The organism is Planotetraspora mira, from assembly GCF_016863275.1.
In the GTDB taxonomy this organism is placed as follows: domain Bacteria; phylum Actinomycetota; class Actinomycetes; order Streptosporangiales; family Streptosporangiaceae; genus Planotetraspora; species Planotetraspora mira.
Genome location: NZ_BOOO01000041.1, coordinates 57,672 through 169,897, shown reverse-complemented (window position 1 = coordinate 169,897; position 112,226 = coordinate 57,672). Strand labels below are relative to the sequence as shown.

107 protein-coding genes, 3 tRNA genes and 1 riboswitch (2 of these 111 cut by a window edge) are annotated in these 112,226 nt (G+C 68.9%); of the genes, 54 read left to right on the top strand and 56 right to left on the bottom strand.

Going from position 1 to position 112,226, the window contains the following annotated elements:
- The 4 genes from Pmi06nite_RS35265 to Pmi06nite_RS35250 form a co-directional block, all read right to left on the bottom strand.
- Positions 1 to 129 carry the 5' end (the start) of an ATP-dependent Clp protease proteolytic subunit gene (locus tag Pmi06nite_RS35265; RefSeq protein ID WP_203957526.1) on the bottom strand. 534 nt of this gene lie to the left of the window's left edge, so the window shows 129 of its 663 coding nt (coding positions 1-129); it begins with the start codon at positions 127 to 129; the stop codon falls past the left edge of the window.
- Complete coding sequence (locus Pmi06nite_RS35260; protein WP_275409636.1) at positions 126 to 770, bottom strand: ClpP family protease; 645 nt, start codon at positions 768 to 770, stop codon at positions 126 to 128. The genes Pmi06nite_RS35265 and Pmi06nite_RS35260 overlap by 4 nt, the downstream gene beginning before the upstream one ends.
- A gap of 338 nt (positions 771 to 1,108) precedes the next feature.
- On the bottom strand, positions 1,109 to 2,473 hold the full coding sequence (gene tig, locus Pmi06nite_RS35255) for a trigger factor (protein ID WP_203957525.1): 1,365 nt from the start codon (positions 2,471 to 2,473) through the stop codon (positions 1,109 to 1,111).
- Positions 2,474 to 2,671: 198 nt separating this feature from the next.
- Entirely contained in the window at positions 2,672 to 3,538 is an 867-nt protein-coding gene (locus tag Pmi06nite_RS35250; protein ID WP_203957524.1) for a Sco1979 family transcriptional regulator, read from the bottom strand.
- A gap of 272 nt (positions 3,539 to 3,810) precedes the next feature.
- Between Pmi06nite_RS35250 and Pmi06nite_RS35245 the strand changes: the two genes are divergently transcribed.
- Positions 3,811 to 4,290: an ATP-binding protein gene (locus Pmi06nite_RS35245; RefSeq protein ID WP_203957523.1), complete on the top strand. Its 480-nt coding sequence runs from the start codon at positions 3,811 to 3,813 to the stop codon at positions 4,288 to 4,290.
- A 194-nt stretch (positions 4,291 to 4,484) separates the two neighbouring features.
- Positions 4,485 to 5,702 (top strand): threonine synthase, encoded by a 1,218-nt coding sequence (locus tag Pmi06nite_RS35240; RefSeq protein ID WP_203957522.1) that lies wholly within the window; start codon positions 4,485 to 4,487, stop codon positions 5,700 to 5,702.
- Between the two features lie 147 nt (positions 5,703 to 5,849).
- Here the strand turns inward: Pmi06nite_RS35240 and Pmi06nite_RS35235 are convergent, their stop codons facing one another.
- Entirely contained in the window at positions 5,850 to 6,251 is a 402-nt protein-coding gene (locus Pmi06nite_RS35235; RefSeq protein ID WP_203957521.1) for a DUF6924 domain-containing protein, read from the bottom strand.
- 131 nt (positions 6,252 to 6,382) lie between these two features.
- A complete protein-coding gene (locus tag Pmi06nite_RS35230) occupies positions 6,383 to 6,817 on the bottom strand; it encodes a hypothetical protein (RefSeq protein WP_203957520.1) in 435 nt (144 codons plus the stop codon).
- 84 nt (positions 6,818 to 6,901) lie between these two features.
- Between Pmi06nite_RS35230 and Pmi06nite_RS35225 the strand changes: the two genes are divergently transcribed.
- The 4 genes from Pmi06nite_RS35225 (at position 6,902) to infA (ending at position 9,551) form a co-directional block, all read left to right on the top strand.
- Positions 6,902 to 7,822 carry a DUF6891 domain-containing protein gene (locus tag Pmi06nite_RS35225; RefSeq protein WP_203957519.1) on the top strand — a complete coding sequence of 307 codons (921 nt, stop codon included), beginning with the start codon at positions 6,902 to 6,904 and terminating at the stop codon, positions 7,820 to 7,822.
- A 118-nt stretch (positions 7,823 to 7,940) separates the two neighbouring features.
- Complete coding sequence (locus tag Pmi06nite_RS35220) at positions 7,941 to 8,099, top strand: hypothetical protein (RefSeq protein WP_203957518.1); 159 nt, start codon at positions 7,941 to 7,943, stop codon at positions 8,097 to 8,099.
- A gap of 243 nt (positions 8,100 to 8,342) precedes the next feature.
- Positions 8,343 to 9,113, top strand: coding sequence for a GNAT family N-acetyltransferase (locus tag Pmi06nite_RS35215; RefSeq protein ID WP_239114418.1), 771 nt, complete (start codon positions 8,343 to 8,345; stop codon positions 9,111 to 9,113).
- A gap of 213 nt (positions 9,114 to 9,326) precedes the next feature.
- Positions 9,327 to 9,551 carry a translation initiation factor IF-1 gene (infA, locus tag Pmi06nite_RS35210; RefSeq protein WP_203957516.1) on the top strand — a complete coding sequence of 75 codons (225 nt, stop codon included), beginning with the start codon at positions 9,327 to 9,329 and terminating at the stop codon, positions 9,549 to 9,551.
- A 283-nt stretch (positions 9,552 to 9,834) separates the two neighbouring features.
- Here the strand turns inward: infA and Pmi06nite_RS35205 are convergent, their stop codons facing one another.
- Positions 9,835 to 10,299 carry a VOC family protein gene (locus Pmi06nite_RS35205; protein ID WP_203957515.1) on the bottom strand — a complete coding sequence of 155 codons (465 nt, stop codon included), beginning with the start codon at positions 10,297 to 10,299 and terminating at the stop codon, positions 9,835 to 9,837.
- 232 nt (positions 10,300 to 10,531) lie between these two features.
- On the opposite strand from Pmi06nite_RS35205, the gene Pmi06nite_RS35200 reads away from it, so the two are divergent.
- Positions 10,532 to 10,717, top strand: coding sequence for a hypothetical protein (locus tag Pmi06nite_RS35200; RefSeq protein WP_203957514.1), 186 nt, complete (start codon positions 10,532 to 10,534; stop codon positions 10,715 to 10,717).
- Between the two features lie 94 nt (positions 10,718 to 10,811).
- On the opposite strand, the gene Pmi06nite_RS35195 is transcribed toward Pmi06nite_RS35200, so the two are convergent.
- Positions 10,812 to 10,882: transfer RNA gene (locus Pmi06nite_RS35195), tRNA-Gly, on the bottom strand.
- 89 nt (positions 10,883 to 10,971) lie between these two features.
- Between Pmi06nite_RS35195 and Pmi06nite_RS35190 the strand changes: the two genes are divergently transcribed.
- Positions 10,972 to 11,045: transfer RNA gene (locus tag Pmi06nite_RS35190), tRNA-Pro, on the top strand.
- Between the two features lie 66 nt (positions 11,046 to 11,111).
- Here Pmi06nite_RS35190 and Pmi06nite_RS35185 read toward each other — a convergent pair.
- Both Pmi06nite_RS35185 and Pmi06nite_RS35180 read right to left on the bottom strand, forming a co-directional pair.
- Complete coding sequence (locus Pmi06nite_RS35185; RefSeq protein ID WP_373317353.1) at positions 11,112 to 11,693, bottom strand: tyrosine-type recombinase/integrase; 582 nt, start codon at positions 11,691 to 11,693, stop codon at positions 11,112 to 11,114.
- Positions 11,694 to 12,268: 575 nt separating this feature from the next.
- A complete protein-coding gene (locus tag Pmi06nite_RS35180) occupies positions 12,269 to 12,619 on the bottom strand; it encodes a hypothetical protein (RefSeq protein WP_203887839.1) in 351 nt (116 codons plus the stop codon).
- Between the two features lie 618 nt (positions 12,620 to 13,237).
- Between Pmi06nite_RS35180 and Pmi06nite_RS35175 the strand changes: the two genes are divergently transcribed.
- Positions 13,238 to 13,528, top strand: a complete 291-nt coding sequence (locus Pmi06nite_RS35175; protein WP_203957512.1) for a hypothetical protein — start codon at positions 13,238 to 13,240, stop codon at positions 13,526 to 13,528.
- Positions 13,529 to 13,721: 193 nt separating this feature from the next.
- Here the strand turns inward: Pmi06nite_RS35175 and Pmi06nite_RS35170 are convergent, their stop codons facing one another.
- The 3 genes from Pmi06nite_RS35170 to Pmi06nite_RS35160 form a co-directional block, all read right to left on the bottom strand.
- A complete protein-coding gene (locus tag Pmi06nite_RS35170) occupies positions 13,722 to 13,997 on the bottom strand; it encodes a hypothetical protein (protein ID WP_203957511.1) in 276 nt (91 codons plus the stop codon).
- A 430-nt stretch (positions 13,998 to 14,427) separates the two neighbouring features.
- Complete coding sequence (locus Pmi06nite_RS35165; protein ID WP_203957510.1) at positions 14,428 to 15,246, bottom strand: helix-turn-helix transcriptional regulator; 819 nt, start codon at positions 15,244 to 15,246, stop codon at positions 14,428 to 14,430.
- A gap of 287 nt (positions 15,247 to 15,533) precedes the next feature.
- Positions 15,534 to 15,926 (bottom strand): VOC family protein, encoded by a 393-nt coding sequence (locus Pmi06nite_RS35160; RefSeq protein WP_203957509.1) that lies wholly within the window; start codon positions 15,924 to 15,926, stop codon positions 15,534 to 15,536.
- Between the two features lie 101 nt (positions 15,927 to 16,027).
- On the opposite strand from Pmi06nite_RS35160, the gene Pmi06nite_RS35155 reads away from it, so the two are divergent.
- The 3 genes from Pmi06nite_RS35155 (at position 16,028) to Pmi06nite_RS35145 (ending at position 19,101) form a co-directional block, all read left to right on the top strand.
- Positions 16,028 to 16,525, top strand: coding sequence for a DUF2087 domain-containing protein (locus Pmi06nite_RS35155; protein WP_203957508.1), 498 nt, complete (start codon positions 16,028 to 16,030; stop codon positions 16,523 to 16,525).
- 184 nt (positions 16,526 to 16,709) lie between these two features.
- Positions 16,710 to 18,443: an ATP-binding SpoIIE family protein phosphatase gene (locus Pmi06nite_RS35150; RefSeq protein ID WP_239114417.1), complete on the top strand. Its 1,734-nt coding sequence runs from the start codon at positions 16,710 to 16,712 to the stop codon at positions 18,441 to 18,443.
- Positions 18,444 to 18,534: 91 nt separating this feature from the next.
- Entirely contained in the window at positions 18,535 to 19,101 is a 567-nt protein-coding gene (locus tag Pmi06nite_RS35145) for a TIGR03086 family metal-binding protein (protein WP_239114416.1), read from the top strand.
- A gap of 18 nt (positions 19,102 to 19,119) precedes the next feature.
- Here Pmi06nite_RS35145 and Pmi06nite_RS43090 read toward each other — a convergent pair whose 3' ends face one another.
- The gene (locus Pmi06nite_RS43090; RefSeq protein ID WP_373315687.1) at positions 19,120 to 19,197 is read right to left on the bottom strand and encodes a 50S ribosomal protein bL37; all 78 of its coding nucleotides are present in this window, start codon (positions 19,195 to 19,197) and stop codon (positions 19,120 to 19,122) included.
- A 156-nt stretch (positions 19,198 to 19,353) separates the two neighbouring features.
- On the opposite strand from Pmi06nite_RS43090, the gene Pmi06nite_RS35140 reads away from it, so the two are divergent.
- The 5 genes from Pmi06nite_RS35140 to Pmi06nite_RS35120 all read left to right on the top strand — a co-directional run bounded on the left by Pmi06nite_RS35140 (position 19,354) and on the right by Pmi06nite_RS35120 (position 24,103).
- Complete coding sequence (locus Pmi06nite_RS35140; RefSeq protein WP_203957507.1) at positions 19,354 to 20,157, top strand: DeoR/GlpR family DNA-binding transcription regulator; 804 nt, start codon at positions 19,354 to 19,356, stop codon at positions 20,155 to 20,157.
- Positions 20,154 to 21,215, top strand: a complete 1,062-nt coding sequence (galT, locus tag Pmi06nite_RS35135; RefSeq protein WP_203957506.1) for a galactose-1-phosphate uridylyltransferase — start codon at positions 20,154 to 20,156, stop codon at positions 21,213 to 21,215. Before Pmi06nite_RS35140 ends, galT begins: the two co-directional genes overlap by 4 nt.
- A 71-nt stretch (positions 21,216 to 21,286) precedes the next feature.
- A riboswitch (cyclic di-AMP (ydaO/yuaA leader) is annotated at positions 21,287 to 21,424 on the top strand.
- Between the two features lie 49 nt (positions 21,425 to 21,473).
- Positions 21,474 to 22,370, top strand: coding sequence for a coiled-coil domain-containing protein (locus Pmi06nite_RS35130; RefSeq protein WP_239114415.1), 897 nt, complete (start codon positions 21,474 to 21,476; stop codon positions 22,368 to 22,370).
- Positions 22,371 to 22,596: 226 nt separating this feature from the next.
- Entirely contained in the window at positions 22,597 to 23,535 is a 939-nt protein-coding gene (locus Pmi06nite_RS35125) for a rhomboid family intramembrane serine protease (RefSeq protein WP_203957505.1), read from the top strand.
- 58 nt (positions 23,536 to 23,593) lie between these two features.
- Positions 23,594 to 24,103: a DinB family protein gene (locus Pmi06nite_RS35120; protein ID WP_203957504.1), complete on the top strand. Its 510-nt coding sequence runs from the start codon at positions 23,594 to 23,596 to the stop codon at positions 24,101 to 24,103.
- A gap of 35 nt (positions 24,104 to 24,138) precedes the next feature.
- On the opposite strand, the gene Pmi06nite_RS35115 is transcribed toward Pmi06nite_RS35120, so the two are convergent.
- Positions 24,139 to 25,443, bottom strand: a complete 1,305-nt coding sequence (locus Pmi06nite_RS35115) for a M50 family metallopeptidase (protein ID WP_203957503.1) — start codon at positions 25,441 to 25,443, stop codon at positions 24,139 to 24,141.
- A 142-nt stretch (positions 25,444 to 25,585) separates the two neighbouring features.
- Here Pmi06nite_RS35115 and Pmi06nite_RS35110 point away from each other — a divergent pair, with 142 nt between their 5' ends.
- Positions 25,586 to 26,239, top strand: coding sequence for a response regulator transcription factor (locus Pmi06nite_RS35110; RefSeq protein WP_308442553.1), 654 nt, complete (start codon positions 25,586 to 25,588; stop codon positions 26,237 to 26,239).
- Between the two features lie 6 nt (positions 26,240 to 26,245).
- Here the strand turns inward: Pmi06nite_RS35110 and lanKC are convergent, their stop codons facing one another.
- Positions 26,246 to 28,732: a class III lanthionine synthetase LanKC gene (gene lanKC, locus Pmi06nite_RS35105; RefSeq protein WP_203957501.1), complete on the bottom strand. Its 2,487-nt coding sequence runs from the start codon at positions 28,730 to 28,732 to the stop codon at positions 26,246 to 26,248.
- Positions 28,733 to 28,878: 146 nt separating this feature from the next.
- Complete coding sequence (locus tag Pmi06nite_RS35100; protein ID WP_203957500.1) at positions 28,879 to 29,991, bottom strand: PP2C family protein-serine/threonine phosphatase; 1,113 nt, start codon at positions 29,989 to 29,991, stop codon at positions 28,879 to 28,881.
- Between the two features lie 117 nt (positions 29,992 to 30,108).
- Between Pmi06nite_RS35100 and Pmi06nite_RS35095 the strand changes: the two genes are divergently transcribed.
- Positions 30,109 to 31,335 (top strand): GNAT family N-acetyltransferase, encoded by a 1,227-nt coding sequence (locus tag Pmi06nite_RS35095; RefSeq protein ID WP_203957499.1) that lies wholly within the window; start codon positions 30,109 to 30,111, stop codon positions 31,333 to 31,335.
- Positions 31,336 to 31,344: 9 nt separating this feature from the next.
- Positions 31,345 to 31,551, top strand: coding sequence for a hypothetical protein (locus Pmi06nite_RS35090; protein WP_203957498.1), 207 nt, complete (start codon positions 31,345 to 31,347; stop codon positions 31,549 to 31,551).
- Here Pmi06nite_RS35090 and Pmi06nite_RS35085 read toward each other — a convergent pair.
- The gene (locus Pmi06nite_RS35085; protein WP_203957497.1) at positions 31,548 to 32,015 is read right to left on the bottom strand and encodes a ribose-5-phosphate isomerase; all 468 of its coding nucleotides are present in this window, start codon (positions 32,013 to 32,015) and stop codon (positions 31,548 to 31,550) included. The two genes, Pmi06nite_RS35090 and Pmi06nite_RS35085, sit on opposite strands and share 4 nt — an antisense overlap.
- Before the next feature lie 131 nt (positions 32,016 to 32,146).
- On the opposite strand from Pmi06nite_RS35085, the gene def reads away from it, so the two are divergent.
- Positions 32,147 to 32,635 (top strand): peptide deformylase, encoded by a 489-nt coding sequence (gene def, locus Pmi06nite_RS35080; protein WP_203957496.1) that lies wholly within the window; start codon positions 32,147 to 32,149, stop codon positions 32,633 to 32,635.
- A gap of 10 nt (positions 32,636 to 32,645) precedes the next feature.
- On the opposite strand, the gene Pmi06nite_RS35075 is transcribed toward def, so the two are convergent.
- Together Pmi06nite_RS35075 and Pmi06nite_RS35070 are read right to left on the bottom strand one after the other, a co-directional pair.
- The gene (locus Pmi06nite_RS35075) at positions 32,646 to 34,052 is read right to left on the bottom strand and encodes an aldehyde dehydrogenase family protein (RefSeq protein WP_203957495.1); all 1,407 of its coding nucleotides are present in this window, start codon (positions 34,050 to 34,052) and stop codon (positions 32,646 to 32,648) included.
- Positions 34,053 to 34,178: 126 nt separating this feature from the next.
- A complete protein-coding gene (locus Pmi06nite_RS35070; RefSeq protein ID WP_203957494.1) occupies positions 34,179 to 34,826 on the bottom strand; it encodes a DsbA family oxidoreductase in 648 nt (215 codons plus the stop codon).
- Positions 34,827 to 34,984: 158 nt separating this feature from the next.
- Here Pmi06nite_RS35070 and pepN point away from each other — a divergent pair, with 158 nt between their 5' ends.
- From pepN to Pmi06nite_RS35050, 4 genes are all read left to right on the top strand, one after another.
- A complete protein-coding gene (pepN, locus tag Pmi06nite_RS35065) occupies positions 34,985 to 37,552 on the top strand; it encodes an aminopeptidase N (protein ID WP_203957493.1) in 2,568 nt (855 codons plus the stop codon).
- Positions 37,553 to 37,716: 164 nt separating this feature from the next.
- Positions 37,717 to 38,268, top strand: a complete 552-nt coding sequence (locus Pmi06nite_RS35060; protein WP_203957492.1) for a LemA family protein — start codon at positions 37,717 to 37,719, stop codon at positions 38,266 to 38,268.
- 2 nt (positions 38,269 to 38,270) lie between these two features.
- Positions 38,271 to 40,127 (top strand): DUF2207 family protein, encoded by a 1,857-nt coding sequence (locus Pmi06nite_RS35055; RefSeq protein WP_203957491.1) that lies wholly within the window; start codon positions 38,271 to 38,273, stop codon positions 40,125 to 40,127.
- 11 nt (positions 40,128 to 40,138) lie between these two features.
- A complete protein-coding gene (locus Pmi06nite_RS35050; protein ID WP_203957490.1) occupies positions 40,139 to 41,107 on the top strand; it encodes a hypothetical protein in 969 nt (322 codons plus the stop codon).
- Between the two features lie 66 nt (positions 41,108 to 41,173).
- Here the strand turns inward: Pmi06nite_RS35050 and Pmi06nite_RS35045 are convergent, their stop codons facing one another.
- Positions 41,174 to 42,601, bottom strand: coding sequence for an amidase (locus tag Pmi06nite_RS35045; protein WP_203957489.1), 1,428 nt, complete (start codon positions 42,599 to 42,601; stop codon positions 41,174 to 41,176).
- Positions 42,602 to 42,924: 323 nt separating this feature from the next.
- Between Pmi06nite_RS35045 and Pmi06nite_RS35040 the strand changes: the two genes are divergently transcribed.
- The 3 genes from Pmi06nite_RS35040 (at position 42,925) to Pmi06nite_RS35030 (ending at position 46,014) form a co-directional block, all read left to right on the top strand.
- Complete coding sequence (locus tag Pmi06nite_RS35040; RefSeq protein ID WP_239114414.1) at positions 42,925 to 43,563, top strand: nuclease-related domain-containing protein; 639 nt, start codon at positions 42,925 to 42,927, stop codon at positions 43,561 to 43,563.
- A gap of 74 nt (positions 43,564 to 43,637) precedes the next feature.
- Positions 43,638 to 45,476 (top strand): dihydroxy-acid dehydratase, encoded by a 1,839-nt coding sequence (ilvD, locus tag Pmi06nite_RS35035; RefSeq protein WP_203957487.1) that lies wholly within the window; start codon positions 43,638 to 43,640, stop codon positions 45,474 to 45,476.
- A 55-nt stretch (positions 45,477 to 45,531) separates the two neighbouring features.
- A complete protein-coding gene (locus Pmi06nite_RS35030; protein ID WP_203957486.1) occupies positions 45,532 to 46,014 on the top strand; it encodes a helix-turn-helix transcriptional regulator in 483 nt (160 codons plus the stop codon).
- A 43-nt stretch (positions 46,015 to 46,057) separates the two neighbouring features.
- Here the strand turns inward: Pmi06nite_RS35030 and Pmi06nite_RS35025 are convergent, their stop codons facing one another.
- Genes Pmi06nite_RS35025 through Pmi06nite_RS35015 form a run of 3 tightly spaced genes read right to left on the bottom strand, consistent with a single transcriptional unit; the run spans position 46,058 to position 47,629 of the window.
- Entirely contained in the window at positions 46,058 to 46,267 is a 210-nt protein-coding gene (locus Pmi06nite_RS35025; RefSeq protein ID WP_203957485.1) for an FmdB family zinc ribbon protein, read from the bottom strand.
- Between the two features lie 26 nt (positions 46,268 to 46,293).
- Positions 46,294 to 47,109 carry a GNAT family N-acetyltransferase gene (locus Pmi06nite_RS35020; protein ID WP_203957484.1) on the bottom strand — a complete coding sequence of 272 codons (816 nt, stop codon included), beginning with the start codon at positions 47,107 to 47,109 and terminating at the stop codon, positions 46,294 to 46,296.
- Positions 47,110 to 47,119: 10 nt separating this feature from the next.
- The gene (locus Pmi06nite_RS35015) at positions 47,120 to 47,629 is read right to left on the bottom strand and encodes an HNH endonuclease (protein ID WP_203957483.1); all 510 of its coding nucleotides are present in this window, start codon (positions 47,627 to 47,629) and stop codon (positions 47,120 to 47,122) included.
- Positions 47,630 to 48,005: 376 nt separating this feature from the next.
- On the opposite strand from Pmi06nite_RS35015, the gene Pmi06nite_RS35010 reads away from it, so the two are divergent.
- Positions 48,006 to 50,078, top strand: coding sequence for a prolyl oligopeptidase family serine peptidase (locus Pmi06nite_RS35010; protein WP_203957482.1), 2,073 nt, complete (start codon positions 48,006 to 48,008; stop codon positions 50,076 to 50,078).
- Here Pmi06nite_RS35010 and purU read toward each other — a convergent pair.
- From purU to Pmi06nite_RS34990, 4 genes are all read right to left on the bottom strand, one after another.
- Positions 50,062 to 50,910, bottom strand: coding sequence for a formyltetrahydrofolate deformylase (purU, locus tag Pmi06nite_RS35005; RefSeq protein ID WP_203957481.1), 849 nt, complete (start codon positions 50,908 to 50,910; stop codon positions 50,062 to 50,064). The two genes, Pmi06nite_RS35010 and purU, sit on opposite strands and share 17 nt — an antisense overlap.
- A 92-nt stretch (positions 50,911 to 51,002) precedes the next feature.
- The gene (locus Pmi06nite_RS35000) at positions 51,003 to 53,009 is read right to left on the bottom strand and encodes a tetratricopeptide repeat protein (protein WP_239114413.1); all 2,007 of its coding nucleotides are present in this window, start codon (positions 53,007 to 53,009) and stop codon (positions 51,003 to 51,005) included.
- 151 nt (positions 53,010 to 53,160) lie between these two features.
- Positions 53,161 to 53,664, bottom strand: a complete 504-nt coding sequence (locus tag Pmi06nite_RS34995; RefSeq protein ID WP_203957480.1) for a GNAT family N-acetyltransferase — start codon at positions 53,662 to 53,664, stop codon at positions 53,161 to 53,163.
- Between the two features lie 22 nt (positions 53,665 to 53,686).
- Entirely contained in the window at positions 53,687 to 55,276 is a 1,590-nt protein-coding gene (locus tag Pmi06nite_RS34990; protein ID WP_203957479.1) for an NsdA family TPR-like regulatory protein, read from the bottom strand.
- A 339-nt stretch (positions 55,277 to 55,615) separates the two neighbouring features.
- On the opposite strand from Pmi06nite_RS34990, the gene Pmi06nite_RS34985 reads away from it, so the two are divergent.
- The 4 genes from Pmi06nite_RS34985 to Pmi06nite_RS34970 all read left to right on the top strand — a co-directional run bounded on the left by Pmi06nite_RS34985 (position 55,616) and on the right by Pmi06nite_RS34970 (position 59,388).
- Entirely contained in the window at positions 55,616 to 55,876 is a 261-nt protein-coding gene (locus Pmi06nite_RS34985) for a hypothetical protein (protein WP_203957478.1), read from the top strand.
- Between the two features lie 567 nt (positions 55,877 to 56,443).
- Positions 56,444 to 57,385 (top strand): mechanosensitive ion channel family protein, encoded by a 942-nt coding sequence (locus Pmi06nite_RS34980; RefSeq protein ID WP_239114412.1) that lies wholly within the window; start codon positions 56,444 to 56,446, stop codon positions 57,383 to 57,385.
- Positions 57,386 to 57,420: 35 nt separating this feature from the next.
- Positions 57,421 to 57,804, top strand: coding sequence for a globin (locus Pmi06nite_RS34975; protein WP_203957476.1), 384 nt, complete (start codon positions 57,421 to 57,423; stop codon positions 57,802 to 57,804).
- Positions 57,805 to 57,834: 30 nt separating this feature from the next.
- Positions 57,835 to 59,388 carry a glycoside hydrolase family 13 protein gene (locus Pmi06nite_RS34970; protein ID WP_203957475.1) on the top strand — a complete coding sequence of 518 codons (1,554 nt, stop codon included), beginning with the start codon at positions 57,835 to 57,837 and terminating at the stop codon, positions 59,386 to 59,388.
- A gap of 130 nt (positions 59,389 to 59,518) precedes the next feature.
- Here Pmi06nite_RS34970 and ettA read toward each other — a convergent pair whose 3' ends face one another.
- The 3 genes from ettA to Pmi06nite_RS42790 all read right to left on the bottom strand — a co-directional run bounded on the left by ettA (position 59,519) and on the right by Pmi06nite_RS42790 (position 63,455).
- Positions 59,519 to 61,183, bottom strand: coding sequence for an energy-dependent translational throttle protein EttA (gene ettA / locus Pmi06nite_RS34965; RefSeq protein WP_203957474.1), 1,665 nt, complete (start codon positions 61,181 to 61,183; stop codon positions 59,519 to 59,521).
- A gap of 10 nt (positions 61,184 to 61,193) precedes the next feature.
- Entirely contained in the window at positions 61,194 to 62,495 is a 1,302-nt protein-coding gene (locus Pmi06nite_RS34960) for a GGDEF domain-containing protein (RefSeq protein ID WP_203957473.1), read from the bottom strand.
- 348 nt (positions 62,496 to 62,843) lie between these two features.
- Complete coding sequence (locus tag Pmi06nite_RS42790) at positions 62,844 to 63,455, bottom strand: single-stranded DNA-binding protein (RefSeq protein ID WP_203957472.1); 612 nt, start codon at positions 63,453 to 63,455, stop codon at positions 62,844 to 62,846.
- Between the two features lie 201 nt (positions 63,456 to 63,656).
- Between Pmi06nite_RS42790 and Pmi06nite_RS34950 the strand changes: the two genes are divergently transcribed.
- Both Pmi06nite_RS34950 and Pmi06nite_RS34945 read left to right on the top strand, forming a co-directional pair.
- A complete protein-coding gene (locus Pmi06nite_RS34950) occupies positions 63,657 to 64,238 on the top strand; it encodes an RNA polymerase sigma factor (RefSeq protein WP_203957471.1) in 582 nt (193 codons plus the stop codon).
- A gap of 1 nt (position 64,239) precedes the next feature.
- Positions 64,240 to 65,292: an LCP family protein gene (locus tag Pmi06nite_RS34945; RefSeq protein ID WP_203957470.1), complete on the top strand. Its 1,053-nt coding sequence runs from the start codon at positions 64,240 to 64,242 to the stop codon at positions 65,290 to 65,292.
- A gap of 389 nt (positions 65,293 to 65,681) precedes the next feature.
- On the opposite strand, the gene Pmi06nite_RS34940 is transcribed toward Pmi06nite_RS34945, so the two are convergent.
- The 6 genes from Pmi06nite_RS34940 to Pmi06nite_RS34915 all read right to left on the bottom strand — a co-directional run bounded on the left by Pmi06nite_RS34940 (position 65,682) and on the right by Pmi06nite_RS34915 (position 74,245).
- Positions 65,682 to 67,313: a P-loop NTPase family protein gene (locus tag Pmi06nite_RS34940; RefSeq protein ID WP_203957469.1), complete on the bottom strand. Its 1,632-nt coding sequence runs from the start codon at positions 67,311 to 67,313 to the stop codon at positions 65,682 to 65,684.
- Positions 67,314 to 67,350: 37 nt separating this feature from the next.
- Entirely contained in the window at positions 67,351 to 69,576 is a 2,226-nt protein-coding gene (locus tag Pmi06nite_RS34935) for a dynamin family protein (protein ID WP_239114411.1), read from the bottom strand.
- Positions 69,573 to 70,805, bottom strand: a complete 1,233-nt coding sequence (gene cobA, locus Pmi06nite_RS34930) for a uroporphyrinogen-III C-methyltransferase (RefSeq protein WP_203957468.1) — start codon at positions 70,803 to 70,805, stop codon at positions 69,573 to 69,575. The genes Pmi06nite_RS34935 and cobA overlap by 4 nt, the downstream gene beginning before the upstream one ends.
- A 125-nt stretch (positions 70,806 to 70,930) precedes the next feature.
- Positions 70,931 to 72,016, bottom strand: coding sequence for a nicotinate-nucleotide--dimethylbenzimidazole phosphoribosyltransferase (gene cobT, locus Pmi06nite_RS34925; RefSeq protein WP_203957467.1), 1,086 nt, complete (start codon positions 72,014 to 72,016; stop codon positions 70,931 to 70,933).
- Between the two features lie 10 nt (positions 72,017 to 72,026).
- A complete protein-coding gene (locus tag Pmi06nite_RS34920; protein ID WP_203957466.1) occupies positions 72,027 to 73,043 on the bottom strand; it encodes a sirohydrochlorin chelatase in 1,017 nt (338 codons plus the stop codon).
- Positions 73,044 to 73,168: 125 nt separating this feature from the next.
- On the bottom strand, positions 73,169 to 74,245 hold the full coding sequence (locus Pmi06nite_RS34915; protein WP_203957465.1) for a GNAT family N-acetyltransferase: 1,077 nt from the start codon (positions 74,243 to 74,245) through the stop codon (positions 73,169 to 73,171).
- A gap of 144 nt (positions 74,246 to 74,389) precedes the next feature.
- Here Pmi06nite_RS34915 and Pmi06nite_RS34910 point away from each other — a divergent pair, with 144 nt between their 5' ends.
- Entirely contained in the window at positions 74,390 to 74,683 is a 294-nt protein-coding gene (locus Pmi06nite_RS34910; protein WP_203957464.1) for a DUF2795 domain-containing protein, read from the top strand.
- 87 nt (positions 74,684 to 74,770) lie between these two features.
- Here Pmi06nite_RS34910 and Pmi06nite_RS34905 read toward each other — a convergent pair whose 3' ends face one another.
- Genes Pmi06nite_RS34905 through Pmi06nite_RS34895 form a run of 3 tightly spaced genes read right to left on the bottom strand, consistent with a single transcriptional unit; the run spans position 74,771 to position 77,585 of the window.
- On the bottom strand, positions 74,771 to 75,397 hold the full coding sequence (locus Pmi06nite_RS34905) for a LutC/YkgG family protein (protein ID WP_203957463.1): 627 nt from the start codon (positions 75,395 to 75,397) through the stop codon (positions 74,771 to 74,773).
- A complete protein-coding gene (locus Pmi06nite_RS34900) occupies positions 75,394 to 76,836 on the bottom strand; it encodes a lactate utilization protein B (protein WP_373317352.1) in 1,443 nt (480 codons plus the stop codon). Before Pmi06nite_RS34900 ends, Pmi06nite_RS34905 begins: the two co-directional genes overlap by 4 nt.
- Positions 76,833 to 77,585 (bottom strand): (Fe-S)-binding protein, encoded by a 753-nt coding sequence (locus Pmi06nite_RS34895; RefSeq protein ID WP_203957462.1) that lies wholly within the window; start codon positions 77,583 to 77,585, stop codon positions 76,833 to 76,835. The genes Pmi06nite_RS34900 and Pmi06nite_RS34895 overlap by 4 nt, the downstream gene beginning before the upstream one ends.
- 87 nt (positions 77,586 to 77,672) lie before the next feature.
- Here Pmi06nite_RS34895 and Pmi06nite_RS34890 point away from each other — a divergent pair, with 87 nt between their 5' ends.
- The 3 genes from Pmi06nite_RS34890 to Pmi06nite_RS34880 are packed head-to-tail and all read left to right on the top strand — an operon-like array spanning position 77,673 to position 79,904.
- Positions 77,673 to 78,386 carry a FadR/GntR family transcriptional regulator gene (locus Pmi06nite_RS34890; protein WP_239114410.1) on the top strand — a complete coding sequence of 238 codons (714 nt, stop codon included), beginning with the start codon at positions 77,673 to 77,675 and terminating at the stop codon, positions 78,384 to 78,386.
- Positions 78,387 to 78,405: 19 nt separating this feature from the next.
- Entirely contained in the window at positions 78,406 to 79,419 is a 1,014-nt protein-coding gene (locus tag Pmi06nite_RS34885; RefSeq protein WP_203957460.1) for an LLM class F420-dependent oxidoreductase, read from the top strand.
- Positions 79,420 to 79,451: 32 nt separating this feature from the next.
- Positions 79,452 to 79,904: a DUF5990 family protein gene (locus tag Pmi06nite_RS34880; RefSeq protein ID WP_203957459.1), complete on the top strand. Its 453-nt coding sequence runs from the start codon at positions 79,452 to 79,454 to the stop codon at positions 79,902 to 79,904.
- A 10-nt stretch (positions 79,905 to 79,914) separates the two neighbouring features.
- On the opposite strand, the gene Pmi06nite_RS34875 is transcribed toward Pmi06nite_RS34880, so the two are convergent.
- The 4 genes from Pmi06nite_RS34875 to Pmi06nite_RS34860 all read right to left on the bottom strand — a co-directional run bounded on the left by Pmi06nite_RS34875 (position 79,915) and on the right by Pmi06nite_RS34860 (position 87,914).
- Positions 79,915 to 82,134: an acyltransferase family protein gene (locus Pmi06nite_RS34875; protein WP_203957458.1), complete on the bottom strand. Its 2,220-nt coding sequence runs from the start codon at positions 82,132 to 82,134 to the stop codon at positions 79,915 to 79,917.
- A gap of 1,084 nt (positions 82,135 to 83,218) precedes the next feature.
- Complete coding sequence (locus Pmi06nite_RS34870) at positions 83,219 to 86,716, bottom strand: DNA polymerase III subunit alpha (RefSeq protein ID WP_203957457.1); 3,498 nt, start codon at positions 86,714 to 86,716, stop codon at positions 83,219 to 83,221.
- Between the two features lie 37 nt (positions 86,717 to 86,753).
- A complete protein-coding gene (locus Pmi06nite_RS34865) occupies positions 86,754 to 87,020 on the bottom strand; it encodes a DUF6504 family protein (RefSeq protein WP_203885581.1) in 267 nt (88 codons plus the stop codon).
- 156 nt (positions 87,021 to 87,176) lie between these two features.
- A complete protein-coding gene (locus tag Pmi06nite_RS34860) occupies positions 87,177 to 87,914 on the bottom strand; it encodes a GntR family transcriptional regulator (RefSeq protein ID WP_203957456.1) in 738 nt (245 codons plus the stop codon).
- 161 nt (positions 87,915 to 88,075) lie between these two features.
- On the opposite strand from Pmi06nite_RS34860, the gene Pmi06nite_RS34855 reads away from it, so the two are divergent.
- The 6 genes from Pmi06nite_RS34855 to Pmi06nite_RS34830 all read left to right on the top strand — a co-directional run bounded on the left by Pmi06nite_RS34855 (position 88,076) and on the right by Pmi06nite_RS34830 (position 93,735).
- Entirely contained in the window at positions 88,076 to 89,182 is a 1,107-nt protein-coding gene (locus Pmi06nite_RS34855; protein WP_239114409.1) for an ABC transporter substrate-binding protein, read from the top strand.
- Positions 89,182 to 90,063 carry an ABC transporter permease gene (locus tag Pmi06nite_RS34850; RefSeq protein WP_203957454.1) on the top strand — a complete coding sequence of 294 codons (882 nt, stop codon included), beginning with the start codon at positions 89,182 to 89,184 and terminating at the stop codon, positions 90,061 to 90,063. The genes Pmi06nite_RS34855 and Pmi06nite_RS34850 overlap by 1 nt, the downstream gene beginning before the upstream one ends.
- A complete protein-coding gene (locus tag Pmi06nite_RS34845; RefSeq protein WP_239114408.1) occupies positions 90,051 to 90,941 on the top strand; it encodes an ABC transporter permease in 891 nt (296 codons plus the stop codon). Before Pmi06nite_RS34850 ends, Pmi06nite_RS34845 begins: the two co-directional genes overlap by 13 nt.
- Positions 90,938 to 92,017: an ABC transporter ATP-binding protein gene (locus Pmi06nite_RS34840; protein WP_203957453.1), complete on the top strand. Its 1,080-nt coding sequence runs from the start codon at positions 90,938 to 90,940 to the stop codon at positions 92,015 to 92,017. Before Pmi06nite_RS34845 ends, Pmi06nite_RS34840 begins: the two co-directional genes overlap by 4 nt.
- Before the next feature lie 16 nt (positions 92,018 to 92,033).
- Entirely contained in the window at positions 92,034 to 92,684 is a 651-nt protein-coding gene (locus tag Pmi06nite_RS34835; protein WP_203957452.1) for an HAD family hydrolase, read from the top strand.
- Between the two features lie 91 nt (positions 92,685 to 92,775).
- Positions 92,776 to 93,735: a quinone oxidoreductase family protein gene (locus tag Pmi06nite_RS34830; protein WP_203957451.1), complete on the top strand. Its 960-nt coding sequence runs from the start codon at positions 92,776 to 92,778 to the stop codon at positions 93,733 to 93,735.
- A 186-nt stretch (positions 93,736 to 93,921) separates the two neighbouring features.
- On the opposite strand, the gene Pmi06nite_RS34825 is transcribed toward Pmi06nite_RS34830, so the two are convergent.
- The 6 genes from Pmi06nite_RS34825 to Pmi06nite_RS34800 all read right to left on the bottom strand — a co-directional run bounded on the left by Pmi06nite_RS34825 (position 93,922) and on the right by Pmi06nite_RS34800 (position 99,794).
- A complete protein-coding gene (locus tag Pmi06nite_RS34825) occupies positions 93,922 to 94,650 on the bottom strand; it encodes an SHOCT domain-containing protein (protein ID WP_203957450.1) in 729 nt (242 codons plus the stop codon).
- A gap of 70 nt (positions 94,651 to 94,720) precedes the next feature.
- Positions 94,721 to 95,773 (bottom strand): PucR family transcriptional regulator, encoded by a 1,053-nt coding sequence (locus tag Pmi06nite_RS34820; protein WP_239114407.1) that lies wholly within the window; start codon positions 95,771 to 95,773, stop codon positions 94,721 to 94,723.
- Positions 95,773 to 96,573, bottom strand: coding sequence for an ABC transporter permease subunit (locus Pmi06nite_RS34815; protein ID WP_203957449.1), 801 nt, complete (start codon positions 96,571 to 96,573; stop codon positions 95,773 to 95,775). The genes Pmi06nite_RS34820 and Pmi06nite_RS34815 overlap by 1 nt, the downstream gene beginning before the upstream one ends.
- The gene (locus Pmi06nite_RS34810) at positions 96,554 to 97,459 is read right to left on the bottom strand and encodes an ABC transporter ATP-binding protein (protein ID WP_203957448.1); all 906 of its coding nucleotides are present in this window, start codon (positions 97,457 to 97,459) and stop codon (positions 96,554 to 96,556) included. The genes Pmi06nite_RS34815 and Pmi06nite_RS34810 overlap by 20 nt, the downstream gene beginning before the upstream one ends.
- 262 nt (positions 97,460 to 97,721) lie before the next feature.
- Positions 97,722 to 98,693, bottom strand: coding sequence for a cobalamin biosynthesis protein (locus Pmi06nite_RS34805; protein ID WP_203957447.1), 972 nt, complete (start codon positions 98,691 to 98,693; stop codon positions 97,722 to 97,724).
- A gap of 279 nt (positions 98,694 to 98,972) precedes the next feature.
- Complete coding sequence (locus Pmi06nite_RS34800; protein ID WP_203957446.1) at positions 98,973 to 99,794, bottom strand: phosphotransferase; 822 nt, start codon at positions 99,792 to 99,794, stop codon at positions 98,973 to 98,975.
- A 136-nt stretch (positions 99,795 to 99,930) separates the two neighbouring features.
- On the opposite strand from Pmi06nite_RS34800, the gene Pmi06nite_RS34795 reads away from it, so the two are divergent.
- From Pmi06nite_RS34795 to Pmi06nite_RS34780, 4 genes are all read left to right on the top strand, one after another.
- Positions 99,931 to 100,902, top strand: coding sequence for a Gfo/Idh/MocA family protein (locus tag Pmi06nite_RS34795; protein ID WP_203957445.1), 972 nt, complete (start codon positions 99,931 to 99,933; stop codon positions 100,900 to 100,902).
- Between the two features lie 59 nt (positions 100,903 to 100,961).
- Positions 100,962 to 101,035, top strand: a tRNA-Arg gene (locus Pmi06nite_RS34790).
- Positions 101,036 to 101,384: 349 nt separating this feature from the next.
- A complete protein-coding gene (locus tag Pmi06nite_RS34785) occupies positions 101,385 to 101,702 on the top strand; it encodes a hypothetical protein (RefSeq protein ID WP_203957444.1) in 318 nt (105 codons plus the stop codon).
- An 85-nt stretch (positions 101,703 to 101,787) separates the two neighbouring features.
- Complete coding sequence (locus Pmi06nite_RS34780; protein WP_203957443.1) at positions 101,788 to 102,510, top strand: hypothetical protein; 723 nt, start codon at positions 101,788 to 101,790, stop codon at positions 102,508 to 102,510.
- A gap of 170 nt (positions 102,511 to 102,680) precedes the next feature.
- Here the strand turns inward: Pmi06nite_RS34780 and Pmi06nite_RS34775 are convergent, their stop codons facing one another.
- Positions 102,681 to 103,394, bottom strand: a complete 714-nt coding sequence (locus tag Pmi06nite_RS34775; protein WP_203957442.1) for a DUF998 domain-containing protein — start codon at positions 103,392 to 103,394, stop codon at positions 102,681 to 102,683.
- Positions 103,395 to 103,560: 166 nt separating this feature from the next.
- Here Pmi06nite_RS34775 and Pmi06nite_RS34770 point away from each other — a divergent pair, with 166 nt between their 5' ends.
- On the top strand, positions 103,561 to 104,877 hold the full coding sequence (locus Pmi06nite_RS34770; RefSeq protein ID WP_203957441.1) for a sensor histidine kinase: 1,317 nt from the start codon (positions 103,561 to 103,563) through the stop codon (positions 104,875 to 104,877).
- Positions 104,871 to 105,629: a response regulator gene (locus tag Pmi06nite_RS34765; RefSeq protein ID WP_239114405.1), complete on the top strand. Its 759-nt coding sequence runs from the start codon at positions 104,871 to 104,873 to the stop codon at positions 105,627 to 105,629. The genes Pmi06nite_RS34770 and Pmi06nite_RS34765 overlap by 7 nt, the downstream gene beginning before the upstream one ends.
- A gap of 52 nt (positions 105,630 to 105,681) precedes the next feature.
- Here the strand turns inward: Pmi06nite_RS34765 and Pmi06nite_RS42785 are convergent, their stop codons facing one another.
- The 4 genes from Pmi06nite_RS42785 to Pmi06nite_RS34750 all read right to left on the bottom strand — a co-directional run bounded on the left by Pmi06nite_RS42785 (position 105,682) and on the right by Pmi06nite_RS34750 (position 108,970).
- Complete coding sequence (locus Pmi06nite_RS42785) at positions 105,682 to 105,810, bottom strand: hypothetical protein (protein WP_275409635.1); 129 nt, start codon at positions 105,808 to 105,810, stop codon at positions 105,682 to 105,684.
- A gap of 182 nt (positions 105,811 to 105,992) precedes the next feature.
- Positions 105,993 to 107,441 carry a hypothetical protein gene (locus Pmi06nite_RS34760; protein ID WP_203957439.1) on the bottom strand — a complete coding sequence of 483 codons (1,449 nt, stop codon included), beginning with the start codon at positions 107,439 to 107,441 and terminating at the stop codon, positions 105,993 to 105,995.
- Positions 107,428 to 107,931: a SigE family RNA polymerase sigma factor gene (locus Pmi06nite_RS34755; RefSeq protein ID WP_203957438.1), complete on the bottom strand. Its 504-nt coding sequence runs from the start codon at positions 107,929 to 107,931 to the stop codon at positions 107,428 to 107,430. The genes Pmi06nite_RS34760 and Pmi06nite_RS34755 overlap by 14 nt, the downstream gene beginning before the upstream one ends.
- A gap of 124 nt (positions 107,932 to 108,055) precedes the next feature.
- The gene (locus Pmi06nite_RS34750; protein WP_203957437.1) at positions 108,056 to 108,970 is read right to left on the bottom strand and encodes an NAD(P)-dependent alcohol dehydrogenase; all 915 of its coding nucleotides are present in this window, start codon (positions 108,968 to 108,970) and stop codon (positions 108,056 to 108,058) included.
- Positions 108,971 to 109,305: 335 nt separating this feature from the next.
- Here Pmi06nite_RS34750 and Pmi06nite_RS34745 point away from each other — a divergent pair, with 335 nt between their 5' ends.
- The 3 genes from Pmi06nite_RS34745 (at position 109,306) to Pmi06nite_RS34735 (ending at position 111,900) form a co-directional block, all read left to right on the top strand.
- The gene (locus Pmi06nite_RS34745; protein WP_203957436.1) at positions 109,306 to 110,106 is read left to right on the top strand and encodes a YoaK family protein; all 801 of its coding nucleotides are present in this window, start codon (positions 109,306 to 109,308) and stop codon (positions 110,104 to 110,106) included.
- A 407-nt stretch (positions 110,107 to 110,513) separates the two neighbouring features.
- Complete coding sequence (locus tag Pmi06nite_RS34740; RefSeq protein WP_239114404.1) at positions 110,514 to 110,984, top strand: SRPBCC family protein; 471 nt, start codon at positions 110,514 to 110,516, stop codon at positions 110,982 to 110,984.
- A 103-nt stretch (positions 110,985 to 111,087) separates the two neighbouring features.
- Positions 111,088 to 111,900 (top strand): SDR family NAD(P)-dependent oxidoreductase, encoded by an 813-nt coding sequence (locus Pmi06nite_RS34735; RefSeq protein WP_203957435.1) that lies wholly within the window; start codon positions 111,088 to 111,090, stop codon positions 111,898 to 111,900.
- Between the two features lie 115 nt (positions 111,901 to 112,015).
- On the opposite strand, the gene Pmi06nite_RS34730 is transcribed toward Pmi06nite_RS34735, so the two are convergent.
- On the bottom strand, positions 112,016 to 112,226 hold the 3' end of the coding sequence (locus Pmi06nite_RS34730; protein ID WP_203957434.1) for a family 20 glycosylhydrolase. Its footprint extends 3,122 nt past the window's final position; 211 of the gene's 3,333 nt are visible here — the last part of the coding sequence; the start codon falls outside the window, past its right edge — the gene reads right to left on this strand; its stop codon occupies positions 112,016 to 112,018.

Sequence of the window (112,226 nt, the reverse complement as noted above, 5' to 3'; positions counted from 1 at the left end):
GAACAGCTTGTTGTACGGATTCATCTCCTTCACGCCGTACGAGGTGCGCTCGACGAAGGAAGGGAGAACGTAGCGGCCGTTGATGTCTCCCGGCCGGATCAGCTCACTCACTTGGGAAGCTCCACTCATGAGACGGCGCCCTCAGAGGGCACCTGCCGGGCGCTGCGCACGACCTGATCGATGAAGCCGTAGTCCTTGGCCTCCTCGGCCGTGAACCAGCGGTCACGATCGGAGTCGCGCTCGATCTGGTCGAGCGGCTGGCCCGTGTGGAACGCGATGCGCTCCGCAAGGGTCTTCTTCACGTAAAGCATCTGCTCGGCCTGGATCGCGATGTCCGCCGCGGTACCACCGATACCGCCCGACGGCTGGTGCATCATGATCCGCGCGTTCGGCAGCGCGTAGCGCTTGCCCGGAGCGCCGGCGCAGAGCAGGAACTGCCCCATCGACGCGGCCAGGCCCATTGCGACCGTGCACACGTCGTTCGGTACGTACTCCATCATGTCGTAAATCGCCATGCCGGACGTCACGGAACCGCCCGGGGAGTTGATGTAGAGCCAGATGTCCCGGTTGGGGTCATCGGCGGCCAGAAGGAGCAACTCGGCACAGAGGCGGTTGGCCACCTCATCGGAGACCTGGGTACCGAGGACCACGATGCGCTCTCGCAGCAACCGCTGGTAGAGCTGGTCCTCAAGGCGGAACGAGCCGTCCTCACGGCCACGCGCCTCGAAGCCGGAGGTGGCGTGCGGGAAGAAGGTCGGCGGGCTGGTCACAGCGTCACCTTCCGATGCGTCGTAATCGATTGGCTTTGCTTGTGACCTTAACGCGCGCCGCAGACAGGTCATGCCTCCTCGCCCGACTGTTCGCTGACGGCGCATGCTCACGGGGCCGATCACCATGTCGCCGCTCCATTCGCGACGGCCCTGGGATCGGGCGGAACCGGGGCATCGGTGACGCCCGTCCCGTCGCTCGTACGGCGACGCCTGCGACGGCCTCGCCCCCGAGGAATTTGCGCGGATTTTCCCCCGGCAAGGGAAAAACCCCCGGCACACCGAAGTGCGCCGGGGGTTCGTGCCCGTTCTCGAACGGGACGCCGTGGAAGGCCTGACGATCAGGCTTCCGCCGGCTCCTCCTGCTCGGTGGCCTGCTCCGTGTCGAGCTCGGCGTAGACGGCCTTGAGGTCGACCGCGTTGCCCTCGCCGTCGGTCACCTTCGCGGCGTCCCCGACCACGGTCTTGGCCTTGTCCCTGACGATCTCCATCATGGCCAGCGTGAGCTGGTCGTTGTCGGCCAGGTGCTGGGCCAGCGTGTTCGGGGCGACGCCGAGCTGCATGGCACGGCGGACGACGAAGTCGGTGAGCTCCTGCTCGTTGACGTTGATGTCCTCGGCCTTGACGATCTTGTCGAGGACGAAGCCGGTCTTCAGCGCCTTCGCGGACGTCTCCTCGAACTCCGCGAACTGGTCGTCCTCGGTGGTCTGGTAGAGCCGGAAGTACGCCTCGCGGCTGAGGCCGCTGTCGGCGATCTGGTGCTCGAGGTTGTGCTTGCGAGCGTCGATCTCCGCCTTGAGCGCGCTGTCGGGCAGCGGAATGTCGATCTGGCCGAGCAGGGCCTCCAGGGCCTTGTCCCGGGTCTGCACGACCTGCTCGATGAGCTTGTTGCGACGGGCCTGCTCGCGGATGCTGTCCTTCAGCTCGTCCAGCGTGTCGAACTCGCTGGCCAGCTGGGCGAACTCATCGTCGAGCTCGGGCAGGACCTTCTCCTTGACCGACTTGACGTTGATGATCACGTCGGCCTCCTCGCCGGCGTTCTCACCGCCGACCAGGGTGGTGCGGAAGGTCTTCTCCTCGTCGGCGGACATGCCGTCGAGGGCGTCGTCGAGGCCCTGGAGCACAGAGCCGGCGCCGACCTCGTAGGAGACGTCAGCGGCCTGCTGCTCCTCGAGGTTGTTGCCGTCGATCTCGGCGCGCAGGTCCATCACGACGTAGTCGCCGCTGCTCGCCGCCCGCTCCACGCCGGTCAGCGTGGCGAAACGCTGGCGCAGCGCGTCGATCTGGGTGTCGATGTCCTCGTCGGTCACCTCGACGGCGTCGACCACGACCTCGAGGCCGTCGTAGTCGGGTACGTCGAAGGTCGGGCGGACGTCGACTTCGGCGGTGAATTCGACCTGCTCGCCGTCCTCGATCTTGGTGACCTCGATCTCGGGCTGGCTCACGGGGAAGACGTCGCTTTCATCGACGGCTTGGCCGTACAGCTTGGGCAGGGCGTCGTTCAGGGTCTCCTCGAGAACCACCGCGCGGCCGAAGCGCTGCTCGATGATCCGGGCCGGCACCTTGCCGGGGCGGAATCCGGGCACGCGGACCTGCTGCGCGACCTTCTTGTAGGCGGCCTGCAGGCTCGGCTCGAGCTCCTTGAACGGCACCTCGACGGTGAGCCTGACCCGGGTAGGGCTGAGCTCCTCGACAGCGGTCTTCACGGGGTGGTCTCCTTGATCCAGCATCTGGTGATCGCGGGCGCGTCGTGCACGGCAACCGCGGCACTTAACGCGCGCCGCGCCCACGTGAGCGGCACAGGAAGCACCGTCGCCATCGCGCACGCCTTGGGCATGCTGCAGTGTGGCGGCTGTCCAGCGCCAAGGGCAGTCTAGAACAGACAGGTGCCCGGCAGCGACTGATCAGAGATCCGTCATGATCTGCCGGAGCAGGTCCACCGTCTCCACGGGCGTCGTGCTGACCGCGCACAAGCGCTCCATGACCTCGCTGTAGCGGTCCACCTCATCGCGTTTGTCGAGATAGAGGGCGCTCGCGAGTTGCTCCACGTAGACGATGTCCGGGAGCTCCGGGTCGCCGAACCTCAAAATACTGAAGGCGCCGCCCTCGGCGGCGTGGCCTCCGTAGCTGAACGGCATGACCTGGATCGTGATGTTGGGCTGGTTCATCAGGTCGATGAGGTGCTGGATCTGGCCGCGCATGACCTCGACGCCACCGATCGGCCTGCGAAGCGCCGCCTCGTCGATCACCGCCCAGAACCGGGGGCTGCTGTCCCCGTCGAGGACGCGCTGACGCTCCAGCCGCAGGTCGACCCGCCGTGAGATCTCCTCCGGCGCCGCGCCCACGGCGCCCGCCGTGATGACCGCCCGTGCGTATTCCTTGGTCTGGAGCAGCCCGGGGACGAACTGGACTTCATAGGTGCGGATGCGCTGGGCCGCCTCCTCCAGGCCGACGTAGGCCTGGAACCAGGAGGGCAGCAGGTCGCTGAATCGGTGCCACCAGCCGGGTTCGTTGGCCTTCTCCACGAGGTCCATGACGACCGTCCGCGTCTCCTCGTCCTCCACTCCGTAGAGGCTGAGGAGGTCCGACACATCGCGACCCTTGAAACCGACCCGGCCGAGCTCCATCCGGCTGATCTTGGACTCGGAGCAGCGGATCGTCTGACCCGCCTCGTCACGCGTGATGCCCTTGTTCTCGCGCAGCCGGCGAAGTTGTGATCCCAAGAGGATGCGGAGCGCCGTCGGCCCTGATCCAGGCTGGATCTGTATCACGGCACCTCCCTCTCGACTCGGCCCTCTGCACCCAAAGGGAAGTCCCGCACGACACCCCCAGCCCACACAGTGTCACCACTTCTGGCCACGATGACAAGGTCTGATCTCCGTGTCCTATTTACTCGCCAGTACCCCCGCGTGCACTTGCACGCGCCAGCTGCACGTGCATTTGGGTCTTGCAGCGAGGCTCGTCGGTGATCCATGATGACTTGGTGCATATTGGGCCAAACATGCACCATCCTCGGAACTGACCAGCGGGAGGTACGGGCAGCATGCCGGAAACGCCCGAATCTGCCGGCCAGTTAACCCGCGAAGTGGGCTTCGGTCGGTTCGTACAGTCCGCAGAGGACTCCGAGACCACCACCTGTCTTCTCCGGCCCCAGGCCGACTCTGTGAAGACCGCTCGCGATGTCACACGGTCGACCCTCAGGCAATGGGGTTTCGCGGAACTGAGCGACGACGCCGCTCTGGTCGTCTCCGAGCTCGTGACCAACGCCGTCCGTTACTCTCTGTATCCGGCGGGCCGGGCGGGCGATCACCCGATAACCCTCATTTTGGTACGCATATCCCCGCACGTGCTGCTGGCCGTGTCGGACCCGAGCGACGAGGTTCCCTGCCCCAAGGAGCCCGACTACATCTCGGAGAACGGCCGGGGCCTCTACATCGTCGAGACCTACAGCCAGGCATGGGGCTGGGACGCTCTCGACCACGGCGGCAAGGCCGTCTGGGCGCTCTTCCGCGCCGCCGACTGAACCTGCCCCCTTCTGGCCACGCGGCGATCCGCTGGACGCGCTGCCGGCTCATTTCCGCGTGAGCAGCCGTGACGACGCATGGTCCGGCGGTCTCAAGATCGATGGTTATGTCACAGTATCGACGTATATGCAGTCGAACGTGCCAGCCAGTCGTGCGAACGGTCGGCACCCAGAAGTGCAGTGAGGGAGCGCCTGTGAGTTTCAGCCAGCTGTCCCATCTGGAGTGCGGCCGGTGCGGAGCCGATCACGACAGCGAGCGTCCGCAGAACCTGTGCACCGCATGCGGGTCGCCGTTGCTCGCCCGCTACGACCTGGCGGCGGTTCGTGCGTCGGTGGACCCCGGGGAGTTCGCGAGGCGTTCCCCCGACCTCTGGCGCTACCACGAACTGCTGCCGGTCAGGAACAGGCAGGCGGTGACCACCCTCGGCGAGGGGATGACGCCGTTGCTTCCGATGGCTCGGTACGGCGAGCGGATCGGCCTGCCGCGGCTGCTGATGAAGGACGAAGGACTGATCCCCACCGGGTCGTTCAAGGCACGCGGCGCGGCTGTCGGAGTGTCCCGCGCGGCCGAGCTGGGGATCGAGCGCCTGGCCATGCCGACCAACGGCAATGCGGGTGCCGCCTGGGCGCTCTACGGCGCCCGGGCCGGGCTGGCGACCACGATCGTCATGCCCGTGGACGCGCCGGAGATCACCCGGCGGGAGTGCACGGCCTCGCGGGCGGACCTGCACCTGGTCGACGGACTGATCAGCGATGCCGGGCGGATCGTCGGCGAGTTGGTCGCCGCCTCAGACGGCCGGGTCTTCGACTCCTCGACGCTCAAGGAGCCGTACCGCATCGAGGGCAAGAAGACCATGGGCATCGAGATCGTCGAGCAGCTCGGCTGGCGGATGCCCGACGTGATCCTCTACCCGACCGGCGGCGGCGTGGGTCTGATCGGCATCCACAAGGCCCTGAACGAGCTACGGGAGCTGGGCTGGATCTCGGGTCCGCCGCCACGGCTGGTCGCCGTCCAGGCTGAGGGATGCGCGCCGATCGTCCGCGCGTTCGAACGCGGGGAGCGGGAGAGCCGGTACTGGGATGGAGCCCACACCGTGGCGTTCGGCATCAACGTGCCCAAGCCCCTCGGCGACTTCCTCATTCTGGAAGCGCTCGAGGAGACGTCGGGGACCGCGGTGACGGTCACCGACGGCGAGTTGCTCGCCGAACTACGCGAGGTCGCGGCGCTGGAGGGGGCCTTCGTCTGTCCTGAGGGGGCGGCGGCATTCGCGGCGGCCCGCAAGTTGCGCGCGTCGGGCTGGATCGAAGCGGACGAGCAGGTCGTCGTGCTGAACACGGGCGCCGGCCTGAAGTATCCGGGGACGGTCCAGGTGGACGCGCCGGTCCTGCCGGTGGACGGCCACCTCGTCTGACGATCTCGATCATCTTCGCGGCCGGCAAACGAGTGTCCCCGGAAGATTTCAAAGGCCAGGATTCCCGTACGGGCTGACCTGGCCTTTTGCGATGAGAGCGGATGACGGGAATCGAGGTGTTGCCCGCGCGACCGACAAATTGACCAGTCAAAAGCCGCGGAAGACACCGTCATCGTCCACCGAGTCGGCGAACTCGAAGAAATCCATATTGCTGATGGAGAGGTTGTTCTCGATCCCCCAGAACTCGGTAGCGATCATCCGGAACCGGCGGCCGCGCTCCTTACGCAGGTCGACGACCAGGAGCGCCATCTCCGGCGAGATGATGCTGACCTGGTCGACCACGGCGAGGAGATCCCCCGGAGGGTCGAGCGTGAGCAGTTCGTCGGCTGTGGATCCCGCATAGGCCGGATCGTCGAGGAATTCCGCGTATGCCACGAAGCCTTCCTCGTTAGGGGTCTCGATCGTCACCCGGATCGCCTCCCAGGCCACCTGGTTGGAGAAGTCGGTGCGAACGACCAGCGGACCGGTTCCCTGAGGAAGCGGCTTCATCGGACCCTCCGGGAGTCGCGCGGCGCGGATGACTCATCGTAGGAATGCCGTACGACAGAAAGCCTTCTGGTCCAAAGAGTCCGCGTCGGCCATCTCATGGGATCAGGCGTGTTTCAGAGTCGGATCAAGCATCATTCCTGGGGCCGGGCCGGGTCGTCTCTTGGACGCGGGTCGGGGCCGACCAGCAGTGAGGATGCGATGGGGAAGTCGTCGCCGGGGGCTGAGGACGGACGAAGCGTCACGGTGAACCCGGCGGCCCAGAGGATCTCGGCCATCGCACGTTTCATGATCTCTTCGGTCCGGTCGGCCCAGGCGGAGGACGGGCGATCTTGCGGATCACGTTCTGCGACGGAGGCGGAGTAGATCGCGTCGAAAAGATCGCCGTGGTACTTCCAGGTCACGCGCACGGACGTATCACCCTCCGGGTGCACGCCGAATCCGCCGAGATCACGTGCGGGATCGCGGTCCTTCTGGTCACGGTCGGGGTGAGGGGCCAGGCCTGCCAGGACGAGCGCCTCACGGATGTTGATCATCAGGGCTTCCTGCCCCCGGGGAAGATCCGTCATGACTCGTACCGTAGAAGCCGGGGCCCCGAGGTGACCACCCGGCGAGGCCCTGCGTTGCTGGCCGCCCATGCCAGAGTGAGCAGCATGCTTGCGATCGCGGTAGAGACTGAGGACGGGCAGCGGCACATCCGGATAGCCACACAGGAGTTGGCCGGCCTCGTCCGTCGGATTGGGGGTGAGGACGACAAGTTCCTTGTCGTCCAGCGGATCCCCGATCTGCCCGATGTCTTCATCCAGGTGTGGCACCAGGCAGGGGGCGACTACACGCTGGAGTACCGCGACGGCTCGCCCGACCGGCAGTTCCAGGCGATGCTCGACGGACCAGAGCCGGTGATCGCGGCGATGACCGGCTGGGCTCGCGCGGACCGCGGCTGGAACTCTGGGTTGGACTGGGTGCCGATGGACTTGGGGCCGGCGCCGGATCCGGTGCCCCCGCTTGATCTCGACGAGGTCGAGCGCGAGCAGCTTGAAGGGCGCGTCCGTGAGGTGCTGGTTGGCGGCTATGCCACGCGAGCACAGCTGTCCGAGATCGCGCAGGACTATCTCGTCTCTGGGGACTACCGGCCGGTCTCGCCTGAGCAGGCGCGGCGATTGGCCGACCGGATGTGGCTGGAGCGCGTTGAGGAACAAGCCGCCTGGGAGGGCGAGACGGACCCGGAGCGGCTCACCCGGGCTTTCGCGGCATTGGAGACCGCCGGCATCACGGCACGGGAGGACTTCACCTGTTGCCGTTCGTGTGGTCAGGCGGAGATCGGTGGAGTGGGCTCTTCGGACGCCCGTGGCTTCGTCTTCTTCCACTCCCAGTGCACAGACGCCGCTGCGGGCGGCCAGGGGCTGACGCTCCTGTACGGCGGATTCGACGGTTCACCGGAGACGACGACAACTATCGGCCGGGAGGTCGTGGCGGCGCTTGAGGAGACCGGGCTGTCGGTGGAGTGGAACGGCGAACCCCGGCAGGCCATCACGATCACGCCGCTGGACTGGCGCAGAAGACTCGTCGGCTAGGGGTGCGTAGCCTCCGGGTCTCCTGGGACTGGTCCGTCTTGGGCCGGCCGCACGGCCCCACCCTGGCTTCGAGGACGTCCGGACCCTATTCGATGAGGAACTCCGCCTGCTCGATGACGTGGACAACCACGTCGAGGAATGGGAGGCCGCGTACGGGAAAGTCCGCGCAGCCGTGACCCTCAAGTACCCGGACGGCGGTGAGGTTCCCGAGTTCCTCCTGCACATCGACAAGGGTGAAGCGTGGTGGCGGTGGAGCGACGAAGCGTTCGACCACTGATCACAAGCCTGAGCCTGCCGAGTCGGTCGGCGGGAAAATGGTTGGACGAGACGACGTCGGGCCGATAGTTTGCCGCAGACCGTGACATCACACGAGGAGGTGAGACCCATGAACGCTGTATCGATGTGGGTGCTCCCACTCGTCGTCACGGTCGGGCGATTGCCGTAGGTGTCGCCGGGAGCGCCTCGACAAGGCAATCCCGAAAGGCGACAACTTATGAATTCTTCGCATTTCACTTCAGGCATGGACGAGCATGCCGTAGTGATCACACAGGTCGCGGAGAGGCAATGGCACGCTGTGGAGGACGACCGGACGGTCGGCCGCGGCGACGCTTCGCGCAGACCCGATGGACGGATGTTCCTCAGCATCGACTCCTGGCACGCCGCGGTCTTCGACCAACTCGCCGATGCCATGCTGGCGGACCTGCCGAAGCCTTTGTACACGGTGGTCGATGAGGCCGACCTCGACTTGACGTCCGATTGGGAGCGAGCCGGCTTCACGACCCGACGCCGCGAATGGGAGTACCTCGTGCCCACCGACCCGCGGGTCACGGGACTCGGCGCAGTGCTTCCGCCGTCGGGCGTGACGATAGTGGCCGTCGGCGAGGCGGAGGAAAGCCCTCTGCGCAAGCTGGACCGCGAGATTCGCGACGAAGTCGAGGCCAGCGTCGGATGGCAGGAGATGCCGGCTGAGGTGTTGCCCCGCCCGGACGGCGCTACTGTGCTGGACCCGTCGAAGTACGCGGTGGCAGCACAATCCGATGAATACGTGGGACTGGTCCGGGTGGCGCCGGTGACCCGGCAGCCACGGATCGGGCTGATCGCGGTCCGATCCGACCAGCACCGCCGCGGTATCGCTCGGGCGCTGCTCGCCCACGTGCTGGGCTCGCTGCACCGCTGCGGGATCGAAACGGCATCGGCCGAAGTGAACGAATCCAACGGGGCGGCCATGGCGCTGTTCGAGGGCGTCGGCGCCCGGCGTGCGAGCAGCAACCTGGAGTTGGTGCTCCGCTGACGCCCAACCGCATGACCGCGCGAGGGGAACCGGGCCCGAAGCACATCTGCACAGGCCTACCTGATGAGCGCGCAACGGTCCCGTAGCGCGCGGGACGGCCGGTCGCGGCCGACGTCCGCGACAACCGCGTCTGAGGCGCCTCGATCACGGTTGCGCCAATGAAATTCGTTTCCTCATCGACCTCACAGTCATCGAACGGAGAAATGCGAGAATATGCCAAGAACAACAGACGGCATCGAAGTCGAAGGCACGGTCGTCGAGTGCCTGCGCAATGCCACCTTCAAGGTAGAGCTCCAGAACGGGCACAAAGTGCTGGCGCACATCAGCGGGAAGATACGGAAGAATTACATCAAGATCTTGCCGTATGACCGGGTGCTCGTGGAGCTCAGCCCGTACGACCTCACCCGCGGCCGGATCCTCTACCGGTACAGGACGTAGTGGCGGGCGGGGCGTACCCGAATAGGAAAAGAAGTCTCCGATCCGGATCGGAAAATGCTCGATGCAGGAATCAGAATTGACGACTCGGCTCGGTTCTTCGTCCGGCATCTCGGCCAGGTAGGCACGTCGTCGACAGCGGTATCAAGCGTCCGGCTTCGAGCCGGTCGCCGATGCCGCTGTCGCATCGCGTCCTCCGTCGGAGCTGACCAGGGACATCTGAATCGATACGCCGAGAAGGGCGACGAGGAATGGGTGTTCCTCGGCCCGAAGGGCGAGCCGTACCTCAGTCCAAGCAGAACTCGTTGCCTTCTATGTCCTGCATCACGAGGGTCGACTCGTTTACTTCATCGGCAGGCAGGAGGTAAGCGCGTACCGCGCCGAGCGGGATCAGCCGTGCGCATTCGGCCTCAAGGGCCGCCAGGCGCTCCTCACCCTTCAGCCCGACGCCGACCCGCACGCAAAGGTGCAGCCGATTCTTGACGACCTTGCCTTCTGGAACGCGCTGGAAGTACAGTCGCGGACCCACCCCTGAGGGATCAACGCATGCGGACCATGAACCCTGATCCTCAGGCGGCAACGTGCGGTTGAAATCGTCCCACGTGGCAAATCCCTCAGGTACCGGCGGTGCGACATACCCCAACACTTCGCACCAGAAACGAGCGACGCGTTCAGGTTCTGCACAGTCGAAAGTGACTTGAAACTGCCTAACGGATGCCACGCGAGAAGCTTTCCATAGTGGGCGGTGCATGCTGTAACCGCCCGCAGGGCGGCCAACGGGGCAGGTGAAGCCGCGGGGAGATCCCCGGGCAGCCTACGCAGCCGACATCTGGGCTGATGGGGTGAGCCGGCGGGCCTTCGCCGTACTCACCTCGATTTGGAGGCCGGCGTGGTGCGGGTCGTGGTCCAGCTTCCGCCGGATCTGGAACAAGGCTCGTACGGCTGTGGACCTACCTGACGTTCACTTCCACGATCTACGCCACGTGGGGAACACCCTGGCGGCGGCCACCGGCGCGAGTCTCAAAGAGCTGATGGCGCGAATGGGTCACTCTTCCCCTCGGGCGGCGCTGATCCACCTACACGCCTCACAAGATCGCGACCAGGCCATCGCCAAGGCGCTCGGGCAGGCGTTCAAGGTCGCGAGCGAGCCCAGGATCGAGAAAACGTAGTGTGGCACGTGTGTGGCACGAAAGATCTTAAATTCCTGCGAAGATGACGAAGGCCAGGCGCCCTGTACGGGGTGACCTGGCCTTTTGCACTGAGAGCGGACGACGGGAATCGAACCCGCGTAGCCAGTTTGGAAGACTGGGGCTCTACCATTGAGCTACGTCCGCGCACGCCGGTCTTCATCTGGTTTAGACTTCATCCGGTCGTCAGGGCGTAAGCGTACCGGAGTATCCGAGCGCACGCGTAACCGACGAGACGGGGCGTGGCGCAGCTTGGTAGCGCGCTTGCTTTGGGAGCAAGAAGTCGCAGGTTCAAATCCTGTCGCCCCGACTCTCCAACCAGCAGGAAGGCCACCCCCAAGATCGGGAGTGGCCTTCTGCGTGACAAACTGAGTGACTACGGTTCCGGATCGTCCTTGAAGATCCGGTCGATGGCCACCGCTCCCCCCTGCAGCACTGGCCGGATCTGCTTCCGGTACACCGCTTCCGTGACGGCCGTGCTGCTGTGTCCAACGAGGCGGGAGATCTCCTTCAGGGGGATGCCGCTGTCGGAGAGCAGCGAGACGAAACTGTGCCGGAGTTCCCGGGGTGTCCACGCAGCGGTCCAATCCGTCAACGTTCTTGATGACGCTGCGGAAGGCCCGCCGTACGTTCGCGGCATACAGTGGGATGCCGGCCGACGACGCGAAGACGAGACCAGTCTCTGCCCAGTGCTCCCCCTGTTCACTCCTCTGTTTCTCCCGATGCTGCCGGAGCACATCAACTGTTTCTCCCGATGCTGCCGGAGCACATCAACGCAGCGCTTGGGCAGGGCGAGCGTTCGCCGCGACTGCCGGGTCTTGGTGTCCCCGTCCGTCCGCACCGAGCGCCATACGGCCACGTGCGGAGGTAGCGGCGGCAAGGCGTCCAGTTGGCCTATCAGGTCCACGTGATCCCATGTGAGCGCCCTGAGTTCCTCCGTGCGCGCCCGGGCTTGCACCTCTGTCGCCGGCCCGCTGCCGCTTCGCGGTGGGTCGATGGCAAACGGGATGGGGTAGAGGGGCCCGGTTTGTCATGTCCTTCAGGGTCGCAAAGCCCTCCGTTCAGCCTCCATAGCATCAAGCCTTGATTTAGGGCAGGCGGGAGCGCGTTCCTGCATTTCGTGGCGATCTGTTCAACAATAATTGCGGCCAATATCAATCGCTCAGTGTCAAATCCGTATGTCGTAGGATCACCTAGAACCGACAGCGCTGGTCCGAGGTTTTCTTGAATATCGTCGGGCATGGAGTCAAAAAGCTCCATGTCGTCCGTGAACACCAGGTCAACGACCGCCTGTGCTGCTTCACGGAATCTACGGTCGTCGCCCATTATCACCTTCCTGGCATAGTTAAGAGCGTGGCTCCCGAAGGAGTGACTTAAAGGGCCTGGTCGGTGTTCCAGGGGCGCCCTATCCAGGTGTTCTCCTCTAGGTATGCCGCGAGTCTCGGGAAGCGTCGCCTCACCTCGCCTGGCATCGCTCAAGTCTGTGGGCACACCAGCAGGCTCCGAACACACGTTGAGTGATCAGCGACACCATCAGCCTCTGACTACGAAAAAGAGAGGGTGATCAGCATCGCCATCGACCAACACGCCGTTGCCGGCATCCGACCTGACTGCATGAACAATCTGCGATACATAGATCAGAGCCGCCGGGGAGATGATCTCGTTCTTCTCGAAGCAATCCAACCGAATTGCTCCCTGGGCCGCCGAAACGACCAGAACAACCATCCCCCCTTCACTGTCTTGTAGTGGCTCCGGAATGGTACAGCCATCGAGGGAAAACCCAATCGGGACTGTCACCGTCCACGAATGCACCCACCATGCTCCGCGCCGAACCGGCACAGGAAAAGCGATCTTCCTGATTCGATCCATGGAGTACCCTGCCATATCACCATGTTATGTGGACGTCGTTCGACGCGGTGGGTCCCTGGACAGCTGAAGGGGCGCCCGAGAGTGACCCATCGTTCGGGGGCACACGGCCACGGAAAACGCTGACAAGCGATAACAACGAATGGAAGCGTTTTCACAGTTCGCCTGTAGTTCAGAGCGAATCCGTGCAGGTAGGAGGCGTGCGGAATCTGTACCCGGCCTACAGGCCGATTCGACCCAGGTTTCCCGGGTGCTAGGTGGCCCCGGTGATCGGCATCGACTTACCTGTCGACAGATCAAGCCGCGTGCGGCGAACCTTCCGGTAGATCTGCCCGTCGATGTGTTGGACCTGGGCGGCCGGCCGCCAGGCGTCGTGCTGTAGGAACGGGTCCTGGTGTTTGGACCAGCCACTTTTCGAGTTGTCCTCGATTCACCACAAGTGGGCCCACCAGCCGTCGTCGCAGCGCTGCCACTCGTCGATGTAGGAGTAATGGCCGTCGCGAGCCAGGTCGCGGACTTGTGGAGGGAGGTCGTGCGTCACGCCCCACAGCTACCTAATCGAACGATTGTTCTAACCCTGTATTGAAGACTTAGGGCCGTCTGTGGGGCACGTACAGGTGCCAATAGGCTCGACGGGTGATCAATATCCAGGTGCGTGATGAGAGCGGGAAGGTCGTGGCTCGGGCCGATGGTGGCGTGCAGTGGACCGCTGCCTTCGCGGATCTCGACCCAGGGGGATTCCCGATGCTCCAGGCCTTGGTCCCGTATGGCGACGCGGTCTTCAATCATCGGCAGGTGCCGCTACTGCTGGCGGAACTCGACCGGCTCCCGGCTGCTTGCGACGGTGACTGGGTCAGACAGGCCCGCGAGTTGTGCCGAGTCGTCGAGCAGGGGCCGCACCGGTATCTGTGGTTCGTCGGCGACTAAAGCCGTGTCCGTCCCGTGCCCGTCAGAGCGGTGACTCACGGCAAACCACGGAAGATCATGAGTGACACGATGGAGCGCCTGACCAGCGTCGCAGCAGCTTAGAGGATCTTGTACACAGATCTTCCAAACTGGGGCTGCGCCGCTTACAAAGGCAAGAGCCTGGCCCAGGTCAGGGACATGATCCCTCGGGTCCCTAGTCAACCGGCTGCTGGTGGCCGCACTCCAACGCGGTGCCGTTGTTGTCGATGATCGCATAGTCGACGATCACCTTCTCGGGGTCGCCGCTTTCGTAGATCCACACCACCATGTGGTCGGTGGCGGCAACTACCGTGAACTGAGGATCCGACGTGTCCTCAGCCGGTACAACGGTGAATTTGTCACCGGGCTTCAACCAGAAGTTCTCGCCGTACGGTTCGATGAAGAGGCAGACGAGATCCTCGCTGCCGCTCTGCACTGTAAGCCTGTTCACAAAGCCGTCCTGGTGATCGTTGCCACTCGGAGAGTACTCAGAGTAATAGCCGACCGCCGGGCCACCCAGGGTCGCTGGCAGGGTGCCAACAGCCGAGAAGCCGCCGACGGTGCGTGCCGCCGAGTGAGTGTCAAACTGAGTGACTTCCGGGGTGCCTGGCCTCGCCCTTCGATGCACGTCCGTGCACTGAACATGTGGCTTCACCAGGACAAACGCCAGGCCCCGGGATCATGACCAGTGCTTTGGGAGCAAGAAGTCGCAGGTTCAAATCCTGTCGCCCCGACTCTCAGATCAGCGAGAAGGCCATCCCCGAGATCGGGGGTGGCCTTCTGCGTGACCAGTGGGTCGCCACTGCCGTTCCACGTGTCGGTCTGGCCGATCTGGTTCGGGTCGCGGGGTTCCGGAGGGGGTGCGCCGGTCCCGTCTGCCGCTAGGAGTGGGTACGGCGCAGCTTGGCCAGCGCGTGCTCGGACGAGGTGCCGGGCTCGGCCTCGAATATGAGGATCTGCTGTGTGGGGGCGCTCTCGATGGTGAACATATGAGTATTCAAGGAGAGGTCACCGACATCGCGGTGGCGAAAGCGGACCGACGTGGCGGTCACGGCGCGTACGTCGTGACGAGCCCACATCCGGCGAAAATCGTCACTTGCGAGCGAGAGTTCCTCGATCAGCTCGACCATGGCCGGGTCCTGGAGGTCTGATCCCGCCGCGGCGCGCAGATGCGCCACCTTGACCCAGGACTGCTGTTCCCAATCCAGGTAGAACGCGCGTGCAGCAGGGTTGAGGAAGGCCAGGCGGACCAGATTGCCGGCGTGTTCCAACCCCTCGTAGATGGCGTTCGCCAGCGGATTCCTGACCAGCACGTCGAGCCGGCCATTCACCACGAGCGCCGAGACGTGGTCGCAGCCCTCCACGAACCGCAGCACGCTCGGGTTGACGGCGTCGACCCGGCCGGTGGGCCTCCGCTTGTGCGGTCGGCCACGCGCGAGCTCGTACAGATGCTCGGTGGCGTCGGCGTCGAGTCTGAGGGCCCGCGCCAGCGCTTGGAGTACTTGATCGGATGGCTTGTGTTCCCTGCCCTGTTCCAGTCGGGTGTAGTAGTCGACGCTGACTCCGGCCAGTACCGCCACCTCGTCGCGGCGTAACCCCGGAGTCCGGCGGCGACCGACTAGCGGCAGCCCGACCTGGTCAGGGGTCGTGACCGAACGCCGAGCCCGGAGGAACTCGCCGAGAAGATTCCCGTCGAACATATTGACAAGCTACAGAGAATCTTGTCAGGAGCCAGGGTGGGATACACCTACCAAATGATTGCGCTTTTCCAGCCGACCGCTTTCCAGCCCACCGCTTCCAGCCCACCGCTTCCAGCCCACCGCTTCCAGCCGACCGGCCCGGTCGGCGACCTCTGCTCGGCCACACCACCTCCATCCCCGTCCGCCAAAGCGGCACAAGCCCATCACCTCCTCGCCTCACCGGCCTGAAGCGGACGACGGGGACCAGGCGAAGCGACGAGGCATGCGCCTCCAACCCTGACGAGAGGTCAGCCGTCCAGGACGTGGGTGTGGGTGAGGAACTCGATGGCATGCCCGTCGGGATCGTCGACGTACACGCCTCTCCCCTGGTCTCGGTGGTTGATCTGGCCTGGGCCGTGGTGCGCGGGTTCGGCCCAGTGGGGCAGTCCCCGTTCGACGATCCGGCCGAAGATCTCGTCGAACTCGTCCTCCGAGACGAGAAGGGCGAGATGCTGCATGACGATCCGGTCTCCGGCGACGAGCGAGTCGGCGTAGTCCACCGTCACCCCGTTGGCGAGCGGGACGGCGGCGAACGGCCCGAACGCCCTGGGTTCCGTGGCGCCGATCAGTTCCGTCAGGAACCGCGCGGAGGCGAAACGGTCTGTGCTGTGGACGATCGTGTGGTCGAGTTGTGCTGGCACGGGGACCTCCAGTGGTCCGGACTGGCCTTTCATCCGACTGTACAAAGGGCCTCGCCGACTCCGGGCAGCGCGGTCGGGCGGAAGAAAGTACGGTGGACCCCGTGATCGAAAGAGACATCTCGCGCGTGCTCGGTCTCCTCGGGCAGGACGACACATTGCGGGTCTTCGCCGGTCTCGTGTTACGACCGGAGGATCCGCCCGGCAAGGTGACCGGGCTCGCTCCCGAGGTGGCCGAGCGGGCGCTGACACGGCTGGCCCGCGGCGGCCTCGCCGTACAGGATGAAGACGGCTGGCGAGCCGACCCGGAGGTTTTCAGGAACCTGCTCCGCGCGACGCCCAAGGAGCCGGCGAGCCTGCTCGACACGTTCCTCGTCGACGGACGCCTGACCTCGCTCCCGACGAAGCGCGCGAAGAGACTGATCGTGCTGGACTACGTCGCGCGCGTCTTCGAGCCGGGCATCCGCTACTCGGAGAAAGAGGTCAACGTCGCGCTCCGCGCGTTCCACGACGACTACGCCGCACTGCGGCGGTACCTCGTCGACGAGGCGTTCCTCAGCCGCGAGAACAACGTCTACTGGCGCAGCGGCGGGACCGTCTGAGGCCTCGGGCAGGCGTACGGCGGCGATCCCTCACCGCGATATCGGGCATATTGCCCATTAGCCGTGAATCTAGGAAATCGCCGCATATCTGAGGCAATCTCCTGCCGACTTCGGAGATTGCTGAAATGTGATGTATCACCTCCATACGATTTGGGACACCCACCGTTTCCCGCCGGAGTAGCGATTGAACCGGAACTGCGTCATCAAGGCCCCCGCCCAGGACACCCGGGGCGAGTGGCGCCGCAGCAGCGCCGCGTCCGCGCACGAACGGCTCGCATTCCTCAACGAGGCCAGCCGCCGGATCGGCAGCACGCTCGACCTCGCGGAGACGAGCCGCGAGCTCATGGACGTGGCCGTCCCGCGCTTCGCCGACACGGCGGCCATCATGGTGCAGGAACGGCTCATGATCGACGGCGAGCTGCCCTCCCGGCCGATCGACGGCACCACGCTCTTCCGCCGGGTCGCGCTCGGGGTGGCCAGCGACAACCCGGAGGCGTGGCTGCGCGCCTTCCCGATCGACGAGATCACGTCCTATCCCCCGGCGCTCCCCCACGCCCAGTGCATGGCGACCGGGCAGCCCCTGATGTATCCCGTCCTGGACAAGGACAGCGCCCGGCTGATCGGCTCCGGCATCGAACGTGAGGAGTCGGTCGCCGGCCTTCTCACCGAGTCCTCGTTCCTCGCGGTCCCGCTGAAGGCCCGGGGCAGGGTGCTCGGGTGCGTGGTGTTCAGCCGCAGGCCCGGGAGCCGTCCGTTCGAGGAGCAGGACGTCTCCGTGGCGGAGGAACTCGCCGCGCGGACGGCCGTGTGCGTCGACAACGCGCGGCTCTACACCCGCGAGCGGCGTACGGCACTGACCCTGCAGAGCAGTCTGCTGCCCGCCGACCTCCCCCAGCCGCTCGGCATGGAGATCGCCTCGCGCTACCTGCCGGCCAGCGACCTGATGGGAGTGGGCGGCGACTGGTACGACGTGATCCCGCTGCCGGGCTGCCGTTCCGCGCTGGTCGTGGGCGACGTCATGGGGCACGGCACCCGGGCGGCGGCCACCATGGGCCAGCTCCGCACGGCCGCCCGGACGCTGGCGAGCCTCGACCTTCCGCCTGACGAGGTGCTCTTCCGGCTCAACCTGATGAGCCAGGACCTCGACCCCACGCAGATCGCCACCTGCGTCTACGCCGTCTACGACCCGGTCACGCGGAGCTGCGCCTTCTCCAGGGCCGGCCACGTCCCGCCCGTGCTCATCCACCCCGACAGGTCGACCGAGATCATCGAGCTGCCCTCGGGGCTCCCCCTCGGCATCGGGAGCGATCCCCTGGAGATGCGCGAACTCGTCCTGCCCGCCGGCAGCGTCCTCGCCCTCTACACCGACGGCCTGGTGGAGAGCAGGGATCGCGACATCGACGCCGGGATCATGGCCCTGCGCCGCCTCCTGGCGGGACCGGTCGAGGATCTCGAGGACATGTGCGACCTGACGATCAGCAGCCAGCGTCCCGGGCACGAACGCGACGACATCGCCCTGCTGCTGGCCCGGGTGCGCGAGCTCGACCCCGACGAGGTGGCGACCTGCCCGCTGCCGGCCGACCCCCGGTTCGTGGCGCACGCCCGCCGTTTCGTCCGGGCCACGTTGGCGTCCTGGCGCCTGAACGGTCTGATCGACAGCAGCGAGCTCATCGTCAGCGAGCTGGTCACCAACGCGCTCAAACACGGCTGGCCGCCGATCGAGCTGCGTCTGCTGCGCGGCCGGACGCTGGTGTGCGAGGTCGCCGACGGCTCCCCGACGAGCCCCGCCCCTCGTGCGTCCACCCCCGATGACGACACCGGCCGGGGGCTTCAGCTCGTCAAGCGGTTCGCCTACCGCTGGGGCACGCGCCCCACGCAGTACGGAAAGATCGTCTGGGTTGAGCAGCGCATCCACTGATCTGATAGTTCGTCCATAGAAGACCGTGTACGACCTGATCGTCCAGAAGAGTTACGGTCGAAGGAGAGCTCCTGGGCGAGGAGGGGACATCATGATCGACATCCGGGACGCGTACCGCCGGGCGTTGGACGGCTTCGGGAACCGGCTCCAACTCGTCGAGGACGACCAGTGGGAGCTGTCGACCCCCTGCGTGGACTGGGATGTCCGGGCGCTGGTCAACCACATGGTGAACGAGAATCTCTGGGCGCCCGACCTCCTCGCCGGCCGCAGGATCCCCGAAGTGAGCGACACCTACGAACGTGACGTCCTCGGCGACGACGCGATCAAGGCGTTCGAGGTGTCGGCGCAGGGCGCCGTCCAGGCGGTGTACGTCGAGGGCGCCCTGACCGCGGTGACCCACCTGTCCTTCGGTGACGTGCCCGGTGAGGAGTACATCACCGAACTGTTCGCGGACGCGTTGATCCACACCTGGGATCTGTCCCGGGCCATCGGCGCCCAGGAGCGGCTCGATCCCGAGCTGGTCGCCACCTGCTCCGAATGGTTCGCCCAGGCGAAGGAGGGTTACCGACAGACGGGAGTCATCGGGGACCACCGGGACGTGCCGGAAGAAGCGGATCCGCAGACCAGACTGCTGGCAGCGTGGGGCAGAACAGGCTGAACCGGCACGACCAGGTGCTCAACGCCCCGTGGGGCGCTTACCGTGGTTGGCCTTCTTCTTCTTGCGTGCCTTGGACTTGCGCTGCCGCTTTCCCATGACGCGTCGCCTTCCTGTCGGGACGGCTTCCGCCCTCCACCATCCTCCGTGCACGCGCCCCGGACAAGCATGTGATTCTCCTCGTCTCCCCATGACTCAACATGTGTGCCGTGGATATATGGCACAATTTGTTGGAATCTGTTGATTGGAGAGGTGATGCTGGCCCAGCAGCGGCAACAGGCCATCCTGGAGAGGATCCGCAGGACGGGCGGCGTGCGCGTCGCGGAGCTGGTGCAGGATCTCGGCGTCTCCGACATGACGATCCGGCGCGACCTCGAGGTCCTCGCGGATCGCGGGCTCATCGAGAAGGTCCACGGCGGGGCCACGGCGACCGGCACGGGATCCACCGAGGAGCCCGGTTTCGCGGCCAAGTCCGTACGGCAGCGCTCCGAGAAGGAGGCCATCGCCCGGCGGGCGGCGCAGTTCGTCCGGCCCGGCAGCGCGGTGGCGCTCTCGGCCGGGACCACCACCTGGACCCTCGCCCACCACCTGGTCGACGTGCCCGATCTGACCGTCATCACCAATTCCGTCCAGATCGCCGACGTCTTCCACCGGGCGGCCCGAGGCGACCAGACCATAGTGCTGACCGGCGGCGTCCGCACTCCCTCCGACGCTCTGGTCGGCCCGGTGGCCGTCGCGGCCATCCGGTCCCTGAACGTCGACACACTCATGCTCGGCGTCCACGGGATGGGCGCCAGGGCGGGGTTCACCACCCCCAACCTGCTCGAAGCGGAGACCGACCGGGCGCTGGTCGACGCCGCGCATCAGCTCATCGTGCTGGCCGACCACACCAAGTGGGGCACCGTCGGCATCAGCACGATCGCCGAGCTCTCCCGCGCCCATGTGGTGATCAGCGATACCGGTCTGCCGGAGGACGCCATGGAGCAGCTGTCGGAACACGCCGGCGAGCTGGTCCTGGTGGACGCGGCGGCCCACGACGATTTGGGAGCAGTTCTGTGAAGCGCACCATCAGCCATCTCGCGGACGGCCGGGAGCTGATCTACTTCGATCGGCGGGACGACGCCGATCACAGCGCGATCGACCCGCGCGATCTTCCCCCTCGGCCCTTCGCGTCCGAGCTGCGCCACGACCCGCTGATGGACGAGTGGGTCGCGATCGCGCGGCACCGGCAGACCCGGACCCACCTGCCCTCCGCCGACGAGTGCCCGCTGTGCCCGGCCAAGCCGTGGTCGGAGATCCCCTCCCCCTACGACGTGGCGGTCTTCGAGAACCGCTTCCCCTCGTTCAGCTTCGACCTCGGCGAATACGAGCAGGTGGGCGGGCTCAGCCAGGTACGGCCGGGCGTCGGGCGCTGCGAGGTGGTCTGCTTCACCTCCGACCACAACGCGTCCTTCGGCTCGCTGAGCGACGAGCAGGTCGAGCTGGTCATGGAGGCGTGGGCGGACCGCACGGCCGAGCTGTCCTCGCTCCCGGGTGTCGAGCAGGTCTTCTGCTTCGAGAACCGGGGTCCCGAGATCGGCATCACGCTCCCGCATCCCCACGGTCAGATCTACGCCTACCCGTACGTGACGCCCCGGACGAAGCAGATGCTCGGCGCCGCCGCCCGGCACACGGGAGGGAACCTGTTCGCCGACGTGCTGAGCGCCGAGCGCACCGGTCCCCGGGTGGTCGCGGCCAACGAGCACTGGACGGCCTTCGTCCCCGCCGCCGCGCGGTACCCCTTCGAGGTCCACGTCTATCCGCACCGGCAGGTTCCGGACATCCCGGCGCTGACCTCCGAGGAGCGCTCGGCGTTCGCGCCGCTCTACACCAGCGTGCTGCGCCGGCTGGACGGCCTGTTCGGTGTGGCCATGCCGTACATCTCGGCCTGGCACCAGGCGCCGGTCTCCTTCGGGCGCGACCTGGCCTACCTGCATCTCCAGCTGTTCAGCATCCGGCGGGCCCCGAACAAGCTGAAGTACCTCGCGGGCTCGGAGTCGGCGATGGGCGGCTTCGTCAACGACATCCTCCCGGAGGAAGCGGCTCGGATGCTGCGCGATGTGCAGATAACAAGTTGATCTCTGATTTGTTCCAACTTTAGCTAGCAAAGACGCTTTCTTTACCACTACTATCCATCGCACCGGCTGAACCAGCCGGTGCGCCTAATCCCGGGCGCCTCGCCCGGGAACCGGGGACCCAACTCGCAACTGGGGTGAAGGCACTCACGTGCCCGGGCAGCTCCAGCCCGAACCCGTCAGCTAACCCGGTCGGCAGATGGAGAGGAGTGGGCGCTGCCCCGCTTATTTCCCCTGGTCACCGGGGTCCTCGTTTCCGGCGTGCTCGTTTTCGCCACGTCGACCGCAAGCCAGGCCGCACCCAAACCCAGTGAGGGCCAGCTCAAGAAGCAGCTGTCCACACTGGAGAAGCAGGTCAACGACCTGATCGCCGACTACAACGCCACCCGAGTCGAGCTCGCCAAGGCCAAGAAGGCCGAGAAGAGCGCACGTGACCGGCTCGCGGGCACTCAGGGCGACTTCGAGACCGCGCAGAGAGAGGTCGGGCAGCTCGCCGGGGTCCGCTACCAGACCAGCGGTGCGATCATGGTTCCCGACCCCTCAGGCTCCGCGGTACTGGCTCAGCTGCAGGCGGAGCAGGTCGCCGTGATCAACCAGTTCTCGCAGATCGAGGCGGACCGCCGGCAGGCCGCCGACTCCGCGAAGGCGCTCACGGCGCGACTCACGGCGCAGTCCGCCAAGGTGACCGAACAGCGCAAGGACGCCCAGAAGCTCATCGGCCAGATCAAGGACAAGCTCGACGAGCTGATCCCCCTCGCCCCCGGCAGGCTCGCCAACGGCTCCTGGGCCCCGGAACTGCCCAGCGGCGCCGACAACATCACTCCCCGGATGCGGTTGCTGAAGAGCGAGGTCGAAAAGAACTTCGACCTGCGCTACACCGTCGGCTGCTACCGCAACGAGAGCAGCGGCGAGCACCCGCTCGGCCGCGCCTGCGACTTCATGATGAGCTCGGGCGGCTCGATGCCGAGCGCCGGCATGAAGGCCCTCGGCGACAGCCTCGCCGCGTGGGCCATCAAGAACGGCCCCAAGCTGGGCGTCATGTACGTGATCTGGCAGCAGCGCATCTACAACCTCGGCAGCCCCGGCTGGCGGAGCATGGCCGACCGCGGCGGGATCACCGCCAACCACTACGACCACGTTCACATCTCGATGCACTGAGCTCGAGTGACTGAGCTCGATTCAGTGAGCTCGATGCGACCACAGACCATCTGTCCCACCCCCACGATCACGCGGGTGTGCGAGCCAAGCCCCCGCGGCCCGCACACCCGCGTGATCACCCTCTTGTTCACGTCTTGTGATCTTCCGTAGCCCTTTTCCCCGGCTCCGGCCCGATACCCTCGCTGCGCCCGCCACGCCCCCGGCCCCGCATGAGGTGAGAACGCACATGGAAGATCAGGTTTCGGCGCCCGCGCAGGCCGAGGCCCCCACCTGCTACCGGCATCCCAAGAAGGAGACCTACCTCCGGTGCACCAGGTGTGACCGCTACATCTGCCCCGACTGCATGCGGGACGCGGCGGTGGGCCACCAGTGCGTCGAGTGCGTCCGCGAGGGCAACAAGTCCGTACGGCAGGCACGCACGGTGTTCGGCGGCAAAGTGTCAGCCGTGCCCGCCGTGACCTACGTCCTGATCACGGTCAACGTGCTGGCCTACCTCGCGGAGCTGGCCTTCCCCTGGATCGTCGACCGGTTCGGCAACCTCGGCATCGGCCTTCTGGGCCCGGACGGCCGGCAATACCTCTACCAGCAGGAGTTCGCCCGCCTGTACGGGGACGGCTCCGGTCTCCAGCCCGTCGGCATCGCCTTCGGGGAGTGGTACCGCCTCATCACCTCGGCGTTCCTGCACCTGCCGCCGGACCAGGGCGGCTTCGGGATCCTGCACATCATCCTCAACATGTACTGGCTCTGGACGCTGGGCCGGGTGGTCGAAGAACTGCTCGGCAGACTGCGGTTCATCGCGCTCTACCTGCTGTCCGCGGTGGGCGGCTCGGCGCTCGCGTACCTGATCTCGCCGGACCAGGCCGCGATCGGCGCGTCCGGCGCGGTCTTCGGGCTCGCCGTCGCGTACTTCGTCTTCAGCAGGCGGCTCAACCACGACCCAGCCGGCGCGACCCGGCTCATCGTGACGTTCCTCATCTGGATGGTCGTCTCCGCGGGGTTCACCTCCTGGGAGGGGCACCTGGGCGGCCTGCTCGCGGGCGGCGCGGTGGCGCTCTGCCTGGCCAACCTGCCGCGCAACCGGCATCTGGTCGGCGTCGGCGCCGTGCTCGCTCTGTTGGCCGTCCTGGTGGTGCTGAAGACCTCGCAGCTCACCGGCGTCGTGTGACGGGCGCCGACGGGAAAACGAAATGACACCGATCGGACGGTACGGGCAGGATCCAGGCATGACTGACCAACGACTCAACCCTCCCCCGGTCGCGAACGAGCGGGAGATGCTGATCTCCTGGCTCGACTGGCACCGGGAGACCCTCGCGGTGAAGTGCGACGGCCTGACCGAGGAGCAGTTGCGCCTGCGCCCGGTGCCCCCGTCGACGTTGTCGCTGCTCGGCCTGGTCCGCCACATGGCCGACGTCGAGCGCACCTGGTTCCGCAGGAGGCTGAACGGCGAGGACGTCGAGCCCATCCACTTCAGCCTCGAGGACCCCGACGGGGAATTCGACAACGTCGACACCGCCTCCGCCGACGAGGCGTTCGCCACCTGGAGGGCCGAGGTGGACGCCGCGCGGGCGGTCACCGCCGCCCATCCCGACCTCGACACACTCGCCAAGCGCGAGGCGCGCGGTGTCACCGTCTCCCATCGCTGGATCCTCGTCCACATGATCGAGGAGTACGCACGGCACAACGGCCACGCGGACCTCATCCGTGAGCAGATCGACGGGGTCACCGGAGAGTGACCCCGTCCAACGGCGACGCGACGGGCTGACGCGGGTCAGCCCGAGATGCGAATCGGGTTGACCAGGTCGGCGTAGATGAGCAGGCCGCCCATGACGAGCAGCACCGCCGCCATCGCGTAGGTCAACGGCAGGGCCTTGGCCACGTCGACGTACCCCGGGCTGGGCCGCCGCCGTACCCGGGCGATGCCCCGCTTGAGGCCTTCCCAGAGCCCGCCGAGGATGTGCCCTCCGTCGAGCGGCAGCAACGGGATGAGGTTGAACATCCCGACGGCGAGGTTGAGGCCCGCGAGCAGGTTGACGAAGATAATGATCTTGTTTTCGGCGGACAGGTCCGACGTGGCGATCTCCCCGCCGATGCGGCCCGCGCCGACGATGCCGATGGGCCCGTTGGGGTCGCGCTTCTCACCCGAGAAGGCCGCCTGCCAGACTCCGACCATCTTCTTCGGGATGTTGACCATCGCCGCCGCGGTGGTCTCGGTGAAGTCCCACATCCGGCCGACCACGTAGCCGGGGCCCGGCCTCTCGAGAACGCTGACGGGCGCCACGCCGAGGAAGCCCACATTCTTCTGGATCTTGGTGGGGTCGTCCGGCACCGGCATGTCCTGCGCGATGAGGTTCACGTTGACCGCCAGCGTCTTGCCGGCCCGCTCGATGCCCAGCGTGGTCGCTCCGGCGCCGAGGTCGCGGATCCGCTGCGTGGTCTCGTCCCAGGACTTCACCGCGGCTCCGCCGACCGACACGATGCGGTCGCCGGGGCGCAGCCCCGCCTGGGCAGCGGGAGTGGCCGGGTCGCCCGGCCGGCAGTCCCGCTTGTCCACCTCCGTCGTCGGCATCACACATCTCGACACGGTCGCCACGACGGGCTGGGGCGTCTGCACGCCGAACCCGATGAAGACGACCGCGAACAGCAGGAACGCGAGGACGAAGTTCATCGCCGGGCCGCCGAACATGATGATCGTCTTCTGCCACCACGGCTTGCGGTAGAAGACCCGGTCCTCGTCACCGGGGCGGATCTCCTCCGACGCCACGGCCCGCGCGTTCTCGATGAGGCCCTGCCACGGACCGGTCGAGATGCTGCGCAGCTTGGTCGGATCGTCGTTCGGGCGCGGCGGCAACATGCCGACCATCCGGATGTAGCCCCCGATGGGAAGCCACTTCACGCCGTACTCGGTCTCTCCACGCTTACGGGACCACATCGTCGGACCGAAACCGACCATGTACTGGGTGACCCGCACCTTGAAGATCTTGGCGGGCACGAGATGACCGATCTCATGCAGCCCGATCGAGAGCAGCAACCCGACGAAGACGATCACGAACCCGGCCAACGAGAGCAGGATCATCAGCGCGTCCCCTCAAGTCGGAGATGGTGCCCTGCCAGACATCGCACCATTCGAGGGTAGCCCACGACATCGCCTCCCGAGCCGGGCCCGCGACGGTTCGGGTTGCGGGAGGCTGACCGGAACGGGACACTTCGTTGACAGTATGCATCCACTCGATCACCCTGTGAAAGACCGCGCAGAGGGGAGCGTCTTGATCCGGATCCTGGTTGCCGAACACCTTCCATTGGTACGGCGAGGCCTGGTGGCATCGCTCGACGGCGAAAGTGATCTCGAGGTGGTGGCGGACGTCGGCTCGGCCGAGGACATCGTCCCGGCGGCCCTCGACCTCCAGCCCGACGCCGCGGTCATCGACGTCGACCTGCCCGGGGTCGACGGGCTCAGCGCGGCCGCACGGCTGGGTGAGAAGGTGCCCCGCTGCCGGGTCATGATCCTCTCGGGCCAGCCCAATCCCGGACATGTGAAACGGGCCTTCGCGGCGGGCGTCCTCGGTTACATGAGCATCCAGGTGGCGCCGGAACAGCTCGCCCACGGGATCCGCCGGATCAGCTCGGGACACCGCGTGGTCGATCCCGACCTCGCGGTCGCCGCGATCGAGGCGGCGGACAATCCGCTGACCCCTCGCGAGCTCCACGTCCTGCGTCTGGCCGCGGGCGGGGCCCGGTCGAAGGAGATGGCCGACCAGCTCGGCCTGTCGGTCGGCACGGTCCGCAACCACCTGTCGCGGATCATCTGCAAGACCGGGGCCCGCAACCGCGTCGACGCCGTCCGGATCGCCGCCGACGCGGGCTGGTTGTAGCCCGGCTCACCCTCGATCGGCTCGCGACGTCTCCACTGCGGCGGCGTCCTGCCTGCTCGCCGGCATCGCGCCGCTCAGGAACGGCAGGCCGACGGGCTCACCGTGGAGCGCGCCGCCGACCGCGAGCAACACCCCCGCGGTTCCTGTGGCCAGATCCATGGACAGGCGCAGCAGCCGTTCACCGGGAAAGGCCAGATGCCCCTGGTACATCATGGAGTGCCATGACAGCGCGGCGAGCTGGCGGCCGGCCTCGGGGTCCTCGAGCCCCCAGCCGCCCGCGCGCTCCCTGCACAGGTAGGCGAGGGCTCCGGCCCGTCCGGTGAACAGCCCCGGCTGACGGTGGAAGAGCGACCGCGCCGCCCGGTCGAGCCGCTGCCGCGCCGCCGAGAGCCCGGGGTCGGCTCGGTAGCGCAGGAGCTCGCCCAGCACCCAGGAGATGCCCACGCTGCCCCGGTCGAGGCCGGCCAGGACCCGCCTGCCCTCGACCACCCGTAGCGACCCGTCGGCCTGGACGGCGCAGCGGCCCAGATCGAGCCGGAGCGCCGCCTCGGCCTGGTCGAGCCACTGCACGTCGCCCGTCTTCTCATACAGCCGGAGGAACAGCAACGCCGGCCCTGACGCCCCGTACATCAGCCCGGTGCCGCCGGGGCCCTGCCCGGGGAGACGCTCGGCCAGCGTGCTCGCCGTGCCGAGCGCCTTGTCCAGCTCGCCGAGGTAGATCTGGTTGAGGCCGATGCCGGCGAGCCCGCCGTACAGGTCGGTTCCCTGCACCGGTGGACGGTCGCGCCCGGCGGCCGCGATGACCTCCAGCGCGGCCTGGTGATGGCCGAGGTTCGCCAGGGTGTGCGCCACCCCGTGCACGCCGTCGTAGAAGCCGGGCCTGCCGCCGCGTGCGCCGTTCAGCGCCCTGCTCAGCAGCCACTCCTCGTGATCGGGATAGCGGCCGGCGCCCGTCACGTGCAGGGCGTACAGCACGCCCGCCGCGCCGTGGGCGAACCCGAGGCCGCCGGACTCGAACTGGGCGATGTCGCCGGGGAAGAGCCGATCGGTGCGCTCCGGCGTGGCGGACGCCAGGATCGCGCGCGCCATCGACGACCGCATCTGGCGCCAGCCGTCCAGCGAGGGAGAGAGCCTCGTCTCACCGCCGCTCACGATGCGGACCGCGGGCCGCAGGAAGCCCTCCTTGAGGGGGAAACTCCGGCGGATCGCCTCGGCCAGCTCGGCGGCCTTCCCCCTGTCGAGGAGGAACAGCTCGGTGAGCGGGAGGAAGAGGGCGAAGCGCAGACAGGCCAGGGCGAACCGGTCGACGTCGAAGCCGACGGTTCCCAGCGGAGCCCCGAAACCGGAGCCCGCGAAACCGGTTCCGGTCGCCTCGAGCACCGGCTGGGCCGCCTCGAGGCCCACCACCGTGACGCCGCCGTCCGGCCGGACGATGAACGACGCCATGTCGAGGTCGCGCAGGACGAGCCCGTTCATGTGGAGCTTCATGACGGCGTCCTCGACAGTGGCGCAGATCTCCGTGGCCCACTCCACGTAGCCCTCGAGGTCGGCCTCCCCCGCGCCGCCGAGCGGGTGACGGGAGGCGAACATCTCGCTCAGCGGCTCCCCTGCGACCCGGTCGGTCGCCAGGTAGTGGCGTTGCCCCTGCGTGAAGTACGCCCTGAGCTCGGGGGCCACGCCGAGGCCGGCGAGTCGTTCGAGCACCTGCCGCTCGTGGGACAGACGGGCGACGGCGTCGGCGCCGGCCTCGTCCAGACCCGCGTCGGGGTGCGCCTCCTTGAGCACCACGCGCTCGCCCGTGCGGGCGTCGCTCGCGAGGTAGACCGCGCCTCCGTTGGTCCGGCGCAGCACGCTTTCCAGGCGGTACGGCAGGTCGGCGGCCGGATCGTCATGACCGGCCATGAACGGAAGGAGGAACGCGGGCGGCGTCACGTGGGGCGGCAGGGTGAAGGCCGGCTCAGGCCGGTCCCCATCCTGCGGCGTGAGGCCCGTGCCACCGTCCTCGCCGTCGTATCGCACGTAGATGGGGCCCTTGCCGCACCTCAGCCCGCCGGGGACCGCGGGACCACGATGACCGCCCAGAAGGCCGTCGAGCTCGGCCAGCGCCGTCTCCAGCTCCGCCTCCCCGGCCGGATGGACGGTGATGAACGTCCCGCTCGATCCGCGGTCGGCGTGCTCGGCGTTGTTCAGGTGCAGGATCGGCCGTGTCCGGACGAAACCGAAGGCGAGCTCCCGTTCGAGGCAGTGCTCCCCCACCTTCGCCAGGACCTCGGGCGCCTCCTCGATGCGTGCCGAAATGTGGATCTTCCAGCCCTGGCCGGGCGGCGTCGCGGTCAAGGGCCGGTAGGCCACCGCACCGGGTTCGCGCGTCCGCGCCCATCCACCCGGCACCGTGCGATGGGCCAGCTCGAAGCCGGGGTCGTCGGGACCGGCGAGCGGCGAGTCGTAGAAGGTCGGATCGGCGAGACAGTAAAGCTCATAGCGCTTCTCCACGATCCGCCCCATTTCAGGCCGTTCGGCGCCGGCCGTACCGAGACTCGGGGCCGCGCGCGCGGCCGATGACCTGGCACACGATACGCGCATGGGAGATTACATGGAGTGATGATTGTCGCCTGTCGCGGCGCTCTCCGGACCGGCGCTCAGGGACGCCAGATGAGGACCAGCGCGCAGTCGTCGTTGTGCCCGGACGTCATCGACTGGACGAGTTGGCGGGCGCGGTCACGGAACCCCGAGGGCAGGAGCCGTTCGGCCTCCCCCAGCAGCCGGTCGAGCCCGGCGTCGATGTCGCGCCCCGGCTGCTCGATGAGCCCGTCGGTGAAGAGCATGAGCGCGTCGCCCTTGCGGAGCACCCCGCTGTCGGGCTCGCAGTGCAGATCGGGGACCACTCCGAGGACGACGCCCTTGGCCGTGGAGACCCGCCACGTGCCGGTGCCCGCGTCGAACTTCACCACGGGCGGATGACCGGCAGAGGTGATCTTGTACTCGCCGGTCGACAGGTCGAGGGTCAGGTGAACGGCGGTGACGAACCCCTCGTCACCGAGTTGCCGGTGGAGATAGGTGTTGCAGGCGGCCAGGAAGTCCTGGACCGACCCGAGCAGGCCGCCGAACGTCCCGGACAACATGAGCGCCCGCGTTCCCGCGTCCACGCCCTTGCCGGAGACGTCCACGACCGCGATCTCGACGTGGTCGCCCTCGCGCATGGACACCACGAAGTCGCCGCCGAAGGACGAGCCGCCCGCCTGCTTGAGCACCACCTTGCTGCCCCATTCCTTGGGGAGCGGCGGCAGCTCACTCTGCCGCTTCAGCCGGTCGCGCAACTCCAGGAGCATCGCGTCGCCGCGGAGACCCTGCACACCGAGCTTGCCGCGGGTGCGGGCCATCAGCCACGCGAGCACGGCGGTGAAGCCCATCGTTATCAGCAGGCCCGCCCCGACGCTCTCGATCCCTCGGATCGCACCCGTGTACGACAGGGAGAGCGCGACGGCGCACAACAGGATGGCCAGGCTGCGCAACCGCAGTTGGAGGCCGCCCATGAGGGTGACCAGGATGAGCAGCGAGGGCGAGAACCAGTAGGCGGAGACCTCCGCGTCGAGGATCCCGATGAGCAGGGTGACGACGACCAGCGCGATCAGCAGGCTGCGGTCGTTGGACGAGAGTTTCCGCACAAAACGGACAAGCGGCACCAGCAGCGGGACGCGTCCCAGGAACGCGCGCAGCCGGGGAGGAATCAGCGGCGCCGGACGGGAACTCATGATGAGCTCGACTGTATCCGCCCAACCCGCATGAAGGCACCCACTTGACCAAGACCTTGATCATCAAGCACGTATATTGGGTGGCTGTCGATCATCGGCCGCTTCTAGTGTGAACGGGTGACTGTCGAGGTTCGCCCCATCACCGAGTCCGAATGGCCGGCCTTCGCCGCCGTCGACTACGAAGCGTTCAACTCCTCCTATCCGCAGGCGGCGACCGATCGCTGGCGGGAACTGGCCGAGATCGACCGGTCGCTGGCCGCCTTCGACGGCGAGCTGATGGTCGGCTGCACCGCCGTGATCACCTTCACGATGACGGTCCCCGGAGGGCCGATCCCGGTGGCGGGCGTCACCGCCGTCGGCGTGCTGCCCTCCCATCGCCGCCGGGGCGTGCTCTCGGCCCTGATGACCCGTCAGCTCAACGACCTGCATGAGAACGGTGAGGCCGTCGCCGCGCTCTACGCGTCCGAGGCGGGGATCTACGGCAGGTTCGGGTACGGCAGGGCGGCCGACGCCCTCTTCTTCCGCATTCCGAAGCGCGGGTCGGAGTTCGTCAGGAACGCACCCGCCGACCCGGCGCTGCGCCTTCGCGTGGCCAAGCCGGCGGACGAGCTTCCCCGGCTCCGCAAGGTCTTCGATTCCGTGCGGACCGACCGTCCCGGCCTGTACGCGAGGTCGGACGCCCGGTGGCGCATCGAGGTCCTGTCCGACGAGGAGCACGACCGCGCCGGCACGGGCCCGCTCCGCTGCATGATCGCGGAGGACGACGAAGGCCCCCGCGGCTACGCCCTCTTCCGGGTGAAGACCGGCTACACCGACCACGACGTCGCGGACGGCGAACTCCGGCTCAAGGAGCTGTTCGCCTCGGACCCCGCGGCGTACGCCATGCTCTGGCGCAGCGTGCTGGACCGGGATCTGTGCTCCCGGGTCTTCGCCTGGAGCCGGCCCGTGGACGACCCGATCATCCATCTGCTCGCCGAGCCCCGCAATCTCAACGCGGGCTGGCTGGACGAGTTGTGGGTCCGCCTCGTGGACGTCGACCGGGCGCTGGCCTCGCGCTCCTACGCCGCGCCCGCCGACCTGGTCATCGAGGTCGAGGACGACGCCTGCCCCTGGAACGCCGGCCGATGGCGGCTCACCACGGCCAAAGGCTCCTGCGAGCGGACCGACGACCCCGCGGACCTCACCCTGCCCGTCACCGTGCTCGGCGCGGCCTACCTCGGCGGACGGCCGCTCACCGCCCTCGCAGGAGCGGGGATCGTCCGGGAACACCGCGAAGGCGCGCTGCGTGAACTGTCGACCGCGATGTCCTGGGACCCGAAGCCGTGGGCGGGTCTCGTCTTCTAGGCTCGGGGCATGGCACTGCAAAGCTTGCAGATCACGGCGATGACGGCGATGCGGGCACGCGACGTGTCACGCCCGACGGAGGAGCAGCAGGACGCGGCCGACCGGCAGCCCCTCCGCGACGAGACGCCCCGGCGGGAGACTCGCCGGGGCAGGGAGACGAACGGCGCGACCGGCTCCGGGCCGGGGAACGGCCCGAACCGGCGGGACACTCCCTAGGGGAGGGGCGGCAGCACGCCTGTCGCCTCGAACCGGGCGAGTTCCTCGATCCGGCGGGAGTGCCGCTCCTGCCCCGAGAACGGCGTCGCGAGGAACAGCTCCACGAACCGCACGGCGTCCTCGAGCGGGTGCATCCGCGCACCGACGCTGATCACGTTGGCGTCGTTGTGCTCCCGGCTGAGCCGCGCGGTGTCGTCGCTCCAGACGAGAGCCGACCGGATGCCAGGCACCTTGTTGGCGGCGATCTGCTCGCCGTTGCCCGAACCGCCGATCACGATGCCCAGACTGCCGGGCTCGTCCGCGACCCCGCGCGCGGTGCGCAGGATGAAGGGCGGGTAGTCGTCCTCCGCGTCGTAGACGGAGGGCCCGCAGTCCTCCACGTCGTGGCCGCGCTCCTTGAGCCAGGCGACCAGGTGGTTCTTGAGTTCGAAGCCGGCATGATCGGAGCCGATGTAGACACGCACAGGCCAAGTTTCGCAGGTTCGTCCGGGCGACACGACCGGGGGCTGCATTACAGTAAGAGACGTGACCCTATCCGGGTCCTTACATGTACCCGCGCGGACGAGGACGGGGCCGCGAAGCAGGCAGGAGCGTCATGCACGAGATCCGTTACGTCGGCGACCCGGTCCTGCGCACGCCCGCGGAACCGGTGACGGATTTCGACCGCGAACTGCGGCGCCTGATCGACGAGATGTTCTCGGTGATGTACGCGGCCGACGGCGTGGGCCTGGCCGGCCCCCAGGTCGGCGTCGCCAGGCGGTTGTTCGTCTACGACATCAGCAACCGCAAGGGCCACGTGATCAACCCGGAGCTGACCATCGACGACCCCGAAGAGGTCGTCGAGGAGGAGGGCTGCCTGTCGGTCCCCGGCAAGCAGACCGGTAAGCCGCTCTACGCGCCGACCGGCCGGGCCGCGGGGGCGACGATCCGCGGCCTCGACAGACTCGGACGCCCGGTCGAGGTCAAGGCCCGCGGGATGCTGGCGCGCTGTTTCCAGCACGAGTTCGACCACCTCGAGGGCACGCTCTACGTCGACAGGCTGGCCAAGGACGAGCGCAGGAAGATCCTCCTGCAGGCTCCCTAGGCCCCCGCGGTCACAGGTGGAGGGCCTTGACCTCGAGGTACTCCTCCAGGCCGAACTGCCCGAGTTCCCTGCCGACGCCTGACTGCTTGTAGCCGCCGAAGGGCGCCAGCGGGTTGAACCGGCCGCCGTTGACGTGCACCTGACCCGTCCGCAGCCGCCGCGCCACCGACATCGCCTTCTCCTCGGTGCCCGCCCACACCGCGCCCGCCAGGCCGTACGGCGTGCCGTTGGCGATCGAGACGGCCTCGTCCTCCGTGGCGAACGGCACCACGGTCAGGACCGGCCCGAAGATCTCCTCCTGCTCGATCGACATGCCGGGCGAGACGCCGGCGAAGATCGTCGGCTCGACGAAGTAGCCCCGGTCGAGGGGGTTGTCCGTGCCGCCGAGCACGAGACGGGCGCCCTCCTCCTGGCCCAGGTTGATGTAGCGGATCACCCGGTCGCGCTGGGCGGCGGACACGACCGGCCCGAGGCGCGTGCCCTCGGCCAGAGGATCACCCGTCGTGTACCCGCGGGCGATGTCCACGGCGAGCCGGACGGCGTCGTCGTACTGGTCCCAGTGGACGAGCATGCGGCTCCACGCGGAACACGTCTGCCCGGAGTTGATGAAGGCGTTGGCGACGCCCGCCTTGACGGCGGTCTCCATGTCGGCGTCGGGCAGGATCACGTTCGCCGACTTGCCGCCGAGTTCGAGGGCGACCCTCTTGACCGTCTGGGCCGCGAGCGCGGCGACGCGCCTGCCCGCGCGGGTCGAACCGGTGAACGAGACCATGTCGATGCCGGGATGGGAGGCGATCGCCTCGCCGACCACCGGCCCGTGACCGCTCACCATGTTGAAGACGCCCGGCGGCAGGCCGACCTCGTGGAAGATGTCGGCCAGCGCGTAGGCGGCGAGGGGGGCCACCTCACTCGGCTTGAGCACCACGGTGCAGCCGGCGGCGAGCGCCGGGGCGACCTTGCAGATCACCTGGTGGAGCGGGTAGTTCCACGGAGTGATCGCGCCGACCACGCCCACGGGCTCCCTGACGACCTGGGAGTTCCCCACCCTGCCTGCGTCGAAGTCGTAACTCTCGGCGAGGTCGCCGTAGGAGGCGAGCACTCCGGCGGGCATCAGCGTCTGCACCTTCAACGCGAAGCCGAGCGGCGAGCCCATGTCCGCGGCGATCGTCGCGGCGACGTCCTTGGCCCGTTCCTCGAGCAGGCCCGCGGCGGCGACCAGGAACTTGGCGCGCTCGGCGGGAGCCGTACCGGACCAGGAGGGGAAGGCCGCGCGGGCCGCGGTCACCGCTGTGTCGACGTCTCCCGGCCATCCGGCGGGGACCGTCTCGATGACCTCTTCCGTCGCCGGATTGACGACGTCGACGCCCTCGCCGGAGGCCGAAGGAACCCAGGCTCCATTCACGTAAAGGTGACGCATGAACCTCATCCTTGCGCGGCGGCTGTCATATCGCGACGGTTCGGGCCACGCATGCCGGAAAAGACGCTCACCGGAGGCGCGGACCCCTCGAGCCAAGTGTTACTCCACAAGGTCCACTTCCGCCAGTCAGGAGAAGACGGGCTTTCTTGTCCGGGAACGCTTCAGCTCGAAGAAGCCGTCGGTGCCGGAGACGAGCAGGACGCCGTCCCACAGCCGGCCGGCCGCCTCGCCGCGCGGGATGGGCGAGACCACGGGCCCGAAGAACGCGGCGCCCGCCACGGCGATCACCGGGGTGCCGACCTCCTGGCCGACCAGCCCGATGCCCTCCCCGTGGGAGGCGCGGATCGCCTCGTCGTACTCGTCGCTGTCGAGGGCGTCCGCGAGGTCGCGTTCGAGCCCGGCGGCGGCGAGCGCCTCCTCGATCGTCTCGCGGTCGCGTGTCCTGCCCTCGTCGTGGAAGCGGGTGCCGAGTTCGGTGTAGAGGTCGCCGAGGACCCGGTCACCGTGCTTCCGCGCGGCCGCCGCGATCACGCGGACCGGGCCGAGGGTCTTCTTGGAGCGCTCGCGGTACTCCGCGGAGACGCCCTTGTCCTCGTCCTCGTTGAGGACGGCCAGGCTCATGATGTGCCAGTGCACCTCGACGGGGCGGACCTTCTGCACCTCGAGGATCCACCGTGAGGTGATCCACGCCCAGGGGCACGAGGGGTCGAACCAGAAATCGGCGCGCGTTCGATCGGACACTGTGCCACCCTCTCCACCAGAATGTCGTTCCATTACTGTCAACCGTACTGTCAACCGGGCTTCGGCTTCCTGATATTCCAGGTAGGGGACATCTTGAATCCCGGGTTGTCAGCGCGGCATGGCAGGATTCAGGCAACCCTCTCGCGACGGGGCGTAGGGGATCGGGGCGATGTGGTTCACAAGGAGCAGGTGTGGCAGGCAATCTGACGCGTGAAGAGGCTCGGGAGCGAGCCCGGTTGCTGACGGTCCAGTCGTATGAGGTCGAGCTCGACCTCACCGAGGGGGAGGACCGGTTCGAGAGCATCACGACCGTCCACTTCACCTCCAGCCGGCCCGGGGCCGACACCTTCATCGACCTGCACGGAGCGCATGTCCGCAAGGTCGTGCTGAACGGCGCGGACCTCGACCCGGCGACCTACGACGCCGACAAGGGACGGATCCCGCTGCCCGGCCTCGCCGAGCACAACGAGCTGCGCATCGACGCCGACGCGTCCTACATGCGCACCGGTGAGGGCCTCCACCGTTTCGTCGACCCGGTCGACCAGCAGGTCTACCTGCACAGCCAGTTCGAGACGGCCGACGCCCACCGGATGTACGCCTGCTTCGACCAGCCGGATCTCAAGGCCACCTTCGAGCTGACCGTCCTCGCGCCGGCCGCCTGGGAGGTCGTCTCCAACGCCGCCCCCGACTCGGTGTCGGGGCTCGACGAGCACCACGGACGGCACGGCACCCTCCAGGCCGCGCGGCGGTGGCACTTCCCGCCCACGCCGGTGATGTCGACCTACATCACCGCCCTGATCGCGGGGCCGTACGCCGTGGAGCGCGACGAGCACGACGGCATCCCGCTCGGGGTCTACGTGCGGCGCTCCCTCGCCCAGCACCTCGACGCGGACAACATCTTCGAGATCACCAAGCAGGGTTTCGACTTCTTCCACCGGGTCTTCGGGCTGCGCTACCCGTTCGGGAAGTACGACCAGCTCTTCGTGCCGGAGTTCAACGCCGGCGCGATGGAGAACGCCGGCGCCGTGACGTTCCTCGAGGACTACGTCTTCCGCTCGCGCGTGACCGACGCCGTCGTGGAGCGCCGCGCGGAGACGATCCTGCACGAGATGGCGCACATGTGGTTCGGTGACCTGGTCACCATGCGCTGGTGGGACGACCTGTGGCTGAACGAGTCGTTCGCCACCTACATGTCGGTGCTCTGCCAGGCCGAGGCCACGCGCTGGGGCCAGGGCGCGTGGACCACGTTCGCCAACGTCGAGAAGTCGTGGGCGTACCGGCAGGACCAGCTGCCCTCCACCCACCCGATCGCGGCGGACATCCCCGACATGCAGGCCGTCGAGGTCAACTTCGACGGCATCACCTACGCCAAGGGCGCCTCCGTCCTCAAGCAGCTGGTCGCCTACGTGGGCCTGGAGAACTTCCTCGCCGGCGTCCGCGACTACTTCAACGAGCACGCCTGGGGCAACACCACCCTGCAGGACCTGCTCTCCGCTCTGGAGCGCACGTCGGGCCGCGACCTGTCGTCCTGGTCGAAGGAATGGCTGGAGACCTCCTGGGTCAACACGCTGCGCCCGTCGTTCACCACCGACGACGAGGGCCGCTTCCTGACCTTCGACGTGCTCCAGGAGGCGCCGCAGGAGCACCCGACGCTCCGCTCGCACCGGGTCGCGATCGGCCTCTACTCGCTGGACGGCGGCGTCCTGACCCGCACCCGCCGGGTCGAGCTCGACGTCGTCGGCGCCCGCACGGCCGTCACCGAGCTGGTCGGCGAGGCACAGCCCGACCTCGTGCTCGTCAACGACGACGACCTCACCTACGCCAAGGTCCGGCTCGACCCCCGGTCGCTGTCGACGCTGGTGAACGGCGGCATCGCCGCCTTCCAGGAGTCCCTGCCCCGCGCGCTGTGCTGGTCGGCGGCCTGGGACATGACCCGTGACGCCGAGATGGCCACCCGTGACTATGTCGCGCTCGTGGTCTCCGGCATCGACTCCGTGCGCGACATCACGGTCGTGCAGGCCGTGCTCCGGCAGGCGCGCCTCGCGATCCAGCAGTACGGCGACCCGGCGTGGCGGGCCACCGGCCTCGCCCAGCTGGCCACCGCGCTGCGCAACCTGATCGGCTCGGCGGAGCCGGGGTCGGACCACCAGCTCGCCTACGTCAACGCCTTCACCGCGGTCGCGACGTCGGCGGACGACCTGGCCTTCGTCCGCGGCATCCTCGACGGCACCGGCGTGCCCGAGGGGCTGGCCGTCGACACCGACCTGCGCTGGACGCTGACCCACGCGCTGGTCTCCGGCGGAGTGCTCGGCGCGGCCGACATCGACGCCGAGCTCTCCCGGGACGCCACGGCCACCGGCGAGCGCTCCGCCGCGCTCAGCCGGGCCGCGATCCCCACGCCCGAGGGCAAGGCCGAGACGTGGGCCGCCATCACCGGCGGCCGGTTGAGCGGCGCGCTGCTCCGGTCGACGGTCCTCGGCTTCATGGACCCCAACCACGTCGAGCTGCTCGAGCCGTACGGCGACAGGTTCCTGGACGAGGTCGAGCGCATCTGGGCGGAGTGGACCTTCGACTCGGCGCAGAACTTCGTCGTCGGCTGCTACCCGGCACTGCTGATCAGCGCGGACACGGTGGCCAAGACCCAGGACCACATCGCCGCCGCCCAGCCCCCCAACGCGTTGCGCCGGCTGCTGCTGGAGGGCGCGGACGGAGTCAGCAGGGCCCTGAAGGCCAGGGAGAGGGACGCGGCCGCCGAGTAGCGCACCCCCCGACTCACCCAGGAAGTCCCCGAAGGCCACGGTTTCGCACCGTGGCCTTCGGCGTGAAAGCCTCACGCAAGCCGGATGCAAGCTCCACACGATGACATAGCGATCGTTTACAGCACAGAACTTCCCGGTCTACCGTCCCTCCAGGAGGCCTCCCCATGATCCCCTTGATCGTCGTCGTCGCCATCGTGGCCGTGCTGGCCGTGGTGATCGTGTCCCATTACAACCGCCTCGTACGCACCCGTAACGCCGTGGACAACGCCTGGGCGCAGATCGATGTGCAGCTCAAGCGCCGCTACGACCTGATCCCCAACCTTGTCGAGACCGTGAAGGGCTACGCCGCCCATGAGCGGCAGACCATCGAGGCCGTGACCGCCGCCCGCTCGATGGCCATCAACGCGCAGGGCCCCGCCGATCGGGCCGTGGCCGAGAACGCGCTCTCCGGCGCCCTCAAGAGTCTTTTCGCGGTCGCGGAGGCCTACCCCGACCTCAAGGCCAGCCACAACTTCGCGGAGCTTCAGGAGGAGCTGGCGACCACGGAGAACCGGATCGCCTACTCGCGGCAGTACTACAACGACGCCGTCCTGACCTACAACAACGCGATCCAGACCGTTCCCGCCAACATCGTCGCGGGCATGACGGGCTTCTCCGAGAGGGTCTACTTCCAGGTCCCCGGCGAGGAGCTCGGCTCGGTCCAGGTGCGGTTCTAGCCATGATCATGTGGATCGCCGCAGCCCTGGCCGTCGGCCTGTGGCTGCTGGTTCTGCTCGTGCTCGCCGCGGCGACGCGGACACCGGAGGTCAAGGCCGGGCCGGCCACCGAAGCGCTGGGCGAGCAGTCCCCCGCCATCGTCGACCTGCTCACCGGAGACTGGCGGCTGACCAATGAGGCCGCCTCCGCCACCGTGCTCGACCTCGCCGCGAAGGGCGCGCTCGCCATCGAGGAGATCGGCCCGGAACTCTCCCTCGTACGGCTCCGCCGCGACCCCGGCGACCTCAACGCCTACGAGAGGCTCGTCTACGAACACGTCCGCTCGCTCGCCGTGGACGGCGTCGTCGCGACCGGCGCCCTCGCCGAGGGCTCACGCGACATCTCCCGCTGGTGGAAGAGCTTCCGCAAGAAGGTGATCGTCGAGGCCCGCGCTCAGGGCCTGTCCCGTCCGCGCTGGAGCAGGGCGCAGGCCGCGCTCCTCACCACGACGGCGGTCGCCGTCGCCGTGCTGGTCGGGATCACGGCGGAGGTCTCCCACGCCGCGGCGAACGCCTCCGACGAGGAGGGCAGTCCCGGCGTCGCAGCGGGGTTCTTCTGCTTCCTCCTGCTCGCCGGCCTGATGAGCAAGCTCAACGGCGAGCGTGGCACCAAGCGCGGCGCCGAGATCGCGGGCCGATGGCTCGGCGTGCGGGATCATCTCTCCGCCACCGGGCGCTTCGGCGAGCAGCCCGCCGCGTCTGTCACGATCTGGGGCCGGCACCTCGCCTACGCCGCGGCCCTCGGCCTCGCGCCCCGCGCCGTGACGAGCCTGCCGATCACCACTCCCGCCGACGACAGCCGGGCCTGGTCCGACTACGGCGGCATGTGGCACCCCGTCCACGTGCGCTATCGCTCGCGCAGGTTCTGGGGCCGCAAACCACTGACGATGATCGGCCACGGTCTGCTCGCGGGGATGATGATCGGGGTCTGGGTGTTCATCCTCCTGCTCGTCGCGACGAGTTTCGGGTACTGGCCGGACGCGCTCCTCACGCCCACGCCGGTGCTGGTCGGCGGGGCCATCGCCGCGCTCCCGATCATCTACACGATCATCGACTACTCCGGGAACACCATCATCCAGGGGCAGATCGTCCGGCTGCGGAAGTTCGGGGAGTCGAGCGGCGACAGCCCCTCGAACCCTGAGTACTTCTGCGCCGTCGACGAGGGCCGTTCCCGGGAGGTCCTCGCCTACGGCCTCCCCTCCGAGCTGTACGGACCCCTCAACGAGGGGGACCTCGTGAGAGCCGTCGCCGGCAAGAGGATGGGCTGGATCAGGAAGATCGAGGTCCTCGAACGCGCCCGCCCCCGCGACACCGCCTACAACGACACCGGTGAGCACAAGGTCAACGCGCCCGAACACCTCGGCCAGGTCAAGATCTTCGAACGGTCGGCCCGGCCCGACGCGCCCGCTGGCGAAGGCGACGTGCGCCCGGCCGATCTCGTGACGCCCGCCGACCTCAAGAACGCGCTGGGCATCGACGTCGGCGCAGCCGGGCCGTACAGCGGCACGCCGCTCGCCCCCGCCTGGTTCCACGTCAACTCGTGCCGCTACACGACGGGCTCGGGATGGACGGTCGACGTGCACGCCGCGGCCGGCAAGCGCTCCCGCTACCTGATGGTCCTCGGGCACATGCTGACCCGTGCCGAGGGCAAGCCGGTCCAGGGCGTGGGCAGGCAGGCGATGCTCTACCCCGGCGTCGTGTCGGCCACGACGGACGAGGGCACCTTCGCCATCAACGTGTCGACGCCCGACGGCCCGCCGCCGCCCGACCCGCTGATCGCCCTGGCCCGCGCGGCGGTCACCCGGCTCGGCCCGTCCTGAAGGGGCCGCCGGTGGACTCGGCGCGGGACCTGCTGATCGCCCTGGCACGGCGGTACTCCTTCGGCGACGTCGGGGCCCTCGCCCCGGCGGTGCTGAAGGACCGCGAAACGGCGGCCATGGTGACCTCGGTCTGCGAGTTCGGCCGGCTGCTGCTGACCCTCGACGCCGAGGACTTCGCCGCCGACGTCGACGTGCGGGCCGTCCCGGCCGATCTGCGCCGGCGCGCGAGCGACTGTCACCTGCCCCAGACGCCGAGGGAGCAGCCGCGCGGGGCGCTGGGGTCGATGCGCCCGGCGTACGCGCTGCTCCTCGAGGTGATCGAGATCCGCTGGGCCCGCCGCGAGCTCAGCGCCATGATCGCGGCCGTCCACATCGCCAGCGAGTACCTGCCGCTGCTGGCCATCGAGCCCGCGCTCGGTCACGCGGGCGACCCCGCCCGCTGGCCGGAGGCGTTGAGCGGACCGGGAAGCCGGTTCGGGACGATCGGCGACCGGATGTGCCAGCACACCAGGGCCGAGCAGTCGGCGGCCGAGCGGACGCTACGCGTCGCGGCCGAGCCGGGAACCGGCTGGCGTGCGTATCTCGACCGGCAGCACAGCCAGGTCGCGGGCGCCCTCGCCACCTGCGCGGCCCGGTGCAGGAACCCGTGCACCGCCCTGTCCTGGGTCTCCGACCTCGACGACCTGACGCTCCGCTGCCGGGTGGCGCTCGCCTTCGCGCAGAGCCCGCTCGTACGGCTCCGGCACGCCGCGCCCGTCGGCCACGGTTTCGGCGTCCCCTCGGCCGAGGAGGTCCTCGACGCGTGGGGGCGCAGCCGTACGGCCCTGGACAAGAATCCCGTCGGGCATCAGGCGACGAGCGACGACGGCTTCCCGCTGCCTGGGCTGCCCAGCCTCATGTCGGCCGTCGCCGCCTCCCCCGTGGTCCCGGGCAGCCTGCTGGCCGACGTGTCGGCCCACCTCGTGAGCCTGCTCGAGTGACGGCGGCCTTTCGTCTCACCAGGCCCGACGTCGCACCGGACCGGTCGTCTCACCGGACCGGTCGTCTCACCAGACCGGCGGCCGCCGGGCACCCCAGAAGCCGCCCACGGACGCCTCGACCTGGGCGGACAGCGAGATGAGCGTGCCCTCGTCGCCGAAACGACCCCCGAGCATGACGCCGACGGGCAGTCCGTCCGGCGTCCAGTAGAGCGGGAGGTTGACGGCCGGCTGGCCGCTGACGTTGTACATCGCGGCGAAGGGGGCGAAGCCCTTCATCCGCTCGAAGGTCTCCTCCGGGGAGTCGACGTCCTCGAACCAGCCCACCGGCACGGGCAGCCGGGTGACCGTGGGAGTCAGCACGGCGTCGTACTGATCGGTGACCAGCGACGCGAACCTGGTGGCCAGTTGCAGCGCCGACTGCGCCTGGAGGAAGGCGGGCGCGGGGACGGCCTGACCGCGCTCGCGCAGCCACGCGGTGAGCGGGCGCAGCTTCGGTTCCATCTCCTTGGAGACCGGGTGCATGCAGGCGAAGCTGAACCACAACTTCTCGAACTCCGGGACCATGTCCGCTCCGAACGGCGGCGCGATCTCCTCGACGTCGTGACCGAGCGACTCGAGTACGGCCGACGCGCTCTCGTAGGCCGCGAGCACGTCGGGGTCGACCTGCGCGCCGGGAACGGCGGGAGTGGCGTAGCGGGCGATCCGCAGCCGGCCGGGCTCCCTGCCCACATAGGCCGAGAACGACCCCAGCGCCGGCGGCGGCGCCCAGTAGAGGTCTCCGGGGTTGTTGTGCGCCATCACGTCGAGCAGGGCCGCGGCGTCCGCGACGTTCCTGGTGATCGGCCCGTTGGTCGACAGCCCCGCGAGGTCGGGGACGATCGGCGCGTACGAGATCCGGCCCCTCGTCGGCTTGATGCCGTACAGGCCGCAGAGCGACGCGGGGATCCGGATCGAGCCCGCGCCGTCGCTGCCCTGGGCCGCGGGGGCGAGCCCGGCCGCGACAGCGGCCGCCGCTCCCCCGCTCGACCCGCCCGCGGATCTGGACAGGTCCCAGGGCGTGCGCGCCGGCTCGCTCACGTAGGTCTCGGTGTAGCACGGCAGCCCGAACTCCGGCGTGCTGGTCTTGCCCAGCATGATCGTGCCCGCGTCCCTGAGACGCTCGACCACGCTGTCGTCCACCGGCGCGACGAACCCGTCGTAGGTCGCCGAGCCGAAGTGGATCGGCACGTCCTTCACGAAGTTGAGGTCCTTGATGGGCACCGGGACCCCGAGCAGGGGCGGCAGGTCGCCGGCCTCCTCGCCCGCGATCCGTGCCTCCTGTTCACGCGCCTGGTCGAGTGCCCGATCGGCGGTGAGGGTGACGAATGCGCCCACGGCGTGGTCGAGCCGTCCGGCACGTTCCAGGTAGTGCTCGGTGATCTCCACCGGGGACAGTTCCCGCGTTCGTACGGCCGCCGCCTGCTCTAGGGCGGTAAGATCATGAATGTGCGCCACGCTACTGAACGGTAGGCCGAAGAGGCCAAGATATCTAGAGAAGATACCCGGCTTGGACGACGGCGAATCAGCTCAAGCAGGCCACAAAAGTATGAACCATCCAACACTAGGCACCTGCCGACACCTCAACTACCGTGAGTGATGTGGATACCGGTCTAGCGCCAGAAGACGGTCACGATACGTCACCCATCTGGGTCAGTGACCACACGTCGGAGCGAGCCCCGACAGCACCTGACGCTCCAGCGTCTACCTATGCGCCTGTCGAGCGTGCGTCCGTCAAGAGCCTGCTCCAGCATCCCCGTTACCGCCATCTGCGCCTACGTGTGCTGATCGCGCTGGGCGTCGGTGTCGTCACGGGCGTTCTGCTGGCGAGTTGGCGGATCGGAGTCACCTTCGCGATCATCGCGGCCGTGGCCGACACGGTCTATCGGGCGCGGACCGTCTCCTCGATCCCCGCGTGGAGACGTGCCTCCGCGGCGGAGCGGCGCACGGAGGGCCAGCTCAAGAAGTTGGAGCGGAGCGGCTACCGGACCCTGCACGCGCGCGCGATCCCCGGGAGCGAGGCCCAGATCGACCACCTGGTCGTCGGCCCCACCGGCGTGTACGCGGTGGACTCCGAGAAATGGGACCGGCGGCTTCCGGTCCGGGTGCAGTCGCATCGCAAGCTCTTCCACGGGCCGTTCAACCGCAAGCCCAGGCTCGACGAGGCCCGGTGGGAGGCCTCGCAGGCCAGCGACCTGATCAGCAAGGCCCTCGGCCGTGAGGTCACGGTCGTCCCCTCGCTCGCGATCTACGGCCCGGCGATACCGTGGCGGATCCTCAACATCCGCGAGGTGGACGTCTTCTCCGGCAGCATGGTCCGCAAGTGGATCACCAAGCGGGAACGGTCCCTCACGACCGCGGAGGTCGAGTCGATCTACCGGGCCGCCGACCGGGTCCTTCCTCCGCGATATCCCGAGTAGTGGACCGGGGTCTCAGCAGTCGGGCGAGCGCCGTACCATTTGAAGACTCATAGTCTTCTGATGGGAGTCAGGCCATGCCCGCCCTCAGGTCTCGTACGGTCACACACGGCAGGAACATGGCCGGTGCCCGGGCGCTGCTCCGGGCGACGGGTGTAGCGGGCGCCGACTTCGGTAAACCGATCATCGCGGTGGCCAACAGTTTCACCCAGTTCGTCCCCGGCCACGTTCACCTGCGCGAGGTGGGCGACGTGGTGGCCGCGGCGGTCCGTGAGGCTGGCGCGATCCCCCGCGAGTTCAACACGATCGCGGTCGACGACGGCATCGCGATGGGCCACGGCGGCATGCTCTACTCGCTGCCGTCCCGCGAGCTGATCGCGGACGCCGTCGAGTACATGGTCAACGCGCACTGCGCGGACGCGCTGATCTGCATCTCCAACTGCGACAAGATCACGCCCGGCATGCTGCTCGCCGCCTTCCGGCTGAACATCCCGACGGTCTTCGTCTCCGGCGGCCCCATGGAGGCCGGCAAGACACCGGGCCGCAAACTCGACCTGATCGACCCGATGATCGCCGCGGCCGACGACAGCGTCTCCGACGCCGACCTCCTGGAGATGGAGGAGAACGCCTGCCCGACCTGCGGGTCCTGCAGCGGGATGTTCACCGCCAACTCGATGAACTGCCTCACCGAGGCGATCGGACTGGCCCTGCCGGGAAACGGGACCGTCCTCGCCACCCACACCGCCCGCAAGGCGCTCTTCGAAGAGGCCGGCCGCACGGTGGTCGAGATCACCAAGCGCTACTACGAGCAGGACGACGAGTCGGTCCTGCCGAAGAACATCGCCACCCGCGACGCCTTCGAGAACGCCATGGCCCTCGACGTCGCGATGGGCGGATCGACCAACACGATCCTCCACCTGCTCGCGGCCGCCAGGGAGGCGGGGGTCGACTTCGGGCTCAAGGAGATCAACGAGGTCTCACTGCGCGTGCCGTGCCTGTGCAAGGTCGCGCCGGCCACCGCGAAGTACCACGTCGAGGACGTGCACCGCGCGGGCGGCATCCCCGCGATCCTGGGCGAGCTCGACCGGGCGGGGCTCCTGCAGCGCGGTGTCCACAGCATCCACTCCGCCTCTCTCGGCGACCACCTCTCGCAGTGGGACCCCAAGTCCCCGACGGTCACCGACGAGGCGATGGAGTTGTGGCACGCGGCTCCGGGAAACGTCCGGACCGTGAAGGCCTACTCGCAGAGCGCCCGCTGGGACTCGCTCGACCTCGACCGGGCCGACGGCTGCATCCGCGACTCGGAGCACGCCTACACCCGTGACGGCGGACTTGCCGTGCTGTACGGCAACATCGCCCCCGACGGCTGCATCGTGAAGACGGCCGGGGTCGACGAGTCGATCTGGCGGTTCTCCGGCCCCGCGGTCGTGTTCGAGTCCCAGGAGGACGCGGTCGACGGCATCCTCGGCGGCAAGGTCAAGGCCGGTGACGTGGTCGTCATCCGCTACGAGGGTCCCAAGGGCGGCCCCGGCATGCAGGAGATGCTCTACCCGACGAGCTTCCTCAAGGGCAAGGGCCTCGGCAAGGCATGTGCCCTGGTCACGGACGGCCGGTTCTCCGGCGGGACGTCCGGCCTGTCCATCGGCCACGCCTCACCCGAGGCGGCCGAGGGCGGCCTGATCGCCCTGGTGGAGGACGGCGACACCGTCGAGATCGACATCCCGGGCCGTTCCATCGAGCTGAAGGTGGCCGACGACGAGCTCGCCGGCCGGCGGGAGCGGCTGATCGCCGACCTCGGCGGCTTCCGCCCGCGCGACCGGCACCGTCCGGTCTCCGTGGCCCTGCAGGCGTACGCGGCGATGACGACCTCGGCCTCCACCGGGGCGTCCCGCGACCTTACGCAGCTGTCTCGGTAGCGGATTGCGATAATTCGTTCGGAAAAATGTCGGTGGTGCCAGTTATCGTCAAGGTATGGCCAACGTCACAAGGCACCCGGCACCGCTGACGACCGCTGAACTCGCCGCTCTGGCCCTGTCCCTCGCTCATCTGGGGGCAGGGCCGCAATCCGTGACCGCCCGTCGCGGGCTCCGTCACGCGTTCGAGCACCTCGACCTGGACGACGACGTCATCGCCACCACCCTGTCGACCCTCACCACGCCGCTGCCCCCCGACGTCGCCCGGCGCGCCAGGTCCGTGGCGAACGCGATCAGCGCACGGCTGGTGATCCGCCTGCAGTACCTCGATGCCGGCGGCCGGCTCACCGTCCGCGACGTCGAGCCGGTGACCTGCCTGGTCCACCGCGATCACTGGTATCTGGTGGGCTGGTGCCGGATGCGCCGGGGAATCCGGGCCTTCCGGTTCGACCGGATCGTCTCGGTCGAACCGACCGACGTGCCCGCCCGGCCGCATCTGGCCGAGCGCTACCTGCCCTTCCAGCGCCGCGCCGCGGCCTGAGCCCGCGAAGGGCTGACCGCAGCAACCGCCGCCGAACGCGGGGCTAGCCGCAACAACCGCCGCCGCAACAACCTCCGCCGGACGCGGGGCGAGGCGCGGCGGCGGCCTTGCCCGTGACCGCGACCGTGGACAGCAGCTTCACGGTGTCGTCGTGTCCCGACGGGCAGGCCGCCGGGGCGTTGGACTCGGCCATGGGCCGGTTGAGCTCGAACGTCGATCCGCAGGCGCGGCAGCGGTAGTCGTAACGCGGCATGCCCTCAGGGTACGGCTCGCCCGCTTCTAGCCGAAACGGATCGAGGCGTAGTCCTCGACCGGACGGTAGCCGAGGCTCTGGTAGATCGAGTTCGAGGTGGGGTTGTCCAGGTCGGTGAACAGCAGGACCTCGGCGGCGCCGTCGTCGAGGGCCTTGTGCGTGACCGCATGCGTCACCGCCGAGCCGTACCCCCGTCGTCGCAGCTCAGGCGGGGTATAGACGGGCCCGACCCGGGACATCCCCGCGATGGGCGAAGACACCGCGGCGAGCGCGACCGGCCGGTCGCCGTCCTCCCACCAGATCAGCTCCTCCCGGTTGATCCGGGCCGAGACCACCGGCGTGGGGTCAGCCTCGACATCCACCTCGGCCTCGTTCTGGAAGGCGACGAACCACCGCGTGGCCTCCGGGAGGTCGGACGCGACAGCCGTACGGGGCTTGCCGGGGACGGTGCAGGGTGCGAGAGAGCCGAGCCGGTAGAGGCGCTCGGAACGGCGTCCCACCTCTGGCCGCCACCATTCCCGGGCGAAGGCCTCCACCAGGGCGAGCGGCCCGCTCACGCCGGGAATCGCCCGGTCGAGCTCGATCAGACCGGCCGCCAGCGACGGCAGGCTCTCCGGCGGGACACAGCCGAGAAGCAGGGGGTAGGGCGGGGTGTGGCTCACCGCGCCGGCGACGGAGTCGTCGTCGGCCAGCCAGCCCATCAGCGGGTCCTCCGCGAACTGGCCGCTCCGCAACCCGCGCAGCACGGTAAGCGGGACCGTGTTGCGCACCGGGTCGCGGAGCAGCCATGGCTCCGCCGCCGCCGCGTATTCCTCTGCGTCGGCGGTGAACGTCCAGTTCATCCGGCCATCGTCATGCCGCGGACTCCGACAGGTAGGGCGCCCACTGGGGGTCTCCATCGAACTGCGCGCCGATGAGCCGCCAGTGGACGCCGTGTGGCACCACCGGGGCGACGCGTAGCGTCCACCCCAGGTCCTCCAGCAGTCTGTCGGCCTTGCTGTGATTGCACGGCATGCAGGAAGCGACGCAGTTCTCCCAGGTGTGAGGGCCTCCCTTGGAACGTGGAATGACGTGGTCGATGGTCTCGGCCCGCTGCCCGCAGTAGGCGCAGCGGAAATCGTCACGGCGCATCAGCGCGGCGCGCGTGAGCGGAATCCTGGACCGGTAGGGGATTCGAACATATCGGCGTAGCCGGATCACCGAGGGCACGTCGAGCGTGCGGGTGGCCGAGCGGAGCACCGCGCCCCGCCCGTCACGATGCACGACCTCCGCTTTCTCCCTCAGCACCAGGATGACGGCCCGGTGCAGGGCAAGCGTGGTGAGCGGCTCGTAGGTGGCATTGAGAAGTAGGACTTGGCGCATCAGCCGGCCTCCACAGCTATCTCAGAAGTCGGCGTGGAACAGCCTGGAGTGACCGTCACACACGTCGGCACCGGATAGCCGGGGACTCCAGTCACCGGCACGGCTGTGCGCCCTGGTTGTGGGCCCGTCGGTTGGGACCCGGATGCATCCGTCACAAGGACCTCCGCCGGACGGTCCAGCGGATGGTCACCACGGCCCGCCCTTCACCAAAGTGTGGCCTTAAGAGCGGCCACTCCGCCACCCCATAACCTGGCCGGGAGTCGACGATTGGGACGCCTGATGCCCGTTATGCCCAGACTGACGTCCCTTTACTCCCGTCTTGGCCGAGTGAGGACGTGTGTACGCTCCCAGCCGCCAACTGCTTTAAAGTGCGAACATGACCCGACAGCCCTACCCGCTCGCGCACCGTGACGAGATCGTCGACGACCTGCACGGGACTCCGGTCCCGGATCCGTACCGGTGGCTGGAGGAACCGGACGACCCGGCGACCAAGGAGTGGCTGGACGCGCAGGACGCGCTGTTCAGGAGCACCGACCTCCCCGGCCGCGACCATCTGCGCGACCGCGTCGCCGCGTTGCTGAAGTCGGGTTCGATCGGGACGCCCGTGTGGCGCGGTGACCGCCGCTTCTTCACCCGCCGGACTCCCGATCAGGAGCATCCGGTCCTCTACGTCGGCGACGCCGGGGGCGAGCGGGTGCTGCTCGACCCCACCGCCCTCGACCCCGGCAGCCTCACCACGCTGGACGCCTACCAGCCGGACAAGGAGGGCAACCGGCTGGCGTACCAGATCTCGGTGGGCGGCGACGAGGAGTCGATGCTCTATGTGATCGACGTCGCCGACGGGACGATCATCGAGGGCCCGATCGACCGGTGCCGCTACTCCCCCATCGCCTGGCTGCCCGGCGGCGAGGCGTTCTACTACGTCCGCAAGCTGGCCCCCTCCGCCGTTCCCGAGGGCGAGGAGCAGTTCCACCGCCGCGTCTACCTCCACAAGGTCGGGCAGTCGCCCGACGACGACGTGATGATCTTCGGTGACGGCCTGGAGAAGACCAACTACTACGGTGTCTCGGTCTCGCGTGACGGCCGGTGGCTGTCGGTCTCCGCGTCACGCGGCACGGCTCCGCGCAACGACCTGTGGGTGGCCGACCTGGAGGCCTCGCCGGCCGAGGCCCCGGAACTGGTCACCGTCCAGCAGGATGTGGACGCCCAGACCGGGCTGCTGTTCGGCAGGGACGGCAGGCTCTACGTGTTCACCGACCTCGACGCCCCGCGCGGCAGGGTCTGCGTCACCTCACCGGAGACGCCCACACCCGAGCACTGGCGGGATCTGATCCCCGAGGACGACGAGGCCGTGCTGTCCGACTTCGCCATCCTCGACGAGGCCGCCGAACCCGTCATGCTCGTCGGCTGGACCAGGCACGCGATCTCCGAGATCTCGATCCACGCCCTGGAGAGCGGCGACCGGGTCGGGAAGGTCCCGGTGCCCGGGCTCGGCTCCATCGGCGGAATCGTCGAGCGCCCGGAAGGCGGCCACGAGGCCTGGTTCAGCTACACGGACAACGTCACCCCCACGGCCGTCTACCGGTTCGACGTGCTGACCGGCGAGACCACCCTCTGGGAGGCTCCCCCCGGCGCGGTCGAGGTGCCGCAGGTGCGCACGGAGCAGGTGGTCTACCGCTCCAAGGACGGCACCGAGGTCCACATGCTCGTCGTCTCCCGCGAGGGCTCGGGGCCCCGGCCCACCATCCTGTACGGCTACGGCGGCTTCGGCATCTCGATGACCCCCGGATTCTCCGCCTCGACGCTGGCCTGGGTCGAGGCCGGTGGCGTCTACGCCATCGCGCAGCTTCGCGGCGGCGGCGAGGAGGGCGAGCGCTGGCATCGCGCGGGCATGCTCGGCAACAAGCAGAACGTCTTCGACGATCTCCACGCGGCGGCCGAGCATCTGATCGAGACGGGCGTGACCGCGTCCGACCGGCTCGCGATCTCCGGCGGCTCCAACGGAGGCCTCCTCGTGGGCGCGGCCCTGACCCAACGGCCCGACCTGTACGCGGCGGTGGTGTGCTCCGCCCCGCTGCTCGACATGATCCGCTACGAGAAGTTCGGCCTCGGCGCGACCTGGAACGTCGAGTACGGCTCGGCCGACGTCCCCGAGGAGTTCGGCTGGTTGTGGGGCTATTCGCCCCTCCACCGCATCCGCGAGGGCGTGTCCTACCCGGCCACGTTGTTCACCGTCTTCGGCTCGGACACGCGGGTGCATCCGCTGCACGCCTGGAAGATGGCGGCGGCCCTCCAGCACGCCCAGGCCGGGGACCGCCCGATCCTCCTGCGCAACGAGACCGAGGTCGGCCACGGCGCCCGTGCCGTGAGCAAGTCCGTGGAGCTCGCGGCCGACCAACTCGCCTTCCTGGCCCGTCACACGGGCCTGGAGGTCAGCGCGGGAAGATGACCGTCTTGTGGCCGTCGAGCAGCACGCGGTGCTCCGCGTGCCAGCCGACGGCCCGGGCCAGGGCCCGGCTCTCGACGTCACGGCCCATCGCGACCAGGTCGTCCGGGGAATGCGTGTGGTTCACCCGGGCGACCTCCTGCTCGATGATCGGCCCCTCGTCGAGGTCCGTGGTCACATAGTGCGCGGTCGCGCCGATCAGCTTGACTCCGCGCGAATGCGCCTGGTGGTACGGCTTGGCGCCCTTGAACGACGGCAGGAACGAGTGGTGGATGTTGATCATCCGCCCGGCGAGCTTCGCGCACACGTCGTCGGACAGCACCTGCATGTAGCGGGCGAGCACGACCACGTCGGCCTGGTAGTGGTCGACCAGGGTGAGGATCTCGGCCTCCTGCTTCGCCCGGGTGTCGGGCGTGACCGGGAGGTGGTGGTAGTCGACGCCGTACGACTGGGTCAGCGGCCGCAGGTCGGGGTGGTTGGAGGCCACGCCGACGATGTCGACGGCCAGCAGGCCGGAGCGCACCCGGTAAAGAAGATCGTTGAGACAGTGGTCGAACTTGCTGACCAGCACGAGCGCCCGCGTCTTCACCGCCCGGTCGAACAGCTGGAGCTCCATGCTGAACTCCGGAATGAGCACGGCGAAAGCCGTACGGAGCTCGTCGAGCCCCAGCCCGCTGACGAACTGCACGCGCATGAAGAAGCGCTGCGCGATCGGGTCGCCGAACTGCTGGCTCTCGGTGATATTGCAGTCATGCCCCGCCAGGATCCCGGAGACGGCGGCGACCACTCCGGGACGGTCCGGGCAGGACAGGGTCAGCACATACTCAGCACTCATACGTTGGTCCTCGGCGAGGGGTGCGTTACGACTCGACCCAGCCTAGGGGTACGGCCTGGGACGGCCGGGAGCGACCTTGGCCCGACACCCGATCAGCCGGCCACGTGCCGTTCGAGCGCCTCCCGGATGTCGGGGTCGTCAGGCGCGAGATCGCAGGCCCGGCGCAGGTCGAGCCCGGCCTCCTCCGCACGTCCCAGGGCGTCCAGGGCGGTGGCCCGGTTGAAGTAGAGCGCGGGGTCGTCCCCCAGCTCGATCGCCCGGGTGAGATCGTCGACGGCGCCGGCGGCGTCCCCGCTCTCGTAACGCAGAATGGCCCGGTTGGCCCAGGCCGACGCCAGGCCGGGATCGGCCTCCACCGCCGCGTCGAACGCCTTCCCGGCGTCCGCGAACCGGCCCGCCGCCGTCTCCAGCTGGCCGAGGACGCCGTGCAGGTGGGCGTTCCCGGGGTCGAGGGCCAGTCCCGCCGCCACGTCCTCGCGAGCCGCGTCGTGCTCGCCCAGCATCTCCAGGATCCCGGCGCGGTTCACATATGCGTTGAGGTAGCCCGGATCCAGCTCCAGCACGTGATCGAGGTCGGCCCTGGCCGACTCCAGATCGCCGGCCGCCAGGCGCAGCTCGGCCCGGTTGTAGTACGCCTCGGGCAGGGGCGGGCTCACCCGCATCGCGGTCTCGTAGTCGGCCAGCGCGTCGTCCGGGCGACCGAGCTCCAGCAGCAGGTTGCCCCGGTCGAGGTAGTGGTCGGGGAAACAGGGATCGATGGCGATGGCCCGGTCGAGATCACGCAGCGCGTCCTTGGCCCGGCCGGTCCGCGCGAGCAACTGGGCGCGGTTGGCGAACAGAACCATGCGATGCACCGGGTGCACGCCCTCGGGCAGGTCGCGCTCAGCGAGGTCGATCGCCGACTCCACGAGGTGGAGAGCGGACGCGACCCGGCCCTGCCGGAGCTCGATCAGCGCACGGCCGTTCTGGTCGAACCCGAGCTTGAAGGCCCGTTCACTCCGGTCGGGCAGCAGTGTGGAGATCGCCACAGCCTCGTTGATCCAGCCGGTGGCCCGGCCCAGATCCCGCTTCTCCGGGTCCGGATGGCGGGCGTCCAGCATGGCCGTGCCGTACGCGGAGGCCGCGTGGACGACCGGATCCATGCTCTCGCGCCGTGCCTGCTCGTAGAGGTCCAGGGCCCGGTCACGGCGGCCCAGTCCGCCCAGCGCGGTCGCCGTGCGCTGCGTGAACCGCCACCAGAGATCGGAGCCGCTCTCGGCGAGGCGCAGGCCGCGCGGGCCCAGTTCGGCGACGGCGTCCAGGAACCCCTCGGTGATGCAGTGGTCCACGGCCTCCCACAAGGCCCGCACCGCGGCCTCGGGGTCACTGCCGTGCTCCAGGTGGTACGGCACGGCACCCAGCGCGAACTCGCCGGTCAGCTCGACGGCCCGCCGATCATGCAGGTTCGCCCGCTCGTCCGGGGAGAGGGCGAGATACGCCTGATAGGCCGGGGAGTCGTCGGAGGTGCCGTCGGACCTCACGTAGTCCTCGGGTGAGCCGCCGGTGTCGCCCTCCTGGGCTACGGCGTCGACGACGACCGGTTCGCCTGACCCGCTGAACGGTCGCTCCGGGGAGCCCACCGCGAGGGTGAGCCGACCCACCCGGCGCGCCAGCACGGTCAGCAACTCGCGGTCGGTGGGATCAGCCTGATGCAGGTTGTCCACGACCAGTGAGCGCGGGCCGGGCAGGCAGTCGCGGATGAACTCGGCGAGTCCATTGGCGATGCGCAACGTCCGGCGCGGGGCCGGCACGAGGATCCGCTCGTTCTCCGGCAGGCGGGCCTCGATGGGCTCCCGCCGTAGGGGCACCAGGTGCCGCAGATCAGGTGCGGCGGCGCGGATCTCGATGTCGTGTCGTGCCACCAGGTCAGGGGAACGCTCCAATGCGACCGGTACGAGCTCGCGCAAAATGACGCTGCCGACCGAGTACGGACCGCGCAGCCGTCGATGCCCGTTGATCACGGGCGTCAGGAGGGCGGGCAACTCCAGAGAGCGGAGCGCCGCCACGCGATCGCGGGAGAGGTTCCCCCGAACCCAGATGTGGCGAAGGTTCTCCTTCACCCCTTGTGGATGACGCTCGATGTTCCTGTGAGCTTCATCGTGCCGGGCTTGCGGACAATGATCTTCTTCATTATGCCTCTTTCCCCGTTTAACGGATAAGGCACAAGTATTAGTACAAATCAGCGATCCGCCAAGGCCTCAAAGGCATTCTCTATCGGGTGAAAAGTCGCGAAACCTCGGCATTGAGTCGCTTTTCGCCATAAAGCACCACGGTGTCGCCTCGGGCCTCCCTGCGGAGCTCACGCCAGCCCGACTTGCGGTAGAGCTCCAGAGCTGCGACCTGTTGCAGAGTGGTGTCACCGCGCAGCAGTGTGTAGCCGAGTTGACCGGCCCGCTGCTCCAGCGCCTCCATGATCTGGGCGCCGAAGCCCCGGCGCTGGTACTCCGGATGCACCCGAAGCCTGCACATCTCCGCCGTCTGGTCGTCGACCCGGCGCAGGCCCCCCATCGCGACGATTCCTGAGCCGGCCACCTCGCCGATGAGGAAGTCGCCGCGATCGGCCAGGTAGACCTCACTGATCCTCGGGAAGTCGTCGTCGTAGTAGACGCCGTCCCCCGGCAGGAGACCCACCTGGGCCAGGCCGATCTGATGCAGCGTCCAGACCGCGTCGAGATCGGACCAGCGGTACTGCCGGATCTTCAGGACCGCCACCATGTCGTGCCCTTCACAGGTCCCGTTACAGGACGTCGACGCCGGGTGCCGACGGGTTGGACTCCCCCGGCATGAGACTGTCACGGAAGGCCCGCAGTTGCGGCAGGTCGCCGTGCTTGGCCTGGATGGCCTTGATCAGATCAGCGGCCGGTCGCATGGCCAGTTGGGGGATGTCGTCGGGAGCGAAGGCCTCGACGGCCTGACTGGCCATGTGCAGCGCCTCCTCGATGTCGCCCTCGATGAAGCGGCACATCGCGCGGTCGAACCGGATGAGCGTCTGGTCGAGAAGATCCTCGCCCGAATACTTTCCCAGCGCCTGTTCCAGGACCACGTCGGCCTCCAGCGTCTGGCCCAGCTTCACCAGGACGTCGCCCTGGTAGAAGTAGAGCTGGCGCTCGGTGTACCCGAAGGCCGCGTCCTCCTGGTCGTCCGCGCTCATCTGGGAGAAAGCCTGTCTGGCCCGGTGCAGCGCCCGCTTGGCCTGCTCCACCACGTCCTGCCGGGACCCGTTGGAGCCCGCCAGCATCGCCAGGGCCCTGGCCTCGACGACGGGTGCCATCGTCCTGGCCGCACAGGGAGTGTGCCCCGCCATGTCGCGGCTCTTCTTCGCCAGCGACAGCGCCTCGCGCGGGTCGCCGTAGTAGAGCGGCACCAGCGCCTCACGAGCGGTGACCCAGGCGCGGAGCGCGCGGTCGCCGGTCTCGTCGGCAGCGGTGCGCCCGGTACGGAAGAACGAGCGGGCCAGGCGGTGGTCGCCGAGGTCGATCATGATCATCCCGCACAGCCCGGAGAGCTGGGCGGCCATCCGGCACAGTCGTTCCTGCACGTCGACGGGCTGGCGGCGCTCCATGGCCTTGCGGACCGTGGAGAACTCCAGCAGGACGTCGCAGAGGAGCCGTAGGGGCGGGGTGTTCATATATTGCCGACCGAAGCCGGTGGTGGACTGCTCCCACTGGTCGAGCATCGCCGGGGAAACGGTGGCCGACACCATGGTGTCGTCCATCTTCCGCCGGACGTTGTCCACCGCGCCGAGCAACTGGCTGTCCATGCCGACGCCGGCAGTGACACCAGCACTGCCGGCGAGAAGCTTCAACAGCGTCCTGCGTAGCACGTTCTCGTCCTCCTCGCCCCCGTCGGTGGGAGGGCAACCGCTGTCCGAAGAGACCAGCAGCTGACGCAGCCCGGGGGAAGTGTCGGGTCGTTCTTCTTTCGAGTCCCCACCACCGGGACCGCCGGGCGCCAGGTGGGCATGGCCGCAGATGCAGGGACCTTCGAATCCCAAGGCGGCCGGCTCGACCCGGTAGACCGAACACAGGTAGTGAAGATACTCGGGGCCAGGCCTCTTCATGCCCGACTCGTACGCGGACAGAAGAGTCTCACCGATGCCGGGAACGGGCTTGCCGTCCCTCTCGAACAGGGCTCGCACCTGTTCGATCACATCGGCGAGGGCGATGCCGTTCGAGAGACGATGCGACTTGATCTTCGTGGTGCCGAACTGCGGTCCGCACACCTCGTGGATCTCGTCGGCGATCAGAGCCAGGTCACGCCCGGCCGCCAGGCCGCGAGCCCGGACCTGACGGGCGATCTCCGTCTCCCTGTGCTGCCTGCCGGACATTCCGGCCCCTCTCTCGTGACCGGCCGCGCTCGCCGCTCACGTGTCCCGACCGGTCCTCATCTGTTAACGGAGTGTGACACGGATGTCGCGCTCCGCCTACCTAATAATGATGGCCCAAGCGTTATCTGGCCAAGCCCCAGGACTGAACATGCTGACTAAGGATCGTCCTCCGACGGGGGGTTTCTTTCAACCCACTTGGGGTTTCCTCCACCACAGGGCCCTCTTGCACTCGTTGACCCATTCAGTTCGGTGAGTCATGGTGGGCGCACCAGGCCGAAGATGCAGGATTGCAAACCGTGCAATTCGGGTCGAAGCCGAAATCAAGGAGGAGGCGGCGAGGTGGGCGAGGACGATGTGCGACGACTGGAGCGACTGGTCTCTGAGCTAGATGCCCGGGGGCTGAGCGCGCGTGTCGTGCGCGCACCCTCGGGGCGCGCCTACGTGCGCGTCATCAACCCGAACGCGACCAGCCTCACCGAGAACGTCGTCTGCCAGGCCGCCGACTACTGGTGGTCATGGGGGGAGCGGATGCATCAGGCCGACGACCCCGCCGGCGCGGCCACCAAGGTCGCCCGCGTGCTCGCCGCGGTGAGCGAGTAGGCGAGGCGGTGGACCGGATGACGCTCAGCCACGCCGGCCGCCGCCCCCACCGCGGCTACGTGGGGCCGGCGGGATGCCCGGTGCGGAACGTTCCCATCGGAACGTTGCGGCACCCCGCCGGTTCCGCGTCACCCGCTCGGACACATGTACGGCAGGCGCCGCCCGGACCCGAAGGGCGGCGCGCATGAGCGGCCGTACACATTGGACTGCCGTCCGGCACGACCGACGAGGTCGGACTGGAGGGCTATCGGGGGGATCCCCCCCTCGGAGAACGGCCAGGGACATGCTTCCGGGTGCGTGTCCCAGCCCTGCCTCACGTCACTGGAGCGTTCCCGGTCCGCCCTCCGCGGCCCCGGATCGATGGACGCTTCCGTCTTCCCCGGCGATGTGACGGTGGCCGGTTCGGTCGGCGGCATGGGTTAGGTTTTCCCTGCCTGCTGCTGTCGCCGAACCGATCCGAGGGGGATCCACCTATTGTTCCCGCTGTCGTCCACGTTGTTCTCGTTGACGCCCGCACCTGTGGGCTCGGGGATTGCCCCCAATCCCGATACCGCAATGAAGACGCTCATGGACAATTGCGCGAAGAGTGACGGTCTCATCTGCTCGATCCTCAACGCGTCGTTCCCCGACAAGGTGCTCCCCTCCTGGGTGCCTCTCCTGGCGGGCGCCACGGACGTGTTGCTGGCGCTGGGGCTGATCCTCGTCGTCGCGCTCATCGTGCGGAGCGTGTCGCACCGGCTGATCACCCGGGTCACCCTCCGGGCGAGCGAAGGCGTGCTGCCCGAGCGGCTCAGGAACAAGACCCTCCTCGTCACCGACGCCACGTCGGCGATCCTCACCGAGCGGCGCAGGCAGCGGGCCGAGACGATGGGCTCGGTGTTGCGGAGCCTCGCCTCGGTGGTCATCCTCGGCACCGCCGCCCTGATGATCATGGCGCGGCTCGGGGTGGAGCTCGCGCCCCTGCTGACCAGCGTCGGCATCATCGGCGTCGCCGTCGGCTTCGGCGCCCAGGAACTGGTCAAGGACTTCATCGCCGGCATGTTCATGTTGCTGGAGGACCAGTACGGCGTGGGCGACGTGATCGACACCGGGGTGGCCACCGGCACGGTCGAGGCGGTGACGCTGCGGATCACCCGCCTCCGTGACGCGGACGGCACGGTCTGGTACATCCGCAACGGCACGATCACGCGGGTGGGCAACGAGTCCCAGGGCTGGTCGCGGGCACTCATCGACATCCCGGTTCCATACGAGGCTGATGTCTCGGCGGTCCGCGAGTTACTCAAGGGCATCGCCGCGGAGGTCTGGGCCGACCCCGACCTCCGTGACACCATGATCGTCGAAGAGCCGCAGGTCTACGGGCTCGAGCAGATCTCGGGGACGACCATCATCTTCCGGTTAAGCGTCAAGACCGTGCCCGCCACGCGTCTCGAGGTGGCGCGCGAGCTCCGCCTGCGCATCAAGCGGGCCTTCGACGACAGAGGCCTGGCGTTCGCCAGCCCCGCCACGTGAACCGACCGGGCCTCCACCTGACCTAGGCTTGAACCGTGACAAGCGAGCAGACCGACTCCTTCTTCGAGGCCGTCGGTGGCGAGGAGACCTTCCAGCGACTGGTCCACAGGTTCTATGAGGGCGTGGTCGAAGATCCCCTGCTGCGGCCCCTCTACCCTGAGGACGACCTCGACGGAGCCGAGGAGCGCCTGCGCATGTTCCTCGTCCAGTACTGGGGCGGCCCCAATGACTACAGCCAGCAGCGCGGCCACCCCCGGCTGCGCATGCGGCACTCGCCGTTCGTGATCGGCGAGCCCCAGCGGGACGCGTGGCTCAAGCACATGGGCGACGCCGTGCAGTCGCTGGACCTGCCGCCGGAGCAGGAGAAGCGGTTGTGGGACTACCTCGTCTACGCCGCCCACAGCATGATCAACGCATAAGTCAGGGAAACGACGGGCAGCGATTGACCCATGGAAGACTCCCCCTGGTGGCGCGACGCCGTCGTCTACGAGATCTATGTCCGCAGTTTCGCCGATGCCTCCGGTGACGGCGTGGGTGATCTGGCCGGAATCCGGAGCCGCCTGCCGTACCTGGCGGCCCTGGGTGTCGACGCGATCTGGCTGACGCCCTTCTACCCCTCCCCCATGGCCGACGGCGGCTACGACGTCGCCGACTACCGCGACGTGGACCCGCTCTTCGGGTCGCTCGCCGACTTCGACGCCCTCGTGGCGGACGCCCACGCCCACGGCCTGCGGTTGATGGTGGACATCGTCCCCAACCACAGTTCCTCCGCGCATCCGTGGTTCCAGAAGGCCCTGGCGGCTCCCAGTGGCTCCGAGGAGCGCGACCGCTACATGTTCCGCGACGTGACACCCTCGACCGGCGACGGTGCCCGCCAGGAGCCCAACAACTGGGTCTCGGTGTTCGGCGGGCCCGCCTGGACACAGGTGGCCGACGGGCAGTGGTATCTCCACCTGTTCGCACCGGAGCAGCCCGACTTCAACTGGCGCAATCCCGAGGTCCGCCAGGAGTTCCTCGACATCCTGCGCTTCTGGCTGGATCGCGGGATCGACGGATTCCGGATCGACGTGGCGATGGGCCTCATCAAAGCCCCCGGCCTGCCCGACACCGACCCCGGATTCGGCGCGAAGTCCCCGACCTGGAGCCGGCCGGAGGTCCACGACATCTACCGCGACTGGCGGCGGGTGCTCGACTCCTATCCCGGCGTGCGGGCGGCCGTCGGCGAGGTCTGGACCGACTCGGCCGAGGACCTCGCCCTCTACGTGCGGCCGGACGAGCTTCATCAGAGCTTCAACTTCGCCTGGCTCGAGGCGCCGTGGTCGGCGACGGCGTTCCGCAAGGTCATCGACGAGACCCTGCGCGCCGTTCCCGCGCCCACCTGGGTGTTGTCCAACCACGACGTCGTCCGGCACACCACTCGGTACGGCGAGGGCGCGCCCGACCCGTCCGTCGGCCTCGCCCGCGGTCACGCCGCCCTGCTGGCGATGCTCGCCCTCCCCGGGTCGGCATATCTCTACCAGGGGGAGGAATTGGGCTTACCCGAGGTGAAGAACCTTCCCCCGGAGGCCCGCCAGGACCCCATCTTCTTCCGCTCCAAAGGCGAGGTTCTCGGCCGGGACGGCTGCCGCGTCCCGATTCCGTGGTCCGGTACGGCCCCGCCGTACGGATTCGGGACCGGAGGGTCCTGGCTCCCCCAACCGGTGGAGTGGGCCGGGCTCACCGCCGAACGGCAGGCCGCCGACCCGTCCTCGACGCTGGCGTTCTACCGGAGGGCCCTGGCCGCCCGCCGTAGCCTCCGGGAGACCCTGCCGGATGCGATGGCCTGGCTGGAAGCGCCGGGCGACGCCCTGTTCTTCTCTCGCGGCCCGCTCATCTGTGCGATCAACTGCGGGACCGATCCCGTGCGGCTCCCGCCGCACGAACAGGTCCTGATCTCCAGTGGCCTCGTCGACGGGCAGGACCTCCCGCCGGACACGGCGGCCTGGCTCCTCACCGCGGAATGACCGCTGACGGTCGACGAGCGGTGCCGCCCCAGGACCGCCGCTGACGGTCGACGACCGGTAATGGTCACGGCCGGGACGATGGACGTCCCGGCCGTGGACCCACGGGTTCATCCGCGGGTGGCTCGCTGCCCTAGTCGCGGGTCAGCTTGCGGTAGGTCACCCGGTGCGGACGCGCGGCGTCGGCGCCCAGTCGCTCGATCTTGTTCTTCTCGTAGTCGGCGAAGTTGCCCTCGAACCAGAACCAGTTCGAGCCCTCTTCCCACGCCAGGATGTGGGTGGCGATGCGGTCGAGGAACCACCGGTCGTGCGAAGTGATCACCGCGCAGCCCGGGAACTCGAGCAGCGCGTTCTCCAGGCTGGAGAGCGTCTCGGTGTCGAGGTCGTTGGTCGGCTCGTCGAGCAGCAGGACGTTACCGCCCTGCTTGAGGGTCAGCGCGAGGCTGAGACGGTTGCGCTCGCCGCCGGACAGGACGCCCGAGGGCTTCTGCTGGTCGGGACCCTTGAAGCCGAACGCGGCGACGTACGCCCGCGACGGCATCTCCACGTTGCCGACCTTGATGTGGTCGAGCCCGTCGGAGACGACCTCCCAGACGTTCTTCTTCGCGTCCATGCCCTCGCGGCTCTGGTCGGCATAGGAGATCTTCACGGTCTCACCCACCGTGATCCCTCCGGCGTCCGGCGTCTCCGCACCCATGATCATGCGGAACAGCGTGGTCTTGCCGACGCCGTTCGGTCCGATCACACCCACGATGCCGTTGCGGGGCAGGTCGAAGGAGAGCCCGTCCATGAGCAGCCGGTCGTCGAAGCCCTTGGTGAGCTTCTCGGCCCGGATGACGGTCGTGCCCAGACGCGGGCCCGGCGGGATCTGGATCTCTTCGAAGTCGAGCTTGCGGTACTTGTCGGCCTCGGCCGCCATCTCCTCATAGCGCTGGAGACGGGCGCGGCTCTTGGTCTGGCGGGCCCGGGCGTTGGAGCGGACCCACTCCAACTCCTCCTCCAGGCGCTTCTTGCGCTTGGCGTCCTTTTGGCCCTCGATCCTCAGACGGGCGGCCTTGGCCTCGAGGTAGGTGGAGTAGTTGCCCTCGTAGGGGAAGCACCGGCCGCGGTCGAGCTCGAGGATCCAGTTCGCGACGTTGTCCAGGAAGTAGCGGTCGTGGGTGACGGCCAGGACGGTCCCGGGATACTTCTCCAGGTGCTGCTCGAGCCACTGGACGCTCTCGGCGTCGAGATGGTTGGTGGGCTCGTCGAGCAGCAGCAGGTCGGGCTGCTCGAGCAGTAACTTGCACAGGGCGACCCGGCGGCGCTCGCCACCGGAGAGCTGGGTGACGTCGGCGTCCGGCGGCGGGCAGCGCAGGGCGTCCATCGCCTGCTCGAGCTGGCTTTCCAGATCCCACGCGTTCCGGTGGTCCAGCGCGTCCTGCAGCTTGCCCATCTCGTCGAGGAGCTCGTCGCTGTAGTCGGTGGCCATCTGCTCGGCGATCTCGTTGAACCTGTCGAGCATCGCCTTCGTCTCGGCGACGCCTTCCTCGACGTTGCCCAGGACGGTCTTCGCCTCGTTGAGCGGCGGCTCCTGCTGCAACATGCCCACCGTGAAACCGGGCATCAGCCGGGCATCGCCGTTGGACGGCTGCTCCAGGCCCGCCATCATCTTCAGGAGCGTGGACTTGCCCGTGCCGTTCGGGCCCAGAACACCGATCTTGGCTCCCGGCAGGAACGACAGCGTGACGTCGTCAAGGACCACCTTGTCGCCGTGCGCCTTGCGCACGCGCTGCAACGTGTAGATGTACTCCGGCATGCCCCTAAGACTAGGGGATCGCGCCGGTGGTGCCGTCCGCTCCACGTTGGCGCGGGGGAATCGGGGTCGCCGGAAGGCAGATCCGGTCCCGGCCCAGCGCCTTGGCCCGGTAGAGAGCCAGGTCGGCGGCCGCGAGCAGCTCGATCAGGTCCTCGCCGTGCGTGTTCATGATGGCGACGCCGGCCGAGACGGTGACCGACACCATCACATGGTCGGCGGCCACGGCCATCCGGCCCACCCGGGTGCGGAGGCGTTCGGCGATCCTGCGGGCCTCGGTGAGGTCGGCGCGCGGGAGCAGGACCACGAACTCCTCCCCGCCGAACCGGCCCACCACGTCGTACTCACGCAGCTGGCTCCGCAGGGTGGCGGCGACCTCGATCAGCACCTGGTCGCCGACCAGATGCCCGTGAGTGTCGTTCACCCGCTTGAAGTGGTCGATGTCGACGATGATCAGGGCGAGCGTCTCGCCGGTCCGCTGGGCCCGGACGATCTCCGTGTCCGCCTCGAGCTGCCAGGCCGCCGCGTTGAGCAGCCCGGTCTTCGGGTCGGTGCGGGCGGCCGCCTGGAGCTGGGCGTGCAGCAGGCTGCGCTGCAGGAGCACGACCGGCGGGAGCACGAGGAGCAACAGCCCCAGATTGAGCCCGCAGACCACGGCGACCAGCACCCCGAGGCACAGCTCCACCGCGTCGAGCAGGAGCCGCTCTCGGTCCCACAGGACCGCGCTCCAGCGGCTCTTCGGATCGGCGGTGTGCGCGGCGACGGCGATCAGCGCCGTGTTGAGGATGGTGAACAGGACCGCGCAGGCGATGGCGACCGCGATGGGCCCGGCACCGCCGCCGCTCAGCAGGGCCGGATCACCGATCCATCCGTGGAAGGCCGCGGACGCCGCGCAGGCCGCGAGGCCGATCGCCGCCGCACTGAACACCCGCCTGTACAGAACCGTCGCCCGCACCCGGGCCTGGAGCAGGAACTGCAGGGGAATCGGGGCGAGCAGGGCGTAGAGCGGGGGCAGCAGGAGTGCCGCGGGAAGCCACCAGGCCGACAACAGGTCCCGGGAGACTCCGGCGGGCATGCCCAGCCGCCGTGTCGCCTCGATGCAGACGACGCCGCAGAACGTCAGCGCCGCGAACGTGAGGAGATCATGGCCGCGCAGATCGGTCCGGAGCGCGATGACACAGATGGCGACCAGGTCGAGGGCGATGATCCCGCACAGATAGGTCTTGAGTGGGCGTGGCAGGGCGAGCAGGGGCCACCGGCCTCGCGAGAGGATCGCTTCTCGCGGCTTGGCCGAGGTATGACTGGGCCCCGTCATCCCGCCCCCCAACGCAACCAAAACGGCGTCTCACGATGTGTAACACAATAGTTGCGGAGTGTGCGGCGCGCGACGGGAACCGCTACCTTGGCACGGTGGCTATCTGCATCTGATGGCCTAAGGGTTGGTCTGCGGCGATTTGGCCGGAGACCTATCCGGTGGAAATCCGCTCCATTCGGAGCGGGCTGTTGGGAAAGGAGCAGCCATGGTGCGGGGTGTGACCTGGACCTGAGTTGGTGCTCTTGCAGCGACGCGGAAGTCGCCATCGGCCGATCCCCGGGAACTCCCCCATAGCGGGCACCGGCCGCGCACGGCCGATGCCCCTCCACACTGTCGACTGACGCGCTGCTACGCCGCCCGAGTGCCCGTGAGCCAGGAATCAGCGGCCCCGTCGTCCCCCTCCTGCTCATGGTTCTCCGCGACCTCGCCGATCTCAGGGCGCTCAGCGCTGTCCGCCTCCCCTCCCGCCCCTCCACCCTCCAGGGCCCTCAGCCCCTCCTGCAGGTGCCCTCTCGACGCCGCGGGCGTGGCGAGCTCCCATTCCCTGGTGGCGTCCTCCATGCCCTGCCGATCGTCGCCGGCGACGACACCGGAATAGGTGCGGGCCGGCTTCTCGAACGTGGCGATGCCCCACTTCAGGTCGTGACCGACGGAGACGGCCTCGATCTCGGCCCAAAACCGGTGTTCCCCGTCGCGCTCGAACTGCTTGATCCGCAGCCTGCCGTACACGACGACGGGCTGGCCCTTGGCGACGGACTGATGGACGTTGTCGGCCAGGCCCCGATAGCAGCGGACCGTGTAATAGGTGGTGTCCCTGGTCTGCCAGGTGTTGGTCTGCTGGTCGAGGACCCGCCTGTTGACGGCCATCCGCATCGAGGTGACGCGGGCGCCGTCCTTGAACTGGTACTGCCGTGGGTCGTCGGTGACGTTCCCGCTCAGCGTGACGTAGATGTCGCTCATGACGCGCCTTCCAGGGTCCGGGCACTCGCCGGACTCCGATGACACAGTGGCCCGCCACCCGCCGGCCCTAGGCTTCCGAACGGCGTTCTGGGGATTGCCGGCGGCCTGTGGACGGGCGTGAACCCGAACGGGCCGCAGTGGCAAGACATCGGTGTCCCCCGTAACCCACGAAAGGCCGCGTTTCATGCAACGGTGCCCGCGATGACTGTTCCAACCACAGCCGTACCACGGGACTCCGACCTGATAGCCGACTCGCGGACCGAGCCAGAGGCCTTCGCGGTCCTGTTCGACCGCTACGCCGGCATGCTCTATCGCTACGTGTCCCGGCGCATGGGTCCGGAGATCGCCGAGGACCTCGTCGGCGAGACGTTCCTCGTGGCCTTCGCCGGCAGGTCCGGTTATGACCTGTCGTACGCCGACGCCCGGCCGTGGCTGTTCGGCATCATCACGAACCTCGTCTCCCGGCATCGCCGTACGGAGGCCGCGCACTACCGGGCCCTGCAGCGCAGCCCGATCGAGGACGTCGCCCAGAGCGACGACGACCGGGTGGCCAACGGGGTCACCGCACGGGCGGCGCGGCCGCTGCTCGCCCGCGCCCTGGCCGGGCTCCCCGCCAGGGATCGCAACGTCCTGTTACTGGTCGCCTGGAGCGACCTGTCGTACGAGGAGGTCGCCCAGGCGCTGGGCGTGCCGATAGGCACCGTGCGGTCCCGGCTCAACCGGGCCAGGCGCAAGGTCCGCGCGGTGCTCGGTGACAGCAACCCGATGCACGAGGAGAACTGACATGGACGATCTGACGATGCTCCGCGACCTCGGGCGCACCCTGGAGCACGAGCCCCCTCCGTCACTCGTACGGCAGCGGCAGCGACTGCTCGAAGGCGCCCGCCCGCACCGCCGTCTCCCCCGCCTCATGCGCGGCTGGGTGTTGATCGGGCTCGCGGCCGTGGTCACGGCCGCCGCCATCGTCGTGCCGGTGCTGATCCTCCACCCGCGTTCCGCGCAGGTGGCCGTCAACCAGCCTGACGCCGCCCGGCCGATCAAGGAGCTCAACCTGCTGGTCCTTGGCGTCGACCGGCGCGGGGGCGCGCCAGGTGACGTCCGAAGCGACACGATGATGCTCGTACATCTGCCTGCCGACCGAAAGAAGACCACGGTCGTCTCGCTCCCCCGGGACCTCATGGTTCTGATCCCACCGTGCAAGGCCCTTGGAGAAACCATTCCGACCCACCTGGGCCTCATCAACTCGGCGTTCACTGAAGGGGGCTCCTCCTGCTCGGCGAAGACCGTCGAGTCCATCACGGGCATGCGGATCGATCACGTGGTCGAGGTCCATTTCACCGGGTTGAAGACCATGGTGAATGCCCTCGGCGGAGTCGAGATCACGCTGCCAAAGGCCGTCAAGGACAAGGCCGCGGGCCTCGATCTCCCTGCGGGGAAGCAGGTCGTGCAAGGCGATCAGGCGCTGGCCTACGTGCGAACCCGCCACAGTCTGGGCGACGGGTCGGACCTGAGCCGGATCGAACGGCAGCAGCAGTTCCTGATCGCGATGTTCAAGAAGGTCAGGCCGGTGCTGGCTGATCCGATCCGGCTGCCCGTCCTGCTGCACGAATCCAGCAAGGCGATCAAAATCAGCCCCGGGCTCGACGCGCGGGCGATGTTCGACATCGCCCGCAGCCTGGCGACGGTCGAATCGCGGGACATCCGCTCCGTCACTGTTCCGTGGCGTCCTTATCCGCCCGATCCCAACCGGGTCGAGATGAAGCAGCCGTCCGCCGACAAGCTCTTCGCCAGTCTGGGCGGCACCCCTCCGAAGAAGGCCGGCAAGAAGGCCCGATGAGCGAGTCCGGAGCTCCATTACGCCTCGCGCCGTCGTACGGCTGACTCACGCGGCCGTACGACGGGGCCGGCCGTACGACGGGCACCGGGATGGAAGGCCCGCATTCTGACAGGGGCGGATGCGGGCCTTACGCCATCGCGATCGAGCGGGTTCATGCATGATCACGACCGATGTCACCGCAGGTCAACTCGCAATCGCCCGAATTGATGCATGATCACGAAATGCGTTTACGCAGGTCGACGACCACGTCTCCGAATCCGTGCATGATCACGCCCGGTGGTGTCGCAGGTCGAAGGGCATATCGCCGAACCTGTGCATGATCACGGCTCACGGACGAGCAGGTCGGGGGGCACATTCCCGAACCTGTGCATGATCACGGGCAAAGAAGGTCAGCGTTTGGCTTCGGTGATCGCGGCGAAGTAGTCGTTGTAGCGCTGCAACTCACGCTCGACCGGTTGGATCACCGTCTCCTGCGCGACCGTCGTCACCCGGCGGCGCATGTCGCGCTCTAGGCGGTCACGCTCGTTGCTCGCACCCAGGATGACGAAGTTCCGGCTCGCCACGGCCGACAGGATGCCCAGGCCGAGGACGCTGACCAGCATCAGCCCCACCCAGGGCAGGGCTCCGACGTCGCCGAGAATGTTCATGGGGGGCTTGCCGACCTTGAACACGCCGTACGCGAGGATCGAGCCGATCCAGGCCAGCCCCACCACGAAGAGCGCGACCAGCACGTACTGCCAGATCTTCAACAGCCACCACCAGCCGGGCACCCGGTCGAGCGGCGGCGCGACCTCGGACAGCTCGCCGGACAGCGCCTTGGGCAACTGCGCCGACCGTCCCCGTGCCGCCTGACGGACGCCGTTCTGCCAGACCTCCGGCATCCCGGCGGTGAGACCGTCGGCGAGGGCCTGGACGGCGTTGTCCACCTCGGCCGGCTGCGCGCTGACCGCGCTGCCCACCAGACTGCGGATGTCGTCCTTCACGGCACCGAGACGGAGGCTGCTCAGCGGATCACGCCGGAACTTCGCGGCCCACCGCGCGTACGGCCAGCCGACCCAGTCGACCGAGCGCACACCGTAGACGTTCTCCATCGCCTCGCCGAGGGCTGAGACGCCCACCGCGTCGCACAAGGCGTCGGTGAGGCCGGCCTTGCGGGCGCCGTCCACCGTGGGATCGACGTGCAGCAGGTCGGGCACGTTCTTCGCCAGGCGCGCCATGAGCCGGTCAAGGTCGGCCTCCAGTCGCTGGTAGGCCGCCCGCCGGGTGGACACCGACTTGGCGAGCACGGCCTTGAGCCCGTCGATGCCCTTGCCCGTGAGAGCGGACGTGGCGACGACCTGGGGGTCGGTCACCCCCTCCCGCTTGAGCAGGTCCTCGAGGTCGGCGACGCACTCGGCCTGCTCCTCGTGGCTCAACCGGTCGGACTGGTTGAGCACGAAGACCGTCACGGCGTCGTGCCCGGCGAGGTCGGTCACGTAGCGCCGGTGCACGGACGCGTCGGCATACTTCTGCGGGTCGAGCACCCACACGACGAGGTCGGCCACCTGGATCAGCCGGTTGGCCTCCGGGTCGGTGAGCGCTCGAATCGAGTCGTGGTCGGGCAGGTCGAGCAGGATGAGCCCGTGGAGCTGGCTCTCGCCCTTGTCGAGCGCGCTCGCCCGGGCGAACCGGTGCCGCCACTGGATCTGCAGCCAGTCGAGCAGAGGCCCCGCGCCCTCCAGGCCCCACACGCAGGCGTGGGTGCGGGCGGTGGTCGGCCTGCGCACCCCGATGGGTGACAGCTCCAGCCCGGAGATCGAGTTGAACAGGGACGACTTGCCGCTGCCCGTCCCTCCGGCGAGGGCCACCACGGTGTGGTCAGGGGAGAGTTTGAGGCGGTCGCCCGCCCGCAGGAGCAGCTGGGCGGCCTCGGTGATCAGCGCGGGGTCGATCCTGCCCTGGCCGAGCTCGACGATCCTGGCGAGGGCGGCGAGCCGAGTGCCCAGCCCGTGCCGCGTCTCGGCGGTGCTGACAGTGCTCATCGATCTCCCACCGTGGTGCCGGGGAACGTCGCCGGAGTCATCGTGCGACCTCGAGGTTGTACGTGGCCTGGTAGAGCCGGGTGGCGGCGGCCTCGTCGGGGATGCCGGCGCTGTCGAGCTCGTCGACGTAGCGCAGGGTCTCCTCGTCGAAGAGCAGGCCGATCCGCGCGCGGAGATCGCTGCGGGCCTTGGCGCTGATGCTGCGCAGGGATTCCGCGCCGAGCAGACCGCGCAGCAGCCGCTGGGGCAGGGCGCTGTTGCCGGCGCCCACCGAGACGTCGGTGGTGCCGTAGCCGAGCAGCCCGACGGTGAAGATCAGGGACAGGGACTCGACGTCGAAGGAGACCAGCCTGGCCACGGACCGCTTGGTGACGCCCTCGGTCCTGATCAGCTCGGTCACGTGGTCCTGCCATGCCGTGATGGTCCGCACCGTCCTCCGCACGATCTCGTCGGAGGGGCGGCCGAGCCCGGGAGTCGCGGCGAGCCGGTCTCCGGCGCCGGCGCGCTGGCGCCACCGGACGACGACCTCCTCCGACGCCCGCTGCACCGCTGAGGTGATCACCGACTCGAGGCCGGTGCGCAGGGCGGACTTCAGAGCGCGGAGCCGTTCCGGGCCCTTGTGCTGGGCCTTTCCGCCGCGCCGCAACTGGAGGGTGCGCATGAGATCGCCGGAGCCTGCGAAGTCCTGCCAGCGGGCGAGCACCTCGCCCCTGAGCAGCGAGCCGTTCCTGGTCGCCTCGTCGATCTCCGCGAGAGCCGCCATGTAGGCCGAGTCGACGTCGGAGCGCAGGTCCGCGCGGAGCGCCACCTGCGTCTCCAGATGCCTGGCCAGGGCGGGCAGGCGGGTTCTGAAGCTGTCGAAGACGCCGTTCAGCGTCGCCTGCACGGCCTCGGCGCGACCCTCGTCGTCGACCGACAACTCCGCCATCCACAGGCGGAGGTCGGTGACCTCCTCATCGGCCAGCCGGCCCTCGCGTACGGCCGTCTCGTTGATGACGAACCGCTCGACGTCGGCCAGGCCGTACTCGTCGAGCATGCGGCCGAAGTGCTTGACGATGACGTCGCGGGACTTCATCGGGACCCGGGACAAGACGATGACCAGGCGCGCTCCGCGTTCCTTCGCGCGACGCAGGAGTCCCCAGGACGGCGCGTCCGCGTAGCGGGCGGCGGTGGTGACGAACACCCACAGGTCGGCCGCGTCCAGCATGCGGTGGGCGATGTCCTGGTGCTCCTCGACGACGGAGTCGATGTCCGGTGTGTCGAGCAGCGCCACGCCCTGCGGCAGCCGGGGGGTCGGCACGAGCACGACGGAATCCGGTCCCGTGTCCTCGCTCAGCTTGTCGACCCTGGTCAGGCCGCCGAGCAGGTCGCCCTTGGCGAACCACTCGTAGTCGTCGGGGTGGCAGGCGAGCACGGGGGTTCCGGTGGTCGGGCGCCGCACACCCGTCTTCGTCACGTTCTGCGCGGCCAGCGTGTTGACCAGGGTGGACTTGCCCGCTCCGGTGGAACCGGCCACGACGATCAGTGCGGGGGCCGTGCTCATGTGGACACGCGGGATGACGTAATCGTCGATCTGGGCCAGCACGGCGTTCTGGGTCTTGCGCGCCTCGTCGGAGCCGGGGACGTCGAGGCCGAAGTGCAGGCCCTTCACAGCCACGCGAAGCTGGGCGAGTGCGGCGGTCAGCGCCGCCGACACCGGCTCGGGCAGCGGGATCTCCCGCACGGGTCCACCGTTCGGGGACGGGGTCCCCTCAGGGGACCCATCACCAGCGGGCTCCTCCGACGGCGTCTCGGAGACCTCCTCGTCGGCGGGCTCGCCCGGAGGATCCGTCCCCCCGGAGGTCTCACCCGAGGCGTCGGGCCCGTCCGTAGAGGAGACGTCGGGCACGTCCGCGGAGGAGACGTCAGGCGCGTCCGCAGAGGAGACGTCAGGCGCGTCCGCGGAGTCGGCGCTTCCGGCGGAATCCGCACCGCTGTCCTGCTCGTCACCGGAGGAACCGCCCGTGTCCTCTACCGCGCCGGACTCCACCATGCCGGACTCCACCGCGCCGGACTCCGTGATGCCGGGCCCCCCGGCGTCCGGCTCGTCATCGTCCGGCCCTTCGTCCGGCTCGGGTCCGCCGGAATCCTCATCACGGATCGAGCGGAACGTGATGGTCTGTTCCCCCGGACTCTCGGGCTGCCCTTCGATGACCGGCTCCGCGGTCTCGCCGGACTGCTCGACGGCCTCGGGGTCGGGCGTGTTCTTGGCAGCCGATTTCACGGGACCCGCTCCGCTCGCACCATCTCGATCTCCTGGCCGACTCTGACGACCTCGCCGACGATCACGATCGCAGGCGGCCGTATCCCCGCCGCGGTCACGCGTTCCGCCACCGTCGCGAGCGTGGCGGTGATAGCTCGCTGGGTGGGAAGAGTACCGTCCTGTACCACCATTACGGGAGTTTCCGGCGAACGTCCGTCTCGAATCAGCGTTCGGGCGAGCTCGCCGATGCGCTCAACTCCCATCAGCAGCACCAGAGTCCCCTGCGACCTCGCCAGTCCGGGCCAGTCGACGGTGGATCGAGGGTCGTCCGGAGCCACGTGGACGGAGATCACGTGGAACTCCTGGCTGACCCCTCTGTGCGTGACGGGGACGCCTGCGGCCGCGGGAACGGCGACGGCGCTCGTGATGCCCGGGACCACGGTCACGGGGATGCCCGCCTTCGCGCACGCGATCATCTCCTCGCCGCCGCGGCCGAAGACGAAGGAGTCGCCGCCCTTCAGCCGGACGACGAACTTGCCCTTGCGGGCATGCTCGATGAGCAGCTCATTGATCTTCTCTTGGGCGAGCGCCCGGCCATAAGGGATCTTCGCGGCGTCGATGAGCTCGACGTCGGCGGGCAGTTCGTCGAGCAGGGCCCGCGGCGCGAGGCGGTCGGCCACGACGACGTCGGCCTGGGCCAGCAACTGGCGGCCCCTGACGGTGATCAGGCCCGGATCTCCGGGACCTCCGCCGACGAGCGCGACACCGACGGGCTTGGTGCGGTGACGGCGGGCGTCGACGGTGCCGTCGCGCAGGGCGCCGACGACGGCGTCGCGGATCCCCGCGGCACGGCGGGGGTCGCCCCCGGCGGTGATGGCGACGCTCACCTCGTCCACCCGGCCGCTGGCCGGAGTCCAGGCGGCGGAGGCGTCCTTGTCGTCGGCCCGCACACACCAGATGCGCTTGGCGTCGGCCTCCGCGGCGATCGCCGTGTTGACCTCGCGGTGATCGGTGCAGGCGTGCACCAGCCAGGCGCCGTCGCAATCGCCGACCTGGTACGGCCGGCGCTCCCACGTCACCCGGCCGTCGGCGATGAGGTCGTCGAGCGCCGGGGTGACGCTCGGCGAGACCAGGGTGACCGACGCTCCGGCGTCGAGCAGCGTGGGAACCCGTCGCTGGGCGACGTGTCCGCCCCCGACGACGAGTACCCGCCGCCCGTCAAGGCGGAGGCCGAGCAGGTAGGGCGCCATGACCCCAGTCTCCCTAATGCGTCAAGCGTGATCTGTTAAGAGGCAAACCTACCCGTTGACCTGTGACGGCACTCACCGGATGAGACTTATCGGTAGTCCGTCAGGTCATGGGTGGATTCCGGGAGTCAACGCTCCTTGTCCGCCACCCCTGCGGAGTCGAACGTGGCCACGTCGTGCATGACCCGCACCGCGGCGCTGACGAGCGGATGCGCGAGCAGCCCGCCCGTGCCCTCCCCGAGACGGAGTTCGAGGTCGACCAGGGGGCGGAGCCCGAGGTAGGAGAGCGCCACCGAGTGGCCGGGCTCGGCCGAGCGGTGGCCGGCGACGCAGTAGCCCGCCGCCTCGGGGGCGAGCGCCGCCGCGACGAGGGCGGCCGCTCCCGCGATCACGCCGTCGAGGATGACGGGCACCCGGGCCGCCGCCGCGCCGAGGATCAGCCCGGCGATCCCCGCGTGCTCGAAGCCGCCGACGGCCGCGAGCGCCTGGATGACGGCATCCTGCCCCCGCGGTACGGCTCCCGCCTCCGCGTAGCCGTTGGCCGTGAGCGCACGGCGGACCACATCGATCTTGTGCTGGTACATGGCGTCGTCCACGCCGGTGCCGCGTCCCGTGGCGGACGCAGGGTCGCGGCCGGTGAACACGCTGATCAGCGCGGCCGAGGCGGTGGTGTTGGCGATCCCCATGTCACCGGTGATCAGGCAGCGGTTGCCCGCCGCGACGAGATCCCCGGCGGTCTCGATGCCGGCGGCGAGCGCCTGGAGGGCCTGCTCGCGCGTCATCGCGGGGCCCTGGGACAGGTCGGCCGTGCCGTACGCGACCTTGCGGGACGACACTCCGGGCATCGAGGGAAGATCAGCGGCCACACCGACGTCGACCACCGTCACCGAGGCGCCGACCTGCGCGGCGAACGCGTTGGCGACGGCGCCGCCCGCGGCGAAGTTGGCCACCATCTGGGCGGTGACCTCCTGCGGCCAGGGACTGACCCCCTGGGCGTGGACACCGTGGTCGGCGGCGAAGATCGCCAGTGCGGCGGGCGCGGGGAGCGGCGGGGGGCAGGACGCGGCGACTCCGGCGAGCCGTACCGCGACGTCCTCGAGGGCGCCGAGGGAGCCCCGCGGCTTCGTGAGACGGTCCTGATGAGTCCGTGCCTCAGCCATCGCGACCGGGTCCACCGGCCAGATGGCGGCGACTGTCGCGTCGAGCAGGGTCATGCTCACTCCTTCAGACGGCGCTGGGGATCCCCGTCCCGGCATCGAGCCCCGGCTCGATCTCCGCGTCGAACTCCGCCTCGAGTTCGGCGCCGATCTCCGCGTCGAACTCGGCCTCGAGGCCGGGCTCGCGGTCGGCGCCTGCTCCGGCGTCGGGGGACACGACGAGCGTGGCGCGCGCGGGCGATTCGATCGTGAGCATGTCATGGTAGCGGCGCGACGCCGGCCAATCACCCGCGCCGGCCAGGGCCTCCTCGTAACGGTCGATCACGACGTCGGCGAGGCCTTCGCAGTCGCCGATGACCTCGGCGCAGCGGATGTCGAGACCCTCGTGGTTGGCGCCGTAGGCCAGGGCCTGCGCCCAGATGCGCTCCAGCACCGCCCCGGCGAACAGGATGTACGGCAGGACGATCACCCGCTTGGCGCCGAGCCTGCGGCAGCGCTCCAGACCACCGGGGACCCCGGGACGGGCGTGCGAGACGTAGGCCGTCTCGACCGTGAGCAGGTCGGGCGCGTGCGTCTCCCAGAAGAGCCGGGAGACGCGGTGGACCTCGGCGTTCACCTCGGGATCGGCGGAGCCGTGGCCGACCAGCACCACGGCGGTCTCCGCCGGGCCGATGAACTCGGGCACCTCGTCGGTCACCAGCCTGGGCATCTCCGCGCGGGCGTCCGCGAGCCTCTCCGCGAGGATGTCGAGCACGCGGGGGTCGGCGCCCAGCGGCCGGCCGAGGTCGTATTCGAGCGTCGGGTGCCGCTCCTGCTCGAGCGCCATCGTGCCGGGGACGTCGCCGAGGGCGTGACGGTCGCCGGTGAGGCTCAGGGGCACCGCGATCACGTGGTGGTGCCCACGTGCCACGAGAGAGGAGACGGATTCGCTCAGCGGAGGGCGGGCGTTGGTGATGAAACCGCCGCTCACCTCCGCGGGCAGTGCGTCGAGGCGGCAGCGGAGACGGTGTACGAATCTGCCGAACTCGGCCACGCCGGTCTCATCGTGGGTACCGTGACCGATGAGCAACAGCGGCGGTTTCATGTACTGATCTCCCATGCCTTGACCTGCGGAGACGTGATCCGGCTCGTGAGGATAACCCTCCGGGCCCAATCATGGGCGCCTCTTGACCGATAGGCCCAGGTGGCGAGGAAATTTTTTACCTTTTCTCACTTAATTTCCCCTTTAAGGACACTGAACAGTACGGCATCGGCCCGCCCGCCATGCACGGGAAGCGCCTTGCGCAGGATGCCCTCCTCGATGAAACCGGCCCTCCTGGCGACCGCCTGGCTGGCGTGGTTGCCCGTCGCCACCAGCAGGTGGACGCGGTGGAACCCCGCGTCGAGCAGGTGCGTGGTGACGGTCCTGGTCGCCTCCGCCGCGTATCCCTGCCGCCGGGCCCAGGGCGAGATCCAGTACCCGACCTCGACGTCGCCCCGCTCGTGGTCCTCGCGCTGGACGCCGATGGCGCCGGCCAGGCGTCCGCCCTCGCGCGGCTCGATGGCGAAGTTGCCGCCGATGGCCGCGCCTCCGGAGTGCGCGACACGGGTGCACCAGTCGAGCGCCCGCTCGAGCGTGAAGCCCTCCGCCCACGGCATCCAGCGGCCGATCTCGGCGTCGTCCCGCACCGCGGCCAGCAGGTCGAAGGCGTCGCGCTTGACGAAGGGCCGCAGGATCAGCCGGTCGCTCTCCAGACGGCGCTCCACGCTGGTGTCGCCGCGGAGCATGCCGAAGACCACCAGGTCGTGCGGGCCGTCGTCCTCGAACCCCGCACCGCGCAGCAACCCCTCGCGGGTGAAGCCGGCCTTCTCCGCCACCCGGATGGACGCGACGTTGTCGGCGTTGGCCCGCAACTCGATCCGGCGCAGGGCGCCCGGCCGGAGCAGGCGGCCGGTGAGACCCCTGACGGCCTCGGTCGCGTAGCCACGGCCGCGGTGCGCCGGATGCACGCCGTACCCCACCTCCGAGGTGGCGGCGCCCCACTGCGTCTTGAACAGGCTGATCGCGCCGACGAGGGCCCCGGAGGTCTCCATGGCGAGGTGGATCCCCTGACCGGAACGCCACAGCTCATGGACGCCCTGGGACAACCACTGCGGTATCCCCGCCGGATGCCCGGGGGCGCCGGGCGGCAGCGCAGTGGAGTACGCCCCCTCGTTGATGACCGTCCGGACCATGACGGCGTCCTGGGGCCCGAACGGCCGCAGGACCAGTCGTTCGGTGTTGATCGTCAGCTGCTCGTCGAACACAGCGCCACTCCAGGGGGATGCCGATTCCTCGTCTGTTTGTTCGCCCACCAGGGCCTCCGCACGTTCCGGGCAGGCCGTCGCCGATGTTTGGGGCGGCCCGGCCGGGTACGAGGCACCTCATGACCCTATTCGGGAGGTGAGGTCATGAGTATCCAACGTGGCAGCGCCAAGCACGGCCCCCGTCTCGATGATGAGCGGAAACACGAGACCGGCACCCCGATCGGCATCACGCCCGCTGACGTGGAACGCCGCAGCAACCTCGCGAAATGGCTCAGTGACGCCCGCTACCCGGCGGCCGCGCACGACCTCCTCACCCACGCCGAGGCCAAGAACGCCCCCGACGCCGTGCTGCGGGCCGTACGCGACCTGCCCGACCTCAGGTACCAGAACGTCGGCCAGGTCGCCGAGGCGCTCGGGCTGGGGGTGGAACGCCACTAGTGAGGGCCGCCGGAAACCGCGGACGGGGTTCCTCACGTGGTCCCGCCGCTCGTCCGGCGCGAGAAGCGCGCCCGTCTGCGGCGGCCGTCAGGTGGCGGCCGGGGTCACGATGACCACCTCGAGGATCCGGGGACCGTGGACGCCCTCGACCCGGTTGAGCTCGATGTCGCTGGTGGCGGACGGGCCGCTGATCCAGGTCAGGGGGCGCCCCGGGTCGAGGCGGGCGACGGCGTCGGGGACGTTCGCCACGATCTGGTCCTGCCGTACGACGCACAGGTGGAAGTCCGGCAGGAGCGTGAGCGCCCGCCGGCCCTGGCCCGCCCCGGCGTCCAGCACGATCGTCCCCGTCTCCGCTATCGCGACGGCGCACGTCGTCAGGATCCCGTCGGCCGTGTCGAGGTCGGACGCGCTCAGCCTCGGCTCGTCGGCGATCCGCTCGAAGCCCTGGGCCGGCAGCCAGGGCTCCGGGAACCCCTCGGGCACGACGAGCCGCCGGGCGCGGCGCTCGGCCAGCGACGCGGCGACGAGGTCCGCGACCCCGGTCTCCGCCACGACGTGGACGGCGGCCTTGTAATGGCGCACACGCTCCGCCAGCAGGTCCACCAGCCCCTCGGAGGCGGGAGCCGCACCGCGGTAGGACCGGGGGATCTCGACGTCGGGGACGCCCTCGACCGCGGCGCGGACGCGCGCGAGGATCACATCGCGGGCGCTCATCGTGAGCCTCCGTCCGTACGGTTCCACCAGTCGCGGAACGACTCCTTCGGGATGTCGGGGAGGTCGCGGGTGTCCGTCCATCCGCCGAGCGGCCCCGGCAGCCGCTTCGGGACGAGGCGGCGCATCCGGCCGCCCATCCGCTGGGCCCGGGCCAGTCGCCCCGACCGGTTGAGGACCCACCCGGCGGCGGCCATGCCCGCGCGTTCCGCCATCGGGTGACGGCTCCTGCCGCGGAGTTCGACCAGGACCGACGGGATGTCGATGGCGACCGGGCACACCTCGTAGCACGCGCCGCAGAGCGAACTGGCGTACGGCAGCGACCGGTCGAGCTCGGACTCCATCCCGCGAAGCTGCGGGGTGAGGATCGCACCGATCGGCCCCGGATAGACCGATCCGTACGCGTGGCCGCCTGAGCGTTCGTAGACGGGGCAGACGTTGAGGCACGCCGAGCAGCGGATGCAGCGCAGCGCCTGGCGGCCGAGGTCGTCGGCGAGCACGCGGGTGCGGCCGTTGTCGAGCAGGACGAGGTGGAACTCCTGGCCTTCGGTCGCGCCGGTCCACATCGAGGTGTACGGATTCATCCGCTCGCCAGTCGAGCTCCTGGGCAGCAGTTGGAGGAACACCTCCAGATCGCGCCAGGTCGGCAGCAGCTTCTCGATGCCCACCACGCTGATCAGCGTCTCGGGGAGGGTCAGGCACATCCGGCCGTTGCCCTCGGACTCCAGCACGACCAGCGTCCCGGTCTCCGCGACCATGAAGTTGGCCCCGGAGATGGCCACCTTGGTGGCCAGGAAGCGTTCCCGCAGGTGCAGGCGGGCGGCCTCGGCCAGGGCGGCGGGGTCGTCGGTGAGCTTCTCCGGCGCGGGACGGCCCCACTCGGACATGTGCCGGACGAAGATCTCGCGGATCTCCGACCGGTTCCTGTGGATGGCCGGGACCAGGATGTGGGAGGGCCAGTCGTCCCCGAGCTGGACGATCAGCTCGGCCAGGTCCGTCTCGTACGCGGTGATGCCCTCGTCGTGCAGGGCCTCGTTGAGCCCGATCTCCTGGGTGGCCATCGACTTGACCTTGACCACCTGCGTCTCGCCCGTGGCCTTGACGAGGTCGGTGACGATCCTGTTGGCCTCGGCGGCGTCACGTGCCCAGTGCACGTGGCCCCCGGCCCTCGTGACGGCCTCCTCGAGTTCGACGAGGTAGGTGTCCAGGTTGCGAAGGGTGTGGTCCTTGATCGCCTTGCCGGCCTGGCGCAGGTCCGGCCAGTCGGGCAGCTCCCCCACGACGCTCGCCCGCCTGCCGCGGATCGTCCCGGTCGCCTTGCGCAGGTTGAACCTGAGCTGGGAGTTCCGTACGGCTTTCGCGGCGTTCTCGGGGAAGCCCTCCTTGCCGGAGTAGCCCATCATGGAGACGGTTCCCGGCATGCCGAGGAAGGTGCGGCTCATCGTGAGTCTCCCCGCTCGTGGGTGTCGCCCGGTGCGGTGGACGCCAGGATCTCAGCGAGATGCATGACCCGCACGCCCGCCTTCTGACGGGTGAGCGTTCCGCCGATGTGCATCAGGCAGGAGTTGTCGGCCGCGCAGAGCACCTCGGCGCCCGTGTCCAGCACGTTGCGGACCTTGTCGCCGCACATGGCCGCCGATATATCCGGATTTTTCACGGCAAAGGTGCCGCCGAAGCCGCAACACTCCTCGGCACCCGGCAGCGGGACGAGCTCCAGGCCCTTGACCTGCTCGAGCAGCCTTCTCGGCCGGTCACCCAGGTGGAGCCCCCGGAGCGAGTGGCAGGTCGGATGGTAGGTGACCCGATGGGGGAAGTAGGCGCCGACATCGGTGACCCCGAGCACGTCGATCAGGAACTCCGACAGGTCGTACACCCGCGGGACCGTCGCGGCCACCGCCTCACCGAAGGCGCCGCCGTCCGCCAGCTTGGGGTACTGCTCCCGCACCATCGCGCCGCACGACCCCGAGGGGACGACGACGGCGTCGTAGCCGCGGAACACGTCCACGAAGTGGTGCGCCAGCCGTGCGCCCTCCTCGCGGTAGCCCGTGTTGAGGTGCATCTGCCCGCAACAGGTCTGCGCCTCCGGGAAGTCGACGTCGACGCCGAGCCTCCGGAGCAGGGTCACGACCGCCTTCCCGGTGCCCGGAAAAAGCGTGTCGTTGACACAGGTGATGAACAGGGCGACCCGCACATGCCCTCCCGCGTATATGGTCAGACCAAATATGGTCAGACCATACATCATCATCACATCCGTACCACGCGAGACCGAGGAGGCCCCGTGAGTGAGCCCGGCGGGCAGGCGCAGCATCCCGCTCGCGTACGCGCCTTCGAGGGAGTCCTCGCGCGGATCGAGGAGCGGATCGCGGCCGACGGCCTCACCGTGGGCGACCGGCTGCCGGGTGAACGCCAACTCGCCGAGCAACTGGGGGTGAGCCGGTCGTCGGTCCGCGAGGCCCTCCGCGTGCTGGAGAGTCTGGGCGTGGTGTCGTCGCAGGTGGGACGTGGCCCGGATGCGGGAGCCGTACTGACCTCGCGGCCCGGCAGCGCGCTCACCGGTCTGCTGCGCCTGCACCTCGGCCTGGCCACGCTGTCGATGCGCGAGGTGGTCGACACCCGGCTGATGATCGAGCAGTGGTCCGCCGAGCACGCGGCCCGTTCGCGGACGGGACTGGAGGCCATGGCGCAAGCCCTCGGGGCCATGGACGCGGCGCGGAGCCCGGAGGAGTTCGTGGAGCACGACATCGCCTTCCACGCCGCCATCGCCGAGGCCTCGGGCAACCGGCTCACGTCGGCGATCATGCAGGCGCTGCGCGGGGCCGTCCAGCGCTTCGCCATCGACGCCGTCGTACGGCTGGGCGACACCGGGGATCTCCAGGCCGACCATCGCCGGATCTACGGCGCGATCAGGGACGGCGACGCCGCGACGGCGGTGGAGGCGATCGCCGTGCATCTGGAGCGCGCATATCCGCCTCCGGCTGGCCGACTCGGCTAGAACGTGTTCTACTTGTGGCGTGGCGGACGATCTCAGACTGGGACTGAACCTCGGATACTGGCAGCGGAACGCGGACGACGCGACCGAGCTGGTCCAGACGGCCGAACGGCTCGGCTACGAGTCGGTGTGGACGGCCGAGGCCTACGGAAGCGACGCCTTCACCCCCCTCGCCTGGTACGGCGCGCGCACCAGCAGGATCAAGCTCGGCACCAGCGTCGCCCAGCTGTCCGCGCGGCCTCCCGTCACCACCGCGATGACCGCGATGACGCTCGACCACCTCACCGGCGGGCGGCTGCTCCTCGGCGTGGGCGCGTCAGGGCCCCAGGTGGTCGAGGGCTGGTACGGCCAGCCGTTCCCCCGGCCTCTCGCGAGAACCCGTGAGTATGTCGAGATCATGCGGAAGGTCTGGCGGCGGGAGGAGCCCGTCACCGCTCCGGGACCGCACTATCCCCTGCCGTTCCCCGGCGGCCTGGGCAAGCCGCTCAAGCTGATCACTCATCCCCTCCGGAACGACATCCCCGTCTACCTCGGCGCGGAGGGCCCGAAGAACGTCACGCTCGCGACCGAGGTCGCCCAGGGCTGGCTCCCGCTCTTCGTCTTCCCCGAGAAGATCGAGGCGATGTACGGCGAGGCGCTCGCCGGCGCGGCACCCGGCTTCGACGTCGCGGCCATGGTGAACGTCATCGTGACCGACGACGTGCGCGCCGCCATCGACGGGGTGAAGATGATGCTCACCCTCTACATCGGCGGCATGGGCGCCAAGGCGCGCAACTTCCACGCCGACATCGTGGGCCGGATGGGGTATGCCGAAGCCGCGGAGCGGATTCAGGCGCTCTATCTGGCGGGGCGCAGGGACGAGGCGTTCGACGCGATCCCCGACGAACTCGCCGACGGCATCTCCCTGGTCGGTCCCATCGGCCGCATCCGCGAACGGCTCGAGTTGTGGCGCAAGAGCCCGGTGACGAATCTGCTGGTCATGGGTCCGCGCGACGAGCCCACGCTGAGGGACATCCGGGACCTGGTGCTCGGTTAGCAGGCGGTCGTCGCGAGGCGGATGATTGCGGTGTGAGGATCCACATCGAAGCGTCGGACCTGCCCGGCCGCACGTGCCCGCCCGGTGCCGGCTTCCCCGGCTACTCCGGCGTCCATGTCGGCGTCCAGCGGCGGGACCGCCGCGACGAGTTGCTCGGCCTCCATCCCGGTGACGCGACGTCGGCGGCCTGGACGCTGGAGTGCACCGCGACCCCCACGCCAGGCGGCGTGGACCTCAGGGGGCCGCACATCCAGGGCCGTCCCGGCAGCCGGTTCATCTACCTGTCCTGGGGCACGGTCGACGACGCGGGCGTCTTCAGCATGTTCCGCCGGGCCAAGCTGATGCTCGACGCCGTCGACGCGGGGACCGTCGACGCCGCGGTCCGCTCAGGACGGCTCCTCGGGCGTCTCGGGCTCACCGACGGCAGGGGCGAGCCGCTCTGCGCCGCCGTACGGCCTCCGCGCATCGAATGGACCGTCGGCTGAGGCGGGCGTCTCAGCTCGTTCCCGACTGATACGTGGCGGGAAGTTTCGCCTTCGACAGGGCCGCGGCGAGCTGCGGAGTCAGCGACTTGACGTACGTCGCCGTGATGTGCGACCCCTGACGGTAGACGAGCACGTTGCCGATCACGGGCGCGCACCGGTCGGCGGGGCAGATGGCGTCGAACAGGTCGACGATCCGCACATTCGGCTGGCCCTTGACCGCCAGATGCTGGGTGGGCGCCGCACTCACGGCGTATCGCGCGCGGTCGAACGCGCAGGCCGACAACTTCTCGGGGTTCTTCTCCACGCACTCGTAGACGTTGGTGCCCGGGGACCCGTTGTCGGCCACCACCACGACCTTCGTCCCCAGCGCCGTGAGCTCGGACCAGACGCCACGCAGACCGGCGGTCATGGCCTGCTGGGTCTCCTTGCCGCCGGCGTCGAGCGCGTTGCCCTGCCCCTGCGAGGTGATCACGAAGTCCGGCGGATCCGACTTCAGCCGCCGGCGCACCTCATCGGTCCAGTCACGGCACGACTGGTACGGCTTGCCGTCGTATCGGGTGGTCGCCAGGGAGAAGGCGCACGCGGACTTGAAGTACGTGACCACATGCCAGCCGTTCTGGTCGGCGAGCGGCTGCAGCGCCGGCATCCACTGGACCATCTTGGAGTCGCCGACCACCGCCACGTCGACCTGTCCGTCCCGGTCTCCGTATTCGCAGGTGGCCACCTCGGTCTTGTTCGTGACCTGCTGACATCCGTCGGCGTAGGCCGCCGGAACATCGGCCGTCGCCTCGGCGGGAGTCGGCGTCATCCACCCGACGTGGTCCACCACGGCTCCGGCCGGGGCGTTACGCGGCTTGTCACCGAGGACGGCCGCGCCCTGCGCGACGGCACCGGCCGGCGCCTGCGAGGTCGTGACGCCCAGCAGCAGGACCAGGCCGGCGGCCACCCCCACGAGGGTGAAGTTGACGCCCATGCTGAGAGCGAGCCGCGACGAGCGCGCGATGGCCGCGGAATGCCTGAGGGGATTCTCCACGGCACGGGCGGTCAGCCAGGCCGGGATGACCGAGACGCCCGCCACGATCAGGCCGCGCGTCGTCGACAACCCGCCCAGGTATGCGGTCGCCGCCACGAGCAGCGGCCAGTGCCACAGGTAGAGCGAGTACGACAGGCCGCCGATCCAGCGGAGGGGCCGCAGGGCGAGGAGCGACGCCGGCCCTCCTCTGGTCACCGAGAATCCTGCCGCGATGACCGCCGCGGCCCCGAGCGTCGGCAAGGCGGCGGCGTAGCCGGGCCATGGCGTCTCGGTGGTGATGAGCAACCCGGCCGCGGCGATCGCGGCCAGACCGCCCCAGCCGACGCCGATCGCCAGGCCGCGTGGCAGCCGGGTGAACGCCCCCGCGGCGAGGGCCACCGCCGCGCCGATGCCCAGTTCCCACATGCGGGTGGTCGTCTCGAAGTACGCGCGGGCCGGGACGTTCGCCGTCTCGCTCAGCGACCAGGCGAACGACGGGATGACCACCAGGGCGAGGCCCACCCAGAGCGTCGGCTTCCGCCCTCTGCGGATCATCTTCGCGACCACGATGGCGGCGAGGATCAGCAGCGGCCACACCAGGTAGAACTGCTCCTCCACCGCCAGCGACCAGAAGTGCTGCACCGGAGAAGGCTGGGAGTCCTCGGCCAGATAGTCCACCGACCGGTCGGCGAAACGCCAGTTCACCACGTAGAGAGCCGAGCCGACGATGTCCCCGCCGATCTCGTTCCAGCGCGTCGACGGGATGAACAAGCGTGCCAGCACCGCGGTCGCCAGCAGGACGATGCCCGCGGCCGGCAACAGCCGCTTCGCCCGCCGGGCGTAGAACCGGACGAGTGAGATCGTCCCGGTCCTGCCCATCTCCGACACGAGCTGAGTGGTGATCAAGAATCCCGAGATGACGAAGAAGACGTCGACGCCGACGAATCCACCGGGAAGGAAGGAGACTCCCGCGTGGTAGAGCAGCACGAGTCCGACGGCGACGGCGCGGAGCCCTTCGATGTCGCCGCGGAAACGGCTCGAAGGCCTCTCGCCCGCTCCGGAGGATGCGCCCTCAGAAACGGTCGTCGATGTCGCGGGCGCCGCGGCATCGCCCGAGGACCCCTCCAGCAGCAGATGCCCCTGCGAAGCGGGTTCCGAGTCCCCGCCTGCTCCGGAGGTGCGGCTCGGCGAGGTCTCCCGGCTGCTCAGTGTGATCACCTATCTGCAGTGAAGTCGTCAGATATCGCGCGTCAGCCCGGTTTGGCTAGATACATACGCGCTTATGGCTAGGCGGCAGCATAGTGGCCGCTGTGGGCGTCCAGTGGGGACATCGTTCCGTGGACGCCGGGGACGCCGTGGGCACGAGCCGACGGTGACGGGCCCGGACAGAGCGTCGGCCGGCGAGTGTCCCCTTCAGCACCCGGCCGGACGACTTCACCTGATTAAGAGGATCACTGACGGGATAGGACTGATACAAGTTCCGCGCACGCCGGGGGGAGAATCACATGTGGTCGACCTCGTCACCCGTGAGCCGTGCGGCCTCCGGCGTGTATGCCTGGCTCACGCTCCAGGTCGTCGCGATGGCCGCGCTGGTGGTCTTCGAAGAGGCCCGTGGGCACCGGCTGGCCCAGCAGATCGCGGCGTTCGGCGGAAACCCCGAAGCACCCGGAGCACGTCAGGTGGCGGGCGCGGTGACGGTGTTCGCGATCCTGATGATGGCGCTGACCATCGCGACCATCGCGGCGGGAGCCGCCTATCTGACCTGGCTGCGTCGCGCCCTGCCCGGCACCTCCAGGCTGGGGCTCGTCGCGGCCTGGCTCGTGCCCGTGGTCAACCTGGTGGCCCCGCTCGTCCTGGCCGACCGCGCCTGGCGCGACGCGGGCGAAAGCGGAGCCTCCCGCGACGGAGGCGGCCGCACCGGGATCACCTGGAGCGAAGCCGGTCGGCGGCCCGCCGGGGCCGGCCAGGACGGCCGCGCCCGCTGGCTCCTCCTCGGCGCCTGCTGGTGGGCGAGCTGGCTGGTGGCGCTGTTCCTGGTGTTCGTACGGCCAGGGCACGCCGGGCTCACCGGCGCGGGCCTGCCCCAGTTGGGCGCCACGATCGTCGCCGCCATTCTCTGCGCGGCCACCGTCCGGGAGATCACCGTTCTCGGGCAGACCAGGCATTCGCCGAGGGCTCGTGACCACCAGTTCCCGGAGCTCCGGGAGCGGCGGCTCCAGGCCCGTCCGCCTGCGCATCACTCGAGCTACGTCTTGTCGTCGAGCTCCGCCTCGAGCTCCGCGGAGCCCGTCGTCCGAGACCGTCACCGCCCGGGTGCCGGGCCCGAGCTGCCCGAGCTGGCATGCCAGAGCCGGCGCTGGGGTTCCGCCGGATGGCCGCGGATCCGTCCTTCCCGCGCCCCGGGAGTCGGCCCGATATCGGAGTAGGGCGAGAGCCGGAAGCCGTTGCCGTACTCGATGGGCCGCCCGCCCACACCCGTGCCGGAGGAAGGCGGCTCGCTCAGCACTGCGCGGACGGCGCCGATGCCCTCGGCCCGCCACAGCCGGTCGAGGTCGTGCAGGTTCCAGCAGTGGACGGCCCGCAGCGAGACGGCCCTCCCACCGGTGCGCCTGACCACGCCCCGGGCCAGCAGGAGCCACGACCCGAACACCGTGGCCGCGGTGTGCGCCTGCACCGACTCGAAGAACGTCAGGTCGATCGGACCGGTCGAGTCGTCGAGTGTCGCGAAGATGACCCGCTGACCCGAGCGCACGGCCGGGGTCTGGGTGGCCACCTTCACCCCCGCGACCAGGATCTCCGCCCCGTTGCGCCGCTTCAGCAGGTCCTTCGACCTGGTCACGCCGATGGCGTCGAGAAGCTCGTCGTGGAAGCCGATCACGTGACGGCTGACGTCCATGCCGAGGATCGACAGCTCCGCCTCGACCGCCTCGACCTCGGTCATCTCCGGCAACTCCCCCGGCGTGACCTGTTCGGTGAACCCCATCGGAAGCTGCACGGCCGCTCCGGACGCGCTCACGCCCGTCGAGGACGCCCGATCCAGGGCGCCCACCTGGGCGACCAGGTCGCGCCGCGTCAGCTCGCCGGGACGCCATCGGGGCTCGCCCGGCCGCAGGCCGTACAGCGCGTCGAGGCCGCCGACCTCGACGATCCGCTCGGCCGTCGGGCGCGAGGGGCGGGCCCGTTCCCAGAAGTCGGCCATCGAGGTGTACGGCCGGCCCGCGACCATCCGGTCGACCTCCGCGTCGCTCGCCCCCTTGACCGCGGAGAACGGCACGCGCAGGCCGTACCCACGCCCGATCTCACCGATCCTGAGCTCACCCGGCCGGTCGTGCGCGACGGGACCCGTCCGCTCCACGAGCCATTCCCTGCCCGAGCGGTTGATGTCCAGCGGAAGGATGTCGACCCCGCACTGGCGGGCCTCGTCGAGGATCACGCGGTTGGGGTACATGCCGGGCTCGTGGGTGAGCACTCCGGCGAAGAAGGCGGCCGCGTGGTGCCGTTTGAGCCAGGCCGACTGGTAGGTGGGCAGCGCGAACGCCGCCGCGTGCGCCTTGCAGAACCCGAACCCGCCGAACGCGTCGAGCACCTTCCACGCCTTGTCGACCGTGGCGTCGTCGAAGCCGTTCTCCCCGGCGAGCGGAACGAACCACGACCGGACGATCTCCCGGCCCGCCGGGGTCCCGAGGGTGCGGCGCATCTTCTCCGCGAACGACAGGCCCTTCCCCGTCATCACATCGATGATCCTCAGGACCTGCTCGTGGAAGACGACCACCCCGTTGGTCTCCCGGAGCGCGCCCCTCAGCCTCTCGTGCGGGTAGTACGGCTCGCGGTAGCCGTGCCTGGCCTCCAGGTAGGGGGTGACCATGTCGGAGTTGACCGGTCCCGGCCGGAACAGCGAGATGTCCACGATCAGGTCGTGCATGGTCCGGGGCTCGAGCTTGGCCACCAACTCCCGCTGGCCCGGTGACTCGATCTGGAAACAGCCGAGCGTGCGGCCGGTGCGGATCATGTCGTAGGTGGGCTGGTCGTCATGGGGGACGGCGTCCAGGTCGATCTTCCGGCCGTCGACTCTCTCGATCTCCCGCAGCGAGTAGGCCAGCGACGACTGCATGCGCACGCCGAGCACGTCGAGCTTGAGCAGGCCGGCCTCCTCGACGTCGTCCTTGTCGAACTGCGACATCGGGAAGTCGAGCAGGCTGCGCTCCACGGGCGTCCGGTCGCGGAGGGTGGAGTTGCCGATCAGCACCCCGCACGGGTGGAGCGCGATGTGCCGGGGCAGCCCGTCGAGCCTCTCCGCCAGCCGGAACATGTTCTGCAGCGACCGGTCGTTGAGCCCGCTGTCGCGCAACTCGGGCAGGTCGGACAGGGCTGCGCGGATCTGCTTGGCCCTGACATGCGGAAACGCCTTGGCGATGACGTCGATCTCGTGCGGCGGCAGGCCCATGGCCGCTCCCACGTCGCGGAGCGCGCTGCGGGCGCGGTAGGTCTCCATCATGGAGACGCAGGCCACGCGCGCCTCGCCGTACCGGCCGAGGATGGCCCGGTAGCAGTCGAGGCGGCGGGCGGACTCCACGTCGACGTCGATGTCGGGCAGGCCGCGGCGCCCCTCGGAGAGGAAGCGCTCCATCAGCAGGCCGTGCTCGAGGGGGTTCACCTCACCGATGCCGATGAGGTGGTTGACCAGGCTGCCCGCGCCGGAGCCCCGGATCGCGCAGCGGATGCCCATCGAACGGATCATGTCCGTGATGCCAGCGACTGAGATGAAATATCCGGACAAGCGCTTCTTCTCGATGATGTCCAACTCGGCGGCGAGACGGTCCCTGGCGTCGCGCGAGCGGGCCATGCCGCGGTCGATCAGCCCGTCCTCGCACCGGTGCCGCAACAGCGGGACCGGATCCTCGCCGATCTCCGGCAGGTGCAGCCGGGGGTCGTCCTCGTCCAAAAGCGGGACGATCTCGACGGGGTCCAGCCGGCAGTCGTCCGCGACGCGGCGCGTCTGCGCCAGCAGACGCGCCGCACGGTCGGCGTCTCCCCCGCAGATCTTGAAGGCGATGCGGGCCATCTCGCCGCCGTCCTTCAGGTAGGCGTGCGCGGTGGGGTTCTCGACGTGCCGCGTGTGCAGGGGCACGAGCTTGCGTGCCGCGTCGAGCACGTTGCCGACCTGGTGGCCGGCGGCGTCGAGGTAGCGCACCGCGTTGGTGAGCACGGCGGGCACGCCCATCGAGCCGGCCAGCGCGAGCATCCGGGTGGCGACGTTCGCGTCGTGGTAGCCGAACAGGTCGGACAACTCGACGACCAGGTCGGGCACCACGGAGCGCCAGGCGGCCAGCAGGGTCCTGGCCTGGTCGTCCCGCCGCTCCGCGACCGCACGGCCGACGCCGGAACGCGGGCCGAGCATCACCACCAGCCGGGGGTCCCCGTCGGGACCCGTCGCGTGCTCGGCCACCATCCCCGGCGTCACGTACGGCTCGCCCCGCTCCCCCACGTGGTGGGCCGCGGTGACCAGACGGCACAGGGCGGCCCAGCCGCCGGAGCGGGCGAGCACGACGATCCGCGCCGGGTCGTCCCCCGGCCGGGCCGGCCGCGTCTCGGTCGCGAGGTCGACGCCGACGATCGGGTCGATGTCGTCGGCATGGCACGCCTGGATGTGCTTGACCGCGCCGTAGAGACCGTCGCGGTCGGTCAGCGCGAGGGCGTCCATGCCCTGCTCGGCCGCCCTCCGGACGAGGGCGCCGGGGAAGGCCGTGCCGTACCGGAGCGAGTAGGCCGAGGCCACGTGCAGATGGGTGAAGGAGGTCATCAGAGCCCCCCTGATCGGAAACCCCGGATCGTTCCCATCAGTCCCAGGCCCTCAGGAGGAGCCATCCGCCGCTCGCGGTGTCGAAGCGCAGTTCGTAGGTGCCGACGTCCCTGCCCGCGGCAGCCTCGAGCCGCCAGAACCGCCGCTCGCCGGGGTCGGCGTCGTTGGTCTTCCACCATTCGCGCGCGACCACCCAGTGGTCCTGCACCTGCCGTACGGCATAGAGCCGGTCCCGCCAGACGAACTGAGCAGGCTGACCGTCCCGGACCCACACCTCGATCGGATCACCGTAGAGTCTGCTCAAGACGTCTTCTCCCTGTGGCTTCACTGCCACCCGGGGGAAGACGGGCGGATCAATCGGGCAGAATGCCCGCTACTTCGAACATACGTTCCCAGGAGATCGAACGCAAGTCGCCACATCGACGGCGCGCGTCGCGGATCTTCCCGACCCGGCGGCGGGTCAGTCTCCAGCCCTGCGGACCAGGGAGTTCGCGGTCGTGGAGTTCCGGATGCTGAAGGTGACGCTGCCCGCCCGATAACGGTCGTCGGAGCACTCGACCGGGCGCCCCTCCTGACTCGTGGTCGTGCGCCGCTGGCGCAGCAGGGGGCTGCCGCGGCGGACGCCGAGCAGTCGCGCGTCCTCGGCCCCCGCGGCGACGGCGTCGATCAGGTGCTCGCCGTAGGCGAAGACGAGGCCGACCGCCTCGTAGAGTTCCTGGGTGACGGACTCGCAGGCCGGGTCGAGCTTCTCCACGGCCGGCGCGATCCAGCTCGCGTAAACGGTCCGCTCCACCAGGACGGGCTCGCCGTCGAGACGGCGAAGCCGGACCACGACGAGGACCTCCTCGCCGGGTGTGATCGCGAGCCGTACCGCCTCAGACGGGGTGGACGGACGGCGATGGGAGTCCAGCACGAGGCCGCCGGCCTGGTGGCCGACCGAGCGCGCCCACTGGGCGAAGCTGTGCAACTCGGCGAAGCTCTGGCTGCGCTCGCTGCCGAGCACGATCCGCCGCGCACCCTGCCGGGTGCCGACGAGCCCTTCCGCGACCAGTACGGCGACGGCCTGGCGGACCGTTCCGCGCGCCGCGTTGAAACGGGAGGCCAGCTCAGCCTCCGTGGGGAGCTGAGCCCCGATCGGATAATCGCCCCGGACGATCGCGTCCCGCAGTTCTCCCGCGATGTGTTCATAACGCGCCATCGTTCCGGTACCTCTCCGTTCACATTATTGACATCAATGTGCGACTTACTGGTCTCGCTTGTTTGTACAAGTTGCTTTAGGTTCGATCCACATATCTCAGTGGGAGGCACCCGTTGTCCACTCGTATCGCCGGCGTTATGGCCGCGCTAACCGTAGCCACCTTGACAGCCGCCGCATGCGGCTCCGCCCCGAAGTCGGACACGACGACCGCTTCCGGTGGCACCGGCCCCAGCGCCGCCACGGCGACCTCCGCCGCGGACCTCGGCGGGCTCGACAAGCTGGTTGAGGCCGCCAAGAAGGAAGGCCAGCTCAACGTCATCACCCTTCCGCCGGACTGGGCGAACTACGGCGAGATCATCCAGGCCTTCACGACCAAGTACGGTATCAAGGTCAACAGCGACAACCCTGACGGCTCCAGCCAGGACGAGATCAACGCCGTCAAGACCCTGAAGGGCCAGGACCGCGCCCCCGACGTCCTCGACCTCGGCGCCGCCTTCGCCCTCAGCGGCGCGCAGGAGGGCCTGTTCGCGAACTACAAGGTGCAGAGCTGGGACAAGATCCCCGACGGCCAGAAGGACACGAACGGCGCCTGGTTCTACGACTACGGCGGCTACGTCTCCATCGGCTGCGACGCCAAGAAGGTCACCACCTGCCCGGCGACCTTCGCGGACCTGCTGAAGCCCGAGTACAAGGGCAAGGTCGCCATGAACGGCGACCCGACCAAGTCGGGTTCGGCCTTCGCCGGCGTGTACGCCGCCGCGCTGGCCAACCAGGGCTCCTTCGACGACATCCAGCCCGGCCTCGACTTCTTCAAGAAGCTCAAGCAGTCCGGCAACTACAACCCCGTCGAGTCCACCCCGGCCACGGTCGAGAAGGGTGAGACGCCGATCAGCATCGACTGGGACTACCTCAACGCGAGCTACTCCAAGGAGTTCGCCGGCAAGGGCGTCGACTGGAAGATCGCCATCCCGACCGACGGCAAGTACGCCAGCTACTACTCCCAGGCGATCAACAAGTCGGCTCCCCACCCCGCGGCCGCCCGCCTCTGGGAGGAGTTCCTCTACAGCGCCGAGGGCCAGAACCTGTGGCTGAAGGGCTACGCCCGCCCGGTGCTGCTGCCCGCGATGCAGGCCGACGGCACCGCCGACGCCACCCTGGTCGCCCAGCTTCCCCAGGTCGACGGCACCCCGACCTTCCCCACGCCTGAGCAGGTCGACAAGGCCAAGGCGGCCCTGGCGAGCGGCTGGGGCGCGGCGGTCTCCGGCTGATGACGGTCCAGTCCCCCGTCCATACCGCTCCCGCCGCCGCCGGCGGCGGGAGCCGCCCGAAGAAGTCGAAGAGCTGGCTCGCGACCGTGCCGCTGCTGGCCTTCGTCGTCCTCGTCTTCGGCGTGCCCCTCGTGATCATCCTTGGCGGGACGTTCACCCGGGAGGGCACGCTCAGCGCCGCGAACGTCACCGACTCGCTGCAGGGCGCCTACCTCACCGCCCTGCTCGGAAGCGTGAAGCTTTCGGCGCTCGTCGCGGTCGTCGGCGCGCTACTGGGCACGTTCCTCGCCCAGGCCGTGGTCACCTCGCGGTTCCGGCTGCTGCGCGAGGCGGTGCTCACGGCGTCGGGAGTGCTGTCCAACTTCGGCGGCATCCCCCTGGCCTTCGCCTGGATCGCCACGCTCGGCAACTCCGGCGTGGTCACCTCCGCCCTCGGCCTCGACTCGGCCGGGTGGAGCCTCTACAACTTCTGGGGCCTCACCCTGGTCTATCTGTACTTCTCCATCCCGCTGATGGTCGTCGTGGTCGTGCCGGCACTGGACGGCCTGCGCCCGCAGTGGCGTGAGGCGGCCCAGAACAACGGCGCGAACACCTGGCAGTACTGGCGGCACGTCGGGATCCCGGTGCTGACGCCGACACTGCTGGGCGGGGTCGTCCTGCTGTTCGGCGGCGCCTTCGCGGCCTACGCGACGGCGGCGGCGATGGTCGGAGGGACCGTCCCCCTGGTCACCCTGCAGATCGCCAACGCGCTGTCCGGCAACGTCCTCATCGGCCACGAGAACGTCGCGCTGGCCCTCAGCCTGGACATGATCGTCGTCGCGGGGCTCGTCATGGCGGTCTACCTGCCGCTGCAGCGAAGGAGCGCCCGATGGCTGCGCTGACTCCCGCGGGCCCGATGGCTCCGGTCACTCCCCCGGCCATCGCCGCAGGACCCGGCGGCAGGGCCGGCAGGCCACGCCGGATCCGGGTGTGGCGCGGCGTGGTCCTCCTGGTGGCGGCGGTCTACTTCCTGGTCCCGCTGATCGCCTCGTTCACGTTCACCGTCAAGGACGCCAGCAAGGGCTTCACGCTGGACGCCTACGGGCAGATCCTGTCGGCCGAGGGCTTCGGCAAGTCGCTGCTGCTCTCGCTCGGGCTCGGCGTCGCCACGATCGTGGTGGTCCTGCTGCTGACGTTGCCCGCCATGCTGGCCGTACGGCTCAGCGTGCCGAAGCTGAAGCCGGTCCTGGAGATCCTCTGCACGCTCCCCCTGGTCGTGCCGCCGATCACCTTCGTCGCCGGCATCACCACGATCCTGCAGTGGGGACCCGACCATCTGGCGGACACCCCGTTCTTCCAGACCATCATCGCGGCGCAGAATCCCGACTTCCCCGTGGTGCTGGTGCTGGCCTACGTCATCCTGGCGCTGCCGTTCGTCTACCGGGCCCTCGACGCGGGATTGGGCGCCCTCGACGCGCGCACCCTCGTGGAGGCGGCCAGGAATCTCGGCGCCTCGTGGCCGCACCTGCTCTTCCGGGTGATCGTGCCCAACCTGAGGTCCGCCTTGGCCAGTGCGTCCTTCCTCACGCTGGCGCTCGTCCTCGGAGAGTTCACGATCGCGTCGCTTCTCCACTACCAGACCTTCCCCGTCTGGATCTACACGATCTCCGGCTCACAGGCGCAGGTCTCCGTGGCCGTCTCGGTGTTCAGCCTCCTGATCACCTGGCTGCTGCTGCTCGTCCTGTCGTCCGCCGGCGCTAGGCAAAGGAGTGGCTCATGAACGGGGCCAAGGTGGAGCTGCGCGGGCTGCGCCGGAATTTCTCCGGCACCACCGCGCTGGACGGGCTGGATCTCACCATCGAGCCGGGCGAGCTGATCGCCCTGCTCGGGCCGTCGGGATGCGGCAAGACCACCGCCCTGCGGTGCGTCGCGGGTTTCGAGCAGCCGGATGAGGGCGCCGTGCTGATCGACGGCGCCGACATCACCCGGGTGCCCGCCAACCGGCGTGACGCGGGCATGGTCTTCCAGTCCTACAGCCTCTTCCCGAACCTGAGCATCCGGGACAACGTGGCCTTCGGCCTGCGGGTCCGCAAGGTCGCCGCCGCGAAGCGGCACGCCCGCGCCCAGGAACTGCTGGAACTGATCGGCCTGCCGCAGATCGGTGAGCGGTACCCGCACCAGTTGTCGGGTGGACAGCAGCAGCGGGTGGCGCTCGCCCGTGCGCTCGCCCTGGAGCCGCGCGTGCTGCTGCTCGACGAGCCGCTGTCCGCGCTCGACGCCAAGGTCCGGGTCACCCTCCGCGAGGAGATCCGGCGGCTGCAGCTCTCGCTCGGCATCACGACGATCTTCGTGACGCACGACCAGGAGGAGGCCCTGTCCATGGCCGACCGGGTCGCCGTGCTGCGAGCGGGCCGCCTGGAGCAGGTGGCCGACCCGGCGACGCTGTACGACCGGCCCACGACGGCGTTCGTGGCGGAGTTCGTCGGCACGATGAACCGCATTCCCGGCAAGCTGTCCGGGCGTACGGTGACCGTCCTCGGTCAGGACCTGCCCGTGGAGGGCGACGTCCCCGCGACGTCCGACGTCGAGGTGCTCGTCCGCCCGGAGACCGTGATCGTCACGCCGGACCCGAGCTCCGAGGCGATGATCCTGGTCTCCTCGTTCCGCGGGTCGACCTCACGGCTGCGGGTCCAGCTCGGCGACCTCGAGATGCTCGCCGACGTGCCCGGTCACGACACCGTACGGCTCGCGCCCGGCACTCGCGTGCGGGTCGAGCTCGTGGAACGGCCCGTACTGGTCTCGGCGTCCTCGGACGTCGCGGCGGCGGTTCCGGTCTCCGAGCACGATGTCGTCTGAGCCACCGAAGCCGTCCATGGAGTTGGGTGCCGTCCTGTTCGACATGGACGGCACCGTCGTGGACACCGAGGGACTGTGGTGGGCGGCCTGCTTCGAGGTCGCCCTCCACCTCGGGTCCGCCCTGGCGGCTTCAGATCAGCATGCCCTGCTCGGCCTGTCGATCGAGGACGCCGCGGAGCGCCTCGTCCGGATGGCCGACGGCGCACCGGCGCGACGGGAGGTGGAGAGCATGATCACCAAGGCCTTCACCGTCCGGGTCGAGGCCGGCGTCACCGCACTGCCGGGAGCGCTCCCGTTGCTCGACTCCCTGAAGGCGGCGGGAGTGCCGGCGGCCCTGGTCAGCGCGTCTCCCCGGCGGATCGTCGACATCGTGCTGGAGACGATCGGCGCCCACCGGTTCGAGTTGTCGATCGCGGCCGGGGAGAGCGCCAGGAACAAGCCGGCGCCCGACCCCTACCTGACGGCCGCGAGGAAGCTCGGGGTCGATCCGGACGGCTGCGTCGCGGTGGAGGACAGCCCCACGGGGGTGGCCTCGGCCCGCGCCGCCGGTTGCGCGGTCATCCTGACGGGCGGCGCGGAGGCCGCGCCTGCGGGGGTGGCCAGGGTGTCCACGCTGGAGAGCGTGGACCTGCCGCTGCTGCGGCTGCTCGTGTCGCGCCGCGACTGAACGGATCCCGGGGGCGGGAACACGGGAACAACCGGTGACGTGACGCCGGTTGGGCATGATCATAGGTGAAGCCTGAAGACAGGAGTCGCACATGCGTGCCGTCGTCGTTCCCTCCCACGGCGATTCGTCGGCCATGGAAGTGACCGAGGTCCCCGATCCGGTGCCCGGACCGGGAGAGGTCCTCGTCGAGGTGGCCGCGAGCGGGGTCAACTTCATCGACGTCTACCACCGCGAGGGCCGCTATCCCCTGCCGCCGCCGCGTGTGGTCGGCTCCGAGGGCGCCGGCACGGTGTCGGCCGTCGGCGACGGCGTGACCGACATCGTGGTCGGCGACCGGGTGGGATGGGTCAACATCCTCGGCTCCTACGCCGAGAAGGCCGTGATCCCCGCGGCGAGGGCGATCGTGCTGCCCGGCGGGGTGTCGCCCGAGGTGGCGGCGGCGGTGCTCCTCCAGGGGCTCACCACCCACTACCTCACGCACTCGACGCACGAGATCCGGCAGGGCGACGACGTGCTCGTGCACGCGGCGGCGGGCGGGATGGGCCTGCTGCTGACGCAGGTGGCCAAGCTGCGCGGCGCGCGGGTCCTCGGCACGGTGTCCACCGCCGAGAAGGAGAAGCTCGCGCGGGCGGCCGGCGCCGACGAGGTGTTCGGCTACGACGGCTTCGCCGAGTGCGTCAAGGATCTCACCGGCTCCGGCGTCCACGTCGTCTACGACGGCGTCGGCGCCGCCACCTTCGAGGGCTCCCTGGCGTCGCTCCGGCCGCGCGGTCTGCTCGCTCTCTACGGCGCGGCCAGCGGGCCGGTCCCGCCGTTCGACCTCCAGCGGCTGAACCAGGCGGGCGGCCTGTTCGTCACCCGGCCCTCTCTCGGCTGGTACACCTCGACCCGCGAGGAGTTGCTCGCACGGGCGGACGAGCTGTTCGGCTGGGTCGCGTCAGGCGCGCTCAAGGTGCACGTCTCCCAGCGGTATCCGCTCGAGGACGTCCGGCGGGCGCACGACGACCTGGAGGCCCGCCGTACGACCGGCAAGGTGCTGCTGATCCCCTAGCCGCCCGGCCGGGAGGGCGGTCGTCGGTGGGCATGCCCTCGCCGGCCTCCCGGCGTCACGGGGTCACGGGGTCACGGCGTCACGTGGCCGCGTGGAAGATCAGCACACCGAGGTAGACGCCGCCGGCCACGGCGACGACGTGAAGGACGATCGACAGCACACGGACAGCGGTGGCGTTCATCGGCGTCATCCGTTCAGCAGGCGCTTCTTGGCGGCGGAGTACTCGGCCTCGTCGAGCCGCCCCGCCTCACGCAGGGCGGCCAGCCGTTCGAGCTCGCCCACGAGTGCGGACGGCGGGCTCGGCTCAGCGGAGGCCGGGGCGGACGGCCGGTGATCGTGTCCGTCCCGATGTCGTTCCCGCTCCCGCTCACGCTCCCTGTCCCGGTCTCCGGGGAGCTCGACGCTGGTGATCCAGCGGACCTCCCCGGGGCGGGGGACGTTCCCGGGTGGCGCCGCCTCCGGTGGGGCGGCACCCCAGAAGACGCGCCGGGCCGCGTCACGTTTCGCCAGGAACAGCAGCGGGAGGCCGCCCATGAGGATGAACACCACGGCGCAGACCATGAAGCCCCACTCGACGCCGAGCTCGGGATCGATCGCCGAATCGAGGAAGGCCCAGCCGAGGCTCAGGAACAGCGCCGGCCATGCCAGCACGACGAGCCTCGGGCCCACGGGGAGCAGGTTCGCCGCGTAGACGCCGAGCGCGGCCAGGCCGCCCAGGATCGAGACGGGGATGATCCAGGAGATGCCCGTCGGGCAGGGCGTCTCGACGACGTACGGCCCGCCGGACCCGCAGCTGCCGCCGATCGACATGACCGCGCTCGAGCCGAGGTAGAGCAGGGTGAGCGCGCAGCTCAGCGCGCCGAGCCCGATGAGCAGCCCGATGGACCGCCGGATGAGCCGGAGGGGGGTGAGCATGGCTCGAATATAAGACAGGAACGGGCGGCCGCACGGGGGCATGATCCTGTTTCGATCCACCTCATCCGATCTACGGCAGCGGCTGAGCGGGCCACTCCAGCAAACGGGCTCCGAGCACCGCCGTCTCCAGGGTGAACCGCTGAGTGGGGTCGGTCGGGGAGAACCCCGTCAGCCTGCGGATGCGCTCCAGCCGGTAGGTGATGGTCCGGGTGCTGATGCCGAGCCTGCGTGCGGCGGCGGTGTGGTTCCCCTGGGACGCGAAGACCGCCTCCAACGTCTCCAGCAGGGCCTCGGGCCCGCCGCGGGCCTTGGTGAGCGGCTCGAGCACGGTGGAGACGAGGTCGACGATGGCGCTCCTGTCCCGGAGCAGGACGGGGAAGACGAGCAGGTCCGCGGCCTTCAGCACCTGTGGGCGGAGGCCGAGCCGCTCGCCGAGCTCGATGGCGCCGGCGGCCTCCTGGTAGGAGGTGACGATCCCGCCGGGACCCGAGTGCGGCCTGCCCACACCCGCCCGCCAGGTCGTCAGCGCCGACCGCACGTGGTGGACGAACTCGCCTCCGGCAGCGCTCAGCGAGCCCGGGGAGACGCACACGAGCAGGCCGTCCCGCGCGGCCACCAGGATGTTGTGCGAACCGAACCTGGCGATCAGAGCCTGCTCGATCCTCCGGATCAGCGGGTCGCCTCCCGCCAGTGGCCTGTCGGCCTTGACGACGGTCGCCATGTAGGCCTCGGCCAGCCGCAACCCGAAGTGTTCGGCCCGCCGGGCGTCGGCCCGGCCCTGCAACAGGTCGGCGACGAACTCCCGGCGGCCTTCCTCTTCCTTCCGGATGGCCGTGAACTGCGCCTCCTCGTAGCCCTCCGCGAAGGCCGCCATGCTCCGCCGTACGGCGCCGAAGGCACCACCCGCCGTGAGCTCGGCGGCGTGCAGGCAGGCGTCGGCGAGCACGCGCAGGGGGATGCCGCGCTCGGCCGCGAGCGCGCCGCAGGCCCTCAAGTCGTCCACTTCGGCCCGGCCGGGTAACCGTCCGGTCGCGGCCGTGGCCGCGAGCACCGAGAGGTACCCGCCGAGAAGATCGGTGGGCACCCCGGTCGCCTCACTCACCCGAGCGAGAACGTCGTCCATCAGACCCCTACGTCGCGCCGCTCGAAGGCGAGCATCGCCGTCATCGCGAGCACGGCGGTCGCGCCGAGGAGCACGAGGTAGTCCCCCACCGGCCAGCCCTGGAAGACCGGCCGGCCGTCCAGGTAATAGTGGAACGGAGAGACCCAGCGCAGCCACGAGATCGCATCGACGCTCTTGCCGAGCGTCTCGATCACGTAGCCCCCGACGGCGTAGCCTCCGCCCACCGCGAGCGCGAGGGCCCTCTTGCCCGTCGCCGCGCCCAAGCCCAGCGCCAGTGTGCCGAAGAAGAGGGCGATCAGGAACAGCCCGGCGTGCGCGGCGACGATGTTGCCCGCCGGCACCTTGAGGCCGCCCACCGCCGCCAGCGCCAGAACCAGGACCATCGTCACCAGCGCGACGGCCAGCAGGCTGAGCGCGAAGGCCGCCCAGCGCTCCAGGACGAGCCGCCTGCGGTCGATCGGCAGCGTCATCGTGAGCTCCAGCGTCCCCTCCTCCTCGGGGACGGCGATCGCCCGGGTCCCGAGGGTCATCGCGAACATGATCAGGAGCAGCGGGACGAGGAGCTGGTAGACGACCGTCTGGAGGTAGCCGGTGCCCGACGCGATGTCGGCGAGCCCGCCCATGAGGTCCTTCAGCGGGCCGGGGTACTTCGACAGGGCGGCCTGCTGGTAGAACTCCGGATTGTTCCGGATGCTCGGATAGATCGACAGGTAGAGCGACAGGAAGGCCGAGATGCCGATCAGCCAGCCGATGACGCTCCGGCGGTAGTCGCGGAGGGTCTTATGCACCAACGCGGGCACGGGGGGCCTCCTCGCTGTAGTAGGTGAGGAAGATCTCTTCGAGGTCGGGCTCGGAGCTGACCATGTGGACCACGGTGAACTTCGCCGCGGCCTTGATGAGGGCGTCCGGCCGGCCGTCGATCGTGCAGCGGAGGCTCGCGCCCGTCACCACGACGTCCCGCACGCCGGGCAGGCCCTCGAACGCCTCCGTGGGGACGGGCGCGTCGAAGTGGAACTCGACGTGCCGGACGGCCCGCTCCCGCAGGGCCGCCACGTCCTCCACCGCGACCAGGCGTCCGCCGCGGACGATGCCGACGCGGTCGGCCACGTTCTGGACCTCGGCCAGCACGTGGGACGACATCAGCACGGTGCGGCCGGCCGTACGGACCTCTCTGACCATGGTCAGGAACTCCTGCTGGACCAATGGGTCGAGGCCGCTCGTCGGCTCGTCGAGGATGAGCAGCTCCGGCTCGTGCATGAACGCCTGGATGAGGCCGACCTTCTGCTTGTTGCCCTTGGAGAGCTGGCCCATCCTGATCGACAGGTCGGCGTCCAGCCGCTCGGCGAGCTCGTCGATCCGGCCGCGGCTCACCCCGCCCCTGACGTCGGCCATGAAGTTCAGGAAGTCATGGGCCCTGTCCCGCCCTTCGAGCGCGAGCTCGCCGGGAAGGTACCCGATCCGGGCGCGCACCGCGGTGTCGCGGGTGTCCGCCCCGAGCACGGTCGCCCGGCCGGAGGTCGGCCGGATCACATCGAGGAGCAGCCGGATCGTCGTCGTCTTCCCCGCGCCGTTGGGCCCGAGGTATCCGAAGACCTCCCCCGGCTGGATCTGGAGGGTGAGGTCCTCCAGGCCCTTGCGCCTGCCGTAGAACTTGGTCAGCCCTTCGGCCTCCACCACTGCTGTCATGCTCGCCATGTTCCTGCCACGGCCCGGTACGGCGATATGCCCGAGGTCGGACAACTCGGCAGCCGATTCCCTTCCCACATCCGGCAACGCCCCTCGGGCGTGATCATGCACAGGTTCGTGAAGAGCGCCCACGACCTGCGCGTCTTCTTGCCGTGATCATGCACACTTTCGGAAATCTCTGCCCTGACCTGGGCGTTCCCGATTCGTGATCATGCGCACCTTCGTTGATGTGCCGCGTGATCTGGTGTTTCACCGGCCGTGATCATGCACCACGGTTCGTACGGCGCAGCAGCCTCGCGCCCACCGCCAATGCCACCGCCGAGTACGACACCGCCCGGGCCAGCCGTACAGACCTGCGGACGTCCGCCACCGCGGGTCGCGGGCCGTCACCCAGCTCGGGGCGGCGTTCCACGCGACCGCCGTAATTGTTGGCGCCGCCGAGCCGTACGCCGAGGGCGCCGGCGAAGGCGGCCTCGCACCGCCCGGCGTTGGGGCTGGGGTGGCGGTGTCCGTCGCGCCGCAGCACGGCGAGCGCACCCCGGGGGGAGCCGTCGACGACCGGGGCGAGGGCGGCCGTGAGCAGGCCGGTCAGCCGCGCGGGGACGAAGTTGGCGACGTCGTCGAGCCGCGCGGACGCCCAGCCGAACCGGTTGTAACGCGGCGACCGGTGGCCGACCATGGCGTCCAGAGTGTTGATCGCGCGGTAGGCCACCAGGCCGGGCACGCCCGCGACCGCTCCCCACACGAGCGGCGCGACGACGGCGTCGGAGGTGTTCTCCGCGATCGACTCGACGGTCGCCCTGGCGAGCTCCTCGGCGTCGAGACCGGCGGGGTCGCGGCCGCACAGGTGCGGCAGCCGTTCACGGGCCGCGCGGAGATCGCCCGATTCCAGAGAGCCGGCCATGTGCGCGCCCTCTTCGGCCAGAGTCGTCCCCCCGAGGACGGCCCAGGTCGCGGCGGCCGTGACGGCCGTACGCGCGAGAGGACGCGAGCGGGTCAGCCGGTCGGCCAACAGCCCGAGGCCTCCGACGGCACCGACGCAGATCACGGTGAACGCCGTTCCAGCAAGCCTTGAGTCCTGATATATGCGCTTTTCCAGGGCGGAGACGCGGCCGCCGAACACCGCCACCGGATGGCCGCGCCGCGGATCCCCCACGACCGCGTCTACCGCCGCGCCCAGAAAGATCCCTGCCGTCGTGCCACTTCCCCTGATCACCTGGGCATTCTGGCGCATTTCCGTTCTTGTACGGCATGCGGGGAGGGGCGCGTGCATGATCACGGCGAGAGTTCGCCCAGGCCGGTGGGCGCGTCCGCGAAGGTGTGCATGATCACGACCGGTGAAACACCAGGTCGCGAGGCAAGTTTCCGAATGCGTGCATGATCACGGCCGGCGACGGAGCAGGTCACGGCACAGATTCCCGAAGGTGTGCATGATCACGGGCCAAGATGGCGCAGGTCACGAATGCTCTTTCCGAACCTGTGCATGATCACGGCAAGGTTGCGGGGGATGGGATCAGATGAGGTATTGGTGGAGGGCGTCCTCGTTGGCGTCGAGCCAGCGGGCGGCCCTTCTGATCCGCTGCCCCGCACCCTCTTCCCACATGCGCGCCCAGCCTCCGCCGCGGGTCTCCGCCTTCTCGCGCATCGCCAGGTAGGACCGGTCGAACCGGGTCCTGGCCGTCTCCACCAGTCGCAACCTGTCGCGCGGGGCCAGGCCGTACGCGTCGCAGAACAGCCGCAACCGCGCACCGACGTCGAGGCCGCGCTGAAGCGGGTCCCGATCGAGCGGGTCGGCGATCGGCGCCCAATGCCGCAACGTGGTGACCACGTCGAACAGCCGGGTCGTCGGCCTCGCCAGGTCGAAATCGATCAGCGCGTACGGCACAAGCCGTGCCTGCCCATCCGGAGAGGGCTCTTCGCGGAAGACGACATTCGCGGGTGTGACGTCACAGTGGCCGACGAGTTCGGGATCGTCGTCGAGAGCGGAACCGTCCTCCCAGACCGCCCCGGAAGCCGGTTCGAAGGACGCGGCGGCGTCGTGGAACCTTCGCAGGAGACCGGCGAGCGCGACGAGAGTGTCGCCGCTCACGGCGTAGCCCGGAAGGGGACGCGCGGGGACCTCACCCTGGACATAGGAGAGGATCTCCGTCTGCCCTTCGACGCCGAGCACGCGGGGCGCCCCGGCGAAGCCGGCCGATTCGAGGTGGCGCAGCAGCGCGTGGACCGACGGTGAACAGGCCCTCATCGGGCGCCGGACACTGGCGCCCACCCGCAGAACTCCTTCGGTGATTTCACCGCCGAGGAAGACCGCCGAAGGAGTCGATCGCACGACCATAGCGATTCACCTTAGCGGTGAGGATCCGGCCTTGCCCCTATTTCGGTCACACCTTTCAGCATGTTCTGACGGTCCAAGCCGGAAATGTCGATCACTGGTCACATCCCGGTAGGAATCAACATTTAAGATGATCCGCGTGCGAATCGGAACGCTCGGAGCCGCCCGGATCACCCCGTCCGCCTTGATCAAGCCCGCGAAGCTGGTGCCGGGCGTCGAGGTCGCGGCAGTGGCCGCCCGAGACCGATCGCGTGCCGAAGCCTTCGCCGCGAAACACGGCATACCGGTCGTTCACGAGTCCTACGAGGTCCTGATCGGCGACCCGTCGATCGACGCGGTCTACAACCCGCTGCCGAACGCCCGGCACGCCGAATGGACTCTCCGCGCGCTGGAGGCCGGCAAGCACGTGTTGTGCGAGAAACCGCTCGCGTCGAACGAGCCCGAGGCCCGGTCGGTGGCCGAAGCGGCCGAAAAGCACGGTCTCGTCGTGATGGAGGCCTTCCACTACCGGTATCACCCGCTCGCCGACCGGATGGTGTCGATCGTCGGGGAACTCGGCGAGATCAAGCAGATCGAGACGTGGCTCTGCTTCCCGCTCCCCCGCTTCTCGGACATCCGGTATTCGCTGCCCCTCTCCGGCGGGGCGCTCATGGACGCAGGCTGCTACGCCGTACACCTGGCGCGTCTTCTGGGCGGCGGAGAGCCGACCGTCCGGGCGGCGCGGGCACTGCTGCGCTCACCGGGAGTGGATCGGGCGATGTCGGCCTCGCTGGAGTTCCCCTCGGGGGCGGCCGGCCGGGTCAACGCCTCGTTGTGGTCGTCACAGCTGTTGAGAATCTCCGCCAGGGTCGTCGGCTCGCGCGGGCAGATGCGTGTGTTCAATTTCATCGCCCCCCAGGCCTTCCACCGCCTGTCGTACACGGTGGACGGCGTCACGAAGCGGGAGCGGGTAGCCGGCGATGCGACGTACACCTACCAGCTCCGCGCGTTCGTATCGGCCGTGGAGACCGGGGAGGGCAACCTCACGCCCCCGTCCGACTCGATCGCCAACATGGCGGTCATCGACGAGATCTACCGCAAGGCAGGACTGGCCCCGCGCGGCACGATCTGAGCCTCCGGCCGAATACCAGTTGTTCACGCACTCGTGGGATCATGCAGAATTAGGCACGAGCGCCCTTAGCTCAGCCGGATAGAGCATCGGACTTCTAATCCGACGGTCGCAGGTTCGAATCCTGCAGGGCGCGCTCCCCAGACCAGCCCAGATGCGCTCTGAGCTGGTCTTTTATGTGGTACGGCTCCTGAATCAAGCGGCGGCGCGGCGCGCCGCCGTACCCCCGGCCCTCCGCCCGCCCGCCGTCCGGGCATGCGGCCTGGAGGCCGGTCCCGGACGGCGGCAGGACACCGCGCGCCGTTCTCGCCGTACCAACCGAACGCCCCGACCGGGGTTGCCGCGCCGCCGCACAGATGCAGCCCTACGATCCAGGGTTCGTTCCTCACCCTGGCTCCCTGTGCCATGTGGTTGATCGCCGTGCGGCGACGCAAGCGCCTCATCCGGTGGTGTAATCCCTGGGATCAAAGGTCTCGGATGGCCTCGTGCGGCTTCTCGACCAGTGGGCTGAGCATCTCCAGCGAGTGCGGCTCACCGGAGTTACCATCTTCCTGCCCTTCGATTTCTCGGACCAGTGCACGGCCTGGTTGCGCGTCTCGTCGCCGAACGGAAGCCAAACCACCGTTGAGGCAGGGTGGAGCAGCATCGAGGGGTGGAGCTTCTCCCCTTCTGACTTCGCTGAGACGGCGACGGTCCATGACTTCGAATCCGTCGTCAACGCTTCTGTGGAGTGTGATCTTGGCGATCTCATCGCAGCAGTCGCGCAGAACCGGGACTCATTCGCCCTCGACGCGAGTAGTTGATCCATGGATCCTGACGATCGTCCGAGCCGTCCCCACAGGGGTTATCGCTGAAAGCGGGGCGGTCAGGCCGTCGTGATGGTGGATCATGAGTGGTGTGAACGGGAACGGCGGAGAACTGGGCGTCGACCTTCTCCGTTTGGCGGTCGCGCCCGCGTCCAGCAGGCCAGGCAGCGAATCATTCCAGCTGCAGGTCTACGTCAACGGCGCGGAGATGACCTCCGCCGGGGCGGGGCTGGGGATGGATCCGTACGACGTCCTGGTCCCGGCCGATCGACTGCTGGCCGATTCCCGGCCGCACACTGTCGCGATCGCTCGCTGCGGCGCATGCGGCGTCTACGACTGCGGGGGCACGGACGTCACCATCACCCGTGATGGGGACCTGGTGCGCTGGGAATGGTCGAGAGAGGTGCCCGCGGACCGAGGCGCCTGCTTCTCGGCCACTCAGTACGAGCTGGAGGTCGCGCGGGTCGCCGCAGATCATTCGTGGGAGACCCCGATGCGCACCGCGGGGCGGCTGGTCCTGACGAGCATTGACCACGACCGACTGCTGACTTACGGCCTCAGCGCCAAGAGAGCCGTCCCCCGAGATCCTGATCTGTTCGAGGTCTGGCTTGAGATCGAGGATGACTACCAGATCTTCGTCGCCACTCCCTGGCGCGGCCGCAGCCCGACCGAACTGGCGCGCGAGGTCTGCGCGATCCTGGCGCGTCCTCCTCATGAGTGGCCCGCCACTTGGCATTCCGTCAAGGGCTGGGTGACTACGCCGCCGAACATTGCGGGGCCGTCCTGGGAACGCGAGCAGCTCTGACGTCGCAGCGGCTACCAACCCCCGAAGGATCGTCCCACCTAGAACCCAGCTGCGAGCCCTGCGGGATGCTCCCAGAGCACGCCGAAGGGCCCCGGAGTGATCCGAGACCCTGAGACGGAGATCCGACGTCATAGAACACGGTGCGAATAGGACAGTCTCCAGATGGCGGGTCAGGGCAGCGTGTCTTGGTCATCGGGAATGCCATGGTCGGCGCGCAGTACTGCCGCCGCCAGCGTGGCCAGCAACGCGATGTTGGTGACCAGCGGTACGCGCTCGGTGATGCCGCTGAACTGGCGTGCGCCGAGCAGCCACATAGAGTCATCGATAGGAATGAACGTGGCAACGAACGCGGCGATGCCGAGAAGGCTCGCCGTGGAGAGCAGCCGGACGAGGGCCACTGTCGATCGCCAGCGGGGATCGGTTCGGAATCGACGGGCCAGCCGCAGCCCGGCCACCGGCAGGCAGATGAACCCGACCAGCGCGGTGTAGCGGTGCAGCGTGTCATGCCAGATCGGCGGCGCTCCCACCGGCGCCATCGGAAAGATCGCGGCCAGCACCAGAGCGCCGGTCCAGCCGGTGATCAGCACCCAGGCGAGGCGGTCGGCAGGCGCTCGCAGGTCGACCAACGCGAAAGCGATGCAGATCGACGCGAAAGCGAGCGCGATCATGCTGATGCCGACTAGACGCGCGCCGAGGCTGGTGAAGATCAGCTCACTGAAGGTGGGGCGGATCAGGTCAATGCCGCCCGGCCGGCCCAGTTCGCCGGCGAGCGCGGTGGCGAGCGCGCAAGCGATCCACAGCGACCCGACGCCGGCAAGCATCCGAGCGAGGCGGCGCGGGTTGGGATCAACGACGGCGGTTGCGTGTGGTTCTACGGTGCCCATGCGGACAGGCTGGGTGTCACGGGGACTCATCCGCGTCGGCCCGCTGACTGATTTCCCACCTCATCCGCGTCGCCGTCCGCGCGGCGGGAGTGCGACCTGATGGTGACGTTCAGGATCCCCCCACAGAGCGATGCCGACGGATTTTCGGCTCGTTAACCTGGCCGGTATGGACAGCACGGCAGGCATACTCGGCCTCGGCGGGCGTGCCGGTCGGGCCGGGTACGCGCTGCGGTACGTGCTGATCACCGGGCGGGACCGGGACCTGGCGCCGTCCGCCTGGGGCACCGGCCGGAAACGGTACGCCCAGCGGGCGCTTCTCGTGCTCGCGATGGCGGTGCTGTTCGCGAGCGAGATCAGCAACGGGTACCTCCCCACCTACGGGGGCGCGGTGGCCCCGATCGTCGTCCTGCTGCACATGGTTCCGGTTCTGATCATGCGGCGTCGGCCGTTGACCGCCTGGCGATTCACTGTCGCGGGCACCGTGCTGACACTGGCCGTTGCGGCGATGCTCACCCATGGGGATGGCGGGCACGACCTCGGGACACCCTGGACAGCCGGAATGCTGCTGTACCTTCCCGTCCTGATGATGACGATCGCGCGCTGTCCGTTTCCCTGCGACCTGGCCGTCGCCGGAATCAGCCTGCTGCTGGTCATCCCGGCAGGGATGGCGGTGGGCACCGGGCCGCTGTCTGGCGCCGGGATATCCGGGATCCTGGCGGTGAGCGCCGCCACACTGGCAGGCCTGGGCGTCGGCCGGCAGGACCGGATCGAACAGCAACTCGACGTGGTGAACCGGTCAGTGGCCGAGGAGCAGACCAGGCGGGCCGTGCTGGAGGAGCGCGCCCGCATCGTCGGTGAGCTGCATGACATCATCGCGCACCATCTGTCCCTTATCGCGGTGCGGACGGAGAGCGCGCCGTACCGGCTGGCTGCCCTGCGCGCGGCGACGGATGATGATCCGATACGCGCTGAGTTCGCCGCGGTGGGCGACGCCACCCGGCAGGCGCTCAACGAGACCCGCCAACTCCTCGGCGTGCTGCGCCGCGACGACGACGAAGTGGACCTCGCACCGCAGCCCGGCCTGGGTGACATCGACGCTTTGGTGGCCGAGGCTCACTCCTCCAGCGTGCCCGCGACGCTGACGGTGCACGGGCACCCCCTCCCTGTGCCGCCCACCGTTGGCCTCGTCCTGTATCGAGTCGTACAGGAGGCCCTGAGTAACGCGCGGCGACACGCCCCCGGAGCGCCGGTGCGCGTCGAGCTGCGCCACGCGGCCGACCAGGTGCGGGTCACCGTGGACAACGATCCGCCACCCCGGCCCGTCCGGCCGGTACCGGCAGGGTCCGGGTACGGTCTCGCGGGGATGCGTGAACGGATGGCGATCGTGCGCGGCGAGTTGGCCGCCGCGCCACGACCGGACGGCGGGTTCACCGTCAGCGCCGCGGTGCCGGTGACCACCGACCATCGTGGAGCACTGTGGTGACGCGGGTGTTCATCGTCGACGACCAGGCCATGGTGCGGGAAGGATTCACGTTCCTGCTGGACGCGCAGCCGGATCTGACCGTGGTGGGGACCGCCGGAGACGGTGCGGAGGCACTGGCGACGATTGCGGAGCTCAGCCGGCAGGGTGAGCGACCGGATGTGGTCATGATGGACATCCGGATGCCGAAGCTGGACGGGCTGGAGGCGACCCGCCGACTACTCGCGCGGTCCGCGCACGACGACCCGGCATCGGACTTCTCATCGGGTCTCGTGCCGCCGGCCGACCAGCCGCTCAAGGTGCTCGTGCTGACCACCTTTCACCTCGACGAGTACGTCTACCAGGCGCTCCGCGCGGGCGCTAGCGGATTCCTCCTCAAAGACGCCACCGCGACCGAACTCGTCACAGCCGTGCGGGTCATCGCCGCAGGCGATTCTCTGCTGGCCCCGGCCGTGACCAAGCGGCTCATCGCCGACTTCATCCGAGCTGACCGCTCGACACCGCCGGTGCGCTCCGAGCGGTTGGCCGACCTGACCACACGAGAAACTGAGGTCCTCACCCTCGTCGCCAAAGGCCTTACCAACGCGGATATCGCGGCCGAACTCGTCGTATCCGAGCACACGATCAAGACCCACGTTGGCCACATCTTGGGCAAACTGCACCTACGGGATCGGGTTCAGGCCGTGGTGCTGGCCTACGAGACCGGCCTCATCACACCCGTCGGAGCGACCGATAATCCACGCTCACCCGCGTAACCCCTCCACTGCCCCGACAATCACATAGTCATCGGCAGATGGTTGGAGACGGTCAGCTGGGGTGGATGCGCAGGTGCCAGGCGATCGTGTCAGGGCCGGCGTCCAGGCCCTGGCCCGACAGTTCTTTGCGGAGCCGGACGATCAACTCGACCGTCGTGATCACCAGCCTGGCCTTCGACACGGCCAGACTCTCGACCGCCGAGGTTTCCTATGTCTGGAGACATGCGTTTCCTATGTCCTGAACCAGCACACTGCAGGGCGCGCTCCCCAGACCAGCCCAGATGCGCTCTGAGCTGGTCTTTTTCTTGGTACGGCTCTCGCCGCGCATGCAGCCGCAGGCCCCCGAAAGCCGAAGACGGCCCGTCAGCCCCCCGCGTGAATGCCCTCGACCACCTGGGCCAGTTCGGGTTGAGAATCCGCCGCAACGGTGACGGCGACGCCCAGGCCCGTGTCCTCCCGCCAGGCGAACCTCTGCTCCCGCGCCGACCGCCGCACCATGCCCTCGACTCCGCCGATGACGTCCGGCTCCGCGTCGACGCCGGCGGTGCCGCCCGCCCAGTCTCGATATTCGACGGCGGCTCCGTGATAGACCTCCACAGACACTTGACGCGCCGGATCGTCGGGCGAGCGCCAGCGCCGGGCCGTCATGACCCAGTCGGGTCCCGTCGCCGAACGCGCCGTGCCCGGGCGGAACCCCTCGGGCACGTAGGGCACCCGCACCTCGTCGACCGCGTCTCCCTTCAGCGGCGCGATGGGGGCGATGCCGCGGGCGATCTCCGGCATGGTGTCCACGAGATCCGGTGACGCCCATATCCGCACGCCCAGGCCCGGCCGGATCACCCAGAGGAGCATCCGGCCCTTGTCCCCGAACCCGTTCGCGGACAGGACCCGCCCGTCAAGCGCGCGTGTGCCCGGCATGGCGATCTCGCGCACCTCGGTCTCGCGCACCTTGACAAGCCGCTCGTCCGTCGGCCACGCCGTGACCTCGCGCAAGCCGTCAAGGTCGTGCGCCGTGTCGCCCCGGACGACCTCCACCGACAGACTCCCGCCGCCGCGATTGAACCACCGGCCTATGCCATCGGTGATCATGGACGCATCCCCCTGGTCGGCCGTGAAGCCGTCCGGCAGGTGGCCCAGCCGTACACCTCCGAACGAGCGCGGATCATCGGCGCGGCGGGATGGTGCGGCGGCGGGCCGCGTGCTCGGGGAGGACCGGCTCACGCGCAGTCCCTTGGCGATGCGGTCCATCTCACCCTTCATCGACACCGAGGTGATGATCCTCAGCAAGACGCCCGGCTGGGCGACCCATATCCGGTCGGTGTGGTCGGTGGTGGACGCGTAGCCCTGGCGGGACGTCGACTCGTCCACGTCAGGCAGCACGTTCAGTGACCAGATGTCCATAACGTCGGTGATCTTGTCCTTGGGGCGGTAGACGGACACCTGGACGAACCGGTTTCCCTCCGACCACATCAGCCCTTCCCCCCGGAGGCGGATCGTGCCCCCGTGGTCGCGCTCCTTCAGCGACAACCGTTCCGGCTCGCCCATGTCGGCGGGCAAATAGTGCACCTCGACCCCATCAACCTCCGCGACGACCCTGTCAGAAACAGACCGGTCGGATCGCGACAGCGTCACGAAGGCCGGCACAGCACCCGCCGCGACGACGACGGCGGCAGCGGCGGCCACCAGCTTCAGGCGACGGGCCTTGCGGCGGCGCGAGAGCCGTACGACCTGGTCGACCAGGTCGGGCGCGGCCCGTAGCGTGGCGGTTCCCTCCGCCATGGCCGTGCGCAGTTCGTTCTCAAGCCTCGACATCGATGACCACCTCCCGATCCAGCAGCACGCGAAGCCGCGCCAGGGCCTTGGACGCCTGGCTCTTGACCGTTCCGACCGAGCACCCGAGGATCCGGGCCGTCTGCGCCTCGGTCATGTCCTCCCAGTACCGCAGCACCATCACCGCCCGCTGGCGAGGCGGCAGCACACGAAGCGCGTCGAGCAGCACCTGACGAAGCTCTACGTCCCCGCGGGGAGCGGGCGTGTCGGGCGGGGCGTGCACGGGGATCAGCCGCAGGATCGCGCGGCGGCGGGCCCGGCTGATGGCCAGGTTGACGATGATCCGCCGCACGTAGGGTTCCGGATCGGCGTCGCGGTGCAGCCGATGCCAGTTCCTGTAGGCCCGCTCGAGCGCACTCTGCAGCACGTCTTCCGCGTCGGCCGCCGATCCGCAGGTCAAATATGCCGTACGCAACAGGGCCGTGGCCCTGGCCGCCACGAAGTCGGCGAACCCCTCGGCGGTCGGGGTCATAACGCTCCTCGGGTCATGCCCTCATATACGCGTGATCGGAGAGAAAGGTTGCCCGCCGGTTCGCGCGATCCCTGGCGGAACGCCACCCTGTACGGCATATGCCGGCAGCACCCCGAAGGAAGGTTCAGCCCGAATGGTCGATGCTGATCACGACGTTCCCCGTTTTCTGGCCCGTTTCGACGTACCGGTGGGCTTCGAGGATCTCGTCCAGTGAGTACCGCCTGTCGATGACCGGCTTGAACCGCCCGGCCTCGATCAGTTCCTTGAAATAACGCGCCGTCGCCGGGTCGTGCTTCGGCAGCGGGAACTTGACCTTCTTTCCGCCGAGCAGCGGAGTGGTGAGGGCAAGGATCGGATTCTGGGACCACGGGCCCAGGTCGGTCGCGAGAAAGACTCCGCGTGGTTTCAGCAGCCGCCTGCATCGCCGGAACGTGCTCTTGCCCACGGCGTCGATGACGAAGTCGTATTTCCTCTCGTCCCTCGTGAAGTCTTCTGTCATGTAGTCGACGGCCTTGTCGGCGCCCAGAGTCCTGACGAGTTCCATGTCCTTCGTTCCGCAGACCGCGGTGACTGCGGCGCCGATGCTCTTCAGGAGTTGGACCGCAGCCGAGCCGATGGCCCCGGTCGCGCCGTAGACGAGGACGTCGTGGCCGCGCTCGATCTTCGCCGCCCTTATCACCGAGAGGGCGTAGTGCGACCCCTCGGTGCTCGGAGCGGCCTCTTCGAAGGTCAGTCCTTCCGGCATCGTCGCGAGGGTTCCGTCGTGCGCGACCGTCATGTATTCGGCGTGGGCCCCGAATCCGGCGTCGTTGTAGCCGAACACCCTGTCGCCGACGGTGAAGGATGTGACACCGGCGCCCAGCGCGTCGACTTCTCCCGCGAACTCGTTCCCGAGAATCCTCACTCTCGGCCTGATCAGCCCGGTGAAGAATCGCCACAAGAATGGCTTGGCCGCCCTTTGCGCGCAGTCGGTGCGATTGACCGTCGTCGCGTGGACTTTGATGAGAAGTTCGCCGTCCTTGGGCGAAGGCTTCTCCACTTCTGTGACTGTAACCACTTCCGGCGGACCGTACCTGGTGCGGAATGCGGCCTTCATGCCTGCAGTCTAGCCACGCACGAAGTTCTGATTTCCTTCCATGAAACAGGCCCGGCCCATGAAACAGGCCCGGCGAAGAACGCTCTGCCCGCGAAGCCGGCGATCCCTACCAGAGCCGGGGAGGGGAGAACGGTCATGGGCCACGCCCGAGTCGTCGAACCGACCGTGGGGAGCACCGGTGGGCGCCGTCCCCCTCGTTCGGACGGCGGCGTCACCACGGTGAGGGCACCCTCTACCATCGGTTACATCTGTGAACTGCAAGGCAAGGCACCATCTAGATGGCCGTACTACCTCCGCCGTCAATAGGTAAACGTTATCGCGGACGCTTCGGACCACTCTTCGGTCTTGATCGTGAGAACACCCGCGTCCTGCTCCTCCTGCTGCTGACATCGGTCACCGGTGCGGTCGACGCTGCCAGCTACCTCGGCCTCGGTCAGGTGTTCACCGCGAACATGACCGGCAACGTCGCGATCATCGGATTCGCCGCCGGCGGAGCCGCCCTGCCGTTGTTGAATTCCGCGATCGCCCTCGGCGCGTTCATGGTCGGCACCATCGTCGCGGGACGGATCGTACGGCGTTGTGACATCACGGCCACCTGGCCGCGACAACTGACGGTCTGCGTAGGTATCACCTTCGCGATGCTCCTGTCGGTGTTCCTCCTCTGGGTGACACAACCGAGGGCGCCTGCGCCGCACGTGATCGCACCTCTCCTGGCGTTCGCGATGGGCGTCCAGGGAGCCGCCACCAAGAAACTGTCCGTCGCCGACCTGCCGACGACAGTCGTCACCAGCACTCTCACCAGTCTCGGTGCGGACTCGCGACTCGCGGGCGGAACCAGCGTCCGCTGGCGCCGCCGCGCGGGGGCGGTGGCGGCACTGCTGGCCGGCGCACTCGCCGGCGCCGGACTCTTTCAGCTCCGCGAGGCCTTCGCGCTGGTCCCCGGGTTGGCGGCACTGGCGATCGTGCTCACCGCGTCGAGACTCCTCCCTGATCGGGAACTCAGCTCAGCGCAGGATTTCCGATCAGGAGAAGCCGACTCCCCGGGCACGGACTCCTCGCCATCAACACGCCCCTCATGATCAGGTGTTGCGACAAGCACTAGAACCCAAGCGCCGCCAGGGGGTCGGTTTTCACCCGTCGTCGACAGCAGAAAGCGGTCTCCCGCAGCCGCGGCACGTACTGCCGTAGCGCCCGAGCGATCCGCACCTCAGGACGGCCGCCACTCCTTCCTTTAGATCCGCTCGCGGCAGATGTAAGTGAGCTCGCCGCCACTCTCACCAGCCGCCCTCGGGGTCGCTGGTCCAGCCCCGCGCGTCACCGGTCGACCGCTCGAGTTTCACCAGGCGCCTCCGTCAATCGAAGGTCGCCGCCGCCTGGTCAAGCGCTCCCCTGTGTCGGCCTCACGGTCGTTACGCAACATGAGGTTGCGGGTTGCCGCCGCCATCGCTAGTGTCATGCGCAACCGATGGTTGCTTATTGGAGGTACGTGGTGGAGTTCGGAAAGTTGGAGCGCGAGATCCGCATCGACGCGGCACCGGAGATCGTGTTCGATGTCGTGAGTCGTCCCGAGCACATCAAGATGTGGTGGTCCGATGACGCGTCGTTCGAGCCTGCGCCGGGCGCGGTCGGCGAACTGGTGTGGGGCGACCGCGCTGGGGTTGAACCGATCACGGTGGTCAACGTGGATCCGCCCCGCAAGTTCGCGTTCCGCTGGATCGCTTCTGATGGTCAGCTGGCGGATGCGAACAACTCCCTCCTGGTCACCTTCAAGCTCGAGCCCTCCGGTGACGGCACGATTCTGCGCATGACTGAGAGCGGCTGGCGCGAGAAGGGCTGGGAAGCCGCTGTGCTCGAGGAGGCCTTCCGCGACCACGAACGCGGCTGGGACATGTTCCTGCCCAGACTGCAGAGCTACGCCCCTTCCGCGGTGGTGCACGCGAGCGGCGCTACGAAGTAGACGAGGCGACCGATGTCGGCGCTCGTATGCCGGCGGCATGTCGATCGGCACATTCGTCGCCTTGTAATCATTCGGAAGAATCAATCACCTTTGGAGGACACATATGAGTGGATTGCTGCTTGGTGATAAGAACGCTGTGATCTATGGAGGCGGAGGCGCTATCGGCGGCGCAATCGCACGGGTATTCGCCCGGGAAGGCGCGAGGGTCTTCATCGCCGGGCGGACGCAGGCGAAGCTCGACGCCGTGGCGCGTGATATCGCCGCCACGGGCGGAACAGTCGAGACCGCGCAAGTTGACGTTCTCGATCAACAGGCGGTCGAAAAGCACGCCGACGCGATCGCGGCGACGGCCGGCAGCATCGACATCGCCCTCAACGCCATGAGTGTCATGCACGACCAGGGGACTTTCCTGGCGGACCTCTCGCTGGAGGAGTTCATGCGGCCGATTGATGGCTTTCTGCGGACGCTGTTCATCACAAGCAAGGCTGTGGCACGGCACATGGGTCGCGAGCGTCCCGGCGTCATCCTGACTTTGTCCGAGCCGGGTTCCAAACTGGCTGTCGGCGGCATCTTGGGGCACAGCGTGAGCGCGGCCGGCAAGGAGGCCTTCTCGCGGGTTCTGGCCGCGGAGCTGGCACCCGGCAACATCCGGGTGATCGGCATCCGTCCACACGCCGTCGTCGATGCGCCGGCAGCGGGTTCCTACACCAAGGACCTCTTCAAGCAAACCGCGGCAGCGGCCGGGCAGTCGGTCCAGGAATTGCTCGACGGCGGGGGGATGGCGCAGGGGACGCTTCTGAAGAGGCTGCCTACGCTCTCTGAAATCGCAGAGACGGCCGCGTTCCTGGCTTCAGATCGAGCTGGAGCCATGACCGGCACGATCGCCAATCTGTCCGCCGGCGCACTCGTCGACTGAGATCGCCATGTCCGATCAGGCCGACAATGCTGATCTTCCTTGATCGGTGGGACGAACCGCTCCGCGTCCGCGGAGCGCTCCGTCCCACCATCACCTCACGTCGTAGGAATCGGTGTTACAGCCCGGCGCACTGTCCCGTCTTCGGCCCGGACACCGAATTGGGCTTCCCGCCATTCGTGGGCGGCGGGGTGTTGCCGGAGCAGGACAGCGGACCACCGACATGGTTCGCAGCGATCACCGGCGCCGACTGCACCGAGTTGCCCGTCACGCTGAGCGGACCACCCACCTTCGTGCCGGTTATCGAGAGCCGGCCTGTAACCCCGGAC

What these genes read in the sequence shown, in the direction of transcription:
- Pmi06nite_RS35245 (WP_203957523.1), top strand. Translation starts at nt 3,811, where the DNA reads ATGCCGGAAACGCCCGAATCTGCCGGCCAGTTAACCCGCGAAGTGGGC.
- Pmi06nite_RS35235 (WP_203957521.1), bottom strand. Translation starts at nt 6,251, where the DNA reads ATGAAGCCGCTTCCTCAGGGAACCGGTCCGCTGGTCGTTCGCACCGAC.
- Pmi06nite_RS35230 (WP_203957520.1), bottom strand. Translation starts at nt 6,817, where the DNA reads ATGACGGATCTTCCCCGGGGGCAGGAAGCCCTGATGATCAACATCCGT.
- Pmi06nite_RS35225 (WP_203957519.1), top strand. Translation starts at nt 6,902, where the DNA reads ATGCTTGCGATCGCGGTAGAGACTGAGGACGGGCAGCGGCACATCCGG.
- Pmi06nite_RS35215 (WP_239114418.1), top strand. Translation starts at nt 8,343, where the DNA reads ATGGACGAGCATGCCGTAGTGATCACACAGGTCGCGGAGAGGCAATGG.
- infA (WP_203957516.1), top strand. Translation starts at nt 9,327, where the DNA reads ATGCCAAGAACAACAGACGGCATCGAAGTCGAAGGCACGGTCGTCGAG.
- Pmi06nite_RS35205 (WP_203957515.1), bottom strand. Translation starts at nt 10,299, where the DNA reads ATGCACCGCCCACTATGGAAAGCTTCTCGCGTGGCATCCGTTAGGCAG.
- Pmi06nite_RS35180 (WP_203887839.1), bottom strand. Translation starts at nt 12,619, where the DNA reads ATGGCAGGGTACTCCATGGATCGAATCAGGAAGATCGCTTTTCCTGTG.
- Pmi06nite_RS35165 (WP_203957510.1), bottom strand. Translation starts at nt 15,246, where the DNA reads ATGTTCGACGGGAATCTTCTCGGCGAGTTCCTCCGGGCTCGGCGTTCG.
- Pmi06nite_RS35145 (WP_239114416.1), top strand. Translation starts at nt 18,535, where the DNA reads ATGATCGACATCCGGGACGCGTACCGCCGGGCGTTGGACGGCTTCGGG.
- Pmi06nite_RS43090 (WP_373315687.1), bottom strand. Translation starts at nt 19,197, where the DNA reads ATGGGAAAGCGGCAGCGCAAGTCCAAGGCACGCAAGAAGAAGAAGGCC.
- Pmi06nite_RS35140 (WP_203957507.1), top strand. Translation starts at nt 19,354, where the DNA reads ATGCTGGCCCAGCAGCGGCAACAGGCCATCCTGGAGAGGATCCGCAGG.
- Pmi06nite_RS35125 (WP_203957505.1), top strand. Translation starts at nt 22,597, where the DNA reads ATGGAAGATCAGGTTTCGGCGCCCGCGCAGGCCGAGGCCCCCACCTGC.
- Pmi06nite_RS35120 (WP_203957504.1), top strand. Translation starts at nt 23,594, where the DNA reads ATGACTGACCAACGACTCAACCCTCCCCCGGTCGCGAACGAGCGGGAG.
- Pmi06nite_RS35115 (WP_203957503.1), bottom strand. Translation starts at nt 25,443, where the DNA reads ATGATCCTGCTCTCGTTGGCCGGGTTCGTGATCGTCTTCGTCGGGTTG.
- Pmi06nite_RS35110 (WP_308442553.1), top strand. Translation starts at nt 25,586, where the DNA reads ATGCATCCACTCGATCACCCTGTGAAAGACCGCGCAGAGGGGAGCGTC.
- Pmi06nite_RS35100 (WP_203957500.1), bottom strand. Translation starts at nt 29,991, where the DNA reads ATGAGTTCCCGTCCGGCGCCGCTGATTCCTCCCCGGCTGCGCGCGTTC.
- Pmi06nite_RS35090 (WP_203957498.1), top strand. Translation starts at nt 31,345, where the DNA reads ATGGCACTGCAAAGCTTGCAGATCACGGCGATGACGGCGATGCGGGCA.
- def (WP_203957496.1), top strand. Translation starts at nt 32,147, where the DNA reads ATGCACGAGATCCGTTACGTCGGCGACCCGGTCCTGCGCACGCCCGCG.
- Pmi06nite_RS35075 (WP_203957495.1), bottom strand. Translation starts at nt 34,052, where the DNA reads ATGCGTCACCTTTACGTGAATGGAGCCTGGGTTCCTTCGGCCTCCGGC.
- Pmi06nite_RS35070 (WP_203957494.1), bottom strand. Translation starts at nt 34,826, where the DNA reads ATGGAACGACATTCTGGTGGAGAGGGTGGCACAGTGTCCGATCGAACG.
- Pmi06nite_RS35060 (WP_203957492.1), top strand. Translation starts at nt 37,717, where the DNA reads ATGATCCCCTTGATCGTCGTCGTCGCCATCGTGGCCGTGCTGGCCGTG.
- Pmi06nite_RS35055 (WP_203957491.1), top strand. Translation starts at nt 38,271, where the DNA reads ATGATCATGTGGATCGCCGCAGCCCTGGCCGTCGGCCTGTGGCTGCTG.
- ilvD (WP_203957487.1), top strand. Translation starts at nt 43,638, where the DNA reads ATGCCCGCCCTCAGGTCTCGTACGGTCACACACGGCAGGAACATGGCC.
- Pmi06nite_RS35030 (WP_203957486.1), top strand. Translation starts at nt 45,532, where the DNA reads ATGGCCAACGTCACAAGGCACCCGGCACCGCTGACGACCGCTGAACTC.
- Pmi06nite_RS35025 (WP_203957485.1), bottom strand. Translation starts at nt 46,267, where the DNA reads ATGCCGCGTTACGACTACCGCTGCCGCGCCTGCGGATCGACGTTCGAG.
- Pmi06nite_RS35020 (WP_203957484.1), bottom strand. Translation starts at nt 47,109, where the DNA reads ATGAACTGGACGTTCACCGCCGACGCAGAGGAATACGCGGCGGCGGCG.
- Pmi06nite_RS35015 (WP_203957483.1), bottom strand. Translation starts at nt 47,629, where the DNA reads ATGCGCCAAGTCCTACTTCTCAATGCCACCTACGAGCCGCTCACCACG.
- Pmi06nite_RS35010 (WP_203957482.1), top strand. Translation starts at nt 48,006, where the DNA reads ATGACCCGACAGCCCTACCCGCTCGCGCACCGTGACGAGATCGTCGAC.
- purU (WP_203957481.1), bottom strand. Translation starts at nt 50,910, where the DNA reads ATGAGTGCTGAGTATGTGCTGACCCTGTCCTGCCCGGACCGTCCCGGA.
- Pmi06nite_RS34995 (WP_203957480.1), bottom strand. Translation starts at nt 53,664, where the DNA reads ATGGTGGCGGTCCTGAAGATCCGGCAGTACCGCTGGTCCGATCTCGAC.
- Pmi06nite_RS34990 (WP_203957479.1), bottom strand. Translation starts at nt 55,276, where the DNA reads ATGTCCGGCAGGCAGCACAGGGAGACGGAGATCGCCCGTCAGGTCCGG.
- Pmi06nite_RS34980 (WP_239114412.1), top strand. Translation starts at nt 56,444, where the DNA reads ATGGACAATTGCGCGAAGAGTGACGGTCTCATCTGCTCGATCCTCAAC.
- Pmi06nite_RS34970 (WP_203957475.1), top strand. Translation starts at nt 57,835, where the DNA reads ATGGAAGACTCCCCCTGGTGGCGCGACGCCGTCGTCTACGAGATCTAT.
- ettA (WP_203957474.1), bottom strand. Translation starts at nt 61,183, where the DNA reads ATGCCGGAGTACATCTACACGTTGCAGCGCGTGCGCAAGGCGCACGGC.
- Pmi06nite_RS34960 (WP_203957473.1), bottom strand. Translation starts at nt 62,495, where the DNA reads ATGACGGGGCCCAGTCATACCTCGGCCAAGCCGCGAGAAGCGATCCTC.
- Pmi06nite_RS42790 (WP_203957472.1), bottom strand. Translation starts at nt 63,455, where the DNA reads ATGAGCGACATCTACGTCACGCTGAGCGGGAACGTCACCGACGACCCA.
- Pmi06nite_RS34950 (WP_203957471.1), top strand. Translation starts at nt 63,657, where the DNA reads ATGACTGTTCCAACCACAGCCGTACCACGGGACTCCGACCTGATAGCC.
- Pmi06nite_RS34945 (WP_203957470.1), top strand. Translation starts at nt 64,240, where the DNA reads ATGGACGATCTGACGATGCTCCGCGACCTCGGGCGCACCCTGGAGCAC.
- Pmi06nite_RS34940 (WP_203957469.1), bottom strand. Translation starts at nt 67,313, where the DNA reads ATGAGCACTGTCAGCACCGCCGAGACGCGGCACGGGCTGGGCACTCGG.
- cobA (WP_203957468.1), bottom strand. Translation starts at nt 70,805, where the DNA reads ATGGCGCCCTACCTGCTCGGCCTCCGCCTTGACGGGCGGCGGGTACTC.
- cobT (WP_203957467.1), bottom strand. Translation starts at nt 72,016, where the DNA reads ATGACCCTGCTCGACGCGACAGTCGCCGCCATCTGGCCGGTGGACCCG.
- Pmi06nite_RS34920 (WP_203957466.1), bottom strand. Translation starts at nt 73,043, where the DNA reads ATGAAACCGCCGCTGTTGCTCATCGGTCACGGTACCCACGATGAGACC.
- Pmi06nite_RS34910 (WP_203957464.1), top strand. Translation starts at nt 74,390, where the DNA reads ATGAGTATCCAACGTGGCAGCGCCAAGCACGGCCCCCGTCTCGATGAT.
- Pmi06nite_RS34905 (WP_203957463.1), bottom strand. Translation starts at nt 75,397, where the DNA reads ATGAGCGCCCGCGATGTGATCCTCGCGCGCGTCCGCGCCGCGGTCGAG.
- Pmi06nite_RS34900 (WP_373317352.1), bottom strand. Translation starts at nt 76,836, where the DNA reads ATGAGCCGCACCTTCCTCGGCATGCCGGGAACCGTCTCCATGATGGGC.
- Pmi06nite_RS34870 (WP_203957457.1), bottom strand. Translation starts at nt 86,716, where the DNA reads ATGACCTCCTTCACCCATCTGCACGTGGCCTCGGCCTACTCGCTCCGG.
- Pmi06nite_RS34860 (WP_203957456.1), bottom strand. Translation starts at nt 87,914, where the DNA reads ATGGCGCGTTATGAACACATCGCGGGAGAACTGCGGGACGCGATCGTC.
- Pmi06nite_RS34850 (WP_203957454.1), top strand. Translation starts at nt 89,182, where the DNA reads ATGACGGTCCAGTCCCCCGTCCATACCGCTCCCGCCGCCGCCGGCGGC.
- Pmi06nite_RS34845 (WP_239114408.1), top strand. Translation starts at nt 90,051, where the DNA reads ATGGCTGCGCTGACTCCCGCGGGCCCGATGGCTCCGGTCACTCCCCCG.
- Pmi06nite_RS34840 (WP_203957453.1), top strand. Translation starts at nt 90,938, where the DNA reads ATGAACGGGGCCAAGGTGGAGCTGCGCGGGCTGCGCCGGAATTTCTCC.
- Pmi06nite_RS34835 (WP_203957452.1), top strand. Translation starts at nt 92,034, where the DNA reads ATGGAGTTGGGTGCCGTCCTGTTCGACATGGACGGCACCGTCGTGGAC.
- Pmi06nite_RS34830 (WP_203957451.1), top strand. Translation starts at nt 92,776, where the DNA reads ATGCGTGCCGTCGTCGTTCCCTCCCACGGCGATTCGTCGGCCATGGAA.
- Pmi06nite_RS34825 (WP_203957450.1), bottom strand. Translation starts at nt 94,650, where the DNA reads ATGCTCACCCCCCTCCGGCTCATCCGGCGGTCCATCGGGCTGCTCATC.
- Pmi06nite_RS34820 (WP_239114407.1), bottom strand. Translation starts at nt 95,773, where the DNA reads ATGGACGACGTTCTCGCTCGGGTGAGTGAGGCGACCGGGGTGCCCACC.
- Pmi06nite_RS34810 (WP_203957448.1), bottom strand. Translation starts at nt 97,459, where the DNA reads ATGACAGCAGTGGTGGAGGCCGAAGGGCTGACCAAGTTCTACGGCAGG.
- Pmi06nite_RS34805 (WP_203957447.1), bottom strand. Translation starts at nt 98,693, where the DNA reads ATGCGCCAGAATGCCCAGGTGATCAGGGGAAGTGGCACGACGGCAGGG.
- Pmi06nite_RS34800 (WP_203957446.1), bottom strand. Translation starts at nt 99,794, where the DNA reads ATGGTCGTGCGATCGACTCCTTCGGCGGTCTTCCTCGGCGGTGAAATC.
- Pmi06nite_RS34780 (WP_203957443.1), top strand. Translation starts at nt 101,788, where the DNA reads ATGAGTGGTGTGAACGGGAACGGCGGAGAACTGGGCGTCGACCTTCTC.
- Pmi06nite_RS34775 (WP_203957442.1), bottom strand. Translation starts at nt 103,394, where the DNA reads ATGGGCACCGTAGAACCACACGCAACCGCCGTCGTTGATCCCAACCCG.
- Pmi06nite_RS34770 (WP_203957441.1), top strand. Translation starts at nt 103,561, where the DNA reads ATGGACAGCACGGCAGGCATACTCGGCCTCGGCGGGCGTGCCGGTCGG.
- Pmi06nite_RS34760 (WP_203957439.1), bottom strand. Translation starts at nt 107,441, where the DNA reads ATGTCGAGGCTTGAGAACGAACTGCGCACGGCCATGGCGGAGGGAACC.
- Pmi06nite_RS34755 (WP_203957438.1), bottom strand. Translation starts at nt 107,931, where the DNA reads ATGACCCCGACCGCCGAGGGGTTCGCCGACTTCGTGGCGGCCAGGGCC.
- Pmi06nite_RS34745 (WP_203957436.1), top strand. Translation starts at nt 109,306, where the DNA reads ATGGCCGTACTACCTCCGCCGTCAATAGGTAAACGTTATCGCGGACGC.
- Pmi06nite_RS34735 (WP_203957435.1), top strand. Translation starts at nt 111,088, where the DNA reads ATGAGTGGATTGCTGCTTGGTGATAAGAACGCTGTGATCTATGGAGGC.